This window comes from Planococcus sp. S3-L1 (assembly GCF_030063085.1).
GTDB classification, from domain to species: domain Bacteria; phylum Bacillota; class Bacilli; order Bacillales_A; family Planococcaceae; genus Planococcus; species Planococcus kocurii.
On record NZ_JASISN010000004.1, the window covers coordinates 1 to 115,343 of the forward strand.

Consider the following 115,343-nt stretch of genomic DNA (forward strand, 5'->3'; position numbering starts at 1 on the left):
TTCATCCGTGGTAAGATGGGTGTAGGTCATTCGTGGTCACTCCTCTGTTTTTCTTTGGTCGGAAAATACATGTAGAGTGTACCATGAATGACTTTTTTAGTTGTCTAGCTTAATTTTACAATCGGCGACTAGAAAAAAGGAGCAAGTCATTGGCATGCTCCTTTTTTCTATAAACTTAATTTAAAATCGTCAACCATAAGTACAGGCCAGTCAATGTGATAAACAAAGTCGGAACCGTCAAAATGATGCCGATTTTAAAATAATAACCCCAACTAATCTCTACCCCTTTTGTTTTTAATACATGAAGCCATAATAATGTTGCCAGTGAACCAATCGGTGTAATTTTTGGCCCTAAATCTGATCCAATCACATTCGCATAGATTAAAGCTTCTCTAACAACTCCAGTTGTCTCTGTTTCAGCAATTGCCAATGCATCAATCATAACAGTCGGCATATTATTCATAACCGATGACAAAATAGCAGCGATAAAGCCCATGCCAATTGTCGCTGCATACAGACCGTGACTCGCTGTCCACTCGATTGCGGTAGCCAACACCGATGTGAGACCCACATTTTTCAAGCCGTACACAACGACATACATACCGATTGAGAAAAAGACAACCGCCCAAGGAGCCCCTTTTAAAACTTTCATCGTTTCAACTGATTTACTCTTCCTCGCAATGGCTAGAAAAATAATAGCAATCGCTCCTGCAATAAAGGATACCGGAATATTTAAAGCCTCGCTACTGAAATAGCCAATTAGTAAAATTGCTAGCACTACCCAAGATAAACGGAAAATTCTCAAATCTTTTATTGCTGAAGCTGGTGTTTTTAATGCACTGTCATCAAAATGTTTTGGAATATCTTTTCGGAAATATAAATACAAGACCAACATACTTGCAGCTATGCTGAATAAGTTCGGTACAAGCATCCGGATTGCATATTCGGTAAAGCCAATATTAAAAAAATCAGCCGATACGATGTTGACTAAGTTGCTGACAACAAATGGCAAAGAGGCAGTATCAGCGATAAAGCCACTCGCCATAATAAATGGCAAGATCATTGCATCTTTGAATTTCAATGCACGAACCATTGCCAACACGATAGGTGTCAAAATTAGCGCTGCTCCGTCATTCGCAAACAACGCTGCGACAACCGCCCCTAGCATGGTAACTAAGAAAAACATCCGCAAGCCACTGCCTTTGGCAAAACGTGCCATATGTAAAGCTGCCCATTCGAAAAAACCAATTTCATCAAGAATCAACGAAATGATAATCAATGCAACAAACGTTAAGGTCGCATTCCAAACAATTCCCGTTACGTCCCAGACATCCCCAAAATCAACTACGCCAAACAGCAAGGCAACAATTGCCCCAGCAATAGCAGACCAGCCGATTGACAAGCCTTTTGGCTGCCAAATCACAAAAATCAATGTAACGATAAATATAAAACTTGCTAACCAAACATCCACTTTCACACAACTCCTTATTCACAATTTGCTGCTCTTTTTTCTACAATCAATAAACCACTGGCGCAAACTCTAACTAATCGAGTCATCATTAAATTCACACTGCACTTGCTCTATTTATCGCTACAGCACCCCCTCATTATATAAGCATTTACTTATGTATTCAAGAGACAATCTTAAAAGCTAATTTGGTTTATGTAATCTGTATGTTAGATTTTCCCTACATAAAAAGCCAAAGCAGTGTTTACAGATGAATCCATAGCGCAAATCTAGGACCGGTACACAATTGCCCTAGCAAGTGTCTTCCGTCCTATCAAGGGCAATCGTGCGCTTTAGAGATTTCACCTCCGAACCTCGAAAAAGTGCATATCAAGTTTGGCATTATGAGCCGCAATTTAAAAAAACAGACGGAGAAAAAGAGTTTCTTTTTCTCTGTCTGTTTTATGTTAGAGGGGCATTGACAGCTTTTTAAGCTAATTGCTCCAGTACACGTAATGATTCTCGGTTGAATGCCGGAATGTCATCAGGTTGACGACTAGTGACCAATTGATCTTGGCACACGACTACTTCTTCATCAAGGACCGTCGCACCTGCGTATTCCATATCGACTTGAATCGACTTATAACCTGTAGCTTTACGACCTTCTAACGCTTTGGCCGTAATTAATAATTGAGGTCCATGACAAATTGCGAAGACCGGTTTTTTCGCATCCATGAAAGTTTTTGCAAACTCCACAAATCGGCTATCTTCACGTAACAGATCCGGTGAAAATCCGCCAGGCAAGAACAAGGCATCAAAGTCATCTGGGCTAACATCATCAATGCTTTTATCAATGGTGACAACAGCCTCACCTTGTTTGCCAGTTACTTTTTTCCCCACTTCTTTTTCGATTGTGAAAACTTCATGACCTGCATCATTAAACGCTTTTGATGGATCTGTATATTCCACATCTTCAAACATATCTGTCAGTAAAGTTGCAATTTTCGCCACTATCTTTCACTCCTTCTGTCTATTCATTCTCTTTCAGTATTCCACCAAAAGATGAAGATAAACAACAATTAGCGAAATTTCGAGACGAAAGGGTTTCCTGTTTCCCAAAAGCGATAAGGATAGTCGACCGCTTCTAGTGAATTGCCGATACCTACACGAGGTCCAACCGATATTTCTTGAACCGGTTCTCCTTGAGCGATGTAAAGTGGCTTTTCCGAAAAATGATGACCGTAATAATCCATTGTAATCGCCATTGCTTTAGTCAATTTTCCCGGTCCACTAGTCCACTGTTTGATCGGCATGTGTCTGCCGCGCAGTTCTGCCATCAGTTCGATGCCTTCGACCGGTTCGACTGCACGTATCAAAATAGCTCGCGGTGTGTCTTCCGGTCCCGCGACGACATTGATCAATGTGTGAGTATGCATTTGATACGTATAGACAAGGCCAGGTTTACCAAACATGATTTCCGTACGTTTAGTCCGACGATTCCCGAAGCTATGTGCAGCGCGATCTTCTGCTCCCATATAAGCTTCAGTTTCAATAATCCGTCCAGCAACAATGCCTTCTGGCAATTCATGGACCAACATTTGACCAATCAAACTACGCGTAAGTTCCAATGTCGGCGCGTCAAAAAAATCTTCAGCCACTGGCGTAAACATAACATCTCCTCCTACCCATATTATACTGAGTGGGTGGCCGTCACTGCATGGATAAGCGGTTCGATTTCCTGAATTCGATCTTCGTTAAAGGCATCCACAATGGCACTTCCCACAATAAATCCATCCACATCGTCGCGCAACATATCGACATGGCTACTCTTCGAAATTCCGAATCCAGCATAAACCGGAACCGGGCTTTTCTCACGAACTTTGCGCATAAATGCTTTTACATCCTCTGACATCTCATCACGAGATCCCGTTATTCCTTTAACCGTAACCGCGTAAACAAAACCTTGTGCCTCCCGAAGAATACCGTCCAAGCGAACGTCCGTTGTCGTCAGTGTCACCAGTTGAATCAACTTAATGCCTTCTTTATCGACATAAGGTTGCACTAATTGTTTGTGTTCATATGGCAGGTCTGGAATGATGACGCCTGAAATTCCAGCTTTGCTGCATTCAGTAGCAAAGCGTTCTACACCAAACCTCATCACGGGATTTAAATAAGTCATTACGAGCAAAGGAATTGTAACCTCAAAGGTCCAACTTTTTAGTTCTTCCAATACTTTTTGCAGTGTGACACCATGCTTTAAAGCACGATTTCCAGCCGCTTCAATCGTCGGACCATCTGCGACCGGATCTGAAAAAGGAATGCCAATTTCGATAGCAGTTACTCCTGCCCCTTGCAAATACTGTACTTGATTTTTCAGACGGTCAAGACCGCCATCTCCAGCCATAATATAAGCAACAAAGGCTTTGTTTCCCGTTTTTTTTAGTTGCTCTAATCGATTCATGATAGCCCCTCCAGGTTCTCTGCGTATGTCGCCATATCTTTATCTCCACGACCGGACACACAAATAATCAGTATCTGGTCTTTGGTCATAGACTTTGCTTGTTTTTCTGCTTCTGCAATAGCATGCGCCGTTTCAAGTGCTGGAATAATTCCTTCAAGACGAGACATGCTGACAACTGCAGCCAGTGCTTCATCATCGGTAATTGACCGGTATTCAACACGACCAATATCTGCTAAATAAGCATGCTCTGGTCCAATGCCTGGATAATCAAGCCCCGCAGAAATCGAATGCGCTTCCTGCACTTGGCCTGCATCATCTTGCAATAACTTCATTAAGGCGCCGTGGAGCACACCTTCTGTTCCTTTCGTTAAGGTTGCAGCGTGTTTATCTGTATCCACACCTTGACCAGCTGCTTCAACGCCAATCAACTTGACTTCTTTATCTTGAATAAACGGATAAAACATACCGATCGCATTGCTGCCACCACCTACACACGCCAAAATAGCGTCAGGCAAACGCCCTTCTTTTTCAAGAATTTGACGTCTTGTTTCTACGCCAATCACACTTTGAAAATCACGGACCATCGTTGGAAACGGATGTGGACCGAGAGCCGAACCGATTAAGTAATGCGTATCTTCTACATTGGCAACCCAGTAACGCAAAGCTTCATTGACCGCATCTTTTAAGGTCGCACTGCCTTTTGTGACACTTTCCACACGTGCCCCTAAAAGCTTCATACGGAAAACGTTCAATTGCTGACGCTTAATGTCTTCTTCACCCATGAAAATAACACAATCCAAATCGAACAGTGCACAAATTGTCGCAGTCGCCACACCGTGCTGACCTGCTCCTGTTTCTGCTACAATTTTACGTTTTCCCATTCGCATCGCAAGTAGCGCCTGACCAATCGCGTTGTTTACTTTGTGCGCACCGGTATGATTCAAGTCTTCTCGTTTTAAGTAGATTTTTGGTCCACCATATGCTTCAGTCATGCGTTTTGCGAAGGTCAATGGCTGTTCACGACCCACATACTCCGATAAATAATGATGGTATTCCTTATGAAATTCCGGATCTTCTTTTACTTCATTATAAGCATCTTCTAATTCCTTAACGGCTTTCATTAATGTTTCTGGCACAAATTGCCCCCCGTATTTACCGAAAAAACCTACTTTTTCTATCGTCTGTTCCATCGAATCATCCTTTACCTGTTTAATAAATTTTTGTATTTTCGCTACATCTTTCTGGCGCTCTGTTTCAACTCCGCTAGAGACGTCTACCATGTAAGGTGTTGTTTGTTCGATTGCCGCACGGACATTTTCCGGTGTTAACCCACCCGCCACAATTAGGCGAGATGGATCGATGCCGGCTCCGTCTAGTAACGACCAATCAAACACATTACCGCTACCTCCGCGGTATTCCGTACCCGGAGCGTCCACTAAAATATAATTAGCTAAAGAATTTTTCAACTGCTCTACATCTTCTTTTGTGCGAATTGAGAAAGCCTGAATAACAGGGACACGAATAGCTTTCACCAACTCATCGGGTTCATCGCCGTGAAGCTGAACCATCGTTAGCGGAACACCTGCAACAGCGTCTTCAATTTCCTCTAATGAAGCATTAACAAAAACACCGATTTTATCGGTATCTGCTGGAATGTGTTTAGCCAGTTCAGCAGCTTGCGCAATTGTCACTTGACGTCTGCTCGGAGCAAATACGAAGCCGATAGCATCCGCACGACTTGCTGCGTCAACATGTCGCTGTTCTTGCAAGCCGCAAATTTTCACTTTTGTCATTTTACTGCCTCCTCGCTAGTCGCCTGACGAATCCAATTTCCTGGATTTTCAGATCGCATTAACGCTTCTCCCACTAAAATTCCAGAAGCTCCATTTGCGTAAGCAAATTGCGCATCTTCTTTTGTCTGCATGCCACTTTCGCTTATTAACACGCGCCCTTCGTCAAATGGGAAGTTTTTAGCTAATTGTGCTGTGCGTTCAATTGATACTTCAAAAGTTTTTAAATTACGATTATTGATACCAATTAGTTTTGCATCTAGCTCTAGTGCTATTTGCAGTTCCTGTTCATCATGAACTTCGATTAAAACTTCAAGTCCTTTTGAGAGCGCATAGTCGTTAAGACGTTTCAGCTGCTGCTTTTCCAGTGCAGCTACGATCAATAGAATAATGGTAGCTCCTGCATGTTGAGCACGATCAATTTGAATCTCACTAACCATAAAATCTTTGCACAAGACGGGAATCGATACGACTTTCGCTACTTCACACAAGTCATCAATTGATCCTTTAAAATACACTTCATCCGTAAGTACCGAAATTGCAGCCGCTCCAGCTTCTTCGTATTTTTTAGCTTGTGCAACAATATCTACTTCCACTTTGATGTCGCCTTTTGATGGAGAAGCGCGTTTAATCTCTGAGATGACGCCATTTCGTTCTTGTAGATGCCCCAGTAACGTTGTTTTTTCTGGAAAATCAATTGTATTTGGCCCAACTGGTTTATACATTTTTACCTCTTCGTATTTAGTCGCAATGATGTCATCCAATATTGTCATACAAATACCCCCGCCGCTAACCGATGCAAGTCAAAGACACGCGCGGTTTCGCCTGATTTGATTGAGGCTTTCGCCTGCTTTACGCCTTCTGTCACGTTTTCAGCTTTACCACTGACATACAGTACTACTCCTGCATTTAATGCGACTGTATCTAAATAAGGGCTATCTGTTCCGGATAAGACATCCATAAAAATTTCAGCGTTGCGCTTTGGATTGCCTCCGCGGATCGCTTCAATTGAGGCCACTTCTAAACCAACTTCATTTGGGTGAATGGTCATTTTTCGCTTACCTTGCTCATTGAAGATGATTAATTCATTCGCGCCTGCAAGTGACAGTTCATCCAAGCCACCTGCTCCGTGAACAAGCGCTCCTTTTTTTCGACCCAATCGAATTAACGCATCCGCCATTGGTTCTAGCATGTCACGACGGTAAACACCGGTCATTTGAATCGTAATTGGCAATGGATTCGCTAAAGGTCCTACTAAGTTAAAAATGGTTGGAGTTCCGATGTCTTTACGAATTTGGCGTAAGCCACCGAGTGCTGGATGGATAGCTGGTGCAAACAATAACGCAATCCCCGTCTGGTCAAGCATCATAGGAATCGAGGCAATATTCGTTTCCGTTGAAATACCAAGTGCCTCTAGCACATCGGAACTGCCTGTTTTGCTAGAAACACTGCGATTGCCATGCTTGGCAACTGTCATACCGCATCCTGCTAACACAAAAGCCGTCAACGTACTAATGTTAAAACTGTAAGAACGGTCACCACCGGTTCCACAAACATCAACAAGTTGTCCTTCGACTGTTGGAAGCGCTACTGCTTTTTCACGCATCGCTTTGACTAGTCCTACTAACTCGTCTGCCGTCTCTCCTTTTTCATGTAAATCGGACAAAAAATTCTTGATTTGTTGTTCATTTATATCGCCGTTCAACATTGCTAATGATTTTTCGTACATTCCTTGTTCACTCAAATTCTCTACTCTGCTCATACTCATCTCTCCTCGTCTCGTTTTAAATACAAAAATCCCCGCAATCAGATTGTTATCTGATTGCGGGGACGGGTTAAAAACCGCGGTACCACCACGCATTAGCGCACCAAATTTCTGCGCTCACTTAAACAGGCTCTTCGCCTTTCCCTTTAACGCAGGGCTTACGTCTCCCTTACTCGCTTCCGCTTTCAGGCAAGCTCTCCTAAGTCCATTCGCGCAGATCACCTAATCAGCTCTCACCAGCCGCTGACTCTCTAAATAGATTTCCCTGCCTACTCGTCTCAATCCTCGATTTATACACTCTTCTATTCTCGTCTTCTCTAGGCTCTTCTCTCAAACAGACTTGCTTCCGTACAACAAGTTGTTCCCTATACTAAAAGGTTTTGTTTATTCTGTCAAGTAAAAGGAAAAGCGTAGGCAGCCATGTAGATTCGACGGGCATAAGATGCTCTGGCGAAGCGGCACTCTCTACTCAAAAAAAAGCGCAAGTGTCTATAGAACTCTAGACACTTACACCCGAAAATAAGACTTACTGATAATAGCCATCTAACTCTTTTCTTAAAGCAGCTTTAAGGAATTTACCAACCGACGTTTTTGGCACTTCTTTCAAAAATACCACGTCGTCTGGAACCCACCACTTGGCAAATTGGCTCTCCAAGTACGTCAGTAATATCGCTTTCGTGGCGTCGTCTTCCGCATGACCTTCTTTTAACACGACACAAGCAAGTGGACGCTCCATCCATTTCTCATGTGGAATGGCGACAACCGCCGCTTCGAACACAGCTTCATGCGTCATCAATGCATTTTCCAGATCAACAGAAGAAATCCATTCGCCACCGCTTTTAATTAAATCTTTCGTCCGGTCCATCAGTTTGATATAGCCATCGGACTCGATTACAGCAATATCTCCTGTATAAAGCCAACCCTCTTTAAACGCTTCTTCCGTACGCTCGTCTTTATAGTATTCATCAGCGATCCAGGCACCTTTAACGTTCAGCTCACCCATCGTTTCCCCATCCCACGGTGCTTCGCCGTTTTCATTGACGATTCGTACTTCGAGGCCCGGCATCGGTAAACCTGCCATTGAACGGCGTTCGATGCGCTCATCCATCGTCATATCGGTCATTGCAGAAGTAGTAATAGCCAAACTGACAAGCGGCGCAGTTTCCGTCATGCCATACCCTGTCACAAATGGCACATTGTATTTCTCTTCAAATGCGCGGATTAATCCTTTTGGTGATGCTGATCCCCCGCAAATAATCATCCGCAGCGTGTCGATATTGCGTGGATTTGCTTCTAATTCTTTCAACACACCCATCCAAATTGTCGGGACGCCTGCAGTTAACGTAACTTTTTCTGATTCAATTAAATCTAACAACATGCCAGGAGCAAAACCGGGTCCCGGCAACACTTGTGTAGTCCCAAACAAAACTCCAGCAAATGGCAGCCCCCAAGCATTGGCATGAAACATTGGCACAATCGATAAGGCAATATCTTGTTCTGACAAGCCCATTGCATCCGACATGCCGAGCGCGTAACTATGGAGCACAAGTCCTCTGTGCGTATAGACAACGCCTTTAGGATTGCCCGTTGTTGCGGAAGTGTAACACATGCCCGCTGGTGTATTTTCGTCCAGATCTTCAGGAAATTCGAAACTGTCATCTTCAGCAGCGAGTAATTGTTCATAAGAATAAACATTGCCAAGTGTCGTTTCTGGTAAATCCACTCCATCTTTCATAATGATAAAATGCTTAACGGATTTTAGCATAGGTGCTAGTTTTTCAATCAATGGAAATAGATCGTGATCGACTACCAAAATTTCATCTTCGGCATGATTGATGACATAGGCGATGTGCTCATGTGACAAGCGAATATTAATCATGTGTAAAATAGCACCAGCACCCGGTACACCAAAATACAACTCCAAGTGACGGTGATGGTTCCAGGCGAAACTTCCCACCTTTGTGCCACGCTTCATACCAAGTCCAGTTAAAGCAGCCGCTAGTTTGCGCGAACGTACCGCAAATTCTTTATAAGGAATCCGGTGAATCATATTTTCTCCGGTACGTGAAATGATCAGTTTTTCCGGAAAATAACGCTCCGCTCTTTTTACGAAAGATGATAATAATAATGGCGAATCCATCATGTCACATCCGACTCCTTTTTCACTCTAATTTTATTATTATGAATGGGTGTTCCTATCAGGCAAGATTCGCCTTCTTTTCCGCTCGCCTTTCACTTACAGTCCCATTCGTTTAGCAACGATGGTTTTCATGATTTCGTTGGAACCGGCATATATCGCCGCCACTGGAATGTCCCTGTAGCGACGTGCAATTTTGTATTCTTCCATATAGCCATATCCACCGTGTAATTGCATGCACTCACCGGATATTTTCTTGGCGGTATCTGTCAGCCAAAATTTCGCCATCGATACTTTGGAAACAATATCTTTTCCAGCCATATGATCTTCAATGAGCGATTCTAAAAACGAATGACCCAGTTCAATTTCTGTCGCCATCTCCACTAGTTTAAACTGAGAATTTTGGAACGAACCGATCGGCTTGCCAAAGGCTTTTCTTGATTTTACGTATTCCAACGTCATTTCCAACATATCTTCTGAAGCTACTTGCGCTGCCATTGCGACGACTAGTCGCTCTTGCTGCAGTTTTTCCATCAGATAAGTAAAGCCTTTATTTTCTTCGCCAATTAAGTTCGTTGTAGGGACGATGCAATCCTCAAAATACAGTTCGGATGTATCTTGAGCATGGAGACCTACCTTGTCGAGCTTACGCCCTTTCTGAAAACCTGGTGTCCCCTCTTCTACCATTAATAGCGAAATCCCACGATGCTTCGGTTGTGCTTTCGGATCGGTTTTTACAACAACTAACACCAATGTCGAGTTAATGCCATTCGTAATAAAAGTTTTCTGCCCATTAACAATATAATTGTCGCCGTCTCGAACTGCTGTAGTTGATATATTCGCAAGATCTGATCCTGCTCCAGGCTCTGTCATCGCAATCGCTGTAATATGATCTCCCGAAATACAACCCGGTAGCCAACGCTGTTTTTGTTCTTCATTTCCGTACGCTTCGATGTAAGGAACCGTAATGTCATTATGTAGGCCTACCCCCGTCAAACTGGCTCCTACGCGTTCCATTTCTTCTCCGATAACGACCGCATAACGAAAATCTAGACCAAGCCCCCCGTATTGTTCTTCTATTTGAGGACTCAGAAAACCCATATCTCCGAGCTTTTTCCAAAAAGATTTCGGAATAAGGCGATCTTTTTCCCATTGATCATAGTTTGGAACCGCTTCTTTTTCTAAAAACTTCCGCAAGGACTTCCGGAACATCACGTGTTCATCTTCTTCGAAACGGTATCTCCCCATCTTTTCCATCTCCCTTATTTCGGTTGCATGCGGATTGCTCCGTCGAGTCGTATCGTCTCCCCATTTAACATCGAATTTGTCGTAATGCTTTCTACTAGGTGTGCAAATTCAGCGGGTTTTCCAAGACGTGCTGGAAATGGTACGGCTGCAGATAATGAAGCAATTGCAGCATCTGGCAATCCTTCTACCATTGGTGTTTCCATTAATCCAGGCGCAATTGCCATAACTCGAATTCCATCTCTCGCTAATTCTCTAGCAATTGGCAACGTCATCGCGACAACTCCGCCTTTAGATGCGCTGTAAGCTGCTTGTCCAATTTGCCCTTCATAAGCCGCGACCGATGCTGTTGAAATAATCACCCCTCGCTCACCATCTTCAGTTGGTTCGTTTTTTTGCATAGCTGCTGCTGCAACACGAATAACATTAAAGCTACCAACCAAATTTACTTTGATGACTTTTTCAAATTGGTCTAGCGCAATTGGTTCGCCTTTGGATACTACTTTCCCTGGAGTACCAATCCCCGCACAATTGACTACTAAATTAATACCACCGAACTGTTCAAGCGTGTCGTTTATATTTTGTTCAACTTGTGATGCGTTAGTAACATCCGTCTCTTTATAAATGACCGAGCCTTCACCCAATTCTTCAATAAGCACTTTTGCACGTTCTGCATTCAAATCAAAAATAGCTGCTTTCCCGCCACTTTTTGCTATACGGCGTACTGTCGCTTCACCAAGCCCAGACGCTCCACCCGTGACTACTGCTTTTACTTGTGAAAATTCCATCTTCTTCCTCCTTAGTTTTCAATCCTGCTATAGCTTTTCAATAATAGTGGCGTTGGCCATTCCCATTCCTTCACAAATGGCTAACAATCCGTAACGGCCATCTGTTCGCTCTAATTCATGTAGTAACGACACTAATAATTTAGTACCTGTCGCACCAAGCGGATGACCAAGCGCAATTGCGCCTCCGTTAACATTCAGTTTTTCAGGATCTCCACCAATATCATGTAACCAAGCTAGCGGGACTGGCGCAAATGCTTCATTGACTTCGTAACGGTCCATCTCACTGATTTCAAGTCCTGCTTTGGCGAGAACTTTTTTAGTTGCTGCGATTGGCCCAGTCAGCATCAATGTCGGATCCGAACCGACTACTACACGTGCCACTATGCGCGCTTTCGGTTTCAATCCAAGCTCTTTCGCCTTGTCAGTAGACATTAAGAGAACAGCAGAAGCACCATCACTCATTTGACTCGCATTGCCTGCAGTAATCACACCCTTTTCATCAAAAGCTGTTTTTAATCCAGCTAGCACTTCTTCCGTCGTACCCGGACGCGGCCCTTCGTCTTCATCAATCATTCGCGTTTCGCCGTCTGGACCTTGTGTGCGAATCGGAATAATTTCACGTTTATAATGGCCTGCCCCAATAGCATGTTGTGCGCGTTCATGACTTTGTACTGCAAACGCGTCAAGCTGTTGCCGCGTAAATCCCCATTTCTTTGCGATACGTTCTGCCGATAACCCTTGATTGATAATTTCGTATTGATCTGTCAGTTTTTCGCTCAGCGCTGCACCTTGCATATTGGAAAACATCGGTACGCGTGTCATGCTTTCCACACCACCCGCAATGACAATATCCATATCTCCGGCCAGAATTGCTTGAGCACCGAAGTGCACAGCCTGCTGACTCGAACCGCATTGGCGATCAATTGTGACACCCGGTACATAATCTGGAAAACCTGCAATTAACGATGCTGTACGCGCAATATTGCCGCCTTGTTCTCCAGCCTGTGAAACACAACCTAAAATAATATCTTCTACTTCACTTTTGTCTACACCTGCACGCGAGACTAACTCTTCTAATACTAAAGCTGCTAATTCATCCGGACGCTGATCTGCAAACTGCCCTTTTCTTCTCCCAACAGCTGACCGTACACCTTCTATAATGACAACTTCTCTCATGCCCTTCACCCCACCGTGTATTATTTTTATGAGAACGTTCTCACTTAACTGAATTGAATGACTATTCACTCATTATTTACATTGTACAAGAATCCCTACTCAAATGCTACAAGAAAAGCGTATATTCATAGGCGAGTTAGACAGCTAGAAAAGCGCCAGATTCTCTGACTAAAATAAAAATGATTCCGCAGTCGAAACCGCGGAATCATTTTTATTCTTCAATTAATCCTTTGTCAATTAGGAATTCGCGAGCGACATCAGCTGCAATTTCTTGGTCAACATCAATGCGAGAATTCATTGCTAACATTTCTTCCTCGCTGATTTGTCCAGCCAGCCCGCTCAGTACTTCTTCAAGTTCCGGGTACTCTTCGAGTGTTTCCACCCGCACAACAGGAGCTGCGTCGTATTTCGGGAAAAACGACAGATCGTCTTCTGTCGTTTCAAGATCAAATAATTCAATGCGGCTATCTGTAGTGAACGCTGGAATAACTTCTACTTCTCCACTCTTAACAGCTTCATACATAATTGCTGGGTCAAAACTTTCAGTTGCTGAAAACTTAAATGGATACGTGGCGATCAAGTCCTCGTAGCCATCTCCTTTGCGTTCATAGAAAGGATGTGGTGCTCCGAAACGCATTTCTTCTGATTGCGAAATTTCCGCTAAATCTGAATAGGTTTTTGCATCATAGCCGCTATCTTTTGAATACGCCAACGTATAACCATTCTCAAAGCCAAGTGGTTCTAGCCAAGTCGCACCCAGTGTATCTTCGTAACCTATTCTTACAATATCTAATACCTCTTCCGAAGATTGACCCGGAACAGACTCTTTCTTCAATACGTCCTTCATGCCGGTACCGGTATACTCCACGTACATATCAATATCGCCTTTTTCTAAAGCAGGAGTTAAAATCGACACTTCTCCTAATCCCTCTTCATATTCCACAGTATAGTCCGAATTGGCTTCAATATACTGACCGAGAATATGTGGCAGGATATATTGTTCTGTCCACGGCTTACCACCAATGACGATTGGATCTAATTCATCTCCACCTGATCCGCATCCTGCAATGACTGTAGTTGCAGCCAAAAAAACTCCTAATGTCGTTTTTTTCATCTTGTTCCCCCCTATGGTTTCAAACCTTTTGGTGTCGCTCTTTTTTCAATCCATTTTAAAATTTGATCAAAACCAATTGCCAGTAGAGCAACTGGCAAGGCACCAGCCAAGACTAATGAATTGTTATAAGACTGCAATCCTCGGTAGATGATATCACCCAAACCACCAGCTCCAACAAATGTCGCAAGTGTGGCGATACCTACAGTTAATACAGTAGCCGTACGTATACCCGCCATGATAAACGGTAACGCTAGCGGCAATTCAATTTGTCGTAAAATCTGTGTCCGCGTCATTCCCATGCCACGTCCTGCTTCGATCGTGGAACTATCGACTCCTACAATTCCTGCATACGTATTTCGCAAAATCGGTAATAAAGCATAGATAATAAGTGCAATTAATGCAGTAGGTGAACCAATTCCTAAAATAGGTACCAAAAAGCCGAATAGCGCTAGACTTGGAATCGTTTGAAAAACAGCCGTTACCCCAATAATTGATTCAGCGTAGCGCCGATAGCGTGTAATGAGAATTCCTAGTGGCAGCGCAATTGCGATACCAATTGCGACGGCTACAAATGATAAATACATATGTTCTAAAAGCGCACCAATAATCATATCCTGACGGCTAACGAGGGTGTCTAGGAAGTTTTTCATGCCGTTGCCCCCGTTTCTTTAGCAAGTGCCGCTTTCAATAAGTCTCGGTCATTAGCATAAGCCACGACCTGCGCCCCTTGAACGATTGCCAAGTAATTTTTTGTGCTTTTATCCAGTTGCAAAAAAGCGTTCTCGATCGTTTGTTCAGCAGAAATTTCCTCAGTATCCCCAGCCCATTCTTCTGTAAAAAGATCCAGAAATTCGAGCAATTTTCTGTCTCCAAATGTGCGCTTTTGATTGATGCGCTCTATACCAATAAAGCTGCGAACAAATTCGTTTGCAGGGTTATCAATAAGTTGCTGGGGGGTGCCTACTTGTTCAACTTGCCCATCGCGCATAAGAATAACAGAATCAGCAATTTTCAACGCCTCATCCATATCATGGGTAACAAAAACGATGGTTTTATTGATGGTTTGTTGAAGGTTTCGAAGTTCGTCTTGCAACTGTTCTCGACTAATAGGATCAAGTGCTGAAAAGGGTTCGTCCATTAAAACAATATTGGGATCTCCCGCTAACGCCCGAACCACTCCTACACGCTGCTGCTGTCCCCCACTCAACTCGAGTGGGTAACGCTCCATATAAACTTCAGGATCTAAACCAACAAGCTGAAGCAATTCACGTACACGTTGTTCTTTTTTGTCTTTTGTCCAGTCCAGCAATTTAGGTACAAGCGCCACATTATCTGAAATGGTCATATGAGGAAATAATCCAATACGTTGAATCACATAACCAATTGAACGTCTTAATTGGACTTCATCCATTCCATTGATGGGTTTTTCATCAATGAAAATACTTCCTTCAGTTGGTTTTTCTAGTTTATTAATCATTTTCATTAATGTCGTTTTACCACAGCCACTAGGACCGATGATGGCAGTCAATTCATTTGTCGGTAGAACGAGTGAAATGTCTTTTAATGCTTCCGTTCCATCTGGAAAGCGTTTTGTAACATTTTCAAATCGAATCATAGACTTTCCTCCCCGCTGCTTCTTTCAACCTACCTTTTTATACCCTCTAGAGTTGCTCTTTACTCCTACAGCCTGTTTAGCTAAAAATTATTTTTCCACAAAAATTAAGTGAACGGGATTGGCGATTTGCTCATAGCCAATTTCTCTATAAATTTTGTTTGAAGTCGGATTTGTAAGGTCTGTATAAAGCATAACAAAATCATACTCCAGCAGTAATTCGTTCGTGACTTCTGCTACCAGTGTTTGAGCATATCCATTTCTTCGCTGAGCATTTGACGTAAAGACAAAAGATACGGTAATTCCGTTTTTTGAAGGGCGTTTTTTTTGCATACAAGAGACCACTCGCTCATCTACTTCCCAGACGTAAACTTCTTTTCTTTCTAGAAATCCAGCGATTTTATGCGAAATTTGTGTTTGAGTAGAGCGGCCAATTCCTGTTTCTTCTTCAAAAAGCCGATACCATTCTTCCAATATTATCGCATCTTTCTTACTAGCAATCCGCCAAGAACCCCGGCTCTTTCGTAAGCCTTTATTGACTGCTTCAATTCGGTAAAGACCTTGATCCATTAGTATATTTACTTGTTCTCCCGTCCGCTCTATCCAAGCCTCTGCAAACAAGCGCGAAGTGGTTTGTTCACCGACTATTCCACTCACCTCAATTCCTAAATTTTGCAGATGTCCAACAATCTCTCGTTCAATTTGAGGAAAGGTTTGAAAAACTATCAATTGCAAAGCATGTGGCGGTGTCATTAAACAAGCTGCTACAATTTCATCATCCGTTTCGACGAGTGCTAAAAAATAGCCTTCGTATTGATTCGCATGTATTTGTCCGAGAACACCTAGGAATAAACTATGAATGTCCTCTTTTTTATACAGTAGAGGTGATACTTTTTCTAAGAACACGGCTGAGTCCGAATAAATAATCATTTCCATTTCTTCACTTCCACTCCCGTCTTAACTTTTTCTATTACTACAGTATTGGCTATATTATGGAAAAAACCCTTTATTTATCCTTCAGGTTGCTAAAAAACGCATCCTGAAGAGTCAGGATACGTTTTTCATTGAGTTATACTATTCCAACTCCAATTGTTTTGTTTCCTTGCCGAGAAATGCTACAGCCAGCGCTCCAATAAGGATGGAGACACAGAAAATCCCGAAGATTACATTGAGATTCGCACCAGCTGTTAACAGCGTACCGACTAGAAGCGGCCCAAGAACTCCACCTATACGACCAAAAGCAGCCGCCATTCCTGTACCTGTTCCGCGAATAACTGTTGGGTATTGCTCTGGGGAATAGGCATATAACGCACCCCAAGCACCCAAGTTAAAGAACGATAAGAAAGCACCCGAAACGATTAACAACGTAATAGTGTCCGCATTACCAAAAGCCAACGCACTAATTGCTGTACCGATTAAGTAAGTGACCAACACAAATTTCCGACCTGCCCGTTCGATAAGCCAAGCAGCTGAAAAGTAGCCTGGCAATTGGGCCAAAGTCATAATTAATACATATTGGAAGCTTTTGATTAACGTAAATCCTTTTAACACCATGACACTTGGGAGCCACAAGAACATGCCGTAATATGAAAATACTACTGTGAACCAGACAATCCATAGCATTAAAGTTGGACGTCTGTATTTCTCTGACCAAACGTCTTTAATATTCGTCGAAATTGATCGCAACACATCTTTTTTCGCAGAAAACTGTGGTGAATCTGGTAGATTGATACGCAAATATAAGGCATAAAATGCTGGCAACGCAGTCAATAACAGCGCAACCCGCCAACCAAAAGATGGAATGATGAAATACGAAATAACAGCAGCGACTAGCCAACCTGCGGCCCAAAAACTTTCTAATAGAACGATCACACGTCCCCGCTCTTTTGCTGGTACACTTTCAGACACCAGAGTAGAAGCTACCGGTAGCTCACCACCTAATCCCATTCCCACAAAAAACCGTAAAATCATAAATGCCGCGAGTGTTGTTGCAAAAGCAGAAATTCCGCTAGCAATTGAAAACAACAGCAAGGTAATAATGAATATTTTCTTTCGGCCTACACGATCTGCATAAATCCCGAAAACAAATGCACCAACCGCCATTCCAATTGAGTTGACGCTACCAATCCACCCCATCTGACTGGACGTCAATCCCCAATCTTCATGCAATGCCGCAATAACGAAAGCCAAAATACCGACGTCCATTGCGTCAAAAAGCCACCCCAGTCCCGCAATTCCTAACAATCTATTTCTTGAAATAGGACCTGTTTTTTTCTCAGCTATCGTCGCCATTGTCATTCTCCTGTCTTTACACATGCATAGTAACATCTTTACACAACTATACGCTTTAGACAGATTAGTGACAAGCACAATAAAAAAGTCTCTCTTTTCAGATAATTACACTTTTATAAATCTCTTCAGTCCATACGTTATCTCCACTTTCAACTAGAAGAAGTGTTTGATGACGAGATAATGGCTGCATTAATACTGACCATCATCGCTGCCTGCTGTGCTTGCATTAAAGTTTCCAATGAAGTAGCAAAAGTCATAGTCGCGACATCTCGTACTTCTATATTGTCAGCCATTGCCTGTTGGACAGCTGTTGAAAAAGCCATATCTTTGTACCAACGAAAGATTTTATTTTTTTCTAATTCACGTGTATTTTCCACAACTCCCTCTAAAGCTTTACCGTCGATTTCTGTCACCGCTAAAAATCCAAGAATAGGATATTGCGCTAGGCTGATATTGATTTTTTCTTCTTTGAAAAATTGGTGAATCGCCAAAACCTTACCGACTATTTTCGCGTCGTAAACAGGTGAATCAAAGGTCATAATTTGAGACAGCCATTGAAGATTATTCCCCATAGTGAAGCCTTGTTCGCGGAGGTCACGGTAATACCTATTCATCGTTGCCGCTCGTTCTTCAAGCGACCCTTCCCGGCTACCCAATAAAGCGGCATATGGAATATCTTCATTCGACGTTAGAAATTTATGATGCTTTTTCATTTCTTTGTACAACGCTCTTGCCTGTTCTGCTTCCTCCGGTTTTTTCATTAGCAATGCAGCTAAATAGGTATAGGAAGTTTTCCAAAAACCTACATCGTTAAGTGCTTTTTGATTTTGATTGGCTAGCTTTAATGAACTTTCTACAGCCTCTTCTTTCATAACCATAAAAGCTGCTGCTACATGAAGCAGATGCGAGCGCAAAGGTGAAGTCCACCCCTCATTCTTTTTAATCACTTCGACAGCCGCTTCATGCTTTTCTGCATCAAAAGCCTGGTCCTGAGACAAATATACGTTAGTGACAGCTAACGCAATCCGCTTGTCTACAGCCCACCCTGTTGTTTTTGACACGTCCAAGAAAGTTTGTTCAATGCGTTTAATATCCATAGAAAAAGCCTCCTTTTCTCTTTACTACGAGAAGAGGAGGCAGAAAGTTTCAAAATCAGACGATCAATACCAGACTGACAGCCATAACGGCCATGCCAGCTACTAACCCGTAGATGGATAGATGGGCTTCGTCATAGCGTTTTGCAGCAGGCAATAACTCGTCAAGCGAAATAAAGACCATAATACCCGCTACACCCGCAAATATAATGCCAAACAACGTGTCGCTGAGAAATGGCATTAAGAAGAGCCACGCTGCAATCGCTCCAACAGGTTCTGAAATACCCGATAAAAAGCTGTATTTAAGTGCTTTTTTTCGACTTCCAGTTGCATAGTAAATTGGTACTGAGACGGCAATCCCCTCCGGAATATTATGAATGGCTACTGCAATTGCGATAGCGATTCCAAGAGCCGGATCTTGTATTGCCGACATAAACGTGGCAATCCCCTCCGGAAAATTATGAATGCCGATTGCTAATGCTGTAAAAATACCCATTTTCCGTAGCCGAGCATATTCGTCGTTGGTCGGTCCATCGTCCATGTCCTCTACCGTTTTGACTTCATGTGGATTTCCCAATTGCGGAAGAATACGATCTACTAATGCCATAAAAACCATTCCGCCGAAAAAGCCAGCGAGTGTCAGCCAGTAGCCAGTAACCTCTCCCTGTGCGTTTGTTAAAGCATCTTTTGCTTTAAAAAAGATTTCAATCATCGAAACGTAAATCATCACTCCTGCTGAAAACCCTAATGAAATTGATAGAAATTTTGTATTCGTACGGGATGCAAAAAATGCGATCAAACTGCCAATCCCTGTGGCCAGTCCAGCAAAAAGAGTCAATCCAAGCGCAAATAAAACTGTATTATCCATAACCATGCCTCGCTTCTAAATTCCAGTGAATAAAGTTATTATACGTTAAAAACGCTCAAAATGAGGAGTTTTTCAACCAAGTAAAATCCATCTTTCATTTCGCTCCCCCGAGAAGTTCTTTTAACTTCTGCCAATCTGCATCTTTCAACAGACGAACTGACGGATTATAAAAAACACTGGCTGGATGAAATGTAGGGAAAATATGATAGACCTCTGTTGTTTCTTTAAAGCAACTCTCTTCTTCGTTCCAATAGAGAATCGGTGTTTCCATTAGCACACCGTGAAGTTCCGTGACCTTCGCCTTCGAACCGACCAACCGTTGCAATCCGACATTTCCCAATGTCACAATTATCGGCGGCTGAACAGCTTGAATCTCCGTATCCAATATCGGCGCATGCGCAATGATTTCTTTTTTCGTCGGTGCCCGGTTGTATTTTCTGTCGATGGTTTCTCCGTTACGTTTCTTTTTAGTTCCCCATTTATAAGGTCTACTTCGAACCGCACTCGTAATATAAACATCTTCTCTAGCTAAACCTACACTCTCAAGAGAAGCCATCAATTCTTTTCCTGCTCTTCCCGTAAACGGTATTCCCGTTTCTAACTCGTTCTCTCCAGGTGCTTCTCCCACCAGCATAATCACTGGATTTTCAGGTCCACTTCCCCATACAAAACCTTCAACCGGAAACCCCTCTATCCTTTGCATTCCCAGTTCAGCCAGTTTTTCCGAAATTCTATACATACGAATCCACTCCCATTTATTCTCATGTAATTAAAACTAACATCAAATAAAATAAACTCTTGATTTATCAGAAAATATAAAATATTATGTTAACAAACCTAACATAAAGGAGGAGAAATTGATGAAAAAAATTGAAACGATTATTCGATCTTCCGTTTTTGCAGATGTGCGACAGGCTTTAGCACTTGAAGGAATAGACGGTTTGAGTGTAACTGAAATTGCTGGAATCGGAAAGCAAGAAGGACGAGTGGGCTTATTTCGCGGGAACGCCTATACAATGGAATTTTCTCCAAAACTGAAATTGGAGATGGTTGTGGATGATCATAAAGTTGAAGATATCATCCAAGCTTTACTGGAATACGCTTCAACCGGCCAAGTCGGGGATGGTAAAATTTTCATTTTCTCTGTCGAAGAAGCGATACGAATCAGAACCAAAGAACGCGGCACAGTCGCAATTGGATAAGGAGGAGATTGGATGGAAGCAGTTCAAAGTTCAGTAGATATGATATGGGTCATGCTCGGAGCAATGTTGGTATTTTTTATGCACGCAGGATTCGCTATGGTGGAATCCGGTTTTACACGATCTAAAAACACCTTGAATATTTTAATGAAGAACATGATCACTGTTTCACTCGGCTCCATTCTTTACTTTATCGTTGGATACGCCCTTATGTTTGGCCCTTCATCTTTCGGCTTGATCGGCACACAAGGATTTGCATTAACTGGCGTTGAAGATATCGGATTCTTTGTATTCCAAGCTGTTTTTGCCGCAACTTGCGCAACCATCATTTCTGGGGCTGTAGCAGAACGAATGAACTTATCTGCCTATATTCTATTGACTATCGCCATGACTGCAGTCATTTATCCGGTCGTAGGGCACTGGGTATGGGGCGGCGGTTGGTTGTCACAAATCGGCTTTATTGATTTTGCAGGCTCAACGGTCGTTCACTTAACTGGGGCAGTAGCTGCATTTATCGCCGCTTGGAAAATAGGTCCTCGCATCGGCAAGTATAGCGGAAAATCAGTTAACACGATTCCAGGGCATAGTTTACCACTAGGTGCATTAGGTGTTTTTATCCTATGGCTTGGGTGGTTCGGCTTTAACGGGGGCAGTACTTTGGCAGCGGACCCGACTCTCGTGCCGCCAGTAATTGCCAATACATTACTAGCAGCTTCCGCTGGGATTATTGCGACTGCTGGATACACCCGCTTTCGCTATGGACGCATTGACGCTTCTTTAACAATGAACGGTGCTCTTGCCGGTCTTGTCGGCATTACTGCAGGTGCAGCAAACGTATCATTTTTTGGCGCTATGATGATCGGGTTACTGGCCGGGGTTATTATGACTGAAGCTATTCGCTTACTGGATTCAAAAATTCGGGTTGACGATCCCGTTGGCGCGATTTCCGTCCACGGAATTGCAGGCATTTGGGGGACGCTCGCAGTCGGTTTGTTTGACACTACTAATGGTTTGTTTTACGGAGGTGGAACAGAAATTCTTGGCCTCCAGGCTGTCGGCGTGCTAGCGGTAATTGCATGGGCTTCTCTATCAACTGGTATCGTCTTATTCGCTATCGGCAGGATCGTGCCACTCCGAGTTACCGCTGAAGACGAAGAAGCTGGCCTAGACTTTTCAGAGCATGGCTCACAAGCTTACTCAATGCAAGACGTCCTTCACGGTTCGCCGTTCGGTCGCAATGATTCATTTGCACAGCGACTAAACCAACTAGGTGAGGAACCCTCTCCGCAAAAAACCATTTCCTGATTTAACCGAAAAGAAGAGGAATCCCTCGATATTCTAGGGATTCCTCTTCTTTTAATGTGGCATTTGCTTCTTCACAGTCGAAACAAATGATTACGTCGAATTACTGATGCACGTGCAGTTCGAACATCGTTTAGTTTACTGCAGCTCTAGCACACCATCGACCATTTTATACACCTTGTCGCAATAATCAACGAGTCGAATATCATGGGTCACTACAATGGTTGTCGTTTTCTTATTTTTTGTTTCCGCCTTCAATAACTCCATCACTTCATAAGCACGATCAGAGTCTAGAGAAGCTGTCGGCTCATCCGCCAAAATGATGGACGGATTACTGTATAAGGCTTTTGCAATGGCCACTCGTTGACGTTCTCCTCCCGACAAATCTGAAGGATACTTACTACGAAGGTCACCAATTCCCAAATCTTTGTAAAGCTGCTCAAGTTGTTCTTTGTTCATATTGTCTTTTTTAACTTTGTCTAATAGCTTTAATTGTTTTTCCACTGTTAGAAACGGCACCAAGTTTGAAGCTTGCAAAATAAAACCTATTTCCTTTAAACGAATTTTGGAAAGCTGTTTTTCATTTAACGAGGAGATATTCGTATCGTTGATTAGAATATCTCCTCCTGTTGGAGATAAAAGACCACCAGCAATCGTCAGAAACGTACTTTTTCCGGAACCCGAAGGCCCAATTACCGCAATCAGTTCTCCTTGTTCTGCTTGAAAATTCGTTTCTTTTAACGCATCCACTTTCTTATGACCTGTACCAAATGATTTTTTTACTCGATTCAATTCTAATACTGCCATGACTCAACCTCCAATCGCTTTTAATGGATCAATTTTCACTATCGTCAACACAGAGAATACAGCTCCTAAAATAGCGACCGCAATGAGTACCACTCCGTAAATCAGCATCGTCGGAATATCAAATGCTACCGGAACGGCACTTGGTAGAAAAGCTCCAGTGAAGAGCGTCAAACCAAGTCCTACCGCAACACCAATCGCTGCCAAAATCGCTGTTTGCGCAACAACTGAACGCGCCAGATAGCCACTCGGAATTCCTTGCGCTTTCATAACACCGAACATACTAATTTTTTGAACCGTCAAGACATAAAGGAATATCGCGACGATTACTGACGAAATGACAAATAAGAAGTAAATCATAAAATTCAACGTTAGACTTTGTTCAGTATATCCAGGAAGACTTTCAATAAAAGTTTCTGTTTCGATTGTTGCCAAGCCGTTCTCATCTGTAGTGGCGGAAACATCTTCTGTCCGTACAACAATCGCACTAATTTGACTGTCGTTTTCTGCTGTTTCACCGAACTTTACAAGCTGAAGTGTTTCTAGGGTGGTATAAAGAACTGGCGCCGCGTTAAAACGCGCCTGGTCTGTAAAACCGACTATCTTCAAAGTTTCTTTTGTTGAAGATAAACTGAGCGTGTCACCCAATTTAAAGCCTTCATCTTTCAGTGCATCTCCTGCAATTACTTCATTAGCATCAGTAAATTCTTCGCCTTCTATCACTTCCGGCATAATAAATTCGTCGCTGTTGATTCCAAAAATAGAGACGCCTGCTTTTAAATCTCCGGTTTGTGCAATGGCATTAAGTTGACCTAAAACAGCTGTCTCATCCGCCTGAATTTCGTCAACTGCATCAATCGAAAGAGACGATTGTGTCAAACTTTGATCCGATTCCTCAGTCAGCACGATAGCGTCCGCATCCCACTTATCGACAGCTTCCCTATTCAAACTTGCTAAGCCATTCGCCAATCCTGATAAGAAAAACACCAAGTATGCAACCAGCATCAAGACACCGATAATCAGTGTAAAGCGCAATTTGTTTTTGATAATTTCGTTCCATGCTAAAAACATGCAATCACTTCCATCTCTTCAATATGTATTCGTCGCTAACCTGACTATCTTACTATATCAACTATACAAAACCTATACAAACATCATATACTATGATCCATTTTTTCACTCTTACTTATTCAACAAAAAAGGCGAACCCGTGACAGGCCCACCTTTTTCTTACCGCAACAATATAATAAGTATTTTGCAGAGACTCTACTAATGATTTCGTTTCTTCAGTTAGTTTTGTTCAAATGCAGACTGCACGTCAGTTACCATTTGAGTAACAGACTGTAATCCCCCACCTGACAAGTACCAGAAATCTGGATCCAAGTAGATGATTTTATCATTTTGATAAGCATTCGTTTTTTGAACCAATTCGTTTTCAAGAGAATCTGCTGCATTGGTTCCATTTCCAACAACTGCATTACGGTCAACAACGAACATTATATCCGGATTTGTTTCTAAAATATATTCGTAAGAAATACTTTGTCCGTGAGTCGAAGCTTCAATGCCTTCATCTGCTTGTTTAACACCGAATACGTCATGGATCAAACCAAAACGTGAAGCTGCGCCATATGCACTTACTTTGCCTTCATTGGCAAGAATGATTAATGCTTTTTCAGCAGAACCACTTACCGTTTCTTTTACTTCTTCTATTTTTGTATCAATCGCTGCAAGTTCTTCAGTGATTTGATCTTCTTTTCCAAAGATTTCTCCAAGAGTCGTCATGTTTTCTTTAAATGATCCCATATAATCTTCTGTATCTACAGCCATATGAATTGTTGGCGCGATTTCAGAAAATTCATCGTACATATCTGCTTGACGACCTGAAATAATGATTAAGTCCGGCTTCATTGCGTTAATCGCTTCAAAATCCGCTTCTTTTAAAGTGCCCACATTTTCGTATTTTTCGGCATCCTCATACTTCTCAAGGTACGCCGGAATATTAGCTTGTGGAACACCTGCAACAGCTTCAATACCTAGTTTGTCCATTGAATCTAGAACACCAAAATCGAATACTACTACTTTTTCAGGATTTTTGTTAAAAGTCGTTTCACCAAGTTCATGAGTCACTGTCATTTCTTCTGATTCTGCAGTCGCTGTGTCAGACTCCGTCGTTTTTTCAGTTGACCCACACGCGGCTAAAAACGCGACCATCATTAATGTTACTGCTGCTACTATCCATTTTTTCATTCTATTTCGAACTCCTCTTTTTTAAGAATTAAAGTACACACAAATCCGGCAATCATTCATCTGCTGAATCGGAATATCCATATCGTAGATTTCTTTTAATGCGGCACTTTGGATAATTTCTTCGGTCGTTCCGTCTTTTACGACACGACCGTTTTTCAGTGCCACGATGCGATCTGAATACACAGAAGCAAAGTTAATATCATGCAACACAATGACCACTGTTTTGCCAAGATCATCGACTAAGCGACGCAAGATTTTCATAATTTGAACAGAGTGTTTCATATCCAAGTTATTTAACGGTTCGTCCAATAAGACATAGTCAGTGTCTTGCGCAATCACCATCGCAATAAATGCACGCTGACGCTGACCACCTGACAGTTCGTCTAGATAAGAGTTTTCCATTTCTTTCAAATCCATGTAATCAATAGATTGATCAACCATTTTTTCATCCTCATCGTTGAGGCGACCTTTTGAGTAAGGAAAGCGACCAAAAGAAACAAGCTCGCGAATGGTCAAACGGACATTCATAAAGTTAGATTGCTTTAAGATTGATACACGTTTCGAGAACTCATTGGATTTCAACTTCTTGGTATTGGTTGAATCAATAAGCACCTCACCGGTATCCGCATCCAACAGGCGACTGACCATTGACAATAACGTGGACTTACCCGCGCCGTTCGGTCCGATAAAGGACGTAATCTGACCGCGTTGGATATCAACAGTAACGTTTTCCACGACCGTTTTTTTCCCGTATAACTTTGTCAATTCGCGAACTTGGATCATTTAGATCGACTCTCCTTTAATAGTAGATAGATGAAATAAATTCCACCGATAAAATTGATAATAACGCTCAATGTTGTATTAAAAGTGAAAATTCGTTCCACTACCCACTGGCCACTAACCAACGCCACTACACTGATGACAATGGATCCGGTTAACAAGACCGAATGTTTATAGGACGTAAAGAATTGATACGATAAATTTGCGACAATTAAACCAAAAAAGGTAATCGGTCCAACAAGCGCTGTAGCAACCGCAATCAAAACAGCAGACAACACGAGCATTTGCTTTACTAATGCATCGTAATTCACACCCAGATTGATGGCTGTATCACGCCCTAAAGTTAGAACATCTAAAGACGAATTTTGTTTCCAAGCAAAGGCAATCAACAGCGTGATGATGACGAGGGAGGTCCACACCAAATCTGAATTGACGTTATTAAAGCTCGCAAACATTCGGTCTTGGATGATTGAAAATTCGTTCGGGTCAATGAGCACTTGCAAGAATGTGGTAATACTGCTGAAAAAGGTTCCACAAATGATCCCGACCAACAGGAGAAAGTAAATCGGTCGATCATTCTTCTTAAAAAGCAAGCGATAGAACAACAAGGCGAAGATGACCATGACGGCAATCGACAACAAGAAGTTCACTTGCTTATTGACGATTGTGACATGATCTGAACCAAGGAAAAAGATCAGCACCGTCTGAAGCAACATATACAGTGAATCCAAGCCCATAATACTCGGTGTCAATATCCGGTTATGGGTAATGGTCTGAAAGACAACTGTTGCATAAGCAATCGCGACTCCTGTTAAGACCATGGCAAACACTTTAACACCACGTCTTGGCAGCGCATAATCGAAACTGCCATTCAAGTCTTGAAATAAATATAAACTACAAGCGGCTAAAGCCAAGCCGACAAGTATAAGCATTTTATGTAGATCACGCATACGTTTTCCTCCTAAACAACAAGAAGAGGAAAATAAAGCTTCCAATCACGCCAACCATCAAGCTGATGGAAATCTCGTATGGATAAATTAAGACTCTTCCCAAGATATCGCACACCAGCAAGAAAATTGCGCCAAGCATTGCCGTATGTGGCAATGTTTTTTGTAGATGATCTCCTTTGAAGATCGATACAATGTTCGGAATGATCAACCCAAGAAATGGGATAACCCCTACCGTCAAGACAACCGTCGCTGTAATTAAGGCTACGAGTGTCAATCCGATGTTGACAACACTCCGGTATTTCATCCCTAAGTTTTTAGAGAAATCCTCACCCATACCTGCCACTGTAAAGCGGTTAGCGTACAAATAAGCGATGATAAAAACCGGAACACTGATGTAGAGAAGTTCATAACTTCCTTTCATGACCATCGAAAAGTCACCTTGTAACCAAGCGGACATGTTTTGAATTACATCCGCTCGGTAAGCGAAAAACGTTGTAATCGAAGACAGGATGTTGCCGAACATTAAACCGACTAACGGTATGAATATCGCATCTTTAAATTTGATGCGATTTAGTATTTGCATAAAAAGAAACGTACCGGCAAGCGCAAAAGCAAAAGCCACTGTCATTTTTTCTAGCATCGTTGCATTTGCAAATAATAGCATCGATACTAGAATCCCAAGCCGTGTGGCGTCTAATGTACCTGCCGTTGTCGGAGACACGAACTTATTGCGGCTTAACTGCTGCATGATGAGTCCTGCCATACTCATCCCTGCACCTGCCAGCAAAATCGCGACCAACCTTGGCAGTCGGCTGATCAAGAATATCTGTGTCTCTTCCGATTGGAAATCAAGCAAATCAGCTACACTGATACTGCTCACTCCGACAAACAAGGAAATGATCGACAGTAGGATTAATGTTGGTATTAAGTAACGCTTCTTCACGACTGTCCCTCATCTGTCTTCAATAACTAATTATTGATTATTCGGTAGTGATAATCATTATCACTGACTTACGTATTTTAGTATAGCATGCTAGAAAGACGAGTCAATAGTTAATTGAGAATAATTTTCATTTACATAACACAGTATCGAATTATAAAAAATTGTAATTCGGGCAAATATAAAAAGAGCATGCCACTTCGGCATGCTCTTCTGTTCTTATAGAAAATCTTATTGACAGACTGTGTTCTTCTCTAGTAACTTGAAATTTTTGATCTTATTCGATTAACCTGCGATTTCCTGCGCTTGCTCTACTACTTCAGCTGGTACAGTAATGGATTGAATTTCATTGAATCTACTGTAGTCAGCTTGCATATCAGATTTGATGTTCATCATTTCATCTTCAATATTCATGTCCATATCCATTTTCATATCCATGCCTGTCGTTAAAAAGGATTCTTTATCTACATAGATCACATAATTAACAGCATGAATTGTCATGTCTTCTAGTGCCATTTGTGCTTCAAGTTCCATTTGCCCTAACGTTTTCTCTAGTTGTTGATTCATTAATTCGTTAAACTTCTCGCCGGAGGCATCAAGCGTTAAAATGTACTCACCTTCAGTTTGTTTAAATGTGAAATCATCTTTAAACTCCGCTAGTTCTTCAAGCTGTTGAGAAGGATTGGCCGTTTGCTGATCAGCGAGTGCTTTTAAATCTTCAATGCTTGCATCCGGCATCTTTAACCAAGTCGCCATCGTTTCTTCGTACATGTACATGCCTTGCTCGGTGAAGTACATTTCCATGCTCATCGGATTGCTGTTGTCGATGTCCTCAGACACAACGGAAGTTTCTGCTTTTTGGTAGAACGCTACCGGATCAATGGTCATATCCATAGAAGAACTCACTGTCATATCCATTTCCATGCCATCGCCCTGCATCGCGATTGTTTGATCGGTTACAATATCTGCATGTACACTCGTAATGTCTTCAGATGCCTCTACTGACTTCTCATAGACCTCTTGTACGGTTAACTTGCTGTCTTCTCCTTTTGTCGTTTCATCACCAGATGCCGGTTCTGCAGTTTCGCTGCATGCAGAAAGGCCGATAGCTAAAGTAGCTGTACTCATAAATAAGATCCATTTTTTCAAAATAATCTTCCCCTCTCAAATTATCGTAAGCTTCTCTTTGATTCACTGACAAACTTCGCTAAATTGTATCTGTTTGTATTTACGAATTAAACTAAAAATAGTTTCATATTTCTTGTTTATCCAATTTCCAGTCGTTTATTTCTTCGACTTCGACTATACTTTTCATTATGAGAAAAAGAAGAGGTGGGATTTTTTGAGATTAAAACAATTTTTCACATATTATAGACCTCATAAGCGGCTGTTTATCATTGATTTTTCTAGCGCTGTTTTTGTTGCTATTTTAGAACTCGCATTTCCAGTGGCTGTTCAGTGGTTTATCGATGACTTGCTGCCGAGTGGTAATTGGGGAACCATCACTACAGTTAGCTTCTTGCTACTTGCGATCTTTTTGTTAAGTACGTTCTTACAGTATATCGTTAGCTATCTCGGTCACAAATTAGGAATCAATATCGAAACAGATATGAGAGAAGAGCTGTTCACTCATGTCCAGCGACAATCCTTCCGCTTTTTTGACAATACCAAAACTGGTCATATTATGAGCCGTGTCACGAATGATTTGTTCGACATTGGTGAACTTGCCCATCATGGACCTGAAGACTTCTTTATTGCCATCATGACGTTTTTCGGAGCATTTGGTATTATGTTTTGGATTAACCCAAAACTAGCGCTAGTTACACTCATTGTGATTCCGTTTCTAGTCTGGCTTATCACGTTTTGTAACATCAAAATGAACCAAGCTTGGGGCAGTATGTATGGCAAAATCGCGGATGTTAATGGACGTGTAGAAGACAGCGTTTCAGGAGCACGCGTCGTTCAATCTTTTACGAATGAAGAGTTTGAAATCGAACGCTTTAAAACGGATAACGACCGTTTCCGTCTAGCAAAAATGGTTGCTTATAAAGTCATGGCGGCAACACATTCCAGTATATATATGATGACCCGTCTATTAACTTTAGTCGTACTGGTTTACGGGGCATGGCTCAACTTCCAAGGTGAATTATCGTACGGAGAACTTGTCAGTTTCGTGTTGTTCTTGAACGTTTTGATTAAACCTATTGATAAAATTAGCGCATTGTTAGAACTTTATCCGAAAGGCATGGCTGGCTTTAGCCGTTTCCGGGATTTAATTGAACAAGCACCTGACATCAACGACCGGAAAGACGCCGTAGCTGTCGAAAAATTAACTGGAGATATCCGATTCGAAAATGTCTCTTTTGGCTATGACGATCATAAATTGGTCTTGTCAGGAATCGATTTGAACTTACGTGCAGGTGAAACGATTGCATTCGTCGGTCCATCAGGTGCTGGAAAAACGACGATTTGTTCGTTAATCCCTCGTTTCTATGATATCCAACATGGGTCGATTTCGATTGATGGTCTCGATATTCGCGACATGACCAAGCATTCATTGCGTTCACAAATTGGGATTGTTCAACAAGATGTCTTCCTGTTTACTGGAACGATTCGCGAGAACATCGCTTACGGCAAACGTCATGCCAGTGAAGAAGAAATTTTAATCGCTGCAAAAAAAGCGCATTTAGAAGACTTTGTTCGAAAATTACCTCAGGGCTACGATACACAAATCGGAGAACGCGGACTCAAATTATCAGGTGGGCAAAAACAACGTTTAGCCATTGCTCGAATGTTCCTGAAAAATCCACCTATCCTCATCTTGGATGAAGCTACCTCTGCACTTGATACGCAAACAGAGCGCGTTATTCAAGAGGCCTTGACTGAACTAGCAGAAAACCGCACAACGTTGATTATCGCCCATCGCCTCGCGACAATACGTGACGCTGATCGGGTCATTGTCGTAACGGAAGACGGTATCGCAGAACAAGGTGAATACGACGAATTGCTCCAAGCTGAGGGCATCTTCGCGAACCTTCACCGCATTCAGTTTCAACAATAAAAAAGATATTAAATAAGCCATAACCTTTACACAAAAAATTTAGACTATCAGGTTTTTGCATATTCAGTTGATTATCCTTTAAATTCATCGATTTGAAATGAGCATATAATGGTTTTCTTCACCTAATTCAAATTGCTTTGACAGTATTCGCACAAAGTAAAAAACTATCCACAAAATGATACAGAGATAATTTTTTCCATCCTAAAAGACCATAGACGAACTCGAATTATCCGAGCTCGTCTATGGTCTAAAAATTATTCATCATCCACTATATTATTGAGATTTCACACTTACAACCTGGTATAGATGGTACGTATCTTTATTGTTCAATTGTCTATGTTTTACAATAGTTACACCTTTCCCACTACTGTTGGCTGATTTAATTGATTTAGCCAAATTCTTTTGCCCTGTTGTATTTAATTTAAATATAATTTGAAAAGGTGCTTTAAGTAATTTAGGTACTTTCGTCTTATTAATTATTTGTTCTATTTTTTTAGATGTAAGAGCATTTTTTTCTATAGACGTTTGTAATTCTTTTGCGGTACATGAATCTAACTTAAGTGTCACTATCTCTGTAAGCATCCCATTAATTCTTTTGTTAACACTGCTTGATGTATTTGTCCCTTTACAAGTTGCTGCTTCAACTGAATTGTCATGTGTTGCAAAAGTAATAACTGACAAAGTCAAAATAAAAGCTAAAAATAATTTGAATCTTTTCATCTTTTCTCCTCCTTCTTCTACTATCTATATACTCCTATTTCTTATAAAAAATGTCAACCATAATATTTTGAACTTTCATGTTAATTAATTAAAATTATTTTTCTGACTAATTAAAAAACAATATTTTATATGTATACTATATTCGTGACTCACTAACTATAAAAAGAGCTGCTTATACGGAACAAAACACCTCTTATCAAAACATCTTCTAAAATTTTGAGGTATATAAGCTACACACGTAAAATTTCTAATAGTGGAATACAAATAGAAGGACTGACATCACAACGATGACGTTTAAGTTTTAATGAATTCGATGGAAATTCAAAGTACGAAAAAATTAGACTATCTGCTGTTGAAACAAATCTTTGACTTGTCTACCAATAAAAGCAGTCAAACAGTAGTCAACTTCAAGTTGGCTATGGGTAGATTCCTTAATTTTCAAAAGCTAAGTTATGCCTAATAGGATAAAATGCACAGTTGTTAGCTTGGCAAAAAATGTAATCCAGAATGTACTTGCCGAAATTCATATGTCGGAAGATGGTATTGCATTTTTCCTAGCACATGTCAATCAGTTCGAAGAATATTTTCGTATCTTCTTGATCGATTGTAGTAACCAACTTTGACTGAATGTCATAGAAGGAAATCACATAGTTCCTTTTAAGGTTCAATCAGATCTTGAATTATACTACGCCCTTTAAGGTATACATGAGATACTTTCTGCTTTAGATTAAATTGAAAATTCTCATAGTATAACTCTGTTCAGATTCCACCTATAGAAGCAACGAAACGTCCTACTTCTTTATATAGGACTTTCACCTGTTCATACATAAACTAAAAGTCAAGTTTAGCTTTCATTTTAAGGATGGATAGCTCCATGGTATTAAATGATCTAAGATCACTATCCTAATTTGATGTCTATGAGTATGTTTCTTTACCATTTTCCTTACCTCATATTTTTTGCGCATCTATTGCTATTGGAAATATCTTGAGTAAGAGAATATTTTTATATTCATCGAAATCTTTAACAAACCTCTATCGAAGATACTTCTCCTTCTAGGAGTCATTTCAAAGCGATTGTGGCAGCTATACTCCACAAATAAAAGAAGACTGCAGACAAACTCAAATGGTTTGAGATTGTCTACAGTCTTTGCGCATTTCTAACTTGAGATACTTTTTTTAATTTCCGACAACAAACTGCTGGTAGCGGTCATAGTCTGCATGACTTAACTCCACTTTAAGTAACGTGCCTTCTTCTTCGTATACGGTTTCATGAATACTGGCATGCTCATTAAGATATGCGACGATGTCACCGCGGTCGAACGGAATAACCATTCGACAAGTAACATAATCTGCAAAAATTAGTTTTTTAATAACTTCTAGCAACTCATCTAGACCTTTGCCTTCTTTTGCTGAAATCCATAAACCGTCGCCGTTTGCATTAGGGTAATGAACTCCTGCTAAATCTGCTTTGTTGTAAATATAAAGCGTAGGTACATTTTCTACCCCAACAGCTTGCAGAGTTAAATTCGTTACTTCCATCATATAATGGTGTTCTTCGTTAGAAACATCGACTACGTGCAGCAACAAGTCTGCATTACGGGCTTCCTCCAATGTAGAACGGAACGCTTTTACCAGATGATGTGGCAATTTGCTGACAAAACCAACTGTATCTGTCAGTAAGAAGCTTTTGTTGTCTTCCAAGCGAATTTGCCGAACAGACGTCTCCAACGTAGCGAAAAGCATGTCTTTTTCAAACACTTGCTTTTCTTCGTTTTGTCCCGTTTTTGCTAGCAGTCCATTCATCACTGTTGATTTTCCGGCGTTCGTATAACCGACTAATGAGACGACAGGCACACCTTTTTTGGTGCGCTGCTTGCGTTGTGTCACGCGCTGGTCTCTAATATGCTCGAGTTCTTTATGAAGCTTTGAAATTTGCTCTTCAATTTTCCGGCGATCCAGTTCAAGTTTGGTTTCTCCAGCTCCGCGGTTAGCTACGCCACCACTACTACCGCCACCTTGTCGACCAAGCGACGCACGCAGTCCTACTAAGCGCGGTAGCATGTACTGAAGTTGCGCAAGTTCTACTTGAACCTGTGCTTCACGTGTTTTTGCGCGTCGTGAAAAGATATCCAAAATCAGCATAGTACGATCAATCACTTTGCATTCCAAATCCTCTTCTAGGTTTCGGATTTGCGAAGGTGATAGCTCGTCATTGAAGATGACCAAATTGGCATCTGCCTCATCATAAAAAGCTTTAATTTCCTCTACCTTTCCGCTTCCGACATAGTGAGAAGGGTTGATACGATCTAAGTTTTGTGTGATTTCCCCGACCACTTCCACATTGCAAGCTTCTGCTAAATTATGAAGCTCGTCCATTCCGTAAACGAAATGAAGATCTTTTTGAAGTTGCACACCAACGATGACTGCTTTTTCTTGTAACTCATCCATTTATATTGTCCTCCTATTTCAGGAAAGGAAAATTCCCATTCGATATCTCTATTTTACCACAGTTTCTTTGCTATCCTCTTACAAGCGAGGTAGCCTGTACTGCCCTTGTTCAAATTCAAACTTATTTATACCCTCTTCAAAACAAACTTTTTCCAGACGTTCTTTTGGATGACTTGTTTTTCTGAATTCAATCAGACAATTATCTAATTGTAAGCTGCCACCTAAAATCGTCTTCCATGCAGTGGTCGCTTTTTCTATATCCCGAACCCCAAATACACAACGTTCGATCGTCAAGGTTTCGTTTAACGCTTGTATAGCGCCGTTATCTCTTAGCTTTTGATAGCGCTGAGCGTCTGTTTTTTGCCATTCGATAAAAAATGGAGCAGGCAATTTATCCGAGACTTGTTCTTTGATGAATAGCATTTTCCATTTGATCAGCTCTCCACTTTCAGTTTGACGTTTGGCTGTCAACACTCCAGAAGTATCCATTCCCTGTTTTCTCAAATCGTCATTTAAAACCTGAATATTATCCGTGCGCAAACAAATTGTTCCAAAACCAACTTGGTCATAGAGCAGTTGGTGCGTAAGCGGATGATCCGCTTGCAGAGCCACTTCTTCTTTTTCGATTGACAGCCACTCAATGTAACAATCTTTCAAATACAAGAGGACATTTTCCGTTCCCCAGTTTAAATGTCGCCCACCTTTTGCTGCATGAATTCCTTTTTCCTGCCAATAGGTTACGGTTTCTTGTGGATTTTCACGAACAAAATGAACAATATGATCTAACTTCATAAAGCACCTCACTTTTTCTGTCATGCTACCTCGTTCGCCATGGGTGTCCTAATTTCCTTTAAGTGCTAAAAAGTTAAATTACGGTATATCAAATTAAGTGGCCCGGTTACGAATTTAATTTCATATTAAGCTATCAATAATTTACATGCAGTAGCATTAAATCAAAAAAGACGTACAGCTTTTCCCGTAAGGAAATGCTGTACGCCTTTTGATTTTTCTTACTTGTCTTCGTTGATTAATCGAACCGTTTCATCAAACTCTTTCTCAATCTCTGCATCTGGTTTGTAAGTAACGAGACTCACAAGCCATGTCACGAGTAAGCACAAGAAGAAACCAGGAATGATTTCATAAACACTGCCTATGAAATTCGTCATTTCAGTAGCTCCAGGATCTTCTGGTTTTGTACCAACTAATTTCCAAACGATAACTGTTACAGCGCCGACAATCATTCCTGCCAATGCACCTTTTGAAGTTAGCTTGCGCCAGAATAGTGACAACAAAATGATTGGTCCAAAAGCAGCACCAAACCCTGCCCATGCGTAAGCAACTAGATCTAAAATAGTATTATTTTGTTTCCATGCTAGAGCGGCTGCAATGATGGCAATCGCTGCAACAGCCATTCTGCCAAGTGATACATATCCTTTAGCTGATGCTTCTTTTTTAAAGAAAACTTTGTATAAATCTTCAATAAGCGCTGAAGAACTTACAATAAGCTGAGAAGAAATCGTACTCATAATAGCTGCTAAAACTGCAGCCAATACAAATCCAGCCACTAATGGATGAAACAAAATTTGGCTCAAGTCGAGAAACACAGATTCAGGATCTACTAACGTCGCTGAAGGATTTTGTTGGAAATAAGCAATCCCGATAAGCGCTGTTGCAGTTGCTCCGAGAAGACTGAAAATCATCCAACTCATCCCAATGCGGCGCGCTACACGAACTTCCTTCAACGTTTTAATCGCCATAAAACGAACAATGATATGGGGTTGGCCGAAGTAACCAAGGCCCCAAGCAACTGCAGAAATAACGCCGATTGTCGAAGCGCCAGAAACCAAGCTCAACATATTCGGATCTACCTCGCGAATACTTGCAGCGGTTTCACCAAATCCACCTGTAGCAAAGATACCTACTACTGGTACGGCAATTAGCGCCAGAACCATCATAATTCCTTGTACAAAGTCTGTGTAGCTGACTGCCAGAAATCCGCCAAACAAGGTATAGGCGACCACGACAATCGAACCTAAGACAAGCCCTAAATGATAGTCCATTCCGAATGAACTCTGGAAAAATAAGCCTGAAGCTACCATTCCGGACGAAACGTAAAATGTGAAAAAGATCAAAATAATAATACCCGAAGCAATTCGTAACAACCGTGATTTGTCTTTCAGACGATTTTCCAAGAAACTTGGAATCGTGATGGAGTCGTTTGTGACAAACGAATAGATTCGCAGTCGCGGCGCAACAAAATACCAGTTCAAAAAGGCACCGATTGTCAATCCAATCGCGATCCAAACCTTAACCAGTCCACCTACATAAATGGCACCCGGTAAGCCAAGTAACAGCCATCCAGACATATCCGATGCACCGGCACTAAGTGCGGCTACTGCTGGTCCAAGACCCCTGCCACCAAGCATATAGTCGGATAAGTTGGCAGTTTTTCGGTAAGCATACCAGCCAATGTATAGCATGGCACCTAGATAAACAGATAAAGCAATGATTTGATAAGTTGCATCTGTCATTTTATCCCCTCCTTATTTAACAGTGTAACATTATTGTCACTTATTAAAAGTCCTCTTTTTCGGTTTTGCAGCAAATTCAAGGGGGAATTACAAGGACAAGGAGGCGATTTTAATGCCATGGAACGAAGATAATTATCCAGAATCATTTAAAAATCTTGATAGTGCTGTTCGTCATAAAGCAATAGAAATTGCCAATGCACTGCTTCGCGATGGTTACACAGAAAGTCGCGCGATTCCAATTGCCTTAGACCAAGCCCAAAAAACTGAAATGGGCGCTGAAGAACGACCTGTCTACGAAATCAGAAAACATGAAGATGGTTGGCAATTAAAGAAAAAAGACAGTAAAAGAGCGATTCTGATTGAAGAAACGAAAGATAGTCTAATGGGAGAAGCAAAGCGCTATGTTACAAAAAATCACGAGAACTTCACATCTATGCAGCAGACGGATCACTGTCTGAAACTCTGTACGAATCATCCTAAAACAGTAAAAAGCCGCTGTCGACTGACAGCAGCTTTTTACTTGAACCAGCCTTTCTCTTTAAGCCGTGAAATGGCTTCAATTCGATTTCCTACTTCTAACTTGTCCAATATTGTTGAAATGTAATTCCGTACAGTACCTGTTGTAATGAACAGCTCTTTAGCAATTTCTTTTGTACTACGTCCTTCAGCAATCAATTCCATCACCTGTTTTTCCCGATCAGTCAATGGGTTTTCGTCAGCATAAGCTAAGTCCACTAGTTCAGGAGCATAAATTCTGCGGCCATCCATAATTGTTCGAATGGATGTGGCCAAGTCTTCACTTGGACTATCTTTTAGCAAATAACCGCTAACTCCAGCTTTTCTAGCACGTTCAAAATAGCCTGAACGTGCAAATGTAGTCAAAATAATAATTTTACACGGCTTGTCTTTTAAAATTTCCGCTGCATCCAATCCGCTTTTCAATGGCATTTCAATATCCATGATGCAAATTTCTGGTTGCAGTTTTTCCACAAGCTCGATTGCCTCTTCTCCATTCGATGCTTTACCGACCACTTCCATGTCCTCTTCTAAATCCAACAGTGACCCTAAAGCCCCGAGCATCATTCGCTGATCTTCAGCTAATACGATTCGAATCATTTTACTGCCTCCTTTGAACTATAAAGAATTACGTTCGGCACCCGGATGTTCAAGGTCGTGCCTTCCATCACTTTAATTCCTACCGAACCATTTACAAACTCCAATCGTTCGCGCATACCAGCCAATCCGTTTCCTTGCAGAGAAGTATTTCCTTCTGGAAATCCTTGTCCGTCATCTTGCACTTGCACCAGAATTTCTTCGGGATTTTGCTTGATCAATACGCTGCAACGCGCTGCACCACTATGCTTCACGACATTCGTCACTGCTTCTTTTAAGCACATACTTAGAACATTTTCTACTAACAAGGGGGTGTTCGTCAGCTGCGGTGAACCGTAGAACACAAAATCAATTTCAGCAGCTTTTAAAATTTGCTGCACCCGCAAAATTTCTTCATCCAGTTTGGTGCCCCGCATATTAGACACTAACTCACGCACTTCTTTTAAAGCTGTACGTGCTGTTTGTCGAACATCGTTTATTTCATTTAAAGCAGACTCTGGATTCCGGTAAATCAATTTACCTGCTAAATCACTTTTTAAGCCAATTAAAGATAATTTTTGCCCCAACGTATCATGCAAATCACGAGCAATTCGTTCACGTTCTTCGATAATCACCAGTTGAGAAATTCGTTTGTTCGCATCTTCTAGCTGACCTTCTAATTTTTCTCGTTTGTTTCGGTTATACGTATTAAACGGCAATAAAATAACACCTAGTACACTAAGCACAATAAATGGTAGCTGAGAGATATACAATTCACTATGGTCAAAAAAGCCAAATACAATAGCTGCAATTGTCATGCCAATATGAAGGCCATAAATAATGAAAAATCCTACTTTATTGCGTAAATTACCGATAAAAAAGGCCACAAAAATAGACAGATATACATACCCAAACAAGAAAATCATTCCAATATTAATCGCCATTTCAAAACTTACCCAAACATACACAAAGCCAGTTCTTGAATTAAAAGACAACCGGTACGCAAGGAAAAACAACAACAAGAGCAAAATACCGAAAATAATTTCAGGTAATGAGGAAGATCGAAAGATAAAGAAGAATGGCAAAATACAAAAGATCACCCAAGCATAGAGACTCAGCCAAGGATTTTTAGGGAATATTTGATACCAGCTTTGCATAAGGGCCTCCTGTTCATTTCTATGTGATTTCATCATAGCAAATAATAAGCAAAAGAAAAAACCATTCCGCTAAGAATGGTTTTTTTCTAATTACTTTCTTATTGTTCAGCCGTTTTCGAATCAGCTAACAAGTGCTTGATTTCACCAAATGTAACGAATGTTTTATTTGGTGCATCGTATAATTTGTAGCTCAATGATTTAAGACTAGATTTAATATCAATTGTTGTTGCCTGTTGAAGTGGCGGTGTCGATTCATGTGCTTTTTCCAAGTTATAGTTTGGAACTCGAGGGCTCAAGTGATGCACATGGTGGAAGCCGATGTTGCCAGTTACCCACTGCAATACTTTTGGAAGTTGGTAATACGAACTTCCTTCGATGGCTGCTTTTACGTAATCCCACTCATTTTCGTCTTCAAAGTATGAATCCTCAAATGTGTGTTGAACATAGAATAACCAAATTCCAAGTGCTCCTGCGATGAACATCGTTGTTCCTTGCACGATTACAAATGCCTGCCAACCAATTGCTAAGATTAACAGCGTGTAAATGACCACAAGTGAAATATTGATCAAATACGTATTGTTGCGTTCTTTTTTGCGTGCATCTTTACGATTAAAACGACTTGAAATTAAGACTAGGAATAATGGTCCAAATCCGAACATAACAAAAGGATTACGATACATACGGTATTTAAAACGTTCCCATTTTGAAGCTTCTACATATTCTTCAATCGTCATAACCCAAATGTCGCCGACTCCGCGCTTATCAAGATTACCACTTGAAGCATGGTGAATCGAATGTTCTCGTTTCCACTTTTCATAAGCGAAAAGCGTCATGATCCCTGTTAGCGTACCAACAACGGCATTTGCTTTTTTGTTTTTGAAGAACGATCCGTGTGTGCAATCATGGAAAATGATAAACGTACGGATGACAAATGCTGCAGCTACTGCTGACAATGCAATTGTTAGCCAAATTGAGACATCAAGTGCTTGGTAAGCCAAGAACCATGCCAAGATAAAAGGTGGAATTGTATTTAATAATTGTCTAACACTCGATTTTACATCTGCTTTTTCGAAAGGGGCAACAAATTTGCGTAACTGTGCTGTTTTTTCTCTGCTCATGTTTTCAAATTCCTCCTTAAACGGACTTTTTCGGTCCGGATAACTTATTAATCATATCTTAACTGGAAATCCTCGGGCGAATAAGACACAAACGTCTATATTTCTATATGACAGTTGTCATGTATTTTAAGAAATCTACTCTTTTAAAATTACAAGCGATATGTGTATACTATAAATAGACAGAAAAATCAGAACGGAGTGAAGCATATGACTGGACTAGTCGCCGTCATTATGGTCTTTTCGATTCCACTGGCAGGTATTATTACTTCTCACCTTCAAACACAAACGAAGCTTAAAGGGAAAATGATCAGTGAGCAATTAGAGTTAGAAAAACTAAAGCATGAAAACTTCGTTATTGAAACACAGAAAATGCGCCTTGAGTTAGAGCAGTTAAAATTAGAGGATGCTAAAAAAGATAATAACCTGTTATTAAAATAGCAAGCGTGAAAAAGACGAAGCTTTTTCATTAGCCTCTAAAAAATGCAAGCTTCGGAACGCTCGATTGCACTCGAGAGAACCAAACACATTTTCTCCGTTAATTTTGCATGTGCCGTGGATTTGCGTCATCGTTTCATCTTAAAGAACTGCTTTAACCTTGCTTTCATTTTAGAGCCACGGACGATTTTTTGTATTTTTTCAGATTCAAAATGGCTGATGACAATGGAGACGGCTGTGCCCGCAGAAAGCGTTCGTCTGGATGGAGGACATCAGCCTGTTCTTTAACATGCAAAAAAAGGCTACACTCAATAGGTCGTTTTGATGACCTGTTGAGTGTAGCCTTTTTTGTTCGTCTCTATTAAAACTCCAGCGCCCAGATTCTCGGGTCATAAGCCTACCCGACTGTGTGGCAAAAAGCGCCACACTGCCGGTCTGTCTTATGCCCGTCGAATCTACATGGGCGCTTGCGCTTTTCTATGTCTAGGCTCCAGCGCCCAGATTCTCGGGTCATAAGCCTACCCGGCTGTGTGGCAAAGAGCGCCACACTGCCGGTCTGTCTTATGCCCGTCGAATCTACACGGGCGCTTGCGCTTTTCTATGCAAATACGCTGTTTTCTATTTGTTTTAATTGATAGAAATAAGCTTTTCTTTCCATCAGTTCTTGGTAGGTTCCACTTTCCTGGATACGCCCATTTTCCATAACGATAATCTGATCCATTTGTTCGAGTCCCGCCAAGTCATGACTAATAATGACGAACAAATCTTTGTCCCCTTGTCGGAATAGTTCTTGGTAAATGGCGTGAGCTGTTAAGTTATCGACGGAAGAAACTGGTTCATCAAGAAGCCACAGTGATTTGCCTCTTAGGATTGCCCGTGCAATAGCCAGTCGTTGCTTTTGTCCACCAGACAAATTCTGCCCCTTTTCTTCTACTGTCGTTGTCAAAGGAAACAATTCTAACTGAACTCTAGCCAATGCTTTTTTCATCTGCTCATCGCTTGCCAATGGATTGGCAAGCAATAAGTTGCTACGAATTGTGCCGTAAAAGAAATGATTTTCCTGCAATACGATATTCATTTCCTGCCAAACAGCTTCTTGTTCAAGCATCTCTACTGGCTTTCCACCGATTGACAATTGACCTTGTTCAACAGGAAAAACATTCAATAGTAATTGCAAAAGCGTTGACTTACCTGAACCACTTGGTCCGACAATCGCTGTTTTCGTGCCTGGCTTTAAATGGAGTGAGACATCATCAATCGCTAAGCTTTTTTCCCCAGGATAGCTAAAAGAAGCTCCCGTAAGTTTAATATCAAGCGGTCCGCTCGGAATTCCCTCTGCTCCTTGTAACACGGCGTCCTCAGAAACAACTTCTTGTAATCTTACTGCGGCTTTTCGGCTTTCTTCAAAATAAGTAGGAAACGCGGCCATAGGTGCTACGTTTTCAAAAGCGGCAATGGAAATCATCACGAGCATGGCCAAGTACAAGCCATTTAATTCACCTGCTGCTACAAAATACGCACCAACAGCTAACACAAAAAACGACACTAGTAATGCCACAAGCGCATTACTAGACTGCGCTAGGTTTTCCTCTAAGCCTTCTCTCCGCTGACCTTCGTTATATTGAGCCGCATCACTTTTCAACTGTTGCTCTTTTACACCAAGCTGCTGATAGATTTTCAGATCACGAAACCCATAAAGAAACTCCGTAGCTTCGATGGCTAAATTTCCTCGTTGTACTCTGACTTGTCCATCTGTACGACGCTTTCTACTAGAGAAGAGCGCTGGCACTGCCACAATTGTTAGCAGCATTCCGACCACCATCACACTAGCAATTCCCATAGAGAAAAACGCACTAAAGAAAATGGTGCTTAAAAAGACGATACCTAATACGACTGGCGGATAAAAAACGCGCAGCAGAAAGTTCTGTAAGCTTTCAACATCCCCAACAATTCGGGACAGCAAATCCCCACTCCGGTACTTACCAAATATTCCGGGAGCGAGTGGCGACAAACGTTCAAAAAATGACACTCTTAAGTGGCTTAGCATGGTAAAGGTTGCTCGGTGAGAATACAAACGCTCCCCATAACGACTCAACGCTGAAGCAAAGCCGAACAGTTTCAGACATGCTGCCATAACAACGAGTGTCGTCATCTGCGAGGTCAATGCCGCCTTCGAAATCAAATACCCACTTGAACCCATCAATGCTACGCTAGCAATTCCTGCTAAAAATCCGAAGGAAATCGCAATCGAGACATCCTTCTTCTCGATAAATGTTAGTTTTAGAATATGTTTTAATTCATTCATCGCTGGCTACCTCCCTGCTGCGCTGCGAGCATCTCTTCGTAAGGGCTATAGTTTTGCAGCAGTTCGTCGTGGCTTCCTGCAGCATCCAGATTTCCATTATCTAAGAAGAAAATCAGATCGGCTTGTTTAATCGTATGGAGTCGGTGCGCAACTGTAATAACGGTTGACGTCTTTTGCAACTCGCGAAGCGACTCTTGCAAAATTTGTTCCGTACGCAAATCCAGACCAGTCGTCGGCTCATCAAATAAAATAAGAGACGGTTTTTTTAGAAAGGCACGAGCCAGCGCAATCCGCTGTTTCTCTCCTCCCGACAAGCCACGTCCTGCTTCTCCGATTAACGTTTCAAAGCCCTGCTCAAGTGCGAAAATCATCTCTGCGATTCCAGCCTTTTTAGCTGCTGCAAGTACTTCTTCGTCGCTGACTTTCCGATTGGCTCCTATCTCCATGTTCTCTCGGATTGTCCCCGCAAAAAGATACGGATTTTGCGAGATATAACTTAATTGATCAAACCATGATTTTTCGCTAATAGCCTCTCTTGGAATGCCGTTCACAATCAGTTCGCCTTCGGTTTGCGGCAACAATCCAGCAAGTAACTGCATGAGTGTCGTTTTCCCTGAACCGCTCTTGCCGACAATCGCAACTTGGCTATAAGGCGGAATTTCTGCGCGCAGTGGATTCAAAGCAAAGCCCTCTCCGTATTGAAAAGACAATCCCTCTAATGACAAATGAGGCGGTTCTTGTGCCAGAACTTCATCTCCCCATATCAATACAGAATGTTTTTTCTCAAGCTCAGCACTTAATTGATTGGCTGCTGATACACTGCCACGTGCTGTATGAAAAGCACTACCAAAATCCTTTAACAAATTAAAAAAATCTGGCACTAAAATTAAGATAAAGAACGCTGTGAAAAAGCTAATACTGTCAAACACAACAAGACGCAAGCCAATTTCTAATGCGATTATGCCAATACTCAACATCGAAATATACTCCAGCATTAAAGAAGAAAGAAATGCAGACTTCAACACGTCCATCGTGGAGTCACGGAAACTCAGGCTACTTTTTCGAATTTCTTGCTGTTGTTTTTCAGCTTGACCAAATAACTTAAGCGTCGAAAGACCTTGCAGAATATCCAAAAAAGTACCAGAAAATCGGTTAAGCTGTTCCATTTTTTCGTCGGCTTTCTTCTTCGTTCCTTTTCCGACCATTGCCATGAACACAGGAATAAACGGTGCCGTAATTAAAATGATGATACCTGTTGTCCAGTTTTGAGTAAAAATAACCCCTAACAACAGTAAGGGAATGATATATGTTTGCACGAGTTGCGGAATGTATTTACTGAAAAAGCCATCTACTTCGTCTACTGAGTCCATTAGCAAGCTAACTTTTTGACCAGACTGACCTTGAGCCGCAGACAATAACGGATTTTCAGCAAAAGACTTTATCAGATCTTTTCGAAATTCACTTTTTACATCAGCAGCGAGATCGACTCCTGCCCTGCCAATTGCATAACCCGCTCCTGCACGCAATAAAATCGCCACAAACAAGCCACCAAACAATGGAAATAAACTCTCAAAAGCAGCATTTTGAAGAAAAACACGATCTGCAATGAAAACGAAAAAGAAAGCTTGTCCAATTGTAGCAATGCCTTTTAAAAGCGATGCCACTACCAGAAAAACCATTTTATTTTTTCGTTGAAATGCCAGTCGTTTTAAATCATTCATGCCATTCGCCCCTCTACTTTATCTCCTTCTATTATAAGGCATCCTTACCCGAAACCCCCGTCAGTTGCCCATGATAACTGGATTTCTGAAGACCTTTGTTACAGTGCTGTTCACAAATTTAGTGTTTTTGGGCAGATAAAAACCTCCAGGCAACCTTCCCTGCAGGTTTCGAGTTACTCGTTTTCAATTGTTTGCGTGCAAGGGTCCTCAGCAACGATGGCCATCTTTAACCAAGTCACGTCTGCTTGTATTTTTAGTTTCAAGGATTGATCAACGCATCTTCGGGATTCATTTGTGAGTTTGGTCAGTTCAGACTTAAAAACGGATAATTCTTCTGCTGTAATCACTGGAAACACCCTCTAAGTAAGGCTTTGATAACTTATGCTCGTTCAATGCAATAAAACATTATTCTCAAGCAAATCATCCATCCCCTCCTTTTACTGTACGAATGCTGAGCAGCAAATTTCCACTCAGTTATAACTACTATTTCAACTTAAATAATCCTTCTTTTTACTTATGTCCCCTTAGTTGCAGAAGTGTAAACTAAGGGGATAATTCATGAGTAGCTCTTCAGTAGCCCACGCAAAAAAGCGCCTCGAAAGACGCCTTGTATCTACATGATTCTATCTCTTTAAACTTCTGCTTTTTGGCTATTTAGAATGGATAATTCACGCAGCTTAAATTTTTGTATTTTTCCTGAAGCTGTCATCGGGTATTCTTTCGTAAACTCGATGTACCGCGGAATTTTATGATGAGAAATTTTGTCCTTGCAGTACGTTTTCAGTTCCGCCACAGTTAATTGCTCATCTTCTTTCAAGATAACCCAAGCCATCAATTCTTCTCCGTATTTCGGATCTGGCACACCAACCACTTGAACATCTTGAATAGCAGGATGCTGATAAAGAAATTCTTCAATTTCACGCGGATAAATATTTTCGCCTCCACGAATCACCATGTCTTTAATGCGGCCTGTGATGGCGATATAACCAGCTTCATCTTCCACCGCGATGTCCCCGGTGTGAAGCCAGCCTTCTCGATCAATGGCCACTTTTGTTGCTTCTTCATTATTATAATAGCCTTTCATAACATGATAGCCCCTCGTACAAAGTTCTCCAGGCATACCTGTCACGACTCCTTCTCCAGTCGCTGGATCAATAATTTTCACTTCTACTCCGGTATGTGGCTTACCGACTGTTGATACTCTTTTTTCAATATCATCATCCGCCCGTGTTTGCGTAATTACTGGAGATGACTCTGTTTGTCCGTAAGCAATGGTAATTTCAGACGCTCCCATATCCGTGATCACTTTCTTCATCACTTCAATCGGACAAGAGGATCCTGCCATAATACCTGTCCGCAGTGTAGAAGTATCGAATGATGAGAACTCAGGATGATTTAATTCTGCGATAAACATCGTGGGCACTCCGTGAAGCCCCGTACATTTCTCATCTTGCACCATCTGCAGCACGCGTTTGGCTTCAAACTGCTCTGCAATGACCATCGTCGTAGAATGGGTCACTGCCGCCATTGTCCCAAGAACACAGCCAAAGCAGTGGAAAAATGGTACTGGAATACATAGCCGATCGTTTTCCGTAAGACTCATCGTGTCGCCCACTAACTTGCCATTATTGACAACATTGAGATGTGTCAGCATGACTCCTTTCGGAAATCCGGTCGTGCCGGATGTGTATTGAATATTAATAACGTCATCAGGGTCCATCGAGTGGAAGCGCTCTTCAAGTTCCGAGTCGCTAACTTTTTTAGCAAAAGCCTTAAACTCTTGCCACGTGTAAATTCCCGGATACTTGTTATTGCTCATGACAATAACTCGTTTGAAATGAGGCAACTTAGCGTTTGTGATGTGTCCTTTATCAGCTGTTTTCAACTCCGGGCAAATCTTGTTTAATATATCTATATAACTCGTTCCTTTAAATTCTTCGCCCACTATTAAAGTTGTTGCGTCCGACTGCTCTAATAAATATTCAAGCTCACTCGACTGATAGCTCGTATTAACCGTCACTAAAACACCGCCCATTTTGCCGGTAGCAAATTGGCTTAAAAGCCATTCACGTTTATTGTCTGACCAAATGGCAACGTGCTCTCCTTTTTCAATGCCAATCCCGATAAATGCCTTTGCAAGAAGATCTGTTTCTTCATCAAACTCCTTGTAAGTTTTTCGGATTCCATGCTCTGGATAAACATACGCCTCAGTTTCCGGATTTTGTGCGGCTTGTTCTTTAACTATTTGACCAACCGTTTTTTGTAAAACAACCATTTTCCATCCTCCTAATTGAAAACGTTTTCAGTCTACTCTATATTATCACAAAATTCCGAAATAACAGAAGGGGCCTGCGCCTTAAACTAAAACGGACAGTTCGCCCTTTTTATACGCTGCATGATAAACTAAACCTATTACATGCAACGGAAGGGACTCATTATGGAATTACAAACCATGCAAGACCAACTCACTGAACGTCTGTTACAGCAACAACTGGTTTCAGCAACGATTAGCCAACCTAGACTAAAATCAAACGATATTAAGCGCATTAAACTAAAACCCGTTGAAATAAAAAAGGAATACTTGATTCAATTTGAATTTCAGCACGAACACGTCTTAAAGCATGAAAATTTACCAGTAGAAAAAGCTGCTGAGAAATTGGCTTTTCTTTTTACTGACTTTCGTCAGGCGCTGTTCCAATTTACAGATGAGCAAGTACAAATCCAGCTTTCTAAGAAGTTCAAAGTCAACTGGAAAGCCCAACAAACCGGCGAAAAGAAAGCTGAGCTATCCCATAATCGCAAAAAGCAGTATTTATTAGAAGACGGCATTGTCTATCCGTTTCTCGTACGCCTGGGTGTGCAAAGTCCAGATGGCAAAGTTAAAAAGCAGAAATACGATAAATTCCGGCAAATCAATCGCTTTATCGAATTTATTGATGATACGCTCGCTTACTTGCCACAAGACCGCACTGTTCGCATCCTCGACTTTGGTTCTGGAAAATCGTATTTAACCTTTGCGTTATATCATTATTTGCGTATTGAAAAAGGGTTAGACCTTCGCGTTACCGGACTTGATTTGAAAAAAGAAGTCATCGAAGAATGTCAGCAAATTGCGGCAGATCTTCGCTATGAACAACTTGAGTTTCTAGTCGGTGACATTAACGATTACAATAATGAAACGGCAGTGGATATGGTCGTTACGTTACACGCTTGTGACGTGGCAACCGACATGGCTTTAGCGCGTGCTGTTAAATGGGATGCCAAAGTGATTTTAAGTGTTCCGTGTTGCCAACACGAATTAAATAGCCAAATCGGTGCACCTGAACTCGGCATCATGCTGCAACACGGCTTGATTAAAGAGCGCTTCAGTGCTTTAGCGACAGATGCTATTCGAGCTGAATTGCTATCTCTTGTTGGGTACGAAACACAATTAATGGAATTTATTGATATGGAGCATACGCCTAAGAACATCTTGATTCGCGCTTATAAAACCGGTAAAAAACCAGTTGCTGGTCAATTTGATCGCTACCGCCAATTCACTAGCCTGTTATCGGCTAAACCATTTTTAGAAAACGAATTAAAGGAGTATCTATGAAACAAAAAAACTTGGTAAACGGCATCATTTTAGCTTTTTCGGTCGTATTGATCCGATTTATCGATGTCCAGATTTATGACATGAACTTGGTTGTGACATTGCTTATCTTAGTCGCTCTTATCTACGGTGCTATGCGATTTGTTGAACGCTTCCCGTCGCTTGATCAACCTGTTAGTAAACGTGCAGCCTTCACTGTTAATACGCTGGTGATTGTCGCTATCTTCTTGACGTTCTTTATTTTTAAACTATGACGAGCAAAAAAACGGTAGCTGAATAGCAGCTACCGTTTTTTGTCGATTAAGGAGAATTTTTGTTTATCCACTCTGTTAACGCTTTTACTACTTGGTCTTGTTGCTCAATCGCAGGTATTTCGGCTGCATTGTCACCTTTTTGCTCTCCGTATAAACCAAATTGTGCGTGGTTGCCACCTTTGATTTCCACAAAGACACTGTCATCAGAGAACAGCTTACGACTTTCTTCAATATCAGTAACTGTAGATAAGCCATCGCGTTCCGCATAAATCGACAACATGGGCAATCTGCTGTCCGAAAAGTCACCCGCTGGATAAGCACCCAGAAAATAAAGTCCGGAAAGTTTCGCTGATGAGTCTTCTGCATAAAAAGAAGCAGCTACGCCACCTAGAGAATGTCCTCCAAGAAACCATTCTTCGACTTCCGAATGCTCTTCGATGATGTCATGTGCTGTTCCAGAACCAAGAATCCCAAAATTCAAGGGCAGTTGAGGAATCGACACGACAAAGCCTTGTTCACTTAAGGATTGGCCAAGATAGGCATAAGCTTCCTTTTCAACTTTAGCCCCTTGATAGAGAATCACGCCTTTACCATTCGGCGTTGCTGGCTGAAAAATTAGTCCTTCTGCGTCACTTTCAAGTGCAGACAAATCTACTTTTTCAGTTAAGATTTCACTAGGTCCATAATCGAACTGAGCGTAAACAACAAAACCTGCAACTGCAATCACCAATAGCACAAAGACTGCTACTGCACTACGCAACAACCACTTTTTCATCGGAACACCTTCTATCTGAGTCTATTAATAAGCCAAGCCTACACGTCGCTGAACAAATTCTGTTGATTCAAGCTGATGATAAGCAAATTCTGCCGTATCGCCAACTGTAATTTCTTTGCCTTCTTCGGGCAGCAGATCCTTTTCTGCCCGGTAGTTCCCGCGTACCTCACCATCTGGTAAGTATGTAGGACAAACAATCGTCCACTCAAGCTCAGTCTTTTCGAATAAGCGATAAACCGCTTCATGCTCTTCAGCAGCAAAAGTCAGCTTGCGCTTAGAATCTCCACCCTCGTAACGAAGCAGTCCAGGGCTCAGTCGGCTATCTAAAATTCCAGCTGTACCAATTGTTATCACTCGTTTGATGTGATGACTTTCCATAGATTTTACAATCAAAGGTGCCGCTTCAGACAAAGTTGTCGTTCGATCTGTACCCACAGCGCTGAAAACTACTGTAGTTTCTGCGATTGTTTTTTCAATATCTTCTGCGTTTCGTATATCCCCTAGAATAATTTCCAAATTCGGATGGGTTTCTAATTTTTCTGAACGAACCAAAGCTTTCACGTGATGACCATCAGCGAGAGCTCGCTTGAGAATTTCGCCTCCAACGCGGCCTGTCGCTCCGAATAGCGCTAGCTTCATAGCTTTTCCTCCTAGTAGTTAACTTCAATATCAGTCTAATTTTTATTTAAAATGATAGCCTTTTTTCGCCAATACTTCTTTTAAATCTTGGCGATGTGGCTTACCTAGAAAATCAGCCATCTGCTTTGTCCACGTCGCGCTTTTTTGATTTGAATCGCGGCTTGCGTAATAGGCTTGAATTGTGCTGTCGTATTCCGGCAGGAGGATTTCGTATTTTGCTTCATCGTAGTTATTTTCATGCAAAATAGCATGAACTGGCAAACGTGGCTTTACGCCATTCGCTTCGTTCGGAACACCAATCGTCAAACCGTAAACTGGGAAGACGCCTTCTGGTAAACCGATCAACTCGCTAATTGCTTCCATATTGTTGCGGACACCACCGATATAACAAATACCATAGCCTTTTGACTCGGCTGCGAGTACAAGATTTTGCGCGAGTAACCCAACATCGGTTACAGCCACAATCATATTTTCAGCACGATCAAAGACGATTTCTTGTTGATGCAATTTCCCGGCATGTTGCAAGCGGTTATAATCGGCACACATTAAGAAAACAGCTCCTGCACCTTCCATTTGCTTAGCATTTTTAGATAACTCGCCTAGCTTTTTACGTTTCTCAGGATCTGTCACCCAAACAATCGAGTAAGCTTGGACGAAATGGGAAGTAGCCGCATATTGTGCAGCTTCAATCAGTTCGCTAACTTCCTCCCGTGATAATTGCTTTTCTTTATAGTCCCGAACAGATGCATGTGCTTTCATTAATTCGATAACCATTAATTAGCTCCCCTCTCTGACTGTTTCTCTTATCGTACCAAATTCTTTGTCGTGTTACTGTTTTCGTGATTTTGCTACAATAGAATGGATAGAGGTGAAAGATTTGAAACACACAAAAACTGCTTTCTCAATTTTTTCCTTATTAATTCTTGGTAGTTTTTTATTTATATGGCTCGAAAACGAATTAGCCTTTCGAGAACAATTAAAAGAACGTTCTTTACCTTCCGGGCTGCATCCTATCGTCGAAGAAAAGCGAGATTTATTGGTCAATCAAGCTGCTGAAATTGGGATTAACATTTTAATTACAGACGGTTACCGTTCGCCCGAAGAACAGGATGGATTGCACAGTCAAGGTCGCAATACCCCTGGTTCTGTCGTTACCCATGCACAAGCTGGAGAATCCTATCACAACTATGGATTAGCTATCGATTACGCATTACGCCTTGATGATGGTTCAGTCGTGTGGGATACGACACGTGATGGCAATGGCAACGGGGAAAGTGATTGGTTTGAAGTTGCCGCCATCGGAAAAGGGCTAGGCTTTGACTGGGGAGGCGACTGGCAGCGCTTTAAAGACTACCCTCACCTCGAAATGACTTTCGGCTTGTCGATTCGCGAGTTGCAACAAGGATGGCGGCCAGAAGATAAAATGGAGTAAACAAGGGAACTTCAGAAACCCCTATAAACAACGAATGAAAATCAATTTAAAAACACACAAATCAAAAAGCCGATGACTCTCTATCTCGAGAGTCATCGGCTTTTTAACTCTTTTTCTATAACTCCCCGTGTGCCCAAGCAATACGGGGATCAATCTTTCTCGTCATCCTCACCATGATTGGTTGAAAGCCCATTCGCGGCCAGAAATAAGAAGCCAGTTGATTTGCGGTGTTCCAGTCCGCAACAAGATAGTCAAATCCTTGCTTTTTCATTTCACTGAAACAATGATTGGCTAATGCTTTTCCGACCCCTCGTCCGCGAAGATCCGGATTTGTCGAGGCAGCAGGAAGTTCTGCACAGTTCTCAGGTGTCACTAAACTCATCGGCTCTTCTTTCCTGAAATATACATGGAATCCAGCGATTCGATTGCCTTGCTCGGCCATCCATAAATAGGCATCTTCATTTTCCGTCAAAGCTTCATAGTTTTCCTTAACATCTTCCAATGTTTCTCGTGTGATGGGTAACCAAGAAGGAGCAGTTGCTTGGTGAATGCTATTCCACATAGCCATTTTCTTTAGTAGCGGCGAGTCTTCTCGATCCCCTTTTCGAAACTCTAGCTTGGGAATAGAGCCAGTTTTCGGTTTGAAATCATCAAGTGACAGAACTCCATATTTTTGATCAAAGCTAAACGATTGGTCTAGCCATTGATCAATGACCAGCTCGTTGCCAAGAGGCGCTAACAACATATGATGGAAATAACCGTTCTTTATCCATTCAGCTCCTGCGTTTGCATATAATAGCCTCAACAACCGGGGATGTTCATGTCCACTGATTGCGATAGATTCATAATCCATCCAGACGAAACGTCCATTTTTAGCATCTTCTTTAAATTCATAAAGCAAGTAGCCAATAACGTCAATTCCCCTCACTGCAACAATGCCATTGATAAATGGCCGTTCTAATAGCTTTCGCAGGACTGTTTCTGCATCATCGATTTCTTCAAATCGTTCAGGTAGAAAATTAAAGATTTTACGTTCTTGTTCATGCCGTTTTGACAACAGCGTAGACATTTGGCGAATATGCTTTTCTTCCATCCCTGTAATTTGAATCATCCACAATCACTCCTCTGAATGAAGTTTCACTTCTAGTATCCCATAATTACCAGCTTTCACCTTGTCACCAAACTGAACAGGAATCGGTTCTACAAAGATTGGGCCATCCACAATCATCGTATGGAATTCTCCTTCTTCTCCGCAGGCATCAATCCCCGCAGCTTCTAGTTCATCAATTAACTCATGTGTAAATTCACGTCCTAAAAAGCGTTCATCCAGCCGTGTCGTATCTACAACTGTAATAACAGCCCGAAATCCTTCATCCACCAATTCTTTCAACAGGTTTTTTCGCGGCTCTTGCCATAGTGGATGATGAACATCAATTTGTGCTTCGGCGCTAACTTTTTGCACCCACTCTAAATGATCTTGCAAATCAATATCGCCATAGACCCCCATATTGATACCTTGTGCTTTGAACTTTTTTAAGTGTTCGATAAATTCTTTTTCATATCCAGACCAACTAGCTTTTCCAATGACCAACGGCAAGCCCATACGTTCAGCTTGTGCTTCCATCACTTCAATCGGCAGGCCATGCGATCGTGATTTGGTACCATCTTCTTCGAACATAGTAAATAATGCGAGTGGCATATGCCCCTCTAGCACTGCGCGATAATAGGCAAGTGCGGAATCTTTTCCGCCACTCCACGACATAATAAATGATTTTTGCATAACACACCTCTTCTTTGTAATTCTTTGTTAGTGTAACTAATTCGCCACAGTTTGGTTAAAACCCTTCTGCATAGAGTCTTTTGAAGTTCTAAAATAATAAAAAAATGAGTAATACGCAGGGAAAAGATTGTCTTCATCTCGGCAATTTACCATTAGACATCGCTCTTTCTGTTTAGCACAGTAAAGCACAGGGAAAACTTTAAGCAGAGACAAAGGAGGCATACACATGCAACAGCATAAAATATATATAAATGGGGAGTACAAAGAATCTACAGGAACCGAGTGGATCGATATCATAAATCCTTCGACTGAAGAAATCATTTCACAAACACCTAAAGGAACTAAAGAAGATGTGGATCGTGCAGTAGAAGCCGCTTTTCAAGCACAAAAAGCATGGGAACTCACACCTAACATCGAGCGCGGCAAAATCGTTCGCAAGCTTGGCGACAAAATTGCTGAAAAACGTGATACATTTATCGATTTATTGCAGGAAGAACAAGGAAAAAGCTATGAATTGGCCAGCGGCGAAGTTGATCTCGCCATTGATTATTTCCACTATATGTCTGAATGGGCACGACGCATCGAAGGAGAGATTCTACCAAGCGATCGTCCAAATGAAAACATTTTTATCTATAAAAAACCAATTGGTGTTGTAGCTGGCATTATTCCTTGGAATTTCCCAGTCTTCATACTTGCCAGAAAAGTAGCAACAGCGCTTGTAACCGGCTGTACAATTGTTATCAAACCCAGCCAACAAACACCAAACACTGCCATGGAATTCACAAAAATCATCCATGCGATGGATGAGGTTCCAGCAGGTGTCTACAATGTTGTAACCGGAACTGGCTCTGAAATCGGCAACGCCTTGGCGTCACATGAAAAAGTGCAACTGGTTACCTTAACCGGTAGTGTTCCAGCAGGCACCAAAGTAATGGAGGCAGCTGCCAAAAATATCACAAAAGTCAATTTGGAATTAGGCGGTAAGGCACCAGCAATCGTCACTCAAAACGCAGATCTCGACTTGGCAGCTGAAGCGATCGCCACTTCTCGTTTAGCCAATAATGGACAAGCCTGCACAAACGCTGAACGTGTTTATGTGCATGACAGTGTTGCAGATGAATTCACAAACAAAATTATTTCACTGTTCGAATCGAAAGTTATGGGGGACCCGCGCCAGAATAAAGAAGCTGACATGGGACCACTTGTCAGCCAGGAGCGTCTCGACACCGTAGACGACATGGTCAAACAAGCAGTAACAGAAGGTGCCACTGTGGCAATTGGCGGAGCACGTGACAGTAGCCGCTCTGGCTTTTTCTACAAACCCACCATCTTGACAAATGTTGAACACGATTCAGCTATTATCCGAGATGAAATTTTTGGTCCAGTGTTGCCAATCACCACTTACAGCACCTTAGAAGAAGCGATTGAAAAAGCCAACGATACAGAATTCGGCTTGTCTTCTTCCATCTACACAGACGATATAAACGAAGCTATGCAAGTTATCAATGAACTGAAGTTCGGTGAAACCTACGTAAACCGCGAAAATTTTGAAGCAATCCAAGGCTATCACGCCGGTATGCGTAAATCTGGACTTGGCGGAGCAGACGGCAAACATGGCATGGAAGATTTTCTAGTCACACAAGTCGTTTACATGCAGTATAAAAATAGTAAATAACTAAAAGCAACAAAAAAAGCGGCTGGGATTTTCCCAGCCGCTTTTCATCTTGTTATTTTCCTACCATGTTCTCTGGTTTTACCCATTCGTCAAACTGATCAGCAGTCAAATGTCCACTGTTTACGGCAGATTCTTTTAATGTCGTACCGTCTTTATGTGCTTGTTTAGCAATGGCAGCTGCATTTTCATAACCGATATGCGGGTTCAATGCTGTCACCAACATCAATGAATTGCTGACGTGGTTTTGGATAACATCCAAATTAGCTTCGATGCCTACTGCACAATGATCATTAAAGCTGATCAAGCTGTCCGTTAGAAGACGCACAGACTGCAAGAAGTTGTAAGCGATAACTGGCTTGAAAACATTCAATTCAAAGTTCCCTTGACTTGCCGAAAAGCCGATGGTTGCATCATTACCCATGACTTGAGCTGCAACCATGGTTAATGCTTCACTTTGTGTTGGGTTTACTTTACCTGGCATAATCGAACTACCCGGCTCGTTTGCAGGAATCGTGATTTCGCCGATTCCGCTACGTGGACCGCTTGCCAACCAACGTACGTCGTTGGCAATTTTCATTGCGTCTGCAGCTAATGCTTTAATCGCCCCGTGCGTGTAAACCATTTCGTCATGGCTTGTTAATGCATGGAATTTGTTTTCTGCAGAAGTAAAGTTAGTACCTACTGCTTCGCTAATGAATTCAGCAACTGAAGGGCCAAATGTTGGATCAGCGTTAATGCCTGTCCCTACTGCAGTTCCTCCGATTGCCAATTCGCGCATATACTCAACACTTTCGCGAATCATGTGTTCGCTTTTCTCAAGCATGTGTCTCCAACCGCTGATTTCTTGTCCAAGCGTTAGTGGTGTGGCATCCTGTAAATGAGTGCGTCCGATTTTGATCACTTCGTCAAACTTCTTCGCTTTTTCATCCAATGTTGCTTTCAGCTTTTGAACAGCTGGTACAAGGTTTTCTGTTACAGCTAAAACGCCTGCAACGTGCATAGCCGTTGGATACGTATCGTTAGAGCTTTGAGACATGTTCACATCATCATTGGGATGAAGTTTTTCAGCTGAATTTTGTTCTGCTAAAATTTCATTTCCGCGACGAGCAAGAACTTCGTTCATGTTCATATTCGACTGCGTACCGCTGCCTGTCTGCCATACCACTAATGGGAAATGCTCGTTCCACTTGCCTTCAATGACTTCGTTTGCAGCAAGTTCAACAGCTTTCATCTTAGCTTCTGACAATTTCCCAAGTTTATGGTTTGCTTTAGCTGTCGCTTTTTTCAACTGGGCAAAAGCCATAACCACTTCATGCGGCATACGCTCTGTACCGATTGCAAAGTTTTGTACACTGCGCTGCGTTTGCGCGCCCCACATTTTATCTGCTTCAACTTGAATTTCACCAATGGTATCTTTTTCTGTACGATATTGCATTCCATTCACTCCAATTCTGTTGTCTATGACTTCTTCTCTTCTATTATAACCACATTTGGCCGCCAAAAAGCGACCTTTCGAGTTAAAAGTCGCTGGTTTTGCTACTGAAAAATTCTTCTATAATCGCTTCATCAGAATGCGGAATATATTTTCCTTTGACGATTTGCGCTCCGTTGATTGAGCCACTGGATAGCAGTACTAAATCATCCGGTCCACTTTCTTGAAGAGCTGCTAGAACCGCCTCACGCCTCGACTCCGCTGTCACTACGCGTTGCTTGTAAGGTACTGTAAAGCCTTTTAACACCGCATCAATTACTAAGCTGGGCTCATGAGAACCAGGATGATCCACAGTTACCACAAGAACATCCGCTTTGCCTTCAGCTGCTTTGGCCATCTTCGGCATTTTTGAAAAATCCCGTATACCAATACCTGCGATAAGTGCAATCAGTCGATTATGCGATAATTTCTTAACTTCTTGCAAGACGGCCGACAAGGCGACAGGTGTATGGGCATAATCCAAGATGATTTTCCGATTTTCAGGACCTTGGATTACTTGAAAGCGCCCTTCCACTTGAGACATCTTCGGCAAAACCGCCAAAATCTCTTCTATACGGACGCCCGATAAAAGAGCCGCACCAATCGCCGCCGTTAAATTGGCCGCATTGTATTCGCCGAAAAGAGGTACGTGAATTGGCCAACACTCCTCTTCGTAATATAAATCAAATTTCAAGCCCGTGTCTGAAGATTCACAAGCCGTCCAAATCAAATCGGCACTAGAATCCATTTGGTTGCTGTATGTTAAATGAGGATAGTGAACAACCTCCAAAATCTCTTTAGCCATGCCTTCGTCATCTATGTTGATTACAGCCGCTTTAGACTGTTTAAACAACATTAATTTGGATTGAAGGTAATGATCAAATGTCTTATGATATTCCAAATGCTCTTCCGAAATGTTGGTATGAATCGCTACATCAAAACGAATCCCTTCGACGCGTTTTTGATCTAATGCAATAGAAGTGACCTCCATTGCTACTGCACGATCTTTTTCCAATACAAAACGCGCAAAAATTTTATGGAGATCAGAAGAAATTGGCGTCGTGGGAGTGCTTTTAAAAAAAGGAATCTTGCCATCCGTTCTTAAAATTCCGGTCGTCCCGATAAATCCACAGGAAATGCCAAGAAGATTGAACAAATCGTAGACATAAGTAGCTGTAGTTGTTTTACCATTAGTTCCCGTAACAGCAACCTTGATTAAATCTTCTTGAGGCGAGTGATAAAAAAAATCAGACATATAGGCAAGTGCCATCCGAACGTCCGCAACTACCGCGAAAGATAGATTGGGTTGTTTTTTTGCATGTTCAGTTAGTAACAGTTTATCGGATCCGATAATTGTTGTGGCTCCTCCAGCAATGGCCTCGTTGATATATAAATGTCCATCTGTGTGTTCGCCAAGCACGCAAAAGAAAGCACAACCTGGAGTAACTAATGTGGAATTGTACTCAATCGAGCTGATTGTTGATTTTTTAGGTCCAAATTGCATAAGGATCGGAAAAGAAGGAATCGTGCAAAGTTGTATATCCATTAAAAGGCTCCTCAAGGAAAATTCAAGTCAAATACCTATGGTTTCACAGGGATATGTATCATTATTCTATCATTTCCGTCTTGCATCGCAAACAGTTTTAATTTAACTTTTCTGAAATAAAGTTATTTTCTATCATTTCACAGAAATCAAAAAAGCCTTTACTCAAAACAATTCGAGTAAAGGTTTTTCTGCTTTTTACACTTCTATTTTCTTTGCAGGTTGCTCTTTTTCAGCCAGTTCATACCGTAGCTGTTCAATTGTTTGTGCATATTCCGATTTCCCTGTTAAGTTCTCCAACATTTCTCGCACATCAATTCCGGAAGATTCTTTTAGCGTTTCTTGCAATGTGGACATTAAGTTGGTTGCATACGAAGTTACTTTATTGGCACCGCCACCTTCACCGCTACCCGTATCCACAACCGTAATCTTATCAATATTGGCGAGTGGGCTAGCGATTTCTCGGGCATATTCCGGTAACATTTTGACAATCATATCTAGTGTCGCTGCCTGGCCATACATTTCAAAAGCTTCAGCAATTTTCCGTTTCGCTTCAGCTTCTGCTAACCCACGTAAGCGGATGATGTCCGCTTCTGATTCTCCTTGCGCGCGCTGGGAATCTGCTCGCGCTTGGCCATCTAAGCGGATTTTCTCTGCATCGGCTTTTGCCATTGCTTCCACGCGGTATTTCTGGGCGTCTGCATCTGCCAATTGCTTAGACTTTTCTGCTTCTGCCGCTTGTTCAACCGAATAGCGGTCCGCATCTGCTTTTTTCTTTACTTCAGAATCGTATTGTCGTTCACGACGCTGAATTTCTTTTTCTTCTAATTCAATCTGTTTTTGTCGTTCGATAATTTGAATTTGCATCTCCTGTTCGACAACTTCCTGCTTGGCTTTTGCTGTTTCAAGTTCGTACGCTTGATCGGCACGAGCTTTTGCGATATCTTGCTCCCGTCGATATTCAGCTACTTTTAGCAAATTTTCTTTTTCTGCTTCGGCAATTTCTGTCGCCCGTTCAATTTCAGCACGCTGAGCATCTTTCCCTGCTTCAGCACGTTTAATGCGCGTCTGCATTTCAGACTCTGCTGTTGAAATATCGGCATCTCGTTTTACTTGGGCGATTCGTGCTTTCCCCAACGAATCCAAATAACCGTTTTTATCTCGAACGTCTTTGATTGTAAACGAAACGATAATAAGGCCCATTTTTGCTAAGTCATGCGACGCGACACGCTGCACTTCTTGTGAAAACTTATCGCGGTTTTTATAAATCTCTTCAACTGTCATTGAACCAAGTATCGAACGTAAATGACCTTCTAGCACTTCTTTTGCTTCGTTTTCTCGGTCTTCTTTTGATTTTCCAAGGAATTGCTCAGCAGCTGTTGCTATTTCTGAGATAGAGCCGCCGATTTTAATGATTGCAGTTCCATCCGCCATAACCGGCACGCCTTGCTCTGTATAAACTTCAGGTGTTGTTACTTCCAACTTGCTAGACAATAAGCTCAAAGGAGCCGCTTGCTGGAATACCGGTAACAGGAACGTTCCTCCTCCGCGTATAATCTTGATTCGATTTCCTGAATCGTCGGTATGCACATTCTTCGACCCCAAATAACTACCTGTCACAATCAGCGCTTCATCCGGCCCTACAGTCTTGTATTTAGTAATATAAACTCCGACAATCGCCAATAAAACAAAGCCAGCAACTCCCAATGCGATCAAGCCCATCTCCATTTCAAATCCCCCTAGCCATTTTTGTTTTCTTTCCAAAATTTACTGGCACGTAAGCTCGAACGTATAAAGTGCCGTCATTTACTTCAACAATCAGTACTTTCTCGTCTTGACCAATGGCTTCATTGTCATAGCCCGCTGCACGCTTTGAAATCATTCCCGCGTAGGTTTCTAGGACTACTTCGCCGTAACCATCGACAGGAATTGGAGTGATGACATTGGCCACTTGACCAGGTAACGAATCTTCTGAATAAGCAATAGATGATTCGGCAGAAGACAATGGCAATAAAATAAAAAAATAAAGTAAAAGATCTAATAACACTGCCGCTACTACAGCAATTCCTAATACTGACCATTCGTCAAATGTGGTCGCCGTTTCTAACAAAAAGCCGATTGCGGAGCCCATCGTCACAAATGCAAGAATCACAATTGGATTAAACACCGGAAATCCTTCTCCAAATTCGGCGACTTCGCCAAAAAAAACACATAAAACAGTTAATGCACCGGCTGCAAGCAGAATGTACATATAGAGTTGTTCCATCGGAAAACCAAAAACCTCCATTCCAAAACCTCCCATTCAAGTAAAATGATTTCCACATTACTTAGTAGTACGAATAATACAGGAAGAAGTTTCAGAATCATTTGAAATACACAAAAAAACCCGTTCTTTTTACAGAACGGGTTTTGCAAACTGAAGTTCATAAAAGCCGTGCACTAGCTGAAAATCAATGCCTACGTATCCTTCGTCAAGCAATTGTTGTTGCTTTTTCAGATCATCTAACTTTACCGTGACATGGCTGGTATAGTGAGCGACTGGGTTTTCTAAATCTTTCACCAGGATATAGCGAACCAATCCTGCATACTTTTCTTTTAAGGCAGCTATATACATTGCCTGTGTAAACTTGTCTTTCAAACTTGGAATATTCATTGGCGCAACCGTACAGCAAATATAGCGAAACTCATCTTCAAGATTAGGCAATTCTTTCATGATAACTTCGGCCAATTTTTGCTGCAAGCGGTTACCGCGGTATTCAGGCATCACCACAGAAATTTCTTGGTAAATCACTTTCGGCAACTCCTCTGGTGATAGACCAATATCCCATCCCAAATGCTCCTCGTCAATTTCTGGAATTAGTAATGCTCTAAAACCAATCAACTCATTCTCGACAAATGCCCCTATCAGCAAACCTTTCTGATTGAGGATAAACAAGAACTCTTCGGTAGTTAAAGCTTGAAGCGTAGCCTTTTCGGAAAGCGATTCCATTACTTTTGCTTGAACCTGTTCGATCACAGGTAAATCTTCCAAGTATAGGCGCTTCATTGAAAAAGGAAGTTTTTTATGAAGCACTTGGTTTGTTATTGTGCCTTCATGCAGCAACTTCATTAGCCATTCCCCTCCATCTATTTAGATAGCTTTAGAATACCACTTCCACCTGTTAACGTCTGCACATTTTCTTATTAACTCATTGAGCAGAAAATTTTTCTAGGAATCTGAAATAGACATTGTGGCTTTCTCTTTTAAAAATTCGTCAATATCTTGTTGATTGCGCAAAAAAAAGACGCTGTTCTGAGGACTTTCTTCTATAAACTGTGCTAGCCGTTTTCTCATTTTCACTTTTCTCGCACGATACGTAGAAATAATAAACGTAAAAAATCCTCTATCTAGTTTTTCTGGACAGCCACTTGCCATATCCGGGCGATTTTTTCCGTGGTACATGATTCTTCGCTTAACTACACGATACAGACAAACAGCAAGAGGACGCTCCAAATAGATGATTGTATCTGCTCGTTTCCGACGAATGTCATAGGTGGTCGAATAGTTGCCTTCAATAATCCAGCATTGCTGGTCAACTAAGTTCTTTTGATTTTCACTAAATTCTTCATGACTACTTTCCACCCACCCCGGCTTCCAAAAATACGTATCTAAGTGATAGACGGGTATTGCTAATTGTTCAGCCAACCTTCTTGCAAAGCTTGATTTGCCAACACCAGATGAAACGCCGAGCACTATAATTCTCTCCATACTGCATCCTCCTCACTACTTTTTTCTTTGACTTTTCATTATCATACACAAGGAATCTAGACTGTAGCAAAAAGAATATTTCATAATCACTTGCAATATATGTAACCCCGTGTTATTCTAAGGAAGAATTATTTTTGTTCGGATAACTTTTTACGAAGTGTCAGATGTTCATCTGCAAGATTTGAGCAAGGATAGTAATACAATGTATGCTCACGCATACGAGGAGGAAATACACATGGAACAAGGTAAAGTAAAATGGTTTAACTCAGAAAAAGGATTTGGCTTCATCGAACGCGAAGGCGGCGACGATGTATTCGTACATTTCTCTGCAATCCAAAGCGAAGGCTTTAAATCACTTGACGAAGGTCAAGAAGTAACGTTTGATATCGAGCAAGGCCAACGCGGTCTTCAAGCTACTAACGTTCAAAAAGCTTAATTTAACTTATCAATGAACTCTTCTTCGGAAGAGTTCATTTTTTATTATTATTTTTAAAGGGGCTGTCCCACAAGGTCATGAACAATGACGTTGTGGGACAGCCCCTTTTGCATACAATCCAAAAAACAGTCGAAGAAAAAGAGACTCTTTTTCTTCGACTGTTTTATATGAAAGACTTACAGGATATTCTTTTTTCAATTCAACCAAAAATAAAGTTGAAAGATCCCAAAAATTAAAATGCTTAATCCAACTGTGCTGAAAACGATTCCAAGCACCAACTTTTTTCCAGTCATCTCTTCACTCCTTTTCAATCTTCAACTCTTCAATGGTTTTGATGATGTCGCGCGCTCCCGAGTTTTTATTCGATAAGACTGTTAACACGCTCGCTTCTTCCGGGTAAAATGCTGAATGAAAACTGACACCAGGATCATAGCCCATAATATGGTATTTTGAAACACTATTCGCACGGCCTTGAATCCAGATTCCGTAGCCATAATCCCCGTTTTCTCCAGATGCATGAACTTGAAGCATTGCGCTCAGCATTTCTCTGCTCAACAAGGTTCCATCCATCAAACACTTCCAAAAATTCGCCATATCGCCTGCAGTGACGTATGCTCCACCGTCAGCGCCTCCACGGATTGGTAGGGCGTATTGATTGGTACGCCAAAAATCCGCTTCTTCTACATAGCCAATAGCCGTGTGAGCGGGCAATCGGTCCAAATAGAAGTAACCTGAACGCTTCATCTGTGCAGGAGCAAAAATCCGTTCTTCTACGACTTCAGCAAATTCTTGGCCAGTAACTTTTTCAATAATCAAACCAAGTGCAATAAATCCCGCATTGTTGTAGTGAAACCTTTCACCAGGCTCAAACATCACGGGCAAATTTTTAAATAAAGGAATAAAATCTGAAGCAGTTTGCATCAAATACATCGGTTGTTTCTTCCATAAATCCTCGAAATCACCTTCTATCTGTTCATCAAAATAATCGGGCATACCCGATGTATGCGTCAATAATTGATGAATGGTGACATCGAATTGCGGAAAATCGTGCGGCAGTAATTCAGATAATGTATTGCTGAAATCGAGCTTTCCTTCGCCCACCAATTGGCACACTACAACAGCGGTAAACAGTTTGCTGCCAGAAGCTATACCGAACCTTGTATCCACGGCATTTGGCCGTTCATCAGCACGATTGGCAAAGCCTCTTGCGGCTGTCCACATTTGCTCTTTTTGTAGATAAACGACACCTGAAAAATCGATTTCTTCCATCTTGCCCATAATCGGGTTGTCCGGCTTTTCTTGCTGGAATCGCCCTTCCTCTGTCATGCTAATTTGACGACCATCACGCAATTCGATTGCTAACGGATGGGTTTCGCTTTTTTGTTTAGAGAAATACCAAGTGCGTTTTGGTGCTACGAGAATGATAAAGGCATGCCCGCTTCCGAGAAAGTTCAACGACTTCGCATCAATGCCTTTGTTACCACGAACTGGAATGTCCATTTGCTCGATTAGCTCACCAACTTCTTCAACATACGGCGTAGTCATGCTTACTTCGCTAATATCGAGCAGAGAGTCTACTGTAAAATTACCCATACGATCAACGCTACGCCGCGCAATAAATTCGACGACGTTACCCGCAGGATCTTGAAAATAAAATGCATCTGCATCAAAATTAGCGTAGAACACTTCGTCCATGCCTTCTTGACGATTTAAAGTGACCCGTTCACTGGCCCAGTGTTTAGCAAGCGTATACTGATTGCCTGGTATGTTCAGTGCAAAGTGATAGATAGCTGGTCTTTCTGATTCCTGAAAAACTAATTGAGATTCCCCAATTGACAAAGTAAAGCTCGTTTCATTTTCTTCAACAATTCGAAAGCCTAATTGGTATTCATAGAATCCTTTCATATCCACTAACTGATTTGTGTATAAGGTCACTTTTTTGAACATGTTCTCACCCCTTCTCTTTAGCATACCGAAAAACCTAATTTTTTACCTCTAATTTGCCATAAAAAAGAAGAGCACAAGGCTCTTCTTTTTATGGCTGACTGAATACCTAAAGCGTGGTTAGTTGTTTATCGTATAACGAAGCCTAATCATATCCCGACATTCGATACCATTTTCAAAAATAGGTTCCGGATAATTCCGTATGAAAAAATCTGAATCGATGGCATGGAAGCGAAATCCACATTTTTGATAAAATGCAAGCTGGTCCATACTTGAATTACCCGTTCCAATTTCCACAAACTGAAAATTACGGTGTAGCGCTTCTGCTAAAGCATGCTGCAAAAGCCTCCGTCCATAGCCTTGGCCGCGGAAACTTTCCGCCACTGCTAGATTCTTGATTTCAATGGTGCTATCCGATAGAACGAGCAGAACGCATACGCTAATCACGGAACCTTCTTGTTCTCCAATCATGCACCAGCCAACTGCACAATAGGCACGAACCAATCTTTCTGAAGGATCCGCTTCTAGCAATAACTCCATCGGCAGCGGTTCATGAGCCTGCAGTAGACGGAATTCCATTATTTCTTTTCTTTAAAGCCTTGATCGATTAGGTAGTCTTCAGCATTATCAAAAGTCCCGAAGCTTTCTTCTAAGTTTTTACCTGTGTAGATATTCCAGAAAGGCTCTTCGTAAACCAAGTCTAGTTTCTCATTATCGCGGTTCACCCACGTCTTGTCGTATGGCGGTTCTGGCTCTAAAGAAAGGTAATCCAAGGAATCTGCTAATATGCTGCGCAGTTCCTTTTCAGAAAAATCACGAACATTAACAAAGCCTTTTTTGTCAGCATCGTAATGCGGCAAGTTGCCGACATAAACAAAACCGTTGCCTGTTGGATGCAAGTGATAAACAGCAATTTTCTTGTCGTATAGGCTTTCTTCGTAATGAAAGTTCACGCGCTTCATCGACACGTCTTTTCTTGTTAGTCCCGGAAAAGATTCAATGATTTCTAATTTTTGTTCAAATGTTAACAATCTCATTACCTCGTTTCTTAGTTTCACTTTGTTCAGCAAAAATCTTAGAAAGATCTAAGACATAAATCCACTTTCTTCTCATGAAGCCTGCAGACATATATAGTTACACCTATACATTTTTAATTACCACTCAGTATAACACGCTGAGCGTAATCCTACATCCATAGAAAAAAGCTGCGCGAACGCAGCTTTTGTTTTAGCAACACTAAGACTTACTTAATTACTTTTTCTTGCCAAACGGCCACCAAACTCCGCGGTCAAAGGATACTGAAATCGCGGGTATTAACAATGGCAAGACAATCAGTCCGTACAATAATAATCCTGTAATAACGATTGTCGCGATTTGTACGAGACTCAAAACACCAGACGGCATCATGGCACCGAACGTACCTGCAAGGATGATGGCAGCTGTAATAATGACTGTCCCCATCTTCGCCATTGATGTACGCATTGCGTCGCGAACCGTAACACCATTCGAGGATTCTTCACGGAAACGGTCGAGTAAGAAAATTGAATAGTCGACTCCTAACGCCACTAACATAACAAAACCAAAGAATGGTACTGCCCAGCTAATTCCGTCAAAGCCGAGACCATTGACAAAGATCAATTCCGCAATGGAAATTGATGTGTAATACGTCAACAATAAAGATCCGATCATATATAACGGCATAATCAATGAACGGAACAAAATGGCTAGGACAACAAACAAGCTGATTAACATGATAATGACTGTATTCGTAAAGTCACTAGATGAAACTTCTTCTAAGTCACTATTGATGCTCGAAATTCCGCTAAATGCGATTTCCGCGTCTTCAAGCGGCGTTCCTGCCACTGTACGTGCTACTGTTTCTTTAATTTCAGCCGTAATATCAATTGCCTCATGAGAGTAAGGATCTTCTGACAAGATGACTTCCATCATCATTCCTGTGCCATCTGCAAAAGAATAGCGATCCAATACTTGCTCAAAGTCTTCGCCTTCGAGTGTTCCTTCTGGAATGAATAAGCCGGTGTCACGCACCGATTCACTATCACTCATTTCTTGCATCATGTCGACTGCTTCTGTTAAACCAGTTTCAATTTCAGCAAGTCCAGCGTTTGAAGCGCCAACACCTTCTGCTAACTGTGTTAATCCTGCACTAAGTTCGGCAGTTTGACCAGCTGCTCCAGCCAAGCCTTGTTGAATCTCTGTTAATCCTCCACTGATTTGCGTTAACGCACCGATAGTTTGAGGAATATTGCCTGTTAACTGAAGTCCTTGTGACACTTGACCTAGTTGTTGATTGATTTGGCCAAGCCCTGCAGCTGCCTCAGTCAAGCCTGCGGAATTTCCCGCTTGTTCGCTAATAGCCGTTAGATTGGTTTGAACTTCTGTCAGCCCTGTTTGTACTTCACCAAGTCCATCACGCGCTTCACCAAGTCCATCAGCCAATAAGCCAAGTTGCTCGTCTACGTAAAGTTCGTCAATTACCTCACCGGTAGGGCGAGTAATCGATCGTACTGTTTCAACGCCATCAATTTTTTCAATCTCTGCACTTAATGATTCAAAATAAGGAACAGTTGATCGTTCTGTTAACGAATCAGCTGATTTGACAATGACTTGAACTGGCAATGAATCCCCTTTGCCAAAGCCTTCTTCAATTGCACGCAAGCCTTTCACCGACTCATATTCCGAACCGATTTCGTCCACCGTGTTAAACGATAAAGAATTATCGTACGTAAATAATAACGGGACTGTGATCAAAGCCACTACTAGCATTGACAGCAATGGTCGGTTAATCGACAGTTTACTCATGGTGATCCAGAGCTTACTATCGCTATGAGAAGCAGATTTTTTCGCTGGCCAGAATAATTTTTCTTTCAGTAAAGACATGAAAAACGGAACAATCGTGTACAGCACAAGTAATAGAACAAATATACCAACCGCGACCGCTACTGCTGATTTGAAGATTGGAAATTCAGCAAAGCCAATGGCGAAAAATCCGATAAATACGGCAATTCCACTAATCAACAAAGTTCTTCCGGCTGTTTTATACGTATTAATAATGGATTGTTCCACACCGTGTCCAGCCGATAATTCCTCTTTGTAGCGGCTCAACAACAAAATACAGTAATCTGTTCCGATACCGAATAAAATCGCTACGAGGAATATTTGTGTATAGTTAGAAACCGGAAATCCGAACCAGTCGATGAAAAATGCCACAATCGATTGACTCAATAAATACGAGATTCCGACTGCCACAAGTGGAATGAACGGTGTCACAATCGAGCGGAACACTGCCAGCAATAAACCAAAAATCAAAACAACCGTAATGATTTCTGTACGCTTCAAGCCTTCTTGTGCGCTAATATTGACATCATTACCAATGATTGCTTCGCCTGTTATATAAGCAGTCAAATCTTTAGGAATGATGGTTTCTCTAATTGTATCAGCAACTGCGTTTACTTCTTCGTTCGTACCATCAACCATAATCGGCATTAAAACCGTTTGCCCATCTTCTGAAATCAATTGTTCTTCCAACTCTTTACTTTCAACAGGATTTAATACACTGGTTATGGGCTCACCTAATGCTTCGATGTCCGTCACCATTTGCTCCAGTGTTTGTCGAGTGGCATCTGTTATCTTGTTTTCTAATGGGATAACAAGCGAAATGGTTTGTTCCGCAGCATCCGCGTCGCTCAAAATTTTTGAAGCAAGTTGCGATGATGCTTCATCCGATAATTGAAACGATCCTGCATCTTCTGCTTGCTTTGTTAAGTTCGGTGCCAATAAGAACAAGACCACCGTCAATACAATTAAGCCTATCGTAATTGGCCATTTAAATTTTAATACATTGTGCACGTATTACACCCCATCCATTTTTATAATTGTTTTTAGTTTTCGGAAAATCGTCAGAAACTGGTCTATTTCTTCGTCTGCAATATTCTCAGACATCAACTTCTCAATGTAATCTGTTAGCACTTGATCCAACTCCAAAATAAGTGCTTGCCCCTTATCTGTCAGTTCCAACAACTTCTCGCGTTTATCTGCAGTTTGAACAACTTGAATCACTTCTTTTTGCAACAATTTTTTAATACGACTGGATATTGCACTTTTATGCACAGCTTGCAGCACAGCTAGTCTCGATGAAGTAATCTGCTGTTCTGTACCAATCAGCTTTAACATTTGGATTTGCTCAGGTGAATATTCTTTCCACAAAGGGTGATCGACCGACTTAATCACTCGCTCTGTTCCATAAACCAGCACTTCCTGAAAAAGATCAACCGCTTCTTTTATTCGTCCATCCAAAATAGTTTACCCCCTCAACCATTATTAATAGTTTAGGGGGTAAACCTTTTAGCGTCAAGGCAGATATTCTATTCTATAGAAAAAACCTGTGAACAAAGTTCACAGGTTCTCATTATTCAATATCACGCGTAGCAGTGTTACGAATTTCATTGCGCCTTGCATACACATTTTTGGCAATGGTTTTGATAACGGCATATACCGGGATCGCTAAAATGATTCCCCATAAACCAGCAATGTTTCCTGCTGCAAGGATTAATGTAATGACCGTCAATGGATGAACGTCCAGTGATTTACCCATCACGTTCGGTGTGATGAAATTACTTTCAACTTGCTGTGCAATGAGCATAATGATGGCTACATAAACGGCCATAATCGGTTCTTGCACAAGGGCAATGAGTATTGCCGGAATAACCGCAATGTAAGGCCCTAAAAATGGAATGACGTTCGTTGCCATACCGATTAAAGCTAATAGCAGTGCATAGTCTAAACCGATGATCAAATAACCAATTAATAGCATGAGGCCAACGAGGAAGCTGACAAACAATTGACCTTGGATATAGGCTTGTAAGGTATCATCGATATCCTGTAAAGTTTTACGAACCCATCTTTTGCGCTCTCCAGAAAAAAAGCCCGAAATAAACGGTACAAATTTCTTATGGTCGACCAAGAGGTAGACTAAGAAAAAGGGCACTAAGACTAAAGTGATGACACCTGAGACGAAGCTACCGATAAAGGACACAATCCATCCACCAATATCACCAAGACGGTCACCGATTTGGCTCGTCATCCCGGTTAACTGCTCTTCAATGGAATCCGGAAGACGTTCTCGCTGATCAAATACATATTGGCTGGATTCTTCAACGCTCTGTATAATTTCAGGTGCATTGTCTACCAGTGCATTGATTTGACCTGTAACAATTGGACCAATCATGATATAAAACAAATAAAAGACTAAAACAATCGACAACAGAACGGTAAGAACTGCAGCCCATTTCGGAAATTTTCGCTTCATCAGAAAATGCAAAACCGGTCTTGTCAGATAAAATAAGACGCCTCCCAACAATAACGGCACAAAAATCGTCCCTGCTATAATGAATAAAGGTTCGAAGATCCCTTGTACTTCAATAAATAATCGAATAATGACTAAAGTCAAGATAATTCCTACACCTACTTGAAACCAAAGCTTGTTCGTCAAGCATTCCACTCCCTTTCTTTCAATAGTATACCCAGTTTACCATGAAAATATGGTATTATATTTTTTATGTTGTTTTGAAATTGTTGCTCGAAAAACACCACCAACAGATAAAATAAACAAATGAATCTATGGAGGAATTATTTCAATGGACCAACTATGGCTTACACTCAAATTTCTGCTTCTTGGCCTTTTCCAAGGTCTTACGGAACCGATTCCCATCTCCTCAAGTGGACACTTACTAATTGCACAGTATTTTTTAGATGTTCAAATTGAAGGAAGTGTGTCAACTTTCGCTTTGCTAGTCAATAGCGCATCACTTATTGCCGTCTTGATCATTTACCGTGAGGACGTTCAACGTCTCGTTGTTAACGGCTTAAAATACTTTACGGTAAAAAATACCGACACCAAAAGGGATTTCATGTTTATTGTTTACTTGGTGGTCGCGACTATTCCTGCTGCAATCATCGGCCTGTTATTTCAAGATGCGATTGATGACAAACTTTCAACCATCGTGACAGTTGGCTTGACCTTAGTTGTTACGGGCTTTGGCCTTTGGTGGATTCGCAATATGCGTGGTCAGCGAAAAGATGGCAATATGACGATGAAAGACGCAGTTATTATTGGCGGCGCGCAAGCAGTAGCACTGATTCCGGGAATTAGCCGCAGTGGCGCCACAATTGTCGCGGCGATGGCCCGTGGTATCAATCAAGAAACAGCTTTGCGTTTTTCTTTCTTATTGTTTATCCCGATTAGTTTAGGTGGTGCTGTTTTAAGCATTACCGATATCATTAAAGACGACAACTTAGCTGCTATGGCCATTCCTTACATCATGGCTTTTCTGGGGTCTCTAGTTGCTTCGTATTTTTCACTAAAGTGGTTCATGAACATTATGGCAAAAGGTCAATTAAAGTATTTTGCTATTTATTGTTTTATCGTCGGCCCACTAGTTGTTTTCGCTTGGTTTTTATTAAATTAACAGAACAGGCAGGCTGTCAACATTGACAGCCTGCCTTTACTTTATCGATCGAAAAAATTTGCTGTATAATAAGGCTGATTTTCTGAGTTAAATGCCGTTCCTACTCCTAAATACCTAAACTCCGGTTTAAGAATGTTTTCACGGTGACCTATGGAATTCATTAATCCTTCATGTGCAAAAATACCACTGTATTGACCATATGCCAAATTTTCACCGGCCACAAAAAACTCAATCCCGTCTTCATTCATTCGATCAAAAGGCGATTGACCTGCCAGATTTGTGTGGCTAAAATATTGGTTTTCTGCCATATCATCGCTATGCTTCCGAGCCGTTATCATTGTCTGCTCATCCCATGTCAGCAGCGGTAAGTTTCGTTGAATACGAGCTGAATTGGTTAATTCAAAAAGTAAGTATTCATAGCCCTCTTTTAATTTTTCATTAGGCTCTGCATAAATTTCGGGACGTTTTTTCTCAAGTTCCTCATGAACGACTTGTACAGCAGTTACAGTATCTTCTTCATGGATATCGTAAAAAATTGTCGTGTACGTATTGTCAGTTTTAAAAACATCGTATTCTTCCCGGGTATCCAGTATATATTGAACATTTCCTTTTTGAAGACTTTTTAATGGCGTGCCAAGTAAAGAACGGACATCCGATTTAGTAGAAAACATCGTAATGCCTTCCTTTGAGGAAAATAAATCTTGATTGGTAAACATGCCATTCACTTTGTCATTTTGGTCATAAGACAATAACACATAATTTTGATAATCCTGATGGTAGCTGTGCCAATCCGTTCCGTATTCATTGCGCATTAAGCGAAGCGGCAACCCGACCTTTTCTTGAGCTTCTTTTTTGTCCATACCAAGTGTGACATTATGAACAGCAATCAAAGAATCCGTCTCAACAAGTTCAGGCTTTGCTACAGCCTCCGGCAATTCAACCGAACTCGAAACAATTAGTGACTGCAACTCGGTACCCATGCGGGATGTGAAATTTTTGGCTTCTTCAAAAGCCTGTGATACTTCTGGATGTTCAACAATATTTTCAACTGTACGATCGACAGAATCTAAAAAACTCAAATCGACATATTCCCCAACAGGTTCTTCCCAAATCGGGCGTGCAAAAAAAACCGCCAGCAACACAACAATCAACCAAAACAGTTTCCGCATATGCATCACCTCTTACTCTTCATTTTACTGGCAAACCTATCAGCAACAAAGCAAAAAGCCTTTAGACACCGAAAAGCGCAAGCGCCCATGTAGATTCGACGGGCATAAGACGGACCAGCAGTATGGCGCTCTTTGCCATACAGCTGGGTTGGCTTATGACCCTAGAATCTGGGCGCTGGAGCTAGACACCGAAAAGCGCAAGCGCCCATGTAGATTCGACGGGCATAAGACAGACCAGCAGTATGGCGCTCTTTGCCATACAGCTGGGTTGGCTTATGACCCTAGAATCTGGGCGCTGGAGCTAGACACCGAAAAGCGCAAGCGCCCATGTAGATTCGACGGGCATAAGACGGACGCTTTCCGCGGGCACGGAAAGCAGCCACCCTTATGTTCCTTCCCCCTGCTCATTCCTTTGAAAAAACAGAAAAAGGATTGACTACAAATAAGAAAACGCCCGGATAAAAAAAACTGCCGAGGTTTCTCGACAGCCTGAAGGTGCCATCACAAGTGATGACACCTTCTTACATACTTATACTTCTTCTGTTATTGCCGTTTTTTTAGGTGAACTAAATAGTAACGTAAAGGACAGTCCAAGCACGAACGTCACCACGCTAGCGATTAATGTAGTCAAGTCGCTCGAAAACCCGGGAAACACAACAAACAAAGAACCTAAGATCAAGCCAATAATTGCTGCGTAAGTCACATAAGTAAAATGCGCTAACAAGTACTGAATGGCTTTACTGCTGACAATAAAGCCAACAATCACACCGGCTCCAATAGCCAAAGCGATTGGAATATTCAAAGTGGAGAGCGCATTGATAGCTGTCGAATAGACACCCAGTAGCAACAGAATGAACGAACCACTGATACCTGGCAATAGCATAGCCATACTCGCCAACCAGCCTGAGAAAAACAGTAAAAAGAAAACAGGTAAAGTCAGCGACGTAATAGGTGCCAGATTTTCTTCTGTCGGGATAAAAGCTGTAACTGCCAAGGCAGTTCCGATTACACCCAACACAATCAAATGTCTAGCAGTAAAGTTCTTTTTGACTTCTGCTTGCTTCATGATATACGGGATAACGCCGATGATCAGCCCCATAAAGAAAAACTGAGTCGCTTCGTAATAATGCTCTAATACATACTCAATTACACGACTGAATACTAGCAGTGTAATGACAATTCCTATGCCAAGAGGCACTAAAAAACCTAAATATTTTTTCCAATCACGGCTGAAAAATCCACTGATTGACTCTAGTAATCGGTCATAAATCCCTAAAATAAACGCAATTGTGCCTCCGCTGACTCCTGGGATCAAATCACTGATGCCCATTAAGATGCCGCGGTATATATTCTTCCATTCCATTCGTCTAATCTCCTCGTCTTCAAATAACTTTTATTAGTATAGCATGGGTGAATTGGAAACTCGAGTATCACTTTGACCAGTTCACTCTACAAACCTGATTCGTTTAAAATTGTTTCTGCTTCTTCTATAATAGCTCTAACAATGTCCACGGTGGCCATTTCCTTATGCAGGCCTCTAGTAGATTGCCCTGCCCATAATGACATAAATTCTGGATTGTTAGATTTTGCAGCCGCTGAACGAATATCTTTTGTGAATGTGTTTTGAGAAGGAAATGGCAATGGCTCTATACCGCTTTGTTCAAATTCTCGTATAAAGCGATTTTTAATCGCGCGTGCGGGTCGCCCAGAAAAGCTTTTAGTTATAATTGTGCTTTCCTCGTCACTTTCAACTATCGCTTTTTTGTGTGCTGGATGTGCTCCAGATTCTTTAGCGCTAACGAAACGAGTACCGATTTGAACTCCTTGAGCCCCGAGAACTAGTGAAGCGACAAGGCCACGTCCATCCACAATACCTCCTGCTGCAATGACTGGAATTCCAACTGCATCTGCAACCTGTGGAACTAAAGACAGCGTACCCACCTGTGCACCTGACGGATGAGTAGCAAGAGAAAACGTACCGCGGTGACCTCCCGCTTCACTTCCTTGCGCTACGACAATGTCTGCTCCACAACTCTCTGCCTGTTTTGCTTCCTCTACGGTCGTAACCATCACTATAATTTTGACCCTTCGCGCTTTGGCCACCGCCATCTGTTCAGCAGATAAACAGCCAAAAGCTGTACTGATAATAGGTACTCCTTCTTCAATACAAATAGCAAACTGTTCTTCGCTCCAATTAGGTGACGAATAAGTTGACTGGAGGTTGCCAATAGCTAGTTCTGAAAAGAAAGGATTTAATACTTTTTGCACTTCTGCTAACCGGCTAAAATCGTCTTTTACTGGGGCTGCAAAAATATTAACACCAAACGACTTGTCAGTTTTCGATTGAATTTCTTTGATGGCTTGTCGCATAGCGTTCGGGGCCATATACGCAGCCCCTAAAGTGCCGAGTCCCCCTGCATTACTAACTCCAACAACAAGTTCAACAGTTGTCGTTCCCCCCGCCATACCGGCTTGAATAAGAGGGTAATCGATTTTAAGCAATTGACAAATTTCTGTTTTCAATAAAATCACAGATAGTCCCCGCCTCTCATTTGATTGCATGTTGCTAATGCTCTCAGTATCTCGTAAACAGCAATATACAGCAACAAGGAACTTTTTTACGAGATGCAACGTTTGGTATAGTAAGCAAACACAAAAGGCGGGATTTACTATGAAGGGATTCCTTTCATTTTTAGGCATCACTTTAATTGTTGGAGCATGTGGATTAATTCTCTTAACTTTTTACGGCAATCCTTTAGAAAAAGCGATCAGCCAAGAAAGTATGTACGCATATACCGAAACACGTGAGAATCGTGTTCCTGAGATACCTGAAGAAAATCAAATAACATCAAAAATTCCTGTGCAAGCAGCATTTACTACTACAGCCTATACCTCATTAGACAATAGTTGCATCGTAGTTTCTCAGAATTAGTAAAAAGGGGCTGCCGCAAAAGATCATAAACAATGATTTTTTACGCGCAGTCCCTTTTGCATGTGACAGCATGACAGCAAAGCTTACGAAAATAAATTGATGATACAAGTTTCAGGCAAACGCAAAACTGAAGGGGAAAGCGTGTTCGTTTATTGAGGGCAATCGATCGTTCGGGAAATTTCACCTGTGTAGTCTCGAAAAAGGACAAACCGAGTTTACGCTTGTGGCATTGGCCCACAAGCTTCTGAAAGTAGCTGACACCCATAACTACTTTCTATATTCTCGACGGCAATTCAAAAAGCAGGCGGAGAAAAAGGAACTTTTTTTCTCCGCCTGTCTTATTTTAGAGATTTATGGGGCAGTCCTTTTTACTGCAATCAAACAACTAAACGAATACTATTTCCTGATGGATCTTTAACTTCCCAATACTCATCCCGTTTGATTATTTCTGTTCCTCGTGAGCGTAAGTTTTCGATTGCTTTATCACGATTTTCCTTCTCCATTATTAATGTATAGTAATTCAACCCGGCTTCTTTCTCAGGTAGCGCGGGAATTCCTTCACCATTCCACATATTCAACCCAATATGATGATGGTATTTTTGATCTGCGACAAATAACGCTTGCCGCCCTAACCTCGAAACGACTTCAAGCCCTAATCCTTCTGTATAGAAGTTTTTAGCTTCTGTTAAATTCGAAACATGTAAATGAATATGACCCATAACCGTTTCAGCGGGTAGTCCACACCAAAGCATAGGAGATTTCTGAGCTTCCTCAATTAAACCTTGTGCATCAATTGGTTCTACCGCCATCGATACTTCCTCATTACGCCAATTCCAATGATCTGGTGTACGGTCTCTATAAATTTCGATGCCATTGCCTTCTGGGTCTGATATATATAACGCTTCACTAACTAAATGATCAGACGAACCTAATTCAATTCCTTGTTGATGAAGGTGCACAAGAATTTTCCCTAGTGCTTGTCGAGTCGGTAATAAAATAGCTAGATGATACAGCCCAGTGTAACGACCTTGTTTCGATGAAATCCCTTCAATTACTTCAAGTCTAACCAATACATTACCGCCAGCACCCAGTGCTACTAAATGCGGTTCTTCGGAAATCACTTCAAATCCAATTACCTCTGTGTAAAACTCTTTCATTTTCTTTATATCGACTACTTTCAATCCGATTTCACCTACATGTGTAACGGGCTTGTTGTGAAAATCCATTGCTTTTAACCCTCTTTTCAATTAGTTACTTTATGTAACTAACTATATTTTAAATACTTAATTACGTCAAGTAATTAAATTCTTTTAAAATAGTTGGCATTTATGCTACTATGTTAGAAAAGGAGTGATGAGCATGGATACTTCCATCATCTGCCCTCGTTTCGAGACAGCTATTTCCCTGCTCAGTCAACGCTGGACTGGGCTGATTATTTACCAACTACTTTCTGGATCCCAACGTTTTAGCGAATTAACCGAGATCATTGGTATCAGTGGACGGCTGTTATCTGAACGACTGAAAAGCTTGGAAGCACAAGGCTTAATTACACGCACAGTTTATCCTGAGACGCCTGTACGGATTGAATATGCTTTAACCGAAAAAGGACGGTCGTTACAACCTGTTATGGATGAAATTCAAAATTGGTCGCAAGTATGGATAGATCCTACTGAAAAAAGCAACGAATAATTTTGTGGATCATTAGCAAAAGAGCTTATCCGAAAATCGGATAAGCTCTTTTTTTTATTCGATAGAACTTGCTACTTTTTCTCTCGTAGTCGAATAGCCTCCCTCAAATCGTTCAATTGTTTCATTTTTGAGCCAGTAAGTAACAGGAAATAGCTTATCTAAAAAATAACGATCATGTGAAACTGCAATAATCGTTCCTGAAAAATCACTTAACGACTCTTCCATCACTTCTTTTGCTTCTAGATCTAAATGATTTGTCGGTTCGTCTAAAATTAGTAGATTATGATGTTGATGCATCAACTGTGCGAGTCGCAACCTCATTCGCTCTCCACCGCTAAGCTGTCGCACCGGTTGAAATACCATATTGCCAAAAAACAAAAATTGAGCGAGCATTGGACGTGCATCGTATTCCGAAACAGCAATTGCTTCACGAAATTCTTCTATAACGTTTCTATCATTATCCATCTCTAATGTGTATTGAGATAAATAGCCAATTGATAAGTTACTTCCTAACTTTACATCTCCGGCATCAGCTGACTCTTTCCCAACCATCATGTTTAGCAATGTCGTTTTTCCTGTCCCATTTGAGCCAACAATCGCTACTCGTTCTCCGTAACGGATATGCATTGCAATGTCTTGAAACAGCATACGCTCTCCAAATTCTTTCCACACCCCATCCAGATGCACAACATCCTTGCCACTACGTCCGTCTATTTTCAAATTTAATGCCATCTGTTTTTTCGATAACAGAGGACGGTCGAGAACTTCAATTCGGTGTAACGCTTTTTCCATGCTTTTCGCTTGCCGATGCATACCTGCATTAGGCGGATTTGCTCGATTGGCCCATTCTCTCAATCGTTTGATTGCCTCTTTCATCTTTTGAATTTTCTTTTGCTGGTCTTGATAGTGCTGAAACTCTACTAATAAGCGAGCTTCCCGTTCTTTTACATAGCTCGAATAATTTCCTGTGTATTGAATCAACTCACCTTGTTCCAATTCCCAAATGTGCGTAACCGTTTCATCCAAAAAATAGCGGTCGTGAGATACAAGGACAATCGTTCCTTTATAATGGCTAATAAATGAACCGAGCCATTCAATCGCGTCTAAATCTAAATGATTTGTCGGCTCGTCGAGCAGGAGCAAATCTGGTTTTTGCAAAAGTAACTTTGCCAACCCCACTTTCGTTTTTTCACCACCGCTTAACTGTCCCCATTGTGCAAATTTTAACGACTTAATCTTTAACCCGTTTAACACTTGGTCGATTCTCATGTCGATGTCGTAACCACCGCGTTGAATAAAATCATCTTGCATCGCTCCGTAACGAAGAAGAATACACTCCATTTCATCGGGATCGACAGTTTCCATCTGCTTTTCCATCTTCGTTAACTGCTCCTGCAAAGCATTTAACGCTAAAAACACAGCTTTTAATAATTGTTCTACCGTTTGCTCTGGCTGCTCATCAGGGGATTGTTCTAACAGACCGATCTTACTGCCTTTTTTCCACGTCACGACTCCTTCAGTTGGCTGCAAAGTTCCCGCGAGTACATTTAATAGCGTTGACTTTCCTTCTCCGTTTCTTCCGACAAGTCCAATGCGTTGACCTTCTGAGACTTCTCCTTTTATATGATTGAATATTTTTTGCGTTGCAAAATGGCACATTACTTGTTGAAACTGGCTAATAATCATTATGCTCTTCCTTCCTAATGAAGAGACATGCACACAAAAAGGCACGCCAAGAGGCATGCCTTTGTCAAAATTCGATTGTAGGCAGATGTCTCTTACTGGTAGTATTCACTCGATTTTGTTGGCTGAAAAAAGACAGATTTCTCCCGTCCAGCTACTCCAGTGAAAGTAACGCCATGAAGAATGTAGAGATATTCTTGACATTCTGTCATGCGCTTACCAGTTTGATTCATCTTACCCACCTCCTTAATGTATTGTTATCATCATACAATTTCATATCCAATTCGTCAATAATTCGTCAGAATATTCTTCCTTCAACTGAATTCATTGAAAGAAGTAGGGATAACTCTTAAGAAACGGGGTAATGATAATTAACAGCGGTTTCTCAGAAAGGTGGTCAGAATATGTCTATGTATTCCAGATTAACTTTTGATAATGACACCCGAAAAGTAGAAAAAGCTTTAAAAAAGTACGAAGACAAAAAAACGGAAGCTTTGGTTTTACTTGCAGAAATTGACATGCTCGAGAAGATGGAAGATGTCCAAGATGCGGAACTGTGGAAACGACAATCCATGAAGGAAAAGCTTGTTGCTGTAGAACGTCAGCGAAGGGACTTAGTAGAATTGGTTACAGATTACGTAGAAAAACATGGAAACCAAGACCTTTACGTTTATACGGAGTTGCTGCAAGAGCTAGAAAGAGATAAAGCAACATAAAACCACAGCGGGGCTATTGCCTCGCTGTGGTTTTATTTTTTCCCGGATGTAGTTCGACCAATAGACTGTAGAATATCTCCCATCCACCCTTTTCGCTTTAGATAAAGATAAAGGACAAAGGTAGTACCGATAATCACCACTATCGACATGATATAGCCTATCTGCCATTTTAACTCCGGCATGTTCTCAAAATTCATTCCCCAAAGAGCTCCCCACGCCATAACCGGCGTAAATAAGGTAGTTAGTACCGTTAACGTTTTCATAATTTCATTGCCTCGGTAATTAGCTACTACATTTTCGATATCAACCATGTTATTCACTTCATCTTCATACGCGTTAACGAGCATAACACAGCGATCAATCCGATCAGCCGTGCGTTGGTATTCGACTTCTTCTGCAACTTTTTTACCGAAAGTTTCTTTAATCGCCATTTTAATTTCTTGAAATCCCATAATTAAATGTTTCCACAATAAAATTTCATGCCGAATATTCTCAATTTCTCCTAAGGTTTTCTTATTATTTTCTTCTTTGATTGCCCATAGTAAATCATGCAAACGTTCCTCAAAACTATCTATTTTATGTAAGATGGAAGCAACCATTTCTCCAAGAATAATATTCATTATTTCTATAGTAGAAGTGGCGTTTTCCATTTGACGCAAAATTTCATCTTTCTCCAAATCAGCATCTTGTTCAAAATCAATTTTATTCGTGACGAAGACCTCTTCTGATAAGTAAAAGTGAAAAACTTCACGTGAATCCTTGGATTTTGCGCTTTGTCGGTAAATCAATGATCCCCATAGTGCTTCTTGGCCACGATCCACCGTGTGAGTATGAAGTATATTAACAGCCGTATTTTTCGACTGGTCGATCCAATTGTGCATTTTTTTATTTTTAGGAAGAAATTTGCGGAAATTATAATCTTCAACGCCGTCTTCCTCATGCCAAATTGCATGTTTAAACGTATATTGCGGCATTGCTATGTCCCCTTCCTATTCAATACGATGCAAAAAGCAAGCCAGTACATGGCTTGCTTACTCTTTTTGCGGTGTATGATCTCTGTATTTTTCATTTGAGTTTTCTTCGTATTCCAAATCTCTGTTTGGCATCGGGTCCATTTCCTTTTCAGGCGGCATATTTCGACGTGGCTCAACTTCTGGAATCAGTCTTTCACCTTCTTTTTTTCCCTGGTCGTTCTTCATCCAAAACACCTCCTTGGATTGTTGTTATACCATAATTACCCGTTTTGATTTTTTATAATCCAAGAAAATCAATTGATTAATGCACTGCTAAAGATTCGATCAGCGCTGCGTCATCCGGATAAGCCAGCTCTAATTCTCGTAGTTCAGCTATAGATTTCCAAGCTACATCTGTAATCCACTCATCTTCAGCGTGAAGTACGATTTCGCCACCCGTTACTTTCACTTTAAAATAAGTAACTTCAAACGATACGGCCGAGTCCTCGTATTCACCAGTTCTAGCATCCAATTTCTCTATAATTTGAACCGTCAATCCGGTTTCTTCAAAGAATTCACGCATGCAGCATTGTTCTGCCGTTTCCTTGCCTTCAATACCGCCTGCTGGTACCGTCCATTTCTTTTCCTCACCAGGTATGCCTTGTAATACTAATAATACTTCGTTTTTTTCGTTGACACAGACACCTGCTGCGCCTTTCCAATTTGACATTTTCATGTAATCTCTCCTAAAGTCTATTTCGATTTGAGCAGTTTCTTGTCCTCTAAAAGAAGTACTATGCTGCCAGTTGTTTTTACCGTACCACATATTTCAGCGCGCTAGACGAGCTTATGCAAATAATTTTAGACAAAACAAAACGACTTACTCTAGTAAGCCGTTTTGTTGGGTATATTACTCTGCCTTTTTTCGATGTTCCTGCTCTAATACGATTCCATGAGTTGCCTCTGGTAATCCCAAATCTCCAGAAAATCCATTTGCTCTGTAAAAGGCATCTGCAACAGAAGAATCTGTCCGAACAACAAGCTCATGGAAATGTCCTTTTGCATCTTCAATAATTTTCTGTAATAGTTTTGTGCCAATCCCTTGTCTGCGAGCATTCGTAGAAATATAGAACCTCCGCAGTCTCCCTACACTTTCTTTACTGGAATAAGGATCACGGTTTAATCCACCGATAGCTACCAAATGATCCTGGTGATCCCATACTCCATATAACACTTCGGCGGTTTTATTGAATGTATTGCTCCCATCTTCGTACTGATCGACAAGTCTTCTTAGAAAACGATAGCCTTCTGCTTCACTTTCTTCCACTAGCTTTGAGACATCCATTGCTTTTAAGTCTTGGATTTCTTTGATTTCTACTGTCATGTCGCATCCTCCTCATTATGGATATTCACTTTCCACTTCCGAATTCTCTGACGCTTCCCTACTCTTTCAGTGTATAGCAGATATAGTTTAATTGCCATTAAATATCAGAATTTTCATTCAACTAAAATAAGGACTGTCCCAAAAGCCATGAAAAGTGACTTTTAAGGGGTAGCCTCTTTGTGCATTTATGAGAAAGGACAAATGTCCATTCCCATCAGCTATTTTAGACATAAATCAGGAGACAAAAACCGTCCATTTCTGTAAAATGAAAATCCCCATCCCCGCCTTACAGAAAGACCGATTTTATGTGAAATCCGAAGATGACTTCCCCAAAGGACAGCACGGAAAAGTATTGATGGACGTCCTCTTTGAACAGATAACGCAAAATTGACCGAGAAAGTGTGTTCGGTCCTATCAAAGGCAATCGGTCGTTCCGGCGATTCCTTCTCCGGGACCTCCATAAAGTACACGCGGAGGTCAAGATTATGGCATGGACCCACAATCTCCTGAAAGTAGCTGGCATTTACCAACTGCTTTCAAGGCGCTCACTATAAAAACAGACGAAGAAAAGAAATGCTTTTTCTCCGTCTGTTTTTAGGGACTTATGGGACAATTCTCTTTTTATTGAACGGTTTCTTCTCGTATCGCTTTTTTATCTTCTGTTTTCTTGATGATGAAAATACTCGCTTCATAAAGACCTGCCATTGGAATCAACACTAACAACTGACTCAAAAAATCCGGTGGAGTGATCAAAGCTGAAACAATGGCCAACACGAGATAAGACCATTTTCGGACCTTTTTCATTGAAACGGAAGTTAATATGCCAATGGATGATAAAAATAAAGCGATAATCGGCATCTCAAACAGTAAACCTAACGGAACGGTTGTCATAATCAAAAAGTGAATGTATTCATTTGCTGAAATCATGACATCGAAATTCGCCATCCCTAAACCAATCAAAAATTGAAAACTGAGCGGATTGACGATAAAGTAACCAAATGCCAGTCCCAAAACAAACAGTAAAAACATGACTGGAGAGTAAAGACCTAGAAAACGAGCCTCTTTTTCTTCAAGTCCTGGTTTAACAAATTGCCAAATAAAATGAATTAGAAATGGTAAAGACAATCCTAAAGCTAATGTTGCGGATATTGACGTGTAAAATTTAATAACTTCCAAAGGCCCTAAAATAACCAAATTATTTCCCTTAACAATATAAGGAAACCAAAAATTTAACGTTGAGAAAACAACTAGTAGGAAGAACAAGAAAACAATCACACTTTTAATAAGTTGCTTTCTCAATTCTCCTAGATGGTCAACTAAATTTTCCACTCGCATTTCCGGTTCTTCCTTGGGCTCTTCTGGCTTTTGAACAGGAGATTCCGTCACCTTTTCCGAAGTCTCCTCCGCAGGGTTTTCTAACTGTTCTGCTTTTTTATGCAGTGGACTTGTTAATTTTTTGTCTCCATACGGATCCATTTAACCACCTTCATAATTTCTCAGATTTTTTTAAGTCTTTATCCTCGACCTTTTCTTTTTTGACGGTTTCTTCGTCATCGTCATCCATTAAGCCTTTTGTTGAACGCTTGAATTCAGAAAATGTTTTCCCGACTGCTCCACCGATTTCGGGCAATTTTTTTGGTCCAAATATAATTAAAACAATGACTAAAATAATGATTAAGCCCGGCACGCCAATTGAAGCTAATCCTCCCATGTTGTTCTTCCTCCTTTATTAGACGAGTGATCCGCCTTCGCGGCTATAACGAATAATACCTTCTGCACAACGGTAAGCCAGTGCTCCGACAGTTCCCGTTGGATTGTAGCCGCCATTATGAGCAAAATTCCCAGCTCCTATAACAAATAAATTTTCTGCATCCCAGTGTTGCAAGAAGTTATTGACTACACTCGTAGCAGGATCTGCGCCCATTATCGTTCCACCCGTATTATGAGTAGTCTGATACGGCACGATGTCATAATCTGTAATCTCTCCACTTGCAGCAACTGTTTTCGCACCCATTTCTTTCACAATTCCAGCTGCTTTTTCCGTAATATAGCTGTGAAGTGCACGGTCTTGGTCTGTAAAGTTATATGTCAGTTGCAATAATGGAACGCCGTAAATATCCTTATACGTATCATCAAGTCCTAAGAAGTTCTCTTTGTGTGGCATCGAAGCTCCTTGGCCACCAACACTTAAGGTTCTTGTAAAGTTCTCTATTGATGCTTTTTTAAATTCTGCGCCCCACGACGGGGTTCCTGGAGGTGTCGGGTTAGATAGAATTGGCCGAGATCCAGTTTGAGTTGAAGACAAGCTCGCACCGTGAATAAAATCAAGATCTCCATGGTCAAAGGTGTCGCCATTAAAATCATCTATCGTCATGCCAAGAGCTCCTGCGCCCATAAATGTATTCATTTGTTCGTCAAAAAATCCTGTAGCACCCGGAAGAATTTGATATGCATAATTTTTACCTAAAGATCCTTGACCTGTTTCCGGATCGTATTGCTGACCGATGTTTGAAACCATTAACAATTTGGCATTATTCATGACGTAACTGGTCAGAACAACAACATTTGCAGGCTGTATAAATTCTTCGAACGTGACCGTGTCGTAGTACCTTACGCCCGTTACCTTGTCTCCTTCTTTCATCACTTCGACAACATTTGAATTGAATCTGACATCATAATTACCCGTTTCTTTAGCTGTTGGCACAACGGTTATCTCCGGTGAAGTTTTAGCCCCGTACTCACAGCCAAAGCGCTCACAAAATCCACAATATTGACAAGCGTTGATTTTCTGCCCATCTGGATTTTCGTAAGCTTCTGATAAGTTAGCAGAAGGCATCATAAACGGTGAATAACCCAAACTAGTCGCTGCTGTTTCAAAACGTTGCAAAATGGGTGTTTTTTTCATGGGTGGCGTTGGAAAGTCACTTGATCGCTTGCCCCAAAACGGATTTTTATCTTCTCCTGAAAGACCAATTGTTTTTTCAAAACGGTCAAAATAAGGCTCTAACTCGTCATAAGTGATTCCCCAATCTTGAATGGTGTAATCAGCCGATAGTTTATTTGCGCCGTATTTTTTATCTGTCATGGTTTTTATTTCAAAATCATACGGAAGAAAACGCCAGGTTTGACCATTCCAATGCGTTCCTGACCCCCCTAATCCTTCACCGAGTAAAAATGATCCTAATTGACGCATTGGCAATGCGCGTTGCTTACGATTATTTCGAAACGTCAGTGTCTCCTTCGACAGATCCTGCATCAACTCATAGCGGACAGCGTAACGGTATTCATCGTGGACCATACTAAAATCCGCAGTGCCACGCTCACGACCACGTTCTAGTCCCACCACTTTCAATCCTTCTTTTGAACATTCAGCAGCAATAATACCACCTGTCCACCCGACTCCTACGGTTACTACATCAACGCCTTCCAAAGTTGTCACCATATCGATTCCCCCTTTTCAGTTAATGATTCATGCCAAGAGATTTCGGTTTGATTTCTACAAAATCTTCACTTTCGATGTCTTTAATATAAGCAAGCTGATGTCCAGGAAAGCCTTTCATTTGCCAGCCATCCATATTGGCATTTCCACCATAAATCGGATCAGCATAAGCTCCCTCTAAAGTTGCTTGTCTCAATAATCGGAAAAAGAACTGAGATTCAACACCCCTCATTTTAATTTCATTTTCTTGGAAAGCTGTTAAAATTTCATCCATTTGTTCGCCTTCTAAATCAACAAATTTAGTTTTAAACCGACTGTCGGCTTCTTCTTGCATTAATTGAATGCCTTGTATAAACATCTCATTTCGCTTTAATCGACTTTGATAACCTTGTGTAGGCTCCCCTTGCGCAAATGGCGCCTGCATGTATTCTTTCGAATTTTCACCGTAGCTACCTGCTAGTTGATTATCAATAAAATAAGGCACAGCTAAACCAATTGCACCCGGTCCTAAATCATCTTCAGGAAAAATTCGCTCCGTAGCTTGAGACAAAACTTCAAAATCTGCCATACTTTTAAAAAACGTTAATCCTCTAATGCTACTAGAAGCTTCTTTCGTTCCACCTGAACTGCTAGAAGAATCTGTCGCATTGTCTTGCTTGTTTGTATTCGCGCCAATTAATCCACCAATAATCCCTCCGCCAATTAAAGCACCTGTTGCAATACCTGAAGTTTTTAGAAAATCTCGCCGAGAAAAATTCTTATCTTTTTCCGCCATTTCACAAACCTCCTTTTTATTTTAATATTCTGAATACAATTACTATACTCCTTTAATACCGTTTTTTGCAACCAGACTAGTAAAAATCAATTTTTTTACATAAAAAAGATCAAAAAAAAGAAGCCAAGGGAGTGGACACCTCGGCTTTGTAGCATAGTAATGTTTAGTTTAATACTTTAATAGTAATGTTTTTACGTCCCCAGTTTAGGGCTTCGCCTTGCGTTGGGATAAAGACATCAATTTTATTACCTTTAATTGCGCCACCAGTATCTCCAGCGATCGCTTCTCCATATCCTTCTACCCATACTTTAGAGCCCAGTGGAATAACTGAAGGATCTACTGCGATTACTTTTTGGTTTGGATTTGCACGAAGATCAATTCCTGTTGCAGTCGTACCTGAGCATCCTGCGCAATAAGCTGTATAAGCTGTTGCAGAAACTGTCATTGTTTTACCAGCTTGCGTTGAAGCTTGTGTTGGTGCTTTTTCAGCAGGTGCACTTGCTGGCGTTGGTGCTGGTGCAGTAGATTTTGCTGGTGCAGATGCTGTTTTAGCAGGTGCTTTTTCAGCTACGGCAGTTCCGCCTTTAACTGTCAACGTATCACCTGGGTAAATCATGTAGCCTGAAATACCATTCCAGCTCGTTAAGCTATCTAATGAAATTCCGTGTGCACTCGCGATTTCGAATAATGTATCGCCTGATTTTACGGTATATGTCGAGCTATCTGTTTTTGGTGTTGCTGCCTGCCCATCAATTTCAAGTTCTTGACTTGGCAAGATCAAATCTGAAGATAGATTATTCCATCCCTTTAAGCTTTCTACCGATACGTTCTTATCTTGTGAAATCCCCCAGAGTGTATCCCCTGATTGAACTGTATATGACGATGAAGCGCTAGCTGTAGTAGCTGCTCCCACACTTAACACTGCAATAGCAGTTAGTGTAACGATATGTTTTTTCATAAATTGAAATTCCTCCTTTTCACTAACAGGAATGATCATAACACCTCGACATGTCAAGAACATGACAGAACGACAGATAGAATATCACAATTTCATGACACAGATTTAAACTTTATTACAAACTGTAATAAAACTAAGGGATTTCTTAGACTTATTAACAAAAAAGTTCTACAGCGTTTATTCCATTGAAATTAGGGAAACTTAAAAAGTTATTTAACGAAACTTAAAGGAGAGAGCTACTTGAAAAATGTTACGGTTGTTTTTTGGACTTCATTATTAATTTGTTTAGGATTGGTTGTTTGGGGGTTGTCTTCACCTGACAGTTTCAAGTCACAAACAGGGGAATGGACTGTGGCGATTTCAAATACATTCGGCTGGTACTACCTTCTGACGGTTTTTCTAATTCTAGCTTTTTGTATTTATTTAATTTTTTCTAAGTTTTCAACGTTAAAGTTGGGGAAACCTGAAGACAAACCAGAATTCTCTCTCGTTTCTTGGTTTTCAATGTTGTTTAGTGCAGGAATGGGTATGGGGTTAGTTTTCTGGACTACAGCCGAGCCAATTTCGCACGCCTTCATTAGCGCCCCAAAATCTGAACTCGGATCTAACGAAGCAATTCAAGAAGCAATGCAATTCTCATTTTTTCATTGGGGTCTGCATGCATGGGCAATTTACGGAATCGTCGCGTTGGTTTTGGCTTATTTCAAATTCCATAACGATGCACCTGGGTTGATCAGCGCGACGTTAATTCCTTTGTTCGGTGAAAAACTAATGGCTGGACCACTTGGTAAAATGATTGATGTGTTGGCCGTCTTTGCAACTGTTATCGGTGTAGCTTCAACACTTGGATTCGGATCTGCTCAAATCAATGAAGGAATTTCGTTTCTTTTTGGTACCCCCAATACATTTACATTCCAAGTGTTGATTCTTGCGGTGGCTACAGTTCTTTTCATCGCTTCTGCTTGGTCCGGTATTGGTCGTGGCATTAAATATTTGAGCAATATTAATATGGTTTTGGCGTTTGTTCTACTTCTTCTGTTATTGATTGTTGGACCTACACTTTATATCTTCAATTCGTTCTCTGATGCTATTGGCGGTTATTTAACAAACTTCTTTTCCATGAGCTTTAATCTCGAGCCAGTTAATGAGGAACGTCGTACTTGGGTTAATGCCTGGACCGTATTTTACTGGGCTTGGTGGATTTCATGGGCGCCGTTTGTCGGTATTTTTATCGCTCGTATTTCGCGTGGGCGCACAGTTAAGGAGTTTATGCTAGGTGTTTTACTAGTACCTTCACTCGTTTGTTTCATCTTTTTCGCAGTATTTGGCGTTTCTGCATTGAATTTAGAACAAAACAATATTGCCAAAATTTCTGAGTATAGTTTAGAAACAGCCACTTTTGGTGTATTGCAATATTATCCACTTGGAACTTTACTATCCATTATTACATTGGTTGTTATCGCCATCTTTTTTATCACTTCTGCCGATTCAGCTACATTTGTTCTCGGCATGCAAACGACCGGTGGCATGTTGAATCCGCCAAATTTGGTGAAGATTACGTGGGGCTTAATTCAATCAGCAGTTGCCGCAATCGTTATTTATACCGGCGGCACACAAGGTCTTCAAAACGCATTAATCATTGCGGCATTACCTTTTTCACTCGTTATTATTTTAATGGGCATTTCATTTTTAAAGGCTGCTTCATATGACCCCCTCGTAAAAAACAAAAAAAGGCAATAAAAGATCCGGCACCTTTAAAAGGTACCGGATCTTTTCTCTTTTATTTGAAAACGCTCGTACTATGCAATGGTTGAACTTTCGATTTTGGATCCAAATAAGATTTAGCGTTGTTGATGGCTGTCGGTGCTTCGCCGAAACCTACCGCGATTAATTTCACTTTGCCATCGTACGTGGCGATGTCACCTGCCGCATAAATACCCGGAATACTTGTTTCCATCTTAGAATTAACGATGACGGAGTTTTTATCCATCTCAAGACCCCATTCTTTAATGGCACCTAGAGAAGTGATATTACCGTAGTTACAAATTACATGATCGACTTCAAGGCGTTCTTCGTTGCCCTCTTTATCAATCAGTATAAGCTCACGGACCTGGCCGTTTTCACCGACCAACTCTTTGACACCAAATGGCTTTTTCACCTCTACTTTTGATGCCATTAAGACATCAATGTTTGCTTCGTGTGCAGTCATTTTCTCTCTGCGGTGGCTTAGCGTTACATGCGAGGCGACGTTTTCAAGCATCATCGACCAGTCGACTGCTGAATCGCCTCCGCCTAGAACCACTACTTTTTTATCGCTGAAGACCGTTAAATCTTTTACGCCGTAATGCAGCGATTTCCCTTCGAATGCTTCGCATCCTTCAACTGCAAGTTTGCGAGGTTGGAATGCTCCAACGCCAGCAGTCAATAAAATTACTTTTGTGTAATGAAGACCTTTGTCTGTTTGAATCACAAAATGATCACCATGACGTTCAGCAGCTGTTACCGATTCCTCTAAACAAATTTCAGGATCTCCATATTTTGCTTGTTGAACTAAATTGTCCACTAAATCTTTTGCTAATATTTTGGGAAATCCACCAATATCGTAAATGAATTTATCCGGATATAGTTCAGTCAGCTGACCACCAAGCTGTGGCAAACTGTCAATAATTTTCACTTTCATTTTGCGCATACCGCCGTAAAAGGAAGCAAACAAGCCCGTTGGCCCGCCGCCGATAATCGTTATATCAAAAACTTCGCGTTCTTCCATTTATAACACTCCTAATCTACTCAATACCTATATCCTATCATATTTACCCCTATTTCACGCCATTGGACTTATGACGGAAATTAAAAAAAGAAAAGTTTGAATACTCTGTATTCCATTCATAACCTGGAGGGTAGATACAGATAAAAGGATGAATGCAGCGGACTTAGGACTTAACAAAAAGTAGTTGTCGTTATGAAAGGTTTAGGTAAAGCAACAGCATTGGGATTTGCTTGTCATAGAAGGCGGTTCATTAAAAGCCTTACAATGTGGCAAATGATTATACAGCCACCCAAAAAATCGATATACTGGGAAATGAACCAATTATAAAGGAGATGTTTACACATGGCGAAAAAAGGACACATCCACATGGAAAACGGCGAAATCATCGAATTCGAACTTTTCCCGAACGAAGCACCCAACACGGTTAAAAACTTTGAGGACCTTGCAAACTCAGGTTTCTACAATGACGTAACATTCCACCGCGTAATTCCTGGCTTTGTAAGCCAAGGCGGCGACCCAACTGGTACTGGTGCTGGCGGCAGCGGCAAAACAATCAAATGTGAAACTCAAGGCAACCCACGTAAGCACCAAGCAGGAAGCCTTTCAATGGCACATGCTGGTAAAGACACAGGTTCAAGCCAATTCTTTATCGTTCACGCACCACAACCGCATCTTGACGGCGTTCACACTGTTTTCGGCCAAGTGACTTCAGGACTTGAAACGGCTAAAGCAATGAGTAATGGCGATAAAATGACAAAAGTTCACGTTTTTGACGAAGAATAAAAGCGATTGAACGCAAACCGGTCTGGATTCCCATCCAGACCGGTTTTTTGTCCGATGTTTTATTCCATATTTTTCAAATACTATCGGGTTTGTTGTAAATACTGTCGGAATGGAATGAAATACTGTCCGATTTGAGCAAATACTGTCCAATTCACACCAAATACTGTCCAAATGCTAAAATCCATAAAAAAATACGCCCAGAGGCGCATTTCTCTACAATACTTTACTCAAAAACGCTTTTGTCCGCTCATGTTGTGGATTGCCGAACAATTCTTTCGGTACGTTTTCTTCAACAATATAACCTCCGTCAATAAACAACACGCGGTCACCCATTTCAGCGGCGAATCCCATTTCATGTGTCACGACGACCATGGTCATCCCTTCGCGCGCTAGTTGCTTCATAACATCTAGCACATCGCCTACCATCTCCGGGTCGAGTGCTGAAGTTGGTTCATCAAAAAGCATAATTTTCGGATCCATTGCCAGTGCGCGAGCAATTGCCACACGCTGCTTTTGACCGCCGGAAAGTTCGCCTGGATACGCCTTCGCTTTTTCACGAAGTCCAACTTTGTCTAACAATTCATAGGCCTTTTTCTCAGCGGATTTTCTGTCCCCTTTTTTTACTTTCATCGGTGCTAGAATGACGTTTTCCAAAACCGATTTGTGAGGAAACAGATTAAATTGCTGAAACACCATTCCGACGTCTTGACGAATTTTATTGATATCTACTTTCGGATTTGTAATATCCGTTTCTTCGATATAAACATGACCACCTGTAATTTCCTCTAGTCGGTTTAAGCAGCGAAGAAAGGTGCTTTTTCCCGACCCAGAAGGACCAATAACACAAATCACTTCTTTTTCTTCTACAACGGTACTCATATCTTTTATAACTTCCAGCTTGCCGAATGATTTTTTTAAATTTTCTACTCGTATCATAGTCATCGTAAAACAAACTTCCTTTCTACATAGCTCGCCAGCATGGAGAGCAAGTATATGATGACGAAGTATATAATTCCTAGGATTAAGTACACATTAAACGCGTCAAATGTGGCGCTGGCCTGAATACGCCCTTCTTGCGTCAAATCTGCCACCCCAATGACTGACAGCAAGGAAGTATCTTTCAGTGAAATGATTGCCTGGTTCGTAATTGTCGGCAACATGCGTCTGAAAGCTTGAGGCAAAATGATATAGCGCATATTTTGCGTTGAATTCAATCCAAGTGACCGCGCAGCTTCTGTCTGTCCTTTATCAATCGACTGAATACCTGCACGAATGATTTCTGAGAAGTAAGCACCTGCATTAATCGCTACCGTTACAATACCAGCAGTCGTATTATCCAAAGAAATAAAAGCTAAAGAGTTCAAACCAAAATAGATAAAGAATAACTGGACAATAAATGGTGTTCCGCGAATCGCATCAACAAAAATTTTCGCAATCCAATTTAAAATTTTCAACGGTGCCAGTCTAAACAACGCAACAATTAAACCGATTAAAAATCCAAGGACAATGGCAATCGCAAATATATATAACGTTACTTTCAGACCTTCCATTAAATATGGAAAGGCATTAACAATCGTATCCATTTTCACATCTCCTTTGAATAAAAAAATGCAGCGCGCTTATGCGCGCTACATTTTTAGTTTATTCTGCGATGTACTTCGCTAAAATTTTATCGTACTCACCACTGTCGCGTAATTCTTGTAGACCTGCATTGATTTGTTTAAGAACTTCTGCGTTTTCACCTTTTAGTACAGCAATTCCGTATTGATCTCCTGTTAAACGTTCGCCTGCTGTTTTCAAATCAAGTCCACTTTCCGCAATAGCATAAGCAATAACTGGGTAATCTTCTAGCAACACAGCTGCGTTACCATTTGAAACTTCTTGGAACATAGATGGGCTATCTTCGAACTGTGCTACTGTGTAGCCATATTCCGCTTCGTTATCACGAGCAAACTGAGCACCAGTTGTCCCACTCTTAACAGCTACCGTCTTGCCTTCAAGATCTTCTAAAGAATTAATTTCTTCATTATCTGCTGCGACAACAAGAGACAAACCTGCATCAAAATAAGGATCAGAAAAGTCTACTACTGCTTTACGCTCATCTGTAATACTCATACCAGCAATCGCAACATCCAATTGATCTGCTTGCAAAGCTGGGATAATTCCGCCAAAATCCATTGGGCTGAATTCAATTTCAAAACCTTGGTTTTCAGCAATCGCTGTAATCAAATCGATATCGATTCCTGTATATTCTCCGTCCACTTCAAATTCGAATGGCGGATAAGTTGTGTCGATTCCTACTGTGTATTTTTCTGCTTTACTGCTTCCGTCATCACTTGTCGCATCTTCTTCAGCTTCATCTGATCCACAGGCAGCAATGACGAATATCATTGCTAGCAATAGTGCTAAAAGACTCCATTTCTTCATTTTAAATCCCCCTTTTTTCAATTTTCAATCCTTCTGAACATTAATATATCACAATTTTCTGATTTTCAGAACCTTTGATAGAAAATAACTAACATTTAGCAAAAATAAAGGGACTAAATGACCTCTTTGTTAGCAACTCCTCTTTTTTTCCACAAACGATTAAATAGTCGAAAGTTATGAACGAGCGTTTTCACTACTGCATATGTTGGAATAGCAATCAAAATGCCAATAAATCCATACAAAGCACCGGCAATCATTAGCAACAAGATGATTGTCAACGGATGAATGTTTAATCGGTTGCTCATAATATTGGGTGTCACCAAATTCCCTTCAAGCTGCTGTACGACTAGTAAAACCAAAACCACCTTTACCGCCATCCATATATCGCCACTCATTAAAGCAACAAACAGGGCAGGAATAATCCCAATCAGCGGACCTAAAAACGGAACGATAATTAAGAACATCGCAAAAATTGCTAAACTAAGGGCATAATCCAATCCAATAAGTAAATAGCCGATATACATGAAAGTCCCAACAACCGCAGCAACAATCGCTTGACCGACAATAAATGCAGAAAGGGTCCGATCAATATCCTTCAATAGTTTTTTGCCTTCCGGCTTATGTTCCTCAGGCAAATACTTTGTTAAATGCGGAATAAACTTTTCGTCATCTTTTAATAGAAAGAACAGAACAAAAGGGACAACGATTAGCACAATCGCAACATTCATGACTGTTGTTAAAATAGTCATGACATTATTTAATAAGCTTTCTGAAAGATTTTCCAAAAAGTTCAAAGCTCCTGCTTTTATCTCCGGACCTGTAACTCCACCTAATTTAAAATCAGCCAGTAAATCATTCGATTCCTCGGTTACTTCTTCAACTTTTGAAGGCGCTAAGTTCGCCAAACTTTCGACTTGATTGGTGATGACAGGACCGAAGAAATAAAGCAAGGTAGATAAAGTTAAAATAATGATTGCAAAGACGATTCCAATTCCTATAATTTTAGATACATAACGCATCAGTACCTTCACAAATGGACGCAATAGGTAATAAAGAAGTCCACCGATTAAAATAGGGGCAAAAATAGTTGCGACGATGATTTGCAATGGCTCAAAAATATAATCGATCTTTCCTAAAAAGAACAAAGTAATGGCAACGAGCAAGATTGCCGTTGTGTATTCAAAAAACGGTTTTTTAATCCACAAAGTTTTCCCCACCTCTCTTTTATCCAAAGAATTTCCGACACAGAAAAGCGAAAGCAAAAAGAACTTTTGCTTTCGCTCGTGGTCATCTTTTTAGTTATCTTCTTCAAGCTCTCGCATTTCTTTATGAGTTTGTGGAAATGCATTGGCTTGCCATTCATCCCGGTAAGCTGAGTCTAACTGAGACAGACCCTTCTCAGCGGAGTCATCTAGAGCATCTACACTTTCGCGTTCGTCAATTTCTGAACTATTGTACATATCTATATCCGGTTCTACACGCACTGCATTTCTTTCTTGGTATGCGCGGTAGACAAAAATTCCAGAGGCCGCTGCAAGTGCGCTGCCAATAAGTGTGTTCATTGTCGATTTCTTCATCCATAATTCCCCCATAAAAATACATATATTTTCTCACTTCCTTTTATATACCCGTTATCTGTTTTCTAAACTAACTAAACAGAACTTAGCTCGCTGTAAATTTTCTCTCATAACAGGATTCCGCCTAGAACTACCGCCTCGTTTTTTGTATTTATCTTTGAACACAAGCACTTTAGTGATATAAGCGTAGCTGGTTAAATTAATCTTGATTTATTATTTTATATAACAATTATTTGTTACTTTTATCTTTATGATGTGGTAAAATAAGATCAAATAGGGAGGGATCAATATGAAGACTTTGTTGTCTTTAATTGCTGCTGTCATCCTGATGTTCAGTTCGTTTTTGTCTCCCGCCAAAGCGATTGTTTTGTTTGATGATGTGTATGCCAGCCACCCGTTCGCTTTTGAAATTGCTTACTTGTACGAAGAAGGAATCATCAACGGTTACCGTGATGGCACCTTCCGACCAAACGATCCTGTTACACGTGCCCACGCTGTCGCGATGATTGGACGTGCCTTAAATTTAGACGACACTTCCCGCTCGACCGGCTTTAGAGATGTATCCGCCAATAATCGGTTCTCAGGTTATATCGCTTCGGCCGTTGAAGAGGAAATCGTTTTCGGTTTCCCGAACAATTATTTCCGCCCAAACTGGACTGTCACTCGTGCCCAAACGGTTGCAATGCTTGACAGAGCCTTCTATTTTCCAGAAGCTCCGGCTAATACGTTTAAAGACATGAGTGCAAATCATTTTGCATTTGATGCCGTATCAAGACTTGCCCACCAAGGTGTTGCACGTGGCTATTCGAATAATACGTTCCGCCCCGATGTTCCAGTAACGCGCGCTCAATTTTCTGCATTTCTGGCACGCGCGATCGAGCCGTCTTTTATTCCTGAAAAACAGAAATTGCTTATGACAGCTAACGACATTTTGGCGGATCTGAAAGCCAAAAAATTTAGTGACGTGGCAACTTATGTGAGTTCAACAGATGGATTAACTTTCTGTCCTTACAGCGGTGGCTGCATCGATAGTGGTGGCGTCACTTTTACCAAAGCACAGTTACCTAACTTTATGAAAAACTCCACTAATTATCTATGGGGTTATCAAGATGGTAGCGGATTTGAAATCAAGTTGACACCAGCTAAGTATTACAGTGCGTACTTGATGAATGCGACCTACACCGCTAAAGAGCGATATGGGCAGACCATCCAACCAACTACACACGAGTTTATTCATCAGCTGTATCCTCAAGCAACGATTGTCGAATACTATTACCCAGGTACAGACCGGTATGGACAAATGGATTGGCAAAGCCTGAATATGGTATTTGAAAAGAACAGTAGTGGTGATTGGCAGTTAATAGCGATTGTCAACGATCGCTGGACAATCTAATTGCACCTAATAAGTAAAAAAATGCTCGGCGACTTTAGGTCCCGAGCATTTTTTCATTTTCGCTGACTTGTTCTAGCAATTTGATTAGGGCCACTTGAAATTTCTCATTATCTTCAGGCTGACGTTTTTTCGGTCCTTTCATTCTGCCTCCACTTTGTCGAATTTTTTTGGCGACATGACGGCCGTGGAGCAGCTGTTCAATATTTTCATCTGAATAAACACGGCCATTTTGATCGATTGGAATTCCGCGTTTGGCAAGTACCATTGCCGCAAGTCCATAATCTTGAGTGACGACAATATCCCCTTTTTTAACACGATTTACGAGAACAAAGTCCACAGCATCTGCTCCTTTTGATACGGTAATTGTCTCTGCTCCTTCTCGATGCATTTCATGGGAAGTGTCGCAAATTAAAACAACAGGCAAGCGAAATTTTTTAGCCAAATCGATGGTCTGCCCAACAACCGGACATCCGTCTGCATCAATAAGAATGTTGACCATTATTTTTCCACCCTTTCCACCATCTCGTCTACCAGTTTTTCAGCCGCTCTTCGGTAAAGATTGCTGGTGTGTACGAGTGACGCAATTAGCAGTACGCGCTCCAATTCTTCGGAGTCTTTAACTTCTACAACTTGATCGGCAGCTTCTTGTGTTTGGTGTTTTAAGGCATCCGCAAAAACCTCTGTGTTGCTTTGCTGAAGGGTTAAATAACTGCGATAAAATGCCTCTAAATCTAATTCTTTTTGTTCTGCCTTTTCATTAATTCCAGTTAACACTTGCTTAACGTCATTGATCGACAAAGCGCTTTTCATTTGATAAATCAAGCTAATCAACATAATGTGATCACGGCTGTATTTTTTGTTGTGAACCGGATAAAATAATTTTCCTTTAGCATAATTGTTAATCATCGTTTTGGTTAAGATTTTCTCATCGGAACGGCGCTTAGAATCAACAAAACTCGATTCAAACAATTGAATGACCTGATCGATATACAGGTCAATCTTTGGAATATCTTCTGGCAAAATCTGATTATGGAAAACCATCTCTCCGATGACATCAGTCGTTTTTCTCATACATCGCACGCTCCCTACAGGTATTTATATTGGATATCTTACCTTATTATTAGAGTTTCTCCAAACTTGACTCCCTTTAATAATGCGAGTATCGTTATAAGTAGTTTAAATAACTACATAGAGCGAGGAGCTATTCCATATGTCCGTATATATCCGAGAACCGTTTAATGCCTTATCCCATTTAGCAGGAGCTATTTTATCATTAGTTGCACTTTTGGCAATGGTTATTAAAACTGCTTATGCCAATGAACCTGTTTTGCACGTAATAGCTGTTTCTATTTTCGGCATCAGCTTAATTTTGTTGTATACAGCTTCTACCATTTATCATTCAGCTCTATCACAGCCTTATATTATTGCGTTTTTGCGAAAACTCGATCACTCGATGATTTTCGCTTTAATTGCAGGTTCCTACGCACCCTTTTGTTTAATCGCTCTTGGCGGAACACTTGGCTGGACCTTATTTTCACTTGTCACTATTTTAGGGCTCAGCGGAATTTTCTTTAAAATGGTTTGGTTTCATTCTCCGAGATGGCTCTCCACGGCGATTTACATCGCTATGGGCTGGATCATCATTTTCGCTGTCGTTCCCTTGGCAGACAGCCTTTCTTTAACCGGGTTGCTTTTGCTTGTTGCCGGTGGTGTTTCTTATACAGTCGGTGGTGTTATTTACGCAATAAAACCCAATTTTCTATCGTCTAAATACTTAGGTTTTCACGAGATTTTCCATCTTTTTATTCTCTTCGGCAGCCTTTTTCATTTCTTGTCTGTTTATTTTTACGTATTGTAAAATGCAACAACTAAAACCAACCTAAAAACAGATGGAGAAAAAAAGACTCTTTTTCTCCATCTGTTGTATTTTAAAGTATTATAGACAGCTGCTTTCTTAGTTTTCCTGCTTTTCTTGTTTCGATTCAATCCACATATAGTAAAAAACAACAAGGATTACAAAAAGACCGAGCATTAAGTAGAGATTTGAATACCCTGCAATTCCTGCGATTAATCCGAGCAGTACAGATCCAACTGCGATTCCGCTATCATAAAAAGCAAAGAACGTTCCTGTTGCATATCCGCTACGGTGTTTATCTGCAGCTTGGATGGCTAAACTTTGGAAACTTGGAAGCAAGGTTCCGTATCCAAGACCGATGAGCGCCCCTGATAGTAACAACATCCAAGAACTCTCCGTAAAACTTAGTGAAATGAGTCCGATTCCGAAGATGATGATAGATGGGATAATGACAACTTTTGGTCCACTAGTGTCGAATAGCCGCCCGGAAATCGGACGAACAATTAACATTGAAATTGCGTAAACAACAAAGAAAAAACTGGCAGCTTTGAGAAGTCCAAGTGATTCAGCATAAATCGAAATAAATGTAATGATGCTCGCATACGCAAACGAAATTAAAAATCCAACTGTCGCAATGGGTACCGTTTTTTTCTCTAAAAAATCATCTATCGATAGCTTAGATTTTTCTTGTTTTACGAACGGTGTTTCATCCACTTTAACGACTACTGCACAAAAGAACCCGATAATCATAATTACTGCTAACGTCGTGAAAACTGTTTGTGCTGATGCATATTGCTGTAAAGTCAACGCAATAAAAGGACCAACCACAACAGCAAGATTCATAGCGATACCGTAATAACCTAACCCTTCACCACGCCGCTCTGGCGGAATAATGTCTGCAGCGATTGCCCCTGCTACAGTGGTCAGTAAGCTAAACCAAATACCATGAAAAAAGCGGAGCCACAAAAGCACAGTAAAGCTACCAACAAATATATACAGCACAGTACTCACAGCAAAAAAGAAAAGCGAAATCATCAAGATTCGTTTTTTCCCGAATTTCTCTAGAATCATGCCTGCAAAAAAGCGCATGATAATTGCAGATAGTAAGAACACAGTTACTGCTAGTCCTCCGTCTGTTGCTGTACCCCCTAAATCATTCAATACATATAGCGGTGTATAGGTGAGTAGCGCGTAAAAAACGACAAATATAAAAAATGTGCTTACAGAAATGTTAATAAAGCTTCTCGTCCAAATTGGTCGTTTTTCACTCATTGTTTACATCCTTTTCACCAGAATTATTCGTTCCTATTTTTTTCAACAGAAGAATTAGCTGGTCTTGTTCTTTATCGGAAAGACCCGAAACTAAAGTTTTCTCGGTTTGCCCGATTCGTTCTGCTATTTCTGACATCTTTTGTTCAGCAAAAGGTGAAAGTTGAACAATTCGCTCGCGCTTGTCTTTGCCTTCTCTCCTCAATATCCATCCACTTTCTTCCAAACGTACAATCGTCCTCGTAACAGTCGGTGCTTCAACATTTAAGTATTGCCAAATTTCTTTTTGCGTCATTGAACCAAACTGTTTAAGGCAAAACAAGATAGACCACTGCGAGCTATATAATTCAAATTCTCTCAACGTATCATTTACTTCTTTCACCGATAAACGAGCTTTTTGATGAATTTCATGGAACAGTAATTTTCTCATCATTTTCATCCCCCGAACTACTTACTTAGGTAAGTATATGCTCTTTCTATAGACTAGTAAAGAAAAAGCATTTCGCTAAACGAACAAAAAGCCGTCTTCAAAAGAAAACGGCTTTTTGCTTCTATTAAATTAAAAATCCATGTTTTTTCGCGTCGAACAATAATTCTTCTCGAAACTTAGGATGAGCAATTGCCGCTAAGCGCCTTGCCCGCTCTGAGATGGAAACACCATGCAGACGAGCTACCCCATACTCTGTAACAATATGATCTACATCATTTTTTCCCGTAGTGACAACCGATCCGGGAGCAAGTTGTAGCTTAATACGTGATAATGTATCGTCTTTCGCGGTCGATGGCATGCAAATATACCCCTTACCATTTTCAGCAAATCGAACGCCGCGAGCAAAATCTACTTGGCCACCACTTGACGAGTAATACTTGCCGCCTACTGTTTCAGACGCACACTGACCGAACAAATCCACTTCTGTTGTCGAGTTTATCGATACAATATTTTTTTCTTTAGCAATTTCTCTAGGATCATTAACAACACTTACCGGCAAAAATTCAACTGCTGGATTATTATCGATAAAATCATATAAGTTTTTAGAACCAAAAGCAAAAGTAGCTACAATTTTTCCTGGATTCGTAAATTTCCGTGTTCCATCTACCGCACCCGCAGCTACCAGCTTTGCTACACCATCTGGTAGCATTTCTGTGTGAATTCCCAAATGCCGATGATCTTTTAGCATACTAATAACAGCATTAGGAACAGACCCGATTCCGATTTGCAAAGTATCCCCATCTTGAATATCTTGAATGATGGAAGATGCAATCAACAAATCTTTATCGCTTACTTCCATCACTTTTTCTTCTGAAAGAGCTGCATGATGCTCTACATAGCCTGCGATTTGGCTGATGTGAATTTGGTTGCGACCAAATGTACGCGGCATTTGATCGTTCACTTCTAAGATAAACGGCACTTTACCAATAAACTCAGCAATATAATCAGCCTGAGTTCCTAATGTAAAATAGCCGTGTTCATCCATTGGTGAAGCAACTGTTAAAATCATCGACATTTTAGTAGTTTTCCGAAGCAAACGCGGCACTTCATGGAAGTTGTTCGGAACAAGTTCCATTTTTGCCTGCTGGTAGACTTTTCGTGTAGCACCACTCAAAAAATACGAAACATGCCGCAATTGCTCGATGTCACCTTGGATGTACGAGCGTGAACGCAATGCCAACATTTGATGGATTCTTACCCCATCCAATTGCTCTGCATTTTCCTCTAATATATCTAGTAAGCGAATTGGCTCTCCATTAGCAATTGGAACGATCAAATCTGCTTTGGAATCGATTAAATCGATAACTTCTTGTGGCATTAATTTTTTTCCCATCACGTAACCCCCTGTACTTTCCCTCATAATGCTCTAGCTTTACTATACGTCATCACGACTCTATTTTCCTTCAAAATTTCTATACCATTGTACTTGCTGCACACATAAAAAACCGTCAGTTTTTCTGACGGTTTTTCAAGGCAAAACCGATGCCAGCCAAGCCAAATAATGCCATTAATGCCCACAAAATCACCAGAGTAATGGACCCTATTCCATCAGACCCTTGCACTACAGCAAATAACTGCAATGCAAAGAAAGCCAGACTGATTAAAGTAATTGCTCCAAAATAAACCATTCGCGCTTTAAAACTAAAGTTTTTCATATTGTAAACCCCTTTGGTTTCACTATTTTACACATTACGCTCTTATCTCTAGCATTCACTTTTTTGGAGTGTACTAAACGCTCGAATCCTTCGTAACCGATCTTATTTGATAAGAAATTTTGTGCGGCTATGTCCTTCTTTTGATTTTTTGACTTCCAGTATAGCCGGAATCGCAGCTTTCAGTTCTTGCACATGTGAGATAACACCAATCATTCGTCCTGATTTTTGCAAGTCAATCAAGGTTTCAATTGATTTATTAAGCGATTCTTCATCGAGTGAACCAAAGCCTTCGTCGATAAACATTGTGTCAATTGAGACATTGCCTTGGAAACTTTGAATGACGTCCGCCATTCCGAGTGCTAAACATAATGAGGCGTTGAATTTTTCTCCACCCGACATGGTTTTCACATCACGCGTCTGTCCTGTGTAAGCATCGTAAACGTCTAGACCCAATCCACTTTGTTTGCCACGGGATTCTTGACGGTCACTGCGAATCAAATGAAATTGACCATTGGATAAATTTTTCAGCCGTTCGTTGGCCGACAAGATAATTTGCTCCAAATATTCGATTTGCAAATAACGTTCAAATGAAATCTTTAAGCCGTTCTGTCCGCGAATCATGTCATGCAAATCAGCAATTCGATTCAAATTCTGTTCGGCTACAAGTGCACTTTCAATCACCCCATGAATACGCTCGATTAACTCTAACCCGATTTTTTCGAAATCGCGTGATCGATTGCGTTCTGCAAGTGCTTGCTCGTACGCATCTTTCAGTTCAACCAACTCTTCCTGTGCTTGACTCAAATCTTTGAAACTCTGAGTCGCAAGCTTTTCGTTAAGCTCGTTCACTTGTTGCGATAAAGTATGACGGGTTTGATTGAATTCAAGAATCTCTTTTTTCAATGTTGTAAATGCGGTGTCTGATATTTTTGCCTGCTGATACGCTGCTTCCGAATCAAAGGATGATTTCGTTAAAGCTTCCGTAAACTGTTGTTGCGCTTTTTCTCTTTTTTGCGCTATTTCTTCTGCTACGTCTTTAGCGTGATTGACGGAAACCAACGTACTAGCTAGCTTTTCTTTCGACTTTTGGAACTGCTCTTGAGCGCTAGTCCAGCTTTGTTCCAACTGCTGCTTGCGTGAAGAAACTTGCTGCAACTGCTGTTCTAAAACAGAGAGCTCTCGTAAATTTTCTGGAACCGCAGCCAGTTCGTTTTCAAAAACAGCTTTAGCTGCAAAATAAGAAGATTGCTTTTTCTGCACCTCTTCAACCAATCCACGGCTATTCCGCTCCAGTTCTTCTATTTTACGGGAACAATTAGCCAGTTGTTCTTTCCACTTCCGCACATCTAGTTTGGCGGCCTGCTGCTCTGTCATTTGCTCTGTTAACTGACGCTTTGTTTGTTCCAGCTGACGCGACTGCACTTCAGCCTGCTGGGCATTCAGGTTTACGTTTGTGAGTTCTATCTGTTTATTTTCCAGTTGCTCTTGCAAAGCAAACAATTTTGCTGATCCATTGCGGTATTCCGTATCCACTAAGTCAAAATCGAATTTTGCCATCTCCACTTGTTCTTTGGATACAGGTTGTTCTTCTGTTTTCAAGTCCATACCCGGATGGTCTAAACTTCCACAAACAGGACAAGCCTCTCCGTCATGCAATTGAGCGGCTAAAATATGCGCTTGATTGGTAAACCATCGCGATTCTAGTTGGCGGTAAGAAAGCTCTACTTGTTCAAAGTCTGTCTTTTTCGCTTCTTGAACAACTTGCTGCTGCTGTTTTTGCTGTTTCAGTAAAATGAACTCAGCCGTTAACTTAGCCTTCTCCGTGACTGCCATTAGCTGTTGCTGCGTTTCATCAGCTGTTTCCAGAGAAACTTCTAATTTAGTAATTTTTTCATCTAAGTCTTGCTTTTCGTTTTTCTGAACAGTGAACTCTTTTTCAGCGTGCTTTAAATGGAGTTCTGACTGCTGTAATTCTTTCTCAAGGCTGACTAGGTTTCCTTTTTTCTTTTCTAGCTCTTGAATGGCCGGCCATAGTTTTTCCAAATCACTAATTTGCTCACGTAGCTTGTCCCGTTCACCTTGAAGTTCTTGTTGTGCAATAAACTGCTTTTCAGCAGAAAGCTTTGTTTGTTGTGCCTGTTCTTGCTGGCGGATTGAATCTACTAACTCTACTTTTTTCTTCGTTTCATCAGCACTTAATTCATGAAACAAGTTTTCAATGCCTGCAATATAACTGGCACGTTCGGCCGATTGTAAAGTTGCTTCTTTTTCTGTATATTCTGCTTGCTGCTGTTGCAGCCGCTCAAGCTGTACTTTTTTCGTATTCAGTTCTTCAAAGCGATCATTCCACATTTTTGCCTCGTGATAAGCATTCATTTTGTCACCATGCTGTTTATAGACACTTTGATAATGCTGTTCATCCGCATTGATTTTTTCTTTGTAAAAGCTAGTTTCTTTCTCCAGCCCTGACAACACTTGATGAACATTCTTGTGTTCTCGATTTAATACGTCGAACAGTTCAGAATCTCGTTTTGGCAATGACGACGTGATGCGTTGGAGATGGATATTCAAGTCATGTTGCTCACGTTCGAAAACTTTAACAGCGGCATCTTTTTTTTGTTTGAGCCGTTCACTGATCAATTTATATGGCTCTGTCTTGAATATTTTACGTAAAATCTCTTCTTTATTATCTGTTTCAGAAGTTAGTAATTTACGAAATTCACCTTGTGGCAACATAACAATTTGACTAAATTGATTTTGTGTCAGTCCAATAATTTCCTCAACACGTCGATTTATTTCCGAAACAATTTGCCGCTCAACACAAGGCTTTTCAACTCCGTCAATGCGTTCAAAGAATTCATAACGTTCGCCCGTTGCGCTTTTATTGCCTTTTTTCACGTGACCCATTTGACGCAAAATACGATAGATTTTGCCGTGTATTTCAAATTCCATTTCAATACAAGTGTGGGTCGTGTCATCTGCAAAATCACTTCTTAATATGCGTGACTCGCTGCGGTCCGAACCACTAGCAGAACCGTATAAAGCAAAACAAATGCCATCAAAAATGGTCGTCTTGCCTGAACCTGTGCTACCTGAAATGACGAATAGCTGATTGCCCTGCAAATCAGCAAAATCAATTTCTTCTGTATTTTTATAAGGACCGAATGCCGTCATCTTTAGCTTTAAAGGTCTCATGACTTCACCTCTTCTATTTTGGCAGGTTCTTCATGCAGAAACTCTTGCAATACCTCTTTAAAAATATCAATCGTTTCAGCTTTCGCTTTTTCGCCTTTTACTTCCTCGTAAAAATTATGGAACAAAGACAATGAATCCATCTTTCGGCGCGATTCTGTATCACTTTGTAACAGACTCCCAGAAAAATTCTTTCGTTCCACATGCATAGCATTCGGATACACGGAACGTACTTTTTCCATCGGAAATAATACAGGCGCTTCGTCCAATAAAGTCACGAAAACAAAATCCTCGCTCATTTCATGGTGCAAAATTTCATCAATAGTGCCTTCAACCGTACGCATATCACGTCTTGGATTAAATAACCGCTTAGCTACTGACACTTCACCTTGTCCATCCATTTCAACAACATGGAAACCTTTTTTATGATGCTCTTCTGAAATCGAATATTTTAAAGGGGATCCTGAGTAACGAATGGTGTCATTCAGCACATAATGTGCTTTATGAAGATGACCAAGCGCTGTGTAATGGAATCCTTCAAAATGGCTTGCATCTACATGCTCCGCCCCGCCAATTGATAGCGGCCGTTCAGAGTCACTGGTGTTTTCTTCTTGTTCACCATGAGGCGTCACAAATGCATGCCCCACAAACACATGCCGAGCTTGCGAATCGTATGTAGCTTTAATATTTTCTGTAATAGCCTTCATCGCGTCATTATGCGTACGGATGGTATCATCTTCAAACTCGTAGCGGACCATAGAGGGATCTGCATAAGGCACTAAATGAAAATGAACTTCTCCAAACTGGTCGTTCAAGACAGTGGCTTGATGATTTTTGTGGACATGGCCAGCGAGATGAATTTCGTTCATCTTCATCAATCGGCTACCAAAATTCAATCTTCCTGGACTGTCATGGTTGCCGCCTACTGCCAAAACGGGTGTCTTTAGTTCCAACACAATTTCCGCCAGTAGTTCATCTAGTAAATTAACAGCATCAGTTGGCGGAACCGCACGATCATAAAGATCTCCCGCAATAATAATAGCGTCAGGTTGCTCTTTTTTTATAGCATCTATGAATTGCTCCAGCACAAACTGCTGTTCTTCTGTCATGTAAATTCCTTGCACTAACTTTCCTAAATGCCAATCGGCAGTGTGAAAAAACTTCATCAAATTACCCCTTTCTCGTTTCACAAAAGAATATATGTTCGTTCTATTATACACGATACTACCTACTTGTTTTAACTGTGCCGATGTTTTATAATAAGAACAAACGTTCTTATTATAAGGAGGGTTACTCATGAAAGCACAAATTTTGAAAGCTTTTAACTACCAGCAGCTGATCGATATGATGTACATGGCAAATGATGGCACCATTAGCAAACGCCGTATCAAAATTTTAAAAATTAGTGGCGACTCGTTTCAAGCCTATTGCTTTCTTCGCTACAAAAAACGCACTTTCAAAATAGATAATGTGCTTTCAGTGATGCCTGTTATCCATAGAGAACGCCAAATTATATAATTTCTGCCAGTATGATACACTGAAAGAAATATCTTTTGGAGGGTGACATGATGAGAATAACTGTTTATCTTGCTGGAGAAATTCATAGCGCTTGGCGCGAGGAAATCAAAAAAAAGGCAGCTACGTTGGATTTGCCAATTGATTTTGTAGGTCCAATGGAACTTCATGAACGTTCGGATAATATTGGCGAGGCTATTCTTGGCGAACAGCCTAACGCTGTCGCCAAAGACCACGCTGCTTCTAGCTTTAATAACTTGCGCACGAGTGTCTTGATGCACAAAGCCGATTTGGTCATTGCACTTTTCGGTGAACAGTACAAACAATGGAATACAGCAATGGATGCCAGTACAGCACTTGCTTCGGGCAAGCCAGTCATTCTCATTCGTCCAGAAAAATTACATCATCCATTAAAAGAATTGTCACGAAAAGCACATGCCACGGTTGAAACCTGTGACCAGGCAATTAAAGCGTTAACGTATATTCTTGAATAAAAAAAGTCCCCTCAAAGGGGGACTTTTTTTATCGATACCAACTTCCGACTATCGGATAGTCGAAATACTCGTTGTTTAGCGCTTTGAGAATTCCCATGATTGGAATAATGATGCCCATCAGTCCAAAGACAATTAGCATTGGAATGCCGATCAAGAAAACAATCAAAAAAATCGAGATGGAAATCAGTACACCTAAAACAAGTTGAAATAGCAGTGCCTGAATAGACAACTTCTTCACTTCTTTGTCTTGTGAAATGAGAAAAACAATTACCGGAACGAGAAATGGTGCAAAAAACGCACTAGCATGGACAAGTATTTTTAATCCTGTGTTCTCCATTGCGTAAACCTCCAGTCAAATCTTTCTTATCCTTTGTATACGATTGACTGATCAAAAAGTTTCGTTATTTATTCGCTTATTTTCAAAACGACTTTGCCAAACTGATTGCCAGACGCTAAATAATCAAATGCTTCTTGCGCTTGGTCTAACGAATAAGTTTTATCAACGACTGGTCGCATATTGTAAGATTCCATATGCTCGAGCATATCACGTAATTCTTCACGACTTCCCATCGTCGAGCCAAACAATTGATATTGTCCATAAAAAAACTGACGAAGATTAAAATCGACCGTATCTTCTGTAGTGGCTCCGAAAATAACAATGCGTCCACCTTTTTTCAAAATGTCGAGTGACCGATTAAAAGTAGCCCCTCCTACGCTGTCTATGACCAAATCAATTGTTTCATCTGCCATTTCTTCTACCCAATCGCTGTCAGTCGCAATAGTTCGATCGGCACCAATTTTCTGGGCGTGCTGACGCTTTTCTTCACTGCGGGAAGTCACGATTACTCTAGCTCCAATATTTTTAGCGAATTGAATTAAAAACGTTGCAACGCCACTCCCAGCACCTGGAATAAATAAGGTCTCGCCTTTTTTCACTTGCCCTTTTGTAAATAACGCACGGTAGCCCGTCAATGCCGGCAAAGCTAAACTTCCTGCTTCTTCCCAGCTTAAGTAATGAGGTTTTTTCTCTAGCTGTTCGGCTGACACAGTAATTTTCTCTGCAAATGTTCCGTGATCAGGCATCCCTAAAATATCAAACTCTACGGGTGGGCCTTCGCTATTGGTATACCAGCGCAGTGCAGGATTAATGATGACCTCGTCTCCAGCAGCAAAGTCGATGACATCTTCGCCCACTGACTCTACTATACCTGCCCCATCAGAGCCGACGATCATTGCCTCAGGATTGTCACCATAACGCTTGATTAAGCCCAAGTCTCTCCGATTGATGCCTGCTGCTTTTAGCGATACGACCACTTCTTCTGACTTCGCTAGCGGTTCTGGCATATCTTTTAGTTTCCATTCTCCAGATTCCATTACAAATGCTTTCATTTTGTTCATCCTTTCTGAAAATACTCACTAAACAACTCCAACTGTGTCTTACTAATAATATCTTGTGAAAAAAGCGGCACTTGCACCAATTTTTGTTTTGGAAAAGTTTCTTCGATCTGCTGTAAATACTTTTTCTCGTGTTTTTTTCTTTCCATTAAAAATTTACCATCTGCCTCTTCTGGCAGAATTTTATTGATAATCAACGTTTTTACATGAAGATGATATTGATGCAATAAATCCAATGCTTTTTTGGTTTCCAGAATAGGCAGCCGTTCTGGATTTAAGACGAAGATGAATCCTGTTTCTTTTTCATCTAGTAAGAGATCCCGTGCTTTAGAAAAACGCTCTTGTCGTTCTCTCAACACGTCATAAATAGGATCTTCACGAGGTTCACCATCATTTAGCAACTGTGTATAGTTTTCGTTCGTCTTACGCCGTTTTTCAAGTAACCCGTCAATCCAAACACCCATCAACTCAGGCAAAGTCAAAAGCCGGATAGTATGACCAGTCGGAGCTGTATCGAACACCAATTTGTCGAAGTTTTGTCGTTCTTCTAAAATAATATGAATTAGTTTATCGAACAATGCTGCTTCATCTGCACCTGGAGAAGCTTTCGCCGTATCCAATTGTCGGTTCACTTCCTCCATCATACTGGAGTGAACCGTACCTTTAATATTGGCTTTTACTGTTTTAATGTAGTTATCCGTTTCAATTTCAGGATCAATTTCCAGCGCGTAGAGATTGTCGGCAATTGCTTTTGTTTTACCGCCAATGTTCTCATTAAAAATATCGCCCACATTGTGTGCTGGATCTGTTGAAATCAATAAAGTTTTATTGCCTTCTTTGGCTGATCTCCAGGCAATGGCTGCGGCAGATGTCGATTTTCCAACGCCACCTTTTCCTCCAACAAAAATGATGTTTTTTGATAGCACATCCATCCTACTCCCTCATTCCTTATAACCCTAACAGCAACGAATGCCGGTTAACGGTGATTTATCCATTCCCATCCGCAGATGCCAATCATGGAACTCTTCAATCATGTACGGATACAATTCCAATGTGTAGTAATAAACTGGATTGGGAATGCCGAGCATCTCCGAGTAGAGCATTAGAAGAAAGAGATCATCTTCATCTCGAAGTTCACGTGCAATTTCAGTGCGATGCGGCAATTCAAGGACAGCTTCATAGAAAGCGATCAATTGTTTTAATTTATCGAACACCAACATAGTAGCACCTCTCTCTACTAAAAATACAAGGGATCACAACATGCATGATCCCTTGGCCATTCTTCATTTTATTCTTCTTCTGAGAAACCTGGATCTGTTTTATTCAATAATGCTTGGACAGCGGTTAGGATAATCCATAACGTAAAGACGAAGATGATAGCTCCAAATATGAACAACAGCATACTTGGCTGCTCTGCATACCACGCCCACTGCAAAAACACTTGCTGGAACATCGCCCAAAGCGTCATAAACATAAGGAAAATCATTGGGATGATAGTGATCATGTAATTTCGCCCGAGCTTCTTAAGCCATATGGAAATTAACAATAAACTAATACCCGCGAGTAACTGATTGGCTGTTCCGAACAATGGCCACAACAAGTAACCACCTGACCCAAATCCGTTTGGTCCTTCAGGAAGCAACACTAGTGCTGCACTTGCTCCAACGGCAAGTGTCGTCGCGACGTGTTTTTTCTCAAGAGATGGAATTTTGTATTCGACACCTAATTCCGAAATGATGTAACGCATTAAACGAACCGAAGTATCCAAAGTTGTTGCAGCAAATGAAACAACAATAATCGAAACAATTGTTGAAGCGATTTCCGGTGGAATCAGCAATCCTTGAGCTAAATTGGTAGCACCTTCGATAAAGGCCCCTAAACCAGCTCCATTAGATGCTTGGAAACTGCTATAAGTTGCAAAGAACGATTCACGGTCGGGGAATAATGTAATAACAGCAATGATGGAAATCAATGCCAAAATCCCTTCTCCAATTGCCCCTAAATAACCGACAAAGCGGGCGTCTGTTTCTTTATCCAACTGTTTTGAAGAAGTTCCGGAAGAAACCAGTCCATGAAATCCTGAAATTGCACCACAGGCAATCGTGATGAACAACAACGGAAACCAGGAGATATCGGCATCTGGATTGGTCATCGGTGCTGTGATTTTAGGGTTCGTAAATAACAAACCAAGATAAAGAATACCAAGCCCAACGATCAATTGGTGAGAGTTGATAAAATCACGCGGCTGAAGTAGTTTCCAAACCGGTAGAGTAGAAGCAATATAAACATAGATCATCAAAACAATAATCCAAATAAAGAATGCGGTGGAAATCGGATCGAGACCGAATATTCCAGTGCCATTTTCTCCACCCATGTATTGAACAAGATCAATTTGAAGAAAGCTTATTTGGCTGGCGGCGATAGCGGTTATATACATAACTGCCAAAGCAAACAACGAGGGAATAAGCATTTTCTTATTTTTCTTATAAACAGCATGACCAATCCAAACAGCCAAAGGAATCTGAATAAATACTGGTACAACGCTAGCTGGATATGAGATAAATAGTTTAGCAATAACCCAAGCAAATACTGCGTTGACCATTAGCACTAAAATTAAAATGATAAACAAGAACAAAACTTTTCCTCGTTGACCAATCAACCGGTGTGCAAGTGTTCCGACTGATTGTCCTTTGTTTCGAACTGATAAAACCAATGTCCCGAAATCGTGAACACCTGCCGCAAAGACTGTACCGAAAACTACCCATAACACTGCCGGTAGCCATCCCCAATAAACAGCAATAGCTGGTCCTAAAATCGGTGCAGCTCCAGCAACAGAAGTAAAATGATGCCCCCATAAAACAAATTTGTTGGTCGGAACAAAATCGACGCCATCTTTAAAGCGATGTGCAGGAGTAACATAGTTCGGATCAAGTTTGAAAATCTTTTCTGCTATAAATTTGGAATAAAAGCGATAACCTAGTATAAAGATGAAAATTCCGATAGCAGCAAGTGCAATAGCATTCATGAATCCAACTCCTTTTCTTTTTTTACAAACGCTAAAAAATCGCTTGTATGGCAATCATAGATGATTGTCAAAAGAATGTAAATGTTCTGACAAATATTTCTTTTATTTCACAAATGCTACAACTGTATACGTGTATTAAGAACTTCCCTCTCTCTCACCCACCTAGAATTGGAAACAAAGAAATCACTCCGACAGTATATACGTTGTAACAGTAATTACAGAAAAACTATTGTCATTTATTCAGATAGGAAGTTGCAAACGATTAGCCTGAGCAATGTTTCTTGAAACTATTGAACAGCTTGTCTTTGTTCGTACAGCATTAATTTTGTAAAAATAATTTCAAGAATAGGAACAGAAAGCTGCACTTCTTTAGCTTTACCAAGTAAGTAACCTTGCAAATGTTCGGCTTCCGTAGGCTGCATTTTCTCAATATCACGTTGCATGGAGGACTTCATTTCCGCTGACATATCATTAATCCGTTGGAATTGTGTTTCAGCAATTGCTGGTGCGATTGGTGCACCTATTTTTTCCATAATAGCTACAAGTTCTTCCAAAAACACACGGATAACGTGTTGTCCTGTTTCAAGATCTCGTATAGGTCCGATAGACGTCTCCATCATTGATGTAATGCCAGACATCGCTGTGATGAACAAATATTTATGCCACATATCTTGATTGATGTCATCGCTCTTAACGAACTCTGCTCTGGTTCCTTTAAAGGCCAACTCTAATTTGCCAATCCGTTCTGTCTGTTGACCTGTTCGTTCCCCGTAAACCAATTGATGGACAGGACTGGTCTGGACAATTGTGCCGTCGTCCGACAAAGTCGATTCGACAAAACACAAGCCTCCAAGAACTTTTTCTTCTCCGAATGCTCGAATTAGTATCTGTAAGTGAGCAATCCCATTTAGCAAAGGCAGAATCATGGTTTCTGGACCGACGAATGGCTGAACATCTTCAATTGCAGTCGTAAGCTGATAGGATTTAGTAGAAATGAGCACAACATCAAACGGCTTGCTATTATCACTTTTAGTAATTAACTTCGGTGAAAATTGTAAATCTCCATTTTTGCTTCGAATGTTTAAACCTGTTTTCTCCAATATTTCTTTTTTGTTTGCTCTTACAAGAAACGTAACGTCTTCTCCTTTTTCTACTAAACGACCACCAAAATATCCACCAATTGCACCTGCTCCAACAATTAATATTTTCATTTTCTCACTCCTTGTCTATACTTTTTTCATGTTGCCAAATCTCATGAATTATTTTGCGCGTACATTCTTTTGTACCGTAGATATTCCAAATGTGCCAACCCTCTTGCATAACCAAAAGGATAAGGATGGTAGCAAGTCAACAGTATATCGATGACATTTTTGTTCGCTAATTCAGATTCCAACAACCTCCACGTTAGGTCATTGTTTAAACCTGCACCGAAAACTGTCCAACTCTCACCATGTTCCGCTAAAAAGCGATGTACACGATTTAACCAAAAGGACAATTCAATTCAAATCAGTTTAACTCCGAGCTTCTCAAGCATGGGGATGGGATTGAAACATGTTACAGACAGTTACTATGTCATGGCTTGAGAACCAATTTCCCAATGGTTTTCCGTCCTTGCAGCGAATAATGCGCTTTGGCAGCTTCAGCAAGTGGATAAGTTCCACCAATCGTTAAAATCAATTCACCAGTCTTCATATAAGCTAATAGTTCACTAAAACTTTTTTGAATCAATTCAGGGTTGCGCATAATCTGTGGTAAGAAAAAGCCGATAACAGATTGATTTTTACGCATTAATTGACCTGGATTAAATGAAGCTTGTTCTCCACTGGCTGCTCCAAAAATGACTAGCCTGCCAAATGGAGCAAGACATTTCACGGTTTTATTAAATACTTCACCACCAACCATTTCGAGTGCTAAGTCGACACCTTTACCGTCCGTGATAGCTTTTATTTTATCTACCCAGCCTTCTTCTGTGTAGTTAACTAGATGGGTTGCTCCCATTTTTTGTGCATGAAATAGCTTTTCTTCAGTGCTAGCTGTCGCAATAATTTTTCCTGCACCAAAAATCTTTGCTAATTGCACCGCGATTGCACCAACACCACCTGCAGCAGCATGGATCAATACAGTTTCTCCTTTTTCAAGACGCCCCATAGTTTTCAATATATGATAAGCACTCAATCCTTGAAGCGGCAAGGCGACCGCTTGCTCAAAACCTACACCTTCAGGAACTCTTGTTAAAACACTTTCATCAACTGCAGCGTATTCGGCATACCCTGCGGAGCCGATAAGTGCGACGACGCGATCACCTACCTTAAACTGTGATACATTTTCTCCAAGTTCAACAATTACACCTGCTACTTCGGATCCAGGAATGTAAGGCAATTCTGTTGGTACCACATACTTTCCTTCACGTCTTGCCGTGTCTGCATAGTTAACACCAATCGCTTTTACTTCAATAACCACTTCTCTAACACTTGGATCTGGTTTTTCAGCTTCAACCCATTGCAAAACATCTGGCCCACCATATTCTTCAAATTTGATAACTTTCATCTTAAAGCCCCCCCTAACAAATATAGCGATCTGTACTCAATACATTTTGTGCTATTTGACGTTTAATCTTATTCAAGCCACCCCGCTGTAGTCGACTCAATTCATTGGTCACAGCGGTAGTATTACGAACCAATTGATCTTCTGGAGAAGCATATTGCAGCAATTTGCGCGCATTCATTTCTACTTCTAGCAATGCATCCCCACTCAACGCCTGCACCAATGGCAGTTTCTGTGCAGATAGCTGTTCCTTATCTGTTGCTATTGCTTTCGCGGTTCGAATCACTGCCGATTCCAAAGCATATAAAGCAATTGCGATATCGGCCAACATCATCAGAATTTCTTGTTCCTCGCTCAGTCGACTGCCATATGCTTGATACGCAATTCCTATGCAAAACAAGAAGATGCGGCGTATCGCCTCTACGCTTTCTATTTCCCGAGAAATAGGGCCATCTGCTATTTTTAGAGGCGACCCCATTTCTTCAATAGTTGAAGCCACCAGTTGGGAAAGCGGTACTTCCCCTTTCGCTGCCAACTTCAACAAATTTCCAGGTATCAACAAGCGGTTCACTTCATTTGTACCTTCAAAAATTCGGTTGATTCGTGAATCTCGGTACAATTGCTCTATTTTGTATTCTTTAATATAGCCATATCCCCCGTGCAATTGAAGTGCTTCGTCCGCAACAAAGTCAAGCGTTTCCGAGCCATATACTTTACACACTGCACACTCGACTGCATATTCCATTAACTGTTTAGCAATTACGCCATGATCTTGTGATTCATAAAGATTACCAAGCGCGTCTTCTAAGTACCCCGCTGTCCGATATTGCAACGATTCAGAAGCATAAATACGTAATGCCATATTCGCTATTTTTTCTTGCGTAGCTGTAAATTCAGCAATCGCTTTACCAAACTGGTGACGTGCTTTGGTATATTTCAGTGCCAACTCTAGTCCGTATTTTGCTGCGCCCATGCAGGCAGAACCCAAATTGAAGCGTCCCAAATTCAAGACATTCAAAGCGATCATGTGGCCTTTGCCGATTTCACCAAGTAGATTTTCTACTGGTACTCGACAATCTTCAAAAATGACTGCACGCGTAGAAGAACCTTTGATGCCCATTTTCTGCTCTTCAGGTCCGAGAGATAACCCGGGGTAGTCTTTTTCAACGATAAATGCCGTAAACGCTGTGCCATCTACTTGTGCATAAACGATAAAGGTATCTGAAAAATCCGCGTTTGTGATGAACATTTTCGTTCCATTTAATAGGTAATGAGTCTTTGCCTCATCGAGTTTAGCAGTGGTTTTTGCAGAAAGAGCATCCGACCCTGCCCCGGGTTCAGTCAGACAATACGCACCGATCAATTCACCAGAAGCGAGTTTTGGCAAGTACCGCTCTTTTTGCTCTGCTGTTCCAAAATAGGTAATTGGCAAAGTGGCGATACATGTATGATTAGAATGCGCTACGCCATAGCCTCCTGCTGAACCAAGCGATTCACCAACTAGTCCTTTGCTTATTTTGTCTAGACCTAGCCCCTCGTAAGCTTCTGGAACACTATGACCGAGCAAACCCAGTTCGCCAGCTTTTTTAAACAGTATTTTGACCAAGCCAAAATTCTGTTTTTCGATTTCATCATTATTTGGCCGTACTTCTTTTTCTAGAAAGCGAGTAGCCGTTTTAGCAATCAATTTATGTTCATCAGTAAAGTCTTCCGGTGTGAAAAAGTATTCAGAGGATTGATAAAGAAAAGCTGCCCCTTTATATGTTGAGGTTTTAGTTTCCACGGTGGCTTTCCTCCTTGATCAAATACTTTTCAAGTTGCTGGCGTTTTTCTTCAGGTAAGCCTTCGCTTTTTTGTGTATCAAAGTTAAAATGGACGGCATTTGCTTGCCCTTTTGCAATCAGTTTGCCACTCTCTGCATCTTTGATTTTATGTACTAGCTGGAAGCTTGAATTCCCAATTTTACTAACTTCTGTTTGAACGATTAACTTTTGATTGTAATAGCCTTGACTAACAAAATCACAAGAAATTGAGGCAAGAATAATCTTCCAGTTATTGAGGTCGCGTCCAAAGCCAAGTTCCGCAAAAAAATCAGTCCGCGCTTCTTCTAGGTATATGAAATAACTAACATTATTAATATGTCCCAATGCATCTGTTTCGCAAAACCGTGTCTTCACTGGAATTTCATATACCATTTCTATTTCCTCCTTCATCTATTAAACAATGCCATTAAAAATTAAATCACTGTATACACGTGCCAGCCGATCTGCTGAAATTTCTCCAGATGGATTAAACCATTGATAACTCCAATTAGTAACACCTAAAATGGCAAAAGCAATTATACCGGGCTCAAGCTCTTTCTTAAATTCATTTTGAGCAATGCCTTCACTTATGATAGCTTCCAAGTTTTTTCGGAATTTTTCACGCTTTCTTTTTACCTCTCGTGCATTGTCTTCACAAAGATGGCGCATTTCTCTGAAGAATACTTTGCCACTCGGTCCATGATTTGCGATATCTATAATTAGTAACGCGATAAGCTCTTCTAGCTTTTTACGGTTGCTGAGCTGATTTAGACGAACTGTTTCCTGACGTTCTAGTAAATCATCAATATAACTTACGTGAATATCCATCAACAATTGTTCCTTGCTCGTGAAATAATAGTAGAAGGTCCCTTTAGTTACGCCTAGAGTTTCGACAATATCTTGTATAGATGTATCACTAAAACCCTTTTTTTCAAACAGAAGAATGCTTTTTTGTTTAATGTCATTTTTCATGATTATCTACCACCATTCTTTTTCCTACAGCTCACAGCACATGCATACCTCCGTCAACGATTACGACATCTCCGGTGATATAATCAGATGCCTTCGATGCTAAAAATACAGCAG

115 protein-coding genes, 1 pseudogene and 1 other annotated feature (1 of these 117 running past the window's edge) are annotated in these 115,343 nt (G+C 41.0%); of the genes and pseudogenes, 21 read left to right on the forward strand and 95 right to left on the reverse strand.

Translation table 11 applies throughout. From position 1 onward, the window contains the following. Positions 1-175: 175 nt before the first annotated feature. The 19 genes from QMF37_RS05465 to QMF37_RS05555 form a co-directional block, all read right to left on the reverse strand. Positions 176-1,471 carry an arsenic transporter gene (locus tag QMF37_RS05465; protein ID WP_071153516.1) on the reverse strand — a complete coding sequence of 432 codons (1,296 nt, stop codon included), beginning with the start codon at positions 1,469-1,471 and terminating at the stop codon, positions 176-178. A 465-nt stretch (positions 1,472-1,936) separates the two neighbouring features. After that, the gene (locus QMF37_RS05470; protein ID WP_071153515.1) at positions 1,937-2,458 is read right to left on the reverse strand and encodes a type 1 glutamine amidotransferase domain-containing protein; all 522 of its coding nucleotides are present in this window, start codon (positions 2,456-2,458) and stop codon (positions 1,937-1,939) included. Between the two features lie 68 nt (positions 2,459-2,526). After that, positions 2,527-3,117 carry a DNA-3-methyladenine glycosylase gene (locus QMF37_RS05475; protein WP_071153514.1) on the reverse strand — a complete coding sequence of 197 codons (591 nt, stop codon included), beginning with the start codon at positions 3,115-3,117 and terminating at the stop codon, positions 2,527-2,529. Positions 3,118-3,137: 20 nt separating this feature from the next. Continuing rightward, entirely contained in the window at positions 3,138-3,908 is a 771-nt protein-coding gene (trpA, locus tag QMF37_RS05480; RefSeq protein WP_058386430.1) for a tryptophan synthase subunit alpha, read from the reverse strand. Next, entirely contained in the window at positions 3,905-5,701 is a 1,797-nt protein-coding gene (gene trpB / locus QMF37_RS05485; RefSeq protein WP_078080103.1) for a tryptophan synthase subunit beta, read from the reverse strand. Before trpB ends, trpA begins: the two co-directional genes overlap by 4 nt. Then, the gene (gene trpC, locus QMF37_RS05490; RefSeq protein ID WP_071153513.1) at positions 5,698-6,471 is read right to left on the reverse strand and encodes an indole-3-glycerol phosphate synthase TrpC; all 774 of its coding nucleotides are present in this window, start codon (positions 6,469-6,471) and stop codon (positions 5,698-5,700) included. The genes trpB and trpC overlap by 4 nt, the downstream gene beginning before the upstream one ends. Continuing rightward, complete coding sequence (gene trpD / locus QMF37_RS05495) at positions 6,468-7,460, reverse strand: anthranilate phosphoribosyltransferase (RefSeq protein ID WP_078080102.1); 993 nt, start codon at positions 7,458-7,460, stop codon at positions 6,468-6,470. The genes trpC and trpD overlap by 4 nt, the downstream gene beginning before the upstream one ends. 61 nt (positions 7,461-7,521) lie before the next feature. After that, positions 7,522-7,758: a binding site (T-box leader), on the reverse strand. Positions 7,759-7,989: 231 nt separating this feature from the next. After that, positions 7,990-9,606, reverse strand: coding sequence for a long-chain fatty acid--CoA ligase (locus tag QMF37_RS05500; RefSeq protein WP_078080101.1), 1,617 nt, complete (start codon positions 9,604-9,606; stop codon positions 7,990-7,992). 93 nt (positions 9,607-9,699) lie between these two features. Beyond that, entirely contained in the window at positions 9,700-10,848 is a 1,149-nt protein-coding gene (locus tag QMF37_RS05505; RefSeq protein ID WP_283477097.1) for an acyl-CoA dehydrogenase family protein, read from the reverse strand. Between the two features lie 14 nt (positions 10,849-10,862). After that, the gene (locus tag QMF37_RS05510) at positions 10,863-11,633 is read right to left on the reverse strand and encodes an SDR family NAD(P)-dependent oxidoreductase (protein ID WP_078080100.1); all 771 of its coding nucleotides are present in this window, start codon (positions 11,631-11,633) and stop codon (positions 10,863-10,865) included. Positions 11,634-11,660: 27 nt separating this feature from the next. Next, a complete protein-coding gene (locus QMF37_RS05515) occupies positions 11,661-12,809 on the reverse strand; it encodes a thiolase family protein (RefSeq protein ID WP_071153512.1) in 1,149 nt (382 codons plus the stop codon). Between the two features lie 211 nt (positions 12,810-13,020). Further along, positions 13,021-13,923, reverse strand: coding sequence for a glycine betaine ABC transporter substrate-binding protein (locus tag QMF37_RS05520; protein ID WP_283477101.1), 903 nt, complete (start codon positions 13,921-13,923; stop codon positions 13,021-13,023). Positions 13,924-13,934: 11 nt separating this feature from the next. Further along, the gene (locus QMF37_RS05525) at positions 13,935-14,573 is read right to left on the reverse strand and encodes an ABC transporter permease (protein WP_071153510.1); all 639 of its coding nucleotides are present in this window, start codon (positions 14,571-14,573) and stop codon (positions 13,935-13,937) included. Beyond that, on the reverse strand, positions 14,570-15,538 hold the full coding sequence (locus QMF37_RS05530; RefSeq protein WP_078080099.1) for an ABC transporter ATP-binding protein: 969 nt from the start codon (positions 15,536-15,538) through the stop codon (positions 14,570-14,572). The genes QMF37_RS05525 and QMF37_RS05530 overlap by 4 nt, the downstream gene beginning before the upstream one ends. 87 nt (positions 15,539-15,625) lie before the next feature. Then, a complete protein-coding gene (locus tag QMF37_RS05535; protein ID WP_283477103.1) occupies positions 15,626-16,471 on the reverse strand; it encodes a GNAT family N-acetyltransferase in 846 nt (281 codons plus the stop codon). 138 nt (positions 16,472-16,609) lie between these two features. Then, a complete protein-coding gene (locus tag QMF37_RS05540) occupies positions 16,610-17,827 on the reverse strand; it encodes an MFS transporter (RefSeq protein ID WP_283477105.1) in 1,218 nt (405 codons plus the stop codon). 149 nt (positions 17,828-17,976) lie between these two features. Further along, positions 17,977-18,924 (reverse strand): DUF4003 family protein, encoded by a 948-nt coding sequence (locus tag QMF37_RS05545; RefSeq protein ID WP_078080098.1) that lies wholly within the window; start codon positions 18,922-18,924, stop codon positions 17,977-17,979. Positions 18,925-18,979: 55 nt separating this feature from the next. Then, positions 18,980-19,789, reverse strand: a complete 810-nt coding sequence (gene zupT / locus QMF37_RS05550) for a zinc transporter ZupT (RefSeq protein ID WP_058386443.1) — start codon at positions 19,787-19,789, stop codon at positions 18,980-18,982. A gap of 94 nt (positions 19,790-19,883) precedes the next feature. After that, positions 19,884-20,528 (reverse strand): uracil-DNA glycosylase, encoded by a 645-nt coding sequence (locus tag QMF37_RS05555; RefSeq protein ID WP_071153506.1) that lies wholly within the window; start codon positions 20,526-20,528, stop codon positions 19,884-19,886. A 121-nt stretch (positions 20,529-20,649) separates the two neighbouring features. Between QMF37_RS05555 and QMF37_RS05560 the strand changes: the two genes are divergently transcribed. Next, complete coding sequence (locus QMF37_RS05560; RefSeq protein ID WP_071153505.1) at positions 20,650-20,991, forward strand: P-II family nitrogen regulator; 342 nt, start codon at positions 20,650-20,652, stop codon at positions 20,989-20,991. 12 nt (positions 20,992-21,003) lie between these two features. Beyond that, a complete protein-coding gene (locus QMF37_RS05565) occupies positions 21,004-22,293 on the forward strand; it encodes an ammonium transporter (RefSeq protein WP_071153504.1) in 1,290 nt (429 codons plus the stop codon). A gap of 135 nt (positions 22,294-22,428) precedes the next feature. Here QMF37_RS05565 and QMF37_RS05570 read toward each other — a convergent pair whose 3' ends face one another. The 7 genes from QMF37_RS05570 to QMF37_RS05600 all read right to left on the reverse strand — a co-directional run bounded on the left by QMF37_RS05570 (position 22,429) and on the right by QMF37_RS05600 (position 29,160). After that, on the reverse strand, positions 22,429-23,097 hold the full coding sequence (locus QMF37_RS05570; RefSeq protein ID WP_058386447.1) for an ABC transporter ATP-binding protein: 669 nt from the start codon (positions 23,095-23,097) through the stop codon (positions 22,429-22,431). Between the two features lie 3 nt (positions 23,098-23,100). Beyond that, positions 23,101-24,165, reverse strand: a complete 1,065-nt coding sequence (locus QMF37_RS05575) for an ABC transporter permease (RefSeq protein WP_071153503.1) — start codon at positions 24,163-24,165, stop codon at positions 23,101-23,103. Between the two features lie 219 nt (positions 24,166-24,384). Beyond that, positions 24,385-25,341 (reverse strand): siderophore ABC transporter substrate-binding protein, encoded by a 957-nt coding sequence (locus QMF37_RS05580; RefSeq protein WP_283477112.1) that lies wholly within the window; start codon positions 25,339-25,341, stop codon positions 24,385-24,387. A 21-nt stretch (positions 25,342-25,362) separates the two neighbouring features. Further along, entirely contained in the window at positions 25,363-26,124 is a 762-nt protein-coding gene (locus tag QMF37_RS05585; protein WP_283477113.1) for an iron ABC transporter ATP-binding protein, read from the reverse strand. After that, positions 26,121-27,071, reverse strand: a complete 951-nt coding sequence (locus tag QMF37_RS05590; protein ID WP_058386451.1) for an iron chelate uptake ABC transporter family permease subunit — start codon at positions 27,069-27,071, stop codon at positions 26,121-26,123. The genes QMF37_RS05585 and QMF37_RS05590 overlap by 4 nt, the downstream gene beginning before the upstream one ends. Then, the gene (locus tag QMF37_RS05595; RefSeq protein ID WP_283477116.1) at positions 27,064-28,014 is read right to left on the reverse strand and encodes an ABC transporter permease; all 951 of its coding nucleotides are present in this window, start codon (positions 28,012-28,014) and stop codon (positions 27,064-27,066) included. Before QMF37_RS05595 ends, QMF37_RS05590 begins: the two co-directional genes overlap by 8 nt. 282 nt (positions 28,015-28,296) lie before the next feature. Beyond that, on the reverse strand, positions 28,297-29,160 hold the full coding sequence (locus QMF37_RS05600; protein ID WP_283477117.1) for a DUF6612 family protein: 864 nt from the start codon (positions 29,158-29,160) through the stop codon (positions 28,297-28,299). A 193-nt stretch (positions 29,161-29,353) separates the two neighbouring features. Between QMF37_RS05600 and QMF37_RS05605 the strand changes: the two genes are divergently transcribed. After that, positions 29,354-31,072: an ABC transporter ATP-binding protein gene (locus QMF37_RS05605; RefSeq protein ID WP_071153498.1), complete on the forward strand. Its 1,719-nt coding sequence runs from the start codon at positions 29,354-29,356 to the stop codon at positions 31,070-31,072. Between the two features lie 273 nt (positions 31,073-31,345). Here QMF37_RS05605 and QMF37_RS05610 read toward each other — a convergent pair whose 3' ends face one another. From QMF37_RS05610 to putP, 4 genes are all read right to left on the reverse strand, one after another. Then, positions 31,346-31,792: a hypothetical protein gene (locus tag QMF37_RS05610; RefSeq protein WP_071153497.1), complete on the reverse strand. Its 447-nt coding sequence runs from the start codon at positions 31,790-31,792 to the stop codon at positions 31,346-31,348. Positions 31,793-32,968: 1,176 nt separating this feature from the next. Continuing rightward, positions 32,969-34,240: a GTPase HflX gene (gene hflX / locus QMF37_RS05615; RefSeq protein WP_078080095.1), complete on the reverse strand. Its 1,272-nt coding sequence runs from the start codon at positions 34,238-34,240 to the stop codon at positions 32,969-32,971. Positions 34,241-34,318: 78 nt separating this feature from the next. Further along, positions 34,319-35,032 (reverse strand): VOC family protein, encoded by a 714-nt coding sequence (locus tag QMF37_RS05620; protein WP_071153496.1) that lies wholly within the window; start codon positions 35,030-35,032, stop codon positions 34,319-34,321. Positions 35,033-35,250: 218 nt separating this feature from the next. Continuing rightward, positions 35,251-36,771, reverse strand: coding sequence for a sodium/proline symporter PutP (gene putP, locus QMF37_RS05625; RefSeq protein WP_078080094.1), 1,521 nt, complete (start codon positions 36,769-36,771; stop codon positions 35,251-35,253). 112 nt (positions 36,772-36,883) lie between these two features. Here putP and QMF37_RS05630 point away from each other — a divergent pair, with 112 nt between their 5' ends. Beyond that, positions 36,884-37,375: a DUF2188 domain-containing protein gene (locus QMF37_RS05630; protein ID WP_283477121.1), complete on the forward strand. Its 492-nt coding sequence runs from the start codon at positions 36,884-36,886 to the stop codon at positions 37,373-37,375. Here the strand turns inward: QMF37_RS05630 and QMF37_RS05635 are convergent. From QMF37_RS05635 to desA, 3 genes are all read right to left on the reverse strand, one after another. After that, complete coding sequence (locus tag QMF37_RS05635) at positions 37,288-37,887, reverse strand: response regulator transcription factor (RefSeq protein ID WP_058386459.1); 600 nt, start codon at positions 37,885-37,887, stop codon at positions 37,288-37,290. The genes QMF37_RS05630 and QMF37_RS05635 overlap by 88 nt on opposite strands. Beyond that, a complete protein-coding gene (locus QMF37_RS05640; RefSeq protein WP_058386460.1) occupies positions 37,884-39,020 on the reverse strand; it encodes a sensor histidine kinase in 1,137 nt (378 codons plus the stop codon). The genes QMF37_RS05635 and QMF37_RS05640 overlap by 4 nt, the downstream gene beginning before the upstream one ends. Before the next feature lie 98 nt (positions 39,021-39,118). Then, positions 39,119-40,138: a Delta(5) desaturase DesA gene (gene desA / locus QMF37_RS05645; protein ID WP_283477125.1), complete on the reverse strand. Its 1,020-nt coding sequence runs from the start codon at positions 40,136-40,138 to the stop codon at positions 39,119-39,121. 207 nt (positions 40,139-40,345) lie between these two features. On the opposite strand from desA, the gene QMF37_RS05650 reads away from it, so the two are divergent. Continuing rightward, on the forward strand, positions 40,346-40,576 hold the full coding sequence (locus QMF37_RS05650; protein WP_071153494.1) for a hypothetical protein: 231 nt from the start codon (positions 40,346-40,348) through the stop codon (positions 40,574-40,576). A 595-nt stretch (positions 40,577-41,171) separates the two neighbouring features. Here QMF37_RS05650 and cydC read toward each other — a convergent pair. The 4 genes from cydC to QMF37_RS05670 all read right to left on the reverse strand — a co-directional run bounded on the left by cydC (position 41,172) and on the right by QMF37_RS05670 (position 46,874). After that, the gene (cydC, locus tag QMF37_RS05655; RefSeq protein WP_078080093.1) at positions 41,172-42,878 is read right to left on the reverse strand and encodes a thiol reductant ABC exporter subunit CydC; all 1,707 of its coding nucleotides are present in this window, start codon (positions 42,876-42,878) and stop codon (positions 41,172-41,174) included. After that, positions 42,875-44,599, reverse strand: a complete 1,725-nt coding sequence (gene cydD / locus QMF37_RS05660; RefSeq protein WP_283477128.1) for a thiol reductant ABC exporter subunit CydD — start codon at positions 44,597-44,599, stop codon at positions 42,875-42,877. Before cydD ends, cydC begins: the two co-directional genes overlap by 4 nt. Positions 44,600-44,772: 173 nt before the next feature. Continuing rightward, positions 44,773-44,946: a hypothetical protein gene (locus QMF37_RS05665; protein ID WP_169835251.1), complete on the reverse strand. Its 174-nt coding sequence runs from the start codon at positions 44,944-44,946 to the stop codon at positions 44,773-44,775. Positions 44,947-45,230: 284 nt separating this feature from the next. Then, positions 45,231-46,874, reverse strand: a complete 1,644-nt coding sequence (locus tag QMF37_RS05670; protein ID WP_283477130.1) for an AMP-binding protein — start codon at positions 46,872-46,874, stop codon at positions 45,231-45,233. Between the two features lie 162 nt (positions 46,875-47,036). Here QMF37_RS05670 and QMF37_RS05675 point away from each other — a divergent pair, with 162 nt between their 5' ends. After that, the gene (locus QMF37_RS05675) at positions 47,037-48,194 is read left to right on the forward strand and encodes a class I SAM-dependent methyltransferase (RefSeq protein ID WP_071153490.1); all 1,158 of its coding nucleotides are present in this window, start codon (positions 47,037-47,039) and stop codon (positions 48,192-48,194) included. Next, a complete protein-coding gene (locus QMF37_RS05680) occupies positions 48,191-48,445 on the forward strand; it encodes a hypothetical protein (RefSeq protein ID WP_071153489.1) in 255 nt (84 codons plus the stop codon). The genes QMF37_RS05675 and QMF37_RS05680 overlap by 4 nt, the downstream gene beginning before the upstream one ends. Positions 48,446-48,491: 46 nt before the next feature. Here the strand turns inward: QMF37_RS05680 and QMF37_RS05685 are convergent, their stop codons facing one another. From QMF37_RS05685 to QMF37_RS05695, 3 genes are read right to left on the reverse strand one after another with little or no spacing between them, the layout of a single operon-like run. Further along, positions 48,492-49,220: an alpha/beta hydrolase gene (locus tag QMF37_RS05685; protein WP_071153488.1), complete on the reverse strand. Its 729-nt coding sequence runs from the start codon at positions 49,218-49,220 to the stop codon at positions 48,492-48,494. A gap of 24 nt (positions 49,221-49,244) precedes the next feature. Then, on the reverse strand, positions 49,245-49,859 hold the full coding sequence (locus QMF37_RS05690; RefSeq protein WP_071153487.1) for an NAD(P)-dependent oxidoreductase: 615 nt from the start codon (positions 49,857-49,859) through the stop codon (positions 49,245-49,247). A gap of 42 nt (positions 49,860-49,901) precedes the next feature. Then, positions 49,902-50,633 (reverse strand): NADPH-dependent oxidoreductase, encoded by a 732-nt coding sequence (locus tag QMF37_RS05695; RefSeq protein ID WP_071153486.1) that lies wholly within the window; start codon positions 50,631-50,633, stop codon positions 49,902-49,904. 103 nt (positions 50,634-50,736) lie between these two features. Here QMF37_RS05695 and QMF37_RS05700 point away from each other — a divergent pair, with 103 nt between their 5' ends. Continuing rightward, a complete protein-coding gene (locus QMF37_RS05700) occupies positions 50,737-51,291 on the forward strand; it encodes a M15 family metallopeptidase (protein WP_071153485.1) in 555 nt (184 codons plus the stop codon). A 115-nt stretch (positions 51,292-51,406) separates the two neighbouring features. Here QMF37_RS05700 and QMF37_RS05705 read toward each other — a convergent pair whose 3' ends face one another. After that, the gene (locus QMF37_RS05705) at positions 51,407-52,402 is read right to left on the reverse strand and encodes a GNAT family N-acetyltransferase (protein WP_071153484.1); all 996 of its coding nucleotides are present in this window, start codon (positions 52,400-52,402) and stop codon (positions 51,407-51,409) included. Between the two features lie 6 nt (positions 52,403-52,408). After that, positions 52,409-53,071 (reverse strand): Dph6-related ATP pyrophosphatase, encoded by a 663-nt coding sequence (locus QMF37_RS05710; RefSeq protein WP_071153483.1) that lies wholly within the window; start codon positions 53,069-53,071, stop codon positions 52,409-52,411. 226 nt (positions 53,072-53,297) lie between these two features. Between QMF37_RS05710 and aldA the strand changes: the two genes are divergently transcribed. Continuing rightward, positions 53,298-54,746, forward strand: coding sequence for an aldehyde dehydrogenase (aldA, locus tag QMF37_RS05715; protein WP_071153482.1), 1,449 nt, complete (start codon positions 53,298-53,300; stop codon positions 54,744-54,746). Between the two features lie 52 nt (positions 54,747-54,798). On the opposite strand, the gene fumC is transcribed toward aldA, so the two are convergent. The 6 genes from fumC to QMF37_RS05745 all read right to left on the reverse strand — a co-directional run bounded on the left by fumC (position 54,799) and on the right by QMF37_RS05745 (position 61,508). Further along, positions 54,799-56,181, reverse strand: a complete 1,383-nt coding sequence (gene fumC / locus QMF37_RS05720) for a class II fumarate hydratase (RefSeq protein ID WP_283477137.1) — start codon at positions 56,179-56,181, stop codon at positions 54,799-54,801. 82 nt (positions 56,182-56,263) lie between these two features. Next, positions 56,264-57,763, reverse strand: a complete 1,500-nt coding sequence (locus tag QMF37_RS05725; RefSeq protein WP_283477138.1) for a UDP-N-acetylmuramoyl-L-alanyl-D-glutamate--2,6-diaminopimelate ligase — start codon at positions 57,761-57,763, stop codon at positions 56,264-56,266. Between the two features lie 195 nt (positions 57,764-57,958). Further along, complete coding sequence (locus QMF37_RS05730) at positions 57,959-59,488, reverse strand: flotillin family protein (protein WP_058386477.1); 1,530 nt, start codon at positions 59,486-59,488, stop codon at positions 57,959-57,961. A 1-nt stretch (position 59,489) separates the two neighbouring features. After that, positions 59,490-60,047, reverse strand: coding sequence for an NfeD family membrane protein (locus QMF37_RS05735; RefSeq protein ID WP_071153480.1), 558 nt, complete (start codon positions 60,045-60,047; stop codon positions 59,490-59,492). A 108-nt stretch (positions 60,048-60,155) separates the two neighbouring features. Next, a complete protein-coding gene (locus tag QMF37_RS05740; protein WP_071153479.1) occupies positions 60,156-60,869 on the reverse strand; it encodes a hypothetical protein in 714 nt (237 codons plus the stop codon). A 99-nt stretch (positions 60,870-60,968) separates the two neighbouring features. Next, on the reverse strand, positions 60,969-61,508 hold the full coding sequence (locus QMF37_RS05745; protein WP_283477141.1) for a P-loop NTPase family protein: 540 nt from the start codon (positions 61,506-61,508) through the stop codon (positions 60,969-60,971). A 235-nt stretch (positions 61,509-61,743) separates the two neighbouring features. Here QMF37_RS05745 and QMF37_RS05750 point away from each other — a divergent pair, with 235 nt between their 5' ends. Further along, the gene (locus QMF37_RS05750) at positions 61,744-61,944 is read left to right on the forward strand and encodes a cold-shock protein (protein ID WP_006830093.1); all 201 of its coding nucleotides are present in this window, start codon (positions 61,744-61,746) and stop codon (positions 61,942-61,944) included. A gap of 297 nt (positions 61,945-62,241) precedes the next feature. Here the strand turns inward: QMF37_RS05750 and QMF37_RS18265 are convergent, their stop codons facing one another. From QMF37_RS18265 to QMF37_RS05785, 7 genes and pseudogenes are all read right to left on the reverse strand, one after another. Then, a complete protein-coding gene (locus QMF37_RS18265) occupies positions 62,242-63,222 on the reverse strand; it encodes a serine hydrolase domain-containing protein (RefSeq protein WP_283477433.1) in 981 nt (326 codons plus the stop codon). 135 nt (positions 63,223-63,357) lie between these two features. After that, positions 63,358-63,915: pseudogene (locus tag QMF37_RS18270) on the reverse strand (serine hydrolase); the annotation flags it as partial. A 93-nt stretch (positions 63,916-64,008) separates the two neighbouring features. Then, complete coding sequence (locus tag QMF37_RS05765; RefSeq protein ID WP_283477152.1) at positions 64,009-64,467, reverse strand: GNAT family N-acetyltransferase; 459 nt, start codon at positions 64,465-64,467, stop codon at positions 64,009-64,011. Continuing rightward, the gene (locus QMF37_RS05770; protein WP_078080090.1) at positions 64,467-64,919 is read right to left on the reverse strand and encodes a hypothetical protein; all 453 of its coding nucleotides are present in this window, start codon (positions 64,917-64,919) and stop codon (positions 64,467-64,469) included. Before QMF37_RS05770 ends, QMF37_RS05765 begins: the two co-directional genes overlap by 1 nt. A gap of 220 nt (positions 64,920-65,139) precedes the next feature. Next, entirely contained in the window at positions 65,140-67,758 is a 2,619-nt protein-coding gene (locus QMF37_RS05775) for an MMPL family transporter (protein WP_283477155.1), read from the reverse strand. Positions 67,759-67,761: 3 nt separating this feature from the next. Next, a complete protein-coding gene (locus tag QMF37_RS05780) occupies positions 67,762-68,205 on the reverse strand; it encodes a MarR family winged helix-turn-helix transcriptional regulator (RefSeq protein ID WP_058386484.1) in 444 nt (147 codons plus the stop codon). A 112-nt stretch (positions 68,206-68,317) separates the two neighbouring features. Further along, complete coding sequence (locus QMF37_RS05785) at positions 68,318-69,400, reverse strand: AI-2E family transporter (RefSeq protein ID WP_071153473.1); 1,083 nt, start codon at positions 69,398-69,400, stop codon at positions 68,318-68,320. Between the two features lie 145 nt (positions 69,401-69,545). On the opposite strand from QMF37_RS05785, the gene QMF37_RS05790 reads away from it, so the two are divergent. Continuing rightward, complete coding sequence (locus tag QMF37_RS05790; RefSeq protein ID WP_283477158.1) at positions 69,546-70,376, forward strand: undecaprenyl-diphosphate phosphatase; 831 nt, start codon at positions 69,546-69,548, stop codon at positions 70,374-70,376. A gap of 41 nt (positions 70,377-70,417) precedes the next feature. Here the strand turns inward: QMF37_RS05790 and QMF37_RS05795 are convergent, their stop codons facing one another. From QMF37_RS05795 to QMF37_RS05805, 3 genes are all read right to left on the reverse strand, one after another. Continuing rightward, entirely contained in the window at positions 70,418-71,545 is a 1,128-nt protein-coding gene (locus QMF37_RS05795) for a CAP domain-containing protein (protein ID WP_283477160.1), read from the reverse strand. A gap of 529 nt (positions 71,546-72,074) precedes the next feature. After that, positions 72,075-72,908, reverse strand: coding sequence for a DUF368 domain-containing protein (locus tag QMF37_RS05800; RefSeq protein ID WP_071153470.1), 834 nt, complete (start codon positions 72,906-72,908; stop codon positions 72,075-72,077). 86 nt (positions 72,909-72,994) lie between these two features. Next, on the reverse strand, positions 72,995-74,077 hold the full coding sequence (locus QMF37_RS05805; RefSeq protein WP_143039508.1) for an NAD(P)H-dependent flavin oxidoreductase: 1,083 nt from the start codon (positions 74,075-74,077) through the stop codon (positions 72,995-72,997). Between the two features lie 139 nt (positions 74,078-74,216). On the opposite strand from QMF37_RS05805, the gene QMF37_RS05810 reads away from it, so the two are divergent. Then, positions 74,217-74,477: a hypothetical protein gene (locus QMF37_RS05810; protein ID WP_283477176.1), complete on the forward strand. Its 261-nt coding sequence runs from the start codon at positions 74,217-74,219 to the stop codon at positions 74,475-74,477. A 377-nt stretch (positions 74,478-74,854) separates the two neighbouring features. Here the strand turns inward: QMF37_RS05810 and QMF37_RS05815 are convergent, their stop codons facing one another. Continuing rightward, the gene (locus QMF37_RS05815; RefSeq protein ID WP_071153467.1) at positions 74,855-75,703 is read right to left on the reverse strand and encodes a VOC family protein; all 849 of its coding nucleotides are present in this window, start codon (positions 75,701-75,703) and stop codon (positions 74,855-74,857) included. Between the two features lie 133 nt (positions 75,704-75,836). Here QMF37_RS05815 and QMF37_RS05820 point away from each other — a divergent pair, with 133 nt between their 5' ends. Then, a complete protein-coding gene (locus QMF37_RS05820) occupies positions 75,837-76,166 on the forward strand; it encodes a winged helix-turn-helix transcriptional regulator (RefSeq protein WP_058386492.1) in 330 nt (109 codons plus the stop codon). Between the two features lie 54 nt (positions 76,167-76,220). Here QMF37_RS05820 and abc-f read toward each other — a convergent pair whose 3' ends face one another. Further along, entirely contained in the window at positions 76,221-77,852 is a 1,632-nt protein-coding gene (gene abc-f, locus QMF37_RS05825; RefSeq protein ID WP_283477181.1) for a ribosomal protection-like ABC-F family protein, read from the reverse strand. 92 nt (positions 77,853-77,944) lie between these two features. Beyond that, positions 77,945-78,082, reverse strand: a complete 138-nt coding sequence (locus tag QMF37_RS05830) for a hypothetical protein (protein ID WP_156423932.1) — start codon at positions 78,080-78,082, stop codon at positions 77,945-77,947. A 171-nt stretch (positions 78,083-78,253) separates the two neighbouring features. Here QMF37_RS05830 and QMF37_RS05835 point away from each other — a divergent pair, with 171 nt between their 5' ends. After that, positions 78,254-78,565, forward strand: coding sequence for a hypothetical protein (locus tag QMF37_RS05835; protein WP_071153464.1), 312 nt, complete (start codon positions 78,254-78,256; stop codon positions 78,563-78,565). A 32-nt stretch (positions 78,566-78,597) separates the two neighbouring features. Here the strand turns inward: QMF37_RS05835 and QMF37_RS05840 are convergent, their stop codons facing one another. The 4 genes from QMF37_RS05840 to QMF37_RS05855 all read right to left on the reverse strand — a co-directional run bounded on the left by QMF37_RS05840 (position 78,598) and on the right by QMF37_RS05855 (position 80,902). Then, entirely contained in the window at positions 78,598-79,539 is a 942-nt protein-coding gene (locus QMF37_RS05840) for a magnesium transporter CorA family protein (RefSeq protein WP_071153463.1), read from the reverse strand. Between the two features lie 57 nt (positions 79,540-79,596). Beyond that, positions 79,597-79,764 carry a hypothetical protein gene (locus QMF37_RS05845; RefSeq protein WP_169835249.1) on the reverse strand — a complete coding sequence of 56 codons (168 nt, stop codon included), beginning with the start codon at positions 79,762-79,764 and terminating at the stop codon, positions 79,597-79,599. 76 nt (positions 79,765-79,840) lie between these two features. Then, complete coding sequence (locus QMF37_RS05850; protein ID WP_316833999.1) at positions 79,841-80,254, reverse strand: NUDIX hydrolase; 414 nt, start codon at positions 80,252-80,254, stop codon at positions 79,841-79,843. A 174-nt stretch (positions 80,255-80,428) separates the two neighbouring features. Further along, positions 80,429-80,902, reverse strand: a complete 474-nt coding sequence (locus QMF37_RS05855; RefSeq protein ID WP_283477187.1) for a GNAT family N-acetyltransferase — start codon at positions 80,900-80,902, stop codon at positions 80,429-80,431. A gap of 386 nt (positions 80,903-81,288) precedes the next feature. On the opposite strand from QMF37_RS05855, the gene QMF37_RS05860 reads away from it, so the two are divergent. Next, positions 81,289-81,456 (forward strand): transposase, encoded by a 168-nt coding sequence (locus tag QMF37_RS05860; RefSeq protein WP_143039512.1) that lies wholly within the window; start codon positions 81,289-81,291, stop codon positions 81,454-81,456. A gap of 67 nt (positions 81,457-81,523) precedes the next feature. On the opposite strand, the gene tatC is transcribed toward QMF37_RS05860, so the two are convergent. The 5 genes from tatC to QMF37_RS05885 all read right to left on the reverse strand — a co-directional run bounded on the left by tatC (position 81,524) and on the right by QMF37_RS05885 (position 86,074). Next, on the reverse strand, positions 81,524-82,378 hold the full coding sequence (gene tatC / locus QMF37_RS05865; protein WP_283477190.1) for a twin-arginine translocase subunit TatC: 855 nt from the start codon (positions 82,376-82,378) through the stop codon (positions 81,524-81,526). A 10-nt stretch (positions 82,379-82,388) separates the two neighbouring features. Further along, positions 82,389-82,613 carry a twin-arginine translocase TatA/TatE family subunit gene (gene tatA, locus QMF37_RS05870; RefSeq protein WP_058386499.1) on the reverse strand — a complete coding sequence of 75 codons (225 nt, stop codon included), beginning with the start codon at positions 82,611-82,613 and terminating at the stop codon, positions 82,389-82,391. Between the two features lie 18 nt (positions 82,614-82,631). Further along, the gene (locus QMF37_RS05875; RefSeq protein ID WP_078080089.1) at positions 82,632-84,344 is read right to left on the reverse strand and encodes a GMC family oxidoreductase; all 1,713 of its coding nucleotides are present in this window, start codon (positions 84,342-84,344) and stop codon (positions 82,632-82,634) included. A gap of 19 nt (positions 84,345-84,363) precedes the next feature. Further along, a complete protein-coding gene (locus QMF37_RS05880) occupies positions 84,364-85,116 on the reverse strand; it encodes a gluconate 2-dehydrogenase subunit 3 family protein (protein ID WP_071153459.1) in 753 nt (250 codons plus the stop codon). 163 nt (positions 85,117-85,279) lie between these two features. After that, positions 85,280-86,074 (reverse strand): LysM peptidoglycan-binding domain-containing protein, encoded by a 795-nt coding sequence (locus QMF37_RS05885; RefSeq protein WP_058386502.1) that lies wholly within the window; start codon positions 86,072-86,074, stop codon positions 85,280-85,282. A gap of 240 nt (positions 86,075-86,314) precedes the next feature. On the opposite strand from QMF37_RS05885, the gene QMF37_RS05890 reads away from it, so the two are divergent. Beyond that, positions 86,315-87,814: a BCCT family transporter gene (locus tag QMF37_RS05890; RefSeq protein ID WP_071153458.1), complete on the forward strand. Its 1,500-nt coding sequence runs from the start codon at positions 86,315-86,317 to the stop codon at positions 87,812-87,814. Positions 87,815-87,854: 40 nt separating this feature from the next. Here the strand turns inward: QMF37_RS05890 and QMF37_RS05895 are convergent, their stop codons facing one another. Further along, on the reverse strand, positions 87,855-88,841 hold the full coding sequence (locus QMF37_RS05895) for an NAD(P)/FAD-dependent oxidoreductase (protein ID WP_058386504.1): 987 nt from the start codon (positions 88,839-88,841) through the stop codon (positions 87,855-87,857). Positions 88,842-89,183: 342 nt separating this feature from the next. Here QMF37_RS05895 and QMF37_RS05900 point away from each other — a divergent pair, with 342 nt between their 5' ends. Then, the gene (locus QMF37_RS05900) at positions 89,184-89,624 is read left to right on the forward strand and encodes a peptidylprolyl isomerase (RefSeq protein ID WP_058386505.1); all 441 of its coding nucleotides are present in this window, start codon (positions 89,184-89,186) and stop codon (positions 89,622-89,624) included. Between the two features lie 213 nt (positions 89,625-89,837). On the opposite strand, the gene QMF37_RS05905 is transcribed toward QMF37_RS05900, so the two are convergent. From QMF37_RS05905 to QMF37_RS05925, 5 genes are all read right to left on the reverse strand, one after another. Next, a complete protein-coding gene (locus QMF37_RS05905; protein ID WP_283477202.1) occupies positions 89,838-90,566 on the reverse strand; it encodes an amino acid ABC transporter ATP-binding protein in 729 nt (242 codons plus the stop codon). Next, on the reverse strand, positions 90,563-91,207 hold the full coding sequence (locus QMF37_RS05910) for an amino acid ABC transporter permease (protein ID WP_058386507.1): 645 nt from the start codon (positions 91,205-91,207) through the stop codon (positions 90,563-90,565). The genes QMF37_RS05905 and QMF37_RS05910 overlap by 4 nt, the downstream gene beginning before the upstream one ends. Positions 91,208-91,265: 58 nt before the next feature. Then, positions 91,266-92,051 (reverse strand): transporter substrate-binding domain-containing protein, encoded by a 786-nt coding sequence (locus tag QMF37_RS05915; RefSeq protein ID WP_071153456.1) that lies wholly within the window; start codon positions 92,049-92,051, stop codon positions 91,266-91,268. Positions 92,052-92,164: 113 nt separating this feature from the next. Next, positions 92,165-93,256, reverse strand: a complete 1,092-nt coding sequence (locus QMF37_RS05920) for an AI-2E family transporter (protein WP_071153455.1) — start codon at positions 93,254-93,256, stop codon at positions 92,165-92,167. Positions 93,257-93,346: 90 nt separating this feature from the next. Continuing rightward, the gene (locus QMF37_RS05925; protein ID WP_071153454.1) at positions 93,347-93,628 is read right to left on the reverse strand and encodes a hypothetical protein; all 282 of its coding nucleotides are present in this window, start codon (positions 93,626-93,628) and stop codon (positions 93,347-93,349) included. A 289-nt stretch (positions 93,629-93,917) separates the two neighbouring features. On the opposite strand from QMF37_RS05925, the gene QMF37_RS05930 reads away from it, so the two are divergent. Next, entirely contained in the window at positions 93,918-95,021 is a 1,104-nt protein-coding gene (locus tag QMF37_RS05930) for an S-layer homology domain-containing protein (protein WP_071153453.1), read from the forward strand. A gap of 34 nt (positions 95,022-95,055) precedes the next feature. On the opposite strand, the gene QMF37_RS05935 is transcribed toward QMF37_RS05930, so the two are convergent. Together QMF37_RS05935 and QMF37_RS05940 are read right to left on the reverse strand one after the other, a co-directional pair. Further along, positions 95,056-95,520: a YaiI/YqxD family protein gene (locus QMF37_RS05935; RefSeq protein WP_058386512.1), complete on the reverse strand. Its 465-nt coding sequence runs from the start codon at positions 95,518-95,520 to the stop codon at positions 95,056-95,058. Next, complete coding sequence (locus QMF37_RS05940; protein ID WP_283477207.1) at positions 95,520-96,092, reverse strand: DUF1836 domain-containing protein; 573 nt, start codon at positions 96,090-96,092, stop codon at positions 95,520-95,522. Before QMF37_RS05940 ends, QMF37_RS05935 begins: the two co-directional genes overlap by 1 nt. A 139-nt stretch (positions 96,093-96,231) precedes the next feature. Here QMF37_RS05940 and trhA point away from each other — a divergent pair, with 139 nt between their 5' ends. Further along, the gene (gene trhA / locus QMF37_RS05945; RefSeq protein ID WP_071153451.1) at positions 96,232-96,879 is read left to right on the forward strand and encodes a PAQR family membrane homeostasis protein TrhA; all 648 of its coding nucleotides are present in this window, start codon (positions 96,232-96,234) and stop codon (positions 96,877-96,879) included. A gap of 96 nt (positions 96,880-96,975) precedes the next feature. Here the strand turns inward: trhA and QMF37_RS05950 are convergent, their stop codons facing one another. The 6 genes from QMF37_RS05950 to QMF37_RS05975 all read right to left on the reverse strand — a co-directional run bounded on the left by QMF37_RS05950 (position 96,976) and on the right by QMF37_RS05975 (position 104,648). Further along, on the reverse strand, positions 96,976-98,148 hold the full coding sequence (locus QMF37_RS05950) for an MFS transporter (protein WP_071153450.1): 1,173 nt from the start codon (positions 98,146-98,148) through the stop codon (positions 96,976-96,978). Next, positions 98,141-98,584 carry a MarR family winged helix-turn-helix transcriptional regulator gene (locus QMF37_RS05955; protein WP_237150188.1) on the reverse strand — a complete coding sequence of 148 codons (444 nt, stop codon included), beginning with the start codon at positions 98,582-98,584 and terminating at the stop codon, positions 98,141-98,143. Before QMF37_RS05955 ends, QMF37_RS05950 begins: the two co-directional genes overlap by 8 nt. 115 nt (positions 98,585-98,699) lie before the next feature. Then, on the reverse strand, positions 98,700-99,968 hold the full coding sequence (locus tag QMF37_RS05960; RefSeq protein ID WP_071153448.1) for an acetyl-CoA hydrolase/transferase family protein: 1,269 nt from the start codon (positions 99,966-99,968) through the stop codon (positions 98,700-98,702). Between the two features lie 115 nt (positions 99,969-100,083). Continuing rightward, a complete protein-coding gene (locus QMF37_RS05965) occupies positions 100,084-100,290 on the reverse strand; it encodes a hypothetical protein (RefSeq protein ID WP_058386518.1) in 207 nt (68 codons plus the stop codon). Between the two features lie 102 nt (positions 100,291-100,392). Beyond that, positions 100,393-103,485 (reverse strand): SbcC/MukB-like Walker B domain-containing protein, encoded by a 3,093-nt coding sequence (locus QMF37_RS05970; RefSeq protein WP_283477216.1) that lies wholly within the window; start codon positions 103,483-103,485, stop codon positions 100,393-100,395. Next, the gene (locus tag QMF37_RS05975) at positions 103,482-104,648 is read right to left on the reverse strand and encodes an exonuclease SbcCD subunit D (RefSeq protein ID WP_283477218.1); all 1,167 of its coding nucleotides are present in this window, start codon (positions 104,646-104,648) and stop codon (positions 103,482-103,484) included. The genes QMF37_RS05970 and QMF37_RS05975 overlap by 4 nt, the downstream gene beginning before the upstream one ends. A gap of 130 nt (positions 104,649-104,778) precedes the next feature. Here QMF37_RS05975 and QMF37_RS05980 point away from each other — a divergent pair, with 130 nt between their 5' ends. Both QMF37_RS05980 and QMF37_RS05985 read left to right on the forward strand, forming a co-directional pair. Beyond that, positions 104,779-105,000 (forward strand): hypothetical protein, encoded by a 222-nt coding sequence (locus QMF37_RS05980; protein ID WP_058386521.1) that lies wholly within the window; start codon positions 104,779-104,781, stop codon positions 104,998-105,000. Positions 105,001-105,050: 50 nt separating this feature from the next. Next, positions 105,051-105,491 carry a YtoQ family protein gene (locus QMF37_RS05985; RefSeq protein WP_058386522.1) on the forward strand — a complete coding sequence of 147 codons (441 nt, stop codon included), beginning with the start codon at positions 105,051-105,053 and terminating at the stop codon, positions 105,489-105,491. A 28-nt stretch (positions 105,492-105,519) separates the two neighbouring features. On the opposite strand, the gene QMF37_RS05990 is transcribed toward QMF37_RS05985, so the two are convergent. From QMF37_RS05990 to QMF37_RS06040, 11 genes are all read right to left on the reverse strand, one after another. Beyond that, a complete protein-coding gene (locus QMF37_RS05990; RefSeq protein WP_058386523.1) occupies positions 105,520-105,828 on the reverse strand; it encodes a magnetosome magnetite crystal formation protein family in 309 nt (102 codons plus the stop codon). Positions 105,829-105,896: 68 nt separating this feature from the next. Further along, a complete protein-coding gene (locus QMF37_RS05995; RefSeq protein ID WP_078080087.1) occupies positions 105,897-106,880 on the reverse strand; it encodes a zinc-binding dehydrogenase in 984 nt (327 codons plus the stop codon). 5 nt (positions 106,881-106,885) lie between these two features. Beyond that, positions 106,886-107,818 (reverse strand): ArsA family ATPase, encoded by a 933-nt coding sequence (locus tag QMF37_RS06000; protein ID WP_071153446.1) that lies wholly within the window; start codon positions 107,816-107,818, stop codon positions 106,886-106,888. A 24-nt stretch (positions 107,819-107,842) separates the two neighbouring features. Then, positions 107,843-108,106 carry a cory-CC-star protein gene (locus QMF37_RS06005; protein ID WP_006829350.1) on the reverse strand — a complete coding sequence of 88 codons (264 nt, stop codon included), beginning with the start codon at positions 108,104-108,106 and terminating at the stop codon, positions 107,843-107,845. Between the two features lie 68 nt (positions 108,107-108,174). Further along, entirely contained in the window at positions 108,175-109,911 is a 1,737-nt protein-coding gene (locus QMF37_RS06010; protein WP_058386526.1) for a carbon starvation CstA family protein, read from the reverse strand. Positions 109,912-110,198: 287 nt separating this feature from the next. Beyond that, entirely contained in the window at positions 110,199-111,122 is a 924-nt protein-coding gene (locus tag QMF37_RS06015; protein ID WP_283477225.1) for a ketopantoate reductase family protein, read from the reverse strand. A 361-nt stretch (positions 111,123-111,483) separates the two neighbouring features. Beyond that, positions 111,484-112,458, reverse strand: a complete 975-nt coding sequence (locus tag QMF37_RS06020) for a quinone oxidoreductase family protein (protein WP_071153444.1) — start codon at positions 112,456-112,458, stop codon at positions 111,484-111,486. Between the two features lie 13 nt (positions 112,459-112,471). After that, positions 112,472-114,238 (reverse strand): acyl-CoA dehydrogenase family protein, encoded by a 1,767-nt coding sequence (locus tag QMF37_RS06025; protein WP_078080086.1) that lies wholly within the window; start codon positions 114,236-114,238, stop codon positions 112,472-112,474. Beyond that, the gene (locus tag QMF37_RS06030; RefSeq protein WP_071153443.1) at positions 114,228-114,650 is read right to left on the reverse strand and encodes an acyl-CoA thioesterase; all 423 of its coding nucleotides are present in this window, start codon (positions 114,648-114,650) and stop codon (positions 114,228-114,230) included. Before QMF37_RS06030 ends, QMF37_RS06025 begins: the two co-directional genes overlap by 11 nt. A 21-nt stretch (positions 114,651-114,671) precedes the next feature. After that, a complete protein-coding gene (locus QMF37_RS06035) occupies positions 114,672-115,229 on the reverse strand; it encodes a TetR/AcrR family transcriptional regulator (RefSeq protein ID WP_078080085.1) in 558 nt (185 codons plus the stop codon). 31 nt (positions 115,230-115,260) lie between these two features. Next, positions 115,261-115,343, reverse strand: the 3' end of a protein-coding gene (locus QMF37_RS06040; protein ID WP_078080084.1) for an SDR family oxidoreductase. Its footprint extends 691 nt past the window's final position; only the last 83 of its 774 coding nucleotides appear in the window; the start codon falls outside the window, past its right edge — the gene reads right to left on this strand; the stop codon is at positions 115,261-115,263.

What these genes read in the sequence shown, in the direction of transcription:
- QMF37_RS05475 (WP_071153514.1), bottom strand. Translation starts at nt 3,117, where the DNA reads ATGTTTACGCCAGTGGCTGAAGATTTTTTTGACGCGCCGACATTGGAA.
- trpA (WP_058386430.1), bottom strand. Translation starts at nt 3,908, where the DNA reads ATGAATCGATTAGAGCAACTAAAAAAAACGGGAAACAAAGCCTTTGTT.
- trpB (WP_078080103.1), bottom strand. Translation starts at nt 5,701, where the DNA reads ATGACAAAAGTGAAAATTTGCGGCTTGCAAGAACAGCGACATGTTGAC.
- trpC (WP_071153513.1), bottom strand. Translation starts at nt 6,471, where the DNA reads ATGACAATATTGGATGACATCATTGCGACTAAATACGAAGAGGTAAAA.
- trpD (WP_078080102.1), bottom strand. Translation starts at nt 7,460, where the DNA reads ATGAGCAGAGTAGAGAATTTGAGTGAACAAGGAATGTACGAAAAATCA.
- QMF37_RS05500 (WP_078080101.1), bottom strand. Translation starts at nt 9,606, where the DNA reads ATGATGGATTCGCCATTATTATTATCATCTTTCGTAAAAAGAGCGGAG.
- QMF37_RS05505 (WP_283477097.1), bottom strand. Translation starts at nt 10,848, where the DNA reads ATGGGGAGATACCGTTTCGAAGAAGATGAACACGTGATGTTCCGGAAG.
- QMF37_RS05510 (WP_078080100.1), bottom strand. Translation starts at nt 11,633, where the DNA reads ATGGAATTTTCACAAGTAAAAGCAGTAGTCACGGGTGGAGCGTCTGGG.
- QMF37_RS05515 (WP_071153512.1), bottom strand. Translation starts at nt 12,809, where the DNA reads ATGAGAGAAGTTGTCATTATAGAAGGTGTACGGTCAGCTGTTGGGAGA.
- QMF37_RS05520 (WP_283477101.1), bottom strand. Translation starts at nt 13,923, where the DNA reads ATGAAAAAAACGACATTAGGAGTTTTTTTGGCTGCAACTACAGTCATT.
- QMF37_RS05525 (WP_071153510.1), bottom strand. Translation starts at nt 14,573, where the DNA reads ATGAAAAACTTCCTAGACACCCTCGTTAGCCGTCAGGATATGATTATT.
- QMF37_RS05530 (WP_078080099.1), bottom strand. Translation starts at nt 15,538, where the DNA reads ATGATTCGATTTGAAAATGTTACAAAACGCTTTCCAGATGGAACGGAA.
- QMF37_RS05535 (WP_283477103.1), bottom strand. Translation starts at nt 16,471, where the DNA reads ATGGAAATGATTATTTATTCGGACTCAGCCGTGTTCTTAGAAAAAGTA.
- QMF37_RS05540 (WP_283477105.1), bottom strand. Translation starts at nt 17,827, where the DNA reads ATGGCGACGATAGCTGAGAAAAAAACAGGTCCTATTTCAAGAAATAGA.
- QMF37_RS05545 (WP_078080098.1), bottom strand. Translation starts at nt 18,924, where the DNA reads ATGGATATTAAACGCATTGAACAAACTTTCTTGGACGTGTCAAAAACA.
- zupT (WP_058386443.1), bottom strand. Translation starts at nt 19,789, where the DNA reads ATGGATAATACAGTTTTATTTGCGCTTGGATTGACTCTTTTTGCTGGA.
- QMF37_RS05555 (WP_071153506.1), bottom strand. Translation starts at nt 20,528, where the DNA reads ATGTATAGAATTTCGGAAAAACTGGCTGAACTGGGAATGCAAAGGATA.
- QMF37_RS05560 (WP_071153505.1), top strand. Translation starts at nt 20,650, where the DNA reads ATGAAAAAAATTGAAACGATTATTCGATCTTCCGTTTTTGCAGATGTG.
- QMF37_RS05565 (WP_071153504.1), top strand. Translation starts at nt 21,004, where the DNA reads ATGGAAGCAGTTCAAAGTTCAGTAGATATGATATGGGTCATGCTCGGA.
- QMF37_RS05570 (WP_058386447.1), bottom strand. Translation starts at nt 23,097, where the DNA reads ATGGCAGTATTAGAATTGAATCGAGTAAAAAAATCATTTGGTACAGGT.
- QMF37_RS05575 (WP_071153503.1), bottom strand. Translation starts at nt 24,165, where the DNA reads ATGTTTTTAGCATGGAACGAAATTATCAAAAACAAATTGCGCTTTACA.
- QMF37_RS05580 (WP_283477112.1), bottom strand. Translation starts at nt 25,341, where the DNA reads ATGAAAAAATGGATAGTAGCAGCAGTAACATTAATGATGGTCGCGTTT.
- QMF37_RS05585 (WP_283477113.1), bottom strand. Translation starts at nt 26,124, where the DNA reads ATGATCCAAGTTCGCGAATTGACAAAGTTATACGGGAAAAAAACGGTC.
- QMF37_RS05590 (WP_058386451.1), bottom strand. Translation starts at nt 27,071, where the DNA reads ATGCGTGATCTACATAAAATGCTTATACTTGTCGGCTTGGCTTTAGCC.
- QMF37_RS05610 (WP_071153497.1), bottom strand. Translation starts at nt 31,792, where the DNA reads ATGAAAAGATTCAAATTATTTTTAGCTTTTATTTTGACTTTGTCAGTT.
- hflX (WP_078080095.1), bottom strand. Translation starts at nt 34,240, where the DNA reads ATGGATGAGTTACAAGAAAAAGCAGTCATCGTTGGTGTGCAACTTCAA.
- QMF37_RS05620 (WP_071153496.1), bottom strand. Translation starts at nt 35,032, where the DNA reads ATGAAGTTAGATCATATTGTTCATTTTGTTCGTGAAAATCCACAAGAA.
- putP (WP_078080094.1), bottom strand. Translation starts at nt 36,771, where the DNA reads ATGACAGATGCAACTTATCAAATCATTGCTTTATCTGTTTATCTAGGT.
- QMF37_RS05630 (WP_283477121.1), top strand. Translation starts at nt 36,884, where the DNA reads ATGCCATGGAACGAAGATAATTATCCAGAATCATTTAAAAATCTTGAT.
- QMF37_RS05635 (WP_058386459.1), bottom strand. Translation starts at nt 37,887, where the DNA reads ATGATTCGAATCGTATTAGCTGAAGATCAGCGAATGATGCTCGGGGCT.
- QMF37_RS05640 (WP_058386460.1), bottom strand. Translation starts at nt 39,020, where the DNA reads ATGCAAAGCTGGTATCAAATATTCCCTAAAAATCCTTGGCTGAGTCTC.
- desA (WP_283477125.1), bottom strand. Translation starts at nt 40,138, where the DNA reads ATGAGCAGAGAAAAAACAGCACAGTTACGCAAATTTGTTGCCCCTTTC.
- QMF37_RS05650 (WP_071153494.1), top strand. Translation starts at nt 40,346, where the DNA reads ATGACTGGACTAGTCGCCGTCATTATGGTCTTTTCGATTCCACTGGCA.
- cydC (WP_078080093.1), bottom strand. Translation starts at nt 42,878, where the DNA reads ATGAATGAATTAAAACATATTCTAAAACTAACATTTATCGAGAAGAAG.
- cydD (WP_283477128.1), bottom strand. Translation starts at nt 44,599, where the DNA reads ATGAATGATTTAAAACGACTGGCATTTCAACGAAAAAATAAAATGGTT.
- QMF37_RS05670 (WP_283477130.1), bottom strand. Translation starts at nt 46,874, where the DNA reads ATGGTTGTTTTACAAAAAACGGTTGGTCAAATAGTTAAAGAACAAGCC.
- QMF37_RS05675 (WP_071153490.1), top strand. Translation starts at nt 47,037, where the DNA reads ATGGAATTACAAACCATGCAAGACCAACTCACTGAACGTCTGTTACAG.
- QMF37_RS05680 (WP_071153489.1), top strand. Translation starts at nt 48,191, where the DNA reads ATGAAACAAAAAAACTTGGTAAACGGCATCATTTTAGCTTTTTCGGTC.
- QMF37_RS05685 (WP_071153488.1), bottom strand. Translation starts at nt 49,220, where the DNA reads ATGAAAAAGTGGTTGTTGCGTAGTGCAGTAGCAGTCTTTGTGCTATTG.
- QMF37_RS05690 (WP_071153487.1), bottom strand. Translation starts at nt 49,859, where the DNA reads ATGAAGCTAGCGCTATTCGGAGCGACAGGCCGCGTTGGAGGCGAAATT.
- QMF37_RS05695 (WP_071153486.1), bottom strand. Translation starts at nt 50,633, where the DNA reads ATGGTTATCGAATTAATGAAAGCACATGCATCTGTTCGGGACTATAAA.
- QMF37_RS05705 (WP_071153484.1), bottom strand. Translation starts at nt 52,402, where the DNA reads ATGATTCAAATTACAGGGATGGAAGAAAAGCATATTCGCCAAATGTCT.
- QMF37_RS05710 (WP_071153483.1), bottom strand. Translation starts at nt 53,071, where the DNA reads ATGCAAAAATCATTTATTATGTCGTGGAGTGGCGGAAAAGATTCCGCA.
- aldA (WP_071153482.1), top strand. Translation starts at nt 53,298, where the DNA reads ATGCAACAGCATAAAATATATATAAATGGGGAGTACAAAGAATCTACA.
- fumC (WP_283477137.1), bottom strand. Translation starts at nt 56,181, where the DNA reads ATGCAATATCGTACAGAAAAAGATACCATTGGTGAAATTCAAGTTGAA.
- QMF37_RS05725 (WP_283477138.1), bottom strand. Translation starts at nt 57,763, where the DNA reads ATGGATATACAACTTTGCACGATTCCTTCTTTTCCGATCCTTATGCAA.
- QMF37_RS05730 (WP_058386477.1), bottom strand. Translation starts at nt 59,488, where the DNA reads ATGGAGATGGGCTTGATCGCATTGGGAGTTGCTGGCTTTGTTTTATTG.
- QMF37_RS05735 (WP_071153480.1), bottom strand. Translation starts at nt 60,047, where the DNA reads ATGGAGGTTTTTGGTTTTCCGATGGAACAACTCTATATGTACATTCTG.
- QMF37_RS05740 (WP_071153479.1), bottom strand. Translation starts at nt 60,869, where the DNA reads ATGAAGTTGCTGCATGAAGGCACAATAACAAACCAAGTGCTTCATAAA.
- QMF37_RS05745 (WP_283477141.1), bottom strand. Translation starts at nt 61,508, where the DNA reads ATGGAGAGAATTATAGTGCTCGGCGTTTCATCTGGTGTTGGCAAATCA.
- QMF37_RS05750 (WP_006830093.1), top strand. Translation starts at nt 61,744, where the DNA reads ATGGAACAAGGTAAAGTAAAATGGTTTAACTCAGAAAAAGGATTTGGC.
- QMF37_RS18265 (WP_283477433.1), bottom strand. Translation starts at nt 63,222, where the DNA reads ATGGGCAAGATGGAAGAAATCGATTTTTCAGGTGTCGTTTATCTACAA.
- QMF37_RS05765 (WP_283477152.1), bottom strand. Translation starts at nt 64,467, where the DNA reads ATGGAATTCCGTCTACTGCAGGCTCATGAACCGCTGCCGATGGAGTTA.
- QMF37_RS05790 (WP_283477158.1), top strand. Translation starts at nt 69,546, where the DNA reads ATGGACCAACTATGGCTTACACTCAAATTTCTGCTTCTTGGCCTTTTC.
- QMF37_RS05795 (WP_283477160.1), bottom strand. Translation starts at nt 71,545, where the DNA reads ATGCGGAAACTGTTTTGGTTGATTGTTGTGTTGCTGGCGGTTTTTTTT.
- QMF37_RS05800 (WP_071153470.1), bottom strand. Translation starts at nt 72,908, where the DNA reads ATGGAATGGAAGAATATATACCGCGGCATCTTAATGGGCATCAGTGAT.
- QMF37_RS05810 (WP_283477176.1), top strand. Translation starts at nt 74,217, where the DNA reads ATGAAGGGATTCCTTTCATTTTTAGGCATCACTTTAATTGTTGGAGCA.
- QMF37_RS05815 (WP_071153467.1), bottom strand. Translation starts at nt 75,703, where the DNA reads ATGGATTTTCACAACAAGCCCGTTACACATGTAGGTGAAATCGGATTG.
- QMF37_RS05820 (WP_058386492.1), top strand. Translation starts at nt 75,837, where the DNA reads ATGGATACTTCCATCATCTGCCCTCGTTTCGAGACAGCTATTTCCCTG.
- abc-f (WP_283477181.1), bottom strand. Translation starts at nt 77,852, where the DNA reads ATGATTATTAGCCAGTTTCAACAAGTAATGTGCCATTTTGCAACGCAA.
- QMF37_RS05830 (WP_156423932.1), bottom strand. Translation starts at nt 78,082, where the DNA reads ATGAATCAAACTGGTAAGCGCATGACAGAATGTCAAGAATATCTCTAC.
- QMF37_RS05835 (WP_071153464.1), top strand. Translation starts at nt 78,254, where the DNA reads ATGTCTATGTATTCCAGATTAACTTTTGATAATGACACCCGAAAAGTA.
- QMF37_RS05840 (WP_071153463.1), bottom strand. Translation starts at nt 79,539, where the DNA reads ATGCCGCAATATACGTTTAAACATGCAATTTGGCATGAGGAAGACGGC.
- QMF37_RS05845 (WP_169835249.1), bottom strand. Translation starts at nt 79,764, where the DNA reads ATGAAGAACGACCAGGGAAAAAAAGAAGGTGAAAGACTGATTCCAGAA.
- QMF37_RS05850 (WP_316833999.1), bottom strand. Translation starts at nt 80,254, where the DNA reads ATGAAAATGTCAAATTGGAAAGGCGCAGCAGGTGTCTGTGTCAACGAA.
- QMF37_RS05855 (WP_283477187.1), bottom strand. Translation starts at nt 80,902, where the DNA reads ATGACAGTAGAAATCAAAGAAATCCAAGACTTAAAAGCAATGGATGTC.
- tatC (WP_283477190.1), bottom strand. Translation starts at nt 82,378, where the DNA reads ATGGATCCGTATGGAGACAAAAAATTAACAAGTCCACTGCATAAAAAA.
- tatA (WP_058386499.1), bottom strand. Translation starts at nt 82,613, where the DNA reads ATGGGAGGATTAGCTTCAATTGGCGTGCCGGGCTTAATCATTATTTTA.
- QMF37_RS05875 (WP_078080089.1), bottom strand. Translation starts at nt 84,344, where the DNA reads ATGGTGACAACTTTGGAAGGCGTTGATGTAGTAACCGTAGGAGTCGGG.
- QMF37_RS05880 (WP_071153459.1), bottom strand. Translation starts at nt 85,116, where the DNA reads ATGGCGGAAAAAGATAAGAATTTTTCTCGGCGAGATTTTCTAAAAACT.
- QMF37_RS05885 (WP_058386502.1), bottom strand. Translation starts at nt 86,074, where the DNA reads ATGAAAAAACATATCGTTACACTAACTGCTATTGCAGTGTTAAGTGTG.
- QMF37_RS05895 (WP_058386504.1), bottom strand. Translation starts at nt 88,841, where the DNA reads ATGGAAGAACGCGAAGTTTTTGATATAACGATTATCGGCGGCGGGCCA.
- QMF37_RS05900 (WP_058386505.1), top strand. Translation starts at nt 89,184, where the DNA reads ATGGCGAAAAAAGGACACATCCACATGGAAAACGGCGAAATCATCGAA.
- QMF37_RS05905 (WP_283477202.1), bottom strand. Translation starts at nt 90,566, where the DNA reads ATGACTATGATACGAGTAGAAAATTTAAAAAAATCATTCGGCAAGCTG.
- QMF37_RS05910 (WP_058386507.1), bottom strand. Translation starts at nt 91,207, where the DNA reads ATGGATACGATTGTTAATGCCTTTCCATATTTAATGGAAGGTCTGAAA.
- QMF37_RS05915 (WP_071153456.1), bottom strand. Translation starts at nt 92,051, where the DNA reads ATGAAGAAATGGAGTCTTTTAGCACTATTGCTAGCAATGATATTCGTC.
- QMF37_RS05925 (WP_071153454.1), bottom strand. Translation starts at nt 93,628, where the DNA reads ATGAAGAAATCGACAATGAACACACTTATTGGCAGCGCACTTGCAGCG.
- QMF37_RS05930 (WP_071153453.1), top strand. Translation starts at nt 93,918, where the DNA reads ATGAAGACTTTGTTGTCTTTAATTGCTGCTGTCATCCTGATGTTCAGT.
- QMF37_RS05935 (WP_058386512.1), bottom strand. Translation starts at nt 95,520, where the DNA reads ATGGTCAACATTCTTATTGATGCAGACGGATGTCCGGTTGTTGGGCAG.
- QMF37_RS05940 (WP_283477207.1), bottom strand. Translation starts at nt 96,092, where the DNA reads ATGAGAAAAACGACTGATGTCATCGGAGAGATGGTTTTCCATAATCAG.
- trhA (WP_071153451.1), top strand. Translation starts at nt 96,232, where the DNA reads ATGTCCGTATATATCCGAGAACCGTTTAATGCCTTATCCCATTTAGCA.
- QMF37_RS05950 (WP_071153450.1), bottom strand. Translation starts at nt 98,148, where the DNA reads ATGAGTGAAAAACGACCAATTTGGACGAGAAGCTTTATTAACATTTCT.
- QMF37_RS05955 (WP_237150188.1), bottom strand. Translation starts at nt 98,584, where the DNA reads ATGAAAATGATGAGAAAATTACTGTTCCATGAAATTCATCAAAAAGCT.
- QMF37_RS05960 (WP_071153448.1), bottom strand. Translation starts at nt 99,968, where the DNA reads ATGGGAAAAAAATTAATGCCACAAGAAGTTATCGATTTAATCGATTCC.
- QMF37_RS05965 (WP_058386518.1), bottom strand. Translation starts at nt 100,290, where the DNA reads ATGAAAAACTTTAGTTTTAAAGCGCGAATGGTTTATTTTGGAGCAATT.
- QMF37_RS05970 (WP_283477216.1), bottom strand. Translation starts at nt 103,485, where the DNA reads ATGAGACCTTTAAAGCTAAAGATGACGGCATTCGGTCCTTATAAAAAT.
- QMF37_RS05975 (WP_283477218.1), bottom strand. Translation starts at nt 104,648, where the DNA reads ATGAAGTTTTTTCACACTGCCGATTGGCATTTAGGAAAGTTAGTGCAA.
- QMF37_RS05980 (WP_058386521.1), top strand. Translation starts at nt 104,779, where the DNA reads ATGAAAGCACAAATTTTGAAAGCTTTTAACTACCAGCAGCTGATCGAT.
- QMF37_RS05985 (WP_058386522.1), top strand. Translation starts at nt 105,051, where the DNA reads ATGAGAATAACTGTTTATCTTGCTGGAGAAATTCATAGCGCTTGGCGC.
- QMF37_RS05990 (WP_058386523.1), bottom strand. Translation starts at nt 105,828, where the DNA reads ATGGAGAACACAGGATTAAAAATACTTGTCCATGCTAGTGCGTTTTTT.
- QMF37_RS05995 (WP_078080087.1), bottom strand. Translation starts at nt 106,880, where the DNA reads ATGAAAGCATTTGTAATGGAATCTGGAGAATGGAAACTAAAAGATATG.
- QMF37_RS06000 (WP_071153446.1), bottom strand. Translation starts at nt 107,818, where the DNA reads ATGGATGTGCTATCAAAAAACATCATTTTTGTTGGAGGAAAAGGTGGC.
- QMF37_RS06005 (WP_006829350.1), bottom strand. Translation starts at nt 108,106, where the DNA reads ATGTTGGTGTTCGATAAATTAAAACAATTGATCGCTTTCTATGAAGCT.
- QMF37_RS06010 (WP_058386526.1), bottom strand. Translation starts at nt 109,911, where the DNA reads ATGAATGCTATTGCACTTGCTGCTATCGGAATTTTCATCTTTATACTA.
- QMF37_RS06015 (WP_283477225.1), bottom strand. Translation starts at nt 111,122, where the DNA reads ATGAAAATATTAATTGTTGGAGCAGGTGCAATTGGTGGATATTTTGGT.
- QMF37_RS06020 (WP_071153444.1), bottom strand. Translation starts at nt 112,458, where the DNA reads ATGAAAGTTATCAAATTTGAAGAATATGGTGGGCCAGATGTTTTGCAA.
- QMF37_RS06030 (WP_071153443.1), bottom strand. Translation starts at nt 114,650, where the DNA reads ATGGTATATGAAATTCCAGTGAAGACACGGTTTTGCGAAACAGATGCA.
- QMF37_RS06035 (WP_078080085.1), bottom strand. Translation starts at nt 115,229, where the DNA reads ATGAAAAATGACATTAAACAAAAAAGCATTCTTCTGTTTGAAAAAAAG.